The sequence below is a fragment of the Pseudomonas sp. genome (assembly GCF_033723075.1).
In the GTDB taxonomy this organism is placed as follows: domain Bacteria; phylum Pseudomonadota; class Gammaproteobacteria; order Pseudomonadales; family Pseudomonadaceae; genus Aquipseudomonas.
This window is the reverse complement of sequence record NZ_JAWVXU010000015.1, coordinates 57,672-160,718: the sequence shown is the minus strand read 5'-3', so window position 1 is coordinate 160,718 and position 103,047 is coordinate 57,672. Positions and strand designations below refer to the sequence as shown.

Genomic DNA, 103,047 nt, shown 5'->3' with positions numbered 1-103,047 from the left:
GGCCGCGTAAGCCGTCAGGGTCATGGCATTGGGGTGATAGGGCAGGTTTTCTTCGAGCAGCAACATGTCGCGCTGCCAGTCGAAGGCAATCGGCAAACGTCCGTCCAGCTGCAAGGTGCCGCTGCTGTGCAGTGCTTCAATCCGCGGCGCAATGTTCGCCGGATCGATCTGATCCGGCCAGTCGCCCATCAGGCCCATGATCACCGCCCGGTCGCTGCCGTGGCCGACGCCGGTGGCCGACAGCGAGCCATACAGGCGCACTTCCACGCGCTGCACCCGCGCCAGCATGCGCCGCTCACGTAGCGCGCCGAGGAACAGCGCGGCGGCGCGCATCGGGCCGACGGTATGCGAGCTGGAAGGCCCGATACCGATCTTGAACAGGTCAAACACACTGATGGCCATGGCCGACTCCTAAAGCGTTTGCACGCCCCGAGGGGCGCGCGTTGCGAAGGATTGTCGGCTGCTGCACGTAGCTAAAACTGTCTAACGTCGACCCGAAAGTGTTCAGAGTCGCCAGGTGCGTAATAGCCCACCGCAGGGGGCTTTGCTCTGGTGGCTCGATGGTGCCGCGGCGCCCTGCAACTTTCGGCCTATCCTCCCGGCGCCCTCGCTGTGCTTAGATAGGCCGACTTGCCCCGCGCACAAGGATGGCCATGCCCCTTCGCACCCTGCTCCTGACCGCCCTGGCCATGCTCGCCTTTGCCGGCAACTCGCTGCTCTGCCGCCTGGCGCTGAAAGACACCGAGATCGACGCTGCCAGCTTCACCAGCCTGCGTCTCACCTCCGGCGCCCTGACCCTGTGGCTGTTGCTGCGTCTGCGCCTGCGCCGTGGCGATGGCGATGGCGAGCTGGCCGGCAGCTGGTCCGGTGCCGTTGCGCTGTTCGCCTATGCGGCGGCGTTTTCCTTCGCCTATGTCAGCCTGGACGCCGGGGTCGGCGCGCTGCTGCTGTTCGGTGCGGTGCAGGTCAGCATGCTGCTGTGGGGGTTCTACCGCGGCGAGCGCTTCACCGCGCCGACCGCGACCGGCCTGCTGCTGGCCCTGGGCGGCCTGCTCGCCCTGCTGCTGCCCGGCGCCAGCGCACCGGCGCTCGGCGGTGCCCTGCTGATGCTGTTGGCCGGCGCGGCCTGGGGCGTCTACTCGCTGCTCGGCCGCGGCGGCGGCGACCCGCTGGCGGTCACCGCCGGCAACTTCCTGCGGGCCACACCGCTGGCGCTGCTGGCCAGCGCGCTGCTGCTCGACCAGGCCAACTGGGATGGCCCCGGGCTGCTCTACGCCCTGCTCTCCGGCGCGCTGACCTCCGGCATCGGCTACGCCGTCTGGTACACCGCCCTGCGCGGATTGAAGGCGTTCCAGGCCGCCACCGTGCAGCTCAGCGTGCCCATCATCGCCGCCCTGGCCGGCAGCCTGCTGCTCGATGAAACCTTGAGCCTGCGCCTGATCCTGAGTTCGCTGGCCGTGCTCGGCGGCGTCGCCGTGGTGCTGAGCGCCAAACAGCGCGGTTGAAGCCGCCCCAACTGCAGATTGGCGCCGGGCGATCCGCACACACAGTCGCCAATCGGGCTAACCTGACGACAACAGCCCGCGCGCTGAGCAAAAGCCGCGGCACCGCTGTCTTCCATAGCGTCCCGCCCATAATCGGAAGCCCCGCCATGCAGAGTCCCCGTCCACTGTTTAGCCACCTGCTGCGGATCCTCGTCTGCGGCCTGCTGCTCGGCCTCGGCGCCTGCAGCAGCCTGGTCCCCCGCGACCCGCTGCATATCGATCTGGTCGGCCTGGAGCCGCTGCCGGGCGAAGGACTGGAGATGCGCTTTGCGGTGAAACTGCGGATCCAGAACCCCAATGAAGGGGCCATCGATTACAACGGCGTGGCCCTGCAACTCGACATCAACAAACAACCGCTGGCCAGCGGGGTGAGCAACCAGAGCGGCCAGGTGCCGCGCTTCGGCGAAACCGTGATTAGCGTGCCGGTGAGCATTTCCGCCTATTCGGTCATGCGCCAGGCCTGGGGCGTCAGCGACTATAAACCGGGACAGGACCTGCCCTACGCACTGCGCGGCAAACTGGCCGGCGGCCTGTTCGGCACCAGGCGCTTTAGCGACTCCGGCACATTGAACTGGCCCGAGCCGGCGGGCGCTCCAGTGAGGCCCTGACAACGTGCCCGCATAGCGGAGGACATGCAGGAGTAGCGCCATGCACATCGCCAACGGCGACCCGAAACACACCGCCACTCACCTGCAGGCCCTGCACCAGCAGGGTTTCGCCGTGCTCCCCGGCGTGCTCGACGCGCAGCAGATCGGCATGCTGCGCGCGGCCATCGACCGCCTCACGCCGCAGCACTGGGACTATTCCGGCCTGGTCGACCACTACAAGTGCGTGTTCAACCGCGATCCGTTCTGGCTGGCCTACCTCGACCAGCCGGGCGTGATCGAACTGGCCGAGGCCGCCCTCGGCGCCGATTGCCACATCATTGGCCAGACGGCCTGGCGCAGCCACCCCGGTTTCGTCGGCGGCGAACTGCACCTGGACTATCTGGTCATGGAGTTGCCTGAGGCGTTGCTGGCCGACCCGGCCTTCGAGCTGCCGATGCAGATCTGCACGGCGCATTTCTACCTCGACGACATCGACGCGGACCTCTGCCCGACCCTGGTGATTCCCGGCAGCCACCGCGCCGGACGCAAGCCGTTGACGGGCGAAAGCCAGTGGCAGGGTGTGCCGGCGCAGCCGCTGCTGTGCCGCGCCGGCGATGTACTGATGTTTCGCAGCGAACTGTGGCATGCCGGCAGCCACAACCGCACGGCGGACCGCAGCCGCTACCTGCTGCAGGTGCATTACGGCCGACGCATGGTCGCGCAGAAGTTCTCGCCCTACCTGACCTGGCGTTTCACCCCCGAGGTGCTGGCCGCCTGCACGCCACGCCAGCGCCGGCTATTGGGCGAGCACGAAGAAGCGGAGTATGACTGAGCGGCGCGCAGCCGGCCGAGCAGGCAACCAGGCCGCAAGCAAGCCAGCTCCGGCGTTTATTCCAGACGCACCCGATACACCTCGGCCAATGCGATCAGCTTGTCCCGTGCCAGGGCCAGGGCACTCTGGGTCAGGGGACGCATGCCGTCGGCAATGGCCTGCGCCTCGATGGCCTGGGCCGCCACCGCCGGCTGGATCAGGGCGCGCAAGGCCGGTGTGACCTCGAGCAGCTCATAGGCGGCCACGCGCCCGGCAAACCCCTTGCCGTGGCAATGGCTGCAGCCACGGCCGACATAAAAGGTCTCCTGCGCATCCAGGCCCAGCGCCGTACGCACATAATCCGGCACCTGCTCCTCTTCCAGGCATTGCGGGCAGTTGCGCCGCACCAGACGCTGGGCCAGTACCCCGAGCAGGCTGGCGTTGAGCAGATAGGGCGCGACGCCGATTTCCAGCAAGCGGGTCACCGTGGTCGCGGCGCTGTTGGTATGCAGGGTGGAGAGCACCAGATGGCCGGTCAGGGCACTCTCGGTGGCCATGATCGCGGTCTCCTGGTCACGGATCTCGCCGACCATGATCACGTCCGGGTCATGCCGCAGAATGTGCCGCAGGGCGCGGGCGAAGGTGTAGCCGATCTGCGGCTTGACCTGAATCTGGCGAATCCCGTCGATCTGGTACTCCACCGGATCCTCGACCGTGATGATATTCACCCCGGTGGTCTTGATGCCATTGAGGGCGGCGTACAGGGTGGTGCTCTTGCCTGAACCGGTCGGGCCGGTCACCAGCAGGATGCCCTGATTGTGACTGGTCAGGTTGCGAAAGCGCCTGGCATCCTCGCTGTTGAAGCCAATCTGATCCAGCGTCTTGAGGCTCTGTCGGGTGTCGAGGATGCGGATCACCACGCTCTCGCCATACACCGTCGGCATGATCGACAGGCGCAGGTCGATAGTCCGATCGCCTAGCCGCACCAGATGCCGACCATCCTGGGGCAGGCGCCGCTCGGCGATGTTCATGCCGCCGATGATCTTGATCCGACTGACAATCGCCGGCAGGTTGCCGGGCCTGATCCGGCGGATTTCCGTCAGCACACCGTCAATGCGAAACAGCACGACGACCTCCCGCTCACCAGGTCGCAGATGGATGTCCGAGGCGTGCCGACCGATCGCATCCTCCAGCAGGCTGTCGACAAAACGCACCGTTGGCTTGTCCTCGGCCAACTGCTGGATACGGTGCAGGCTCAACTCGGGCTCCCGGCCCTGTTGTTCAGGCAACTCCAATTCGGTGGCCACGCCGTAGTGCAGATTGATCGCCGCCTGCACCTCTTCGCTGCTCACATAAATAGCTTCGACCCGCTTGCCGCTGACAAAACCGAGCAGGTGCAACAGCTCGCTGTCCGACGGCGTTGGCGCGGCCACCACCAGCAACTCGCCCTCCAGCATCAGCGGCAACACCTGATACTCCCGAGCCAGGTGCTCGGGCAGCAGGAGCAACGCCCGCGGCTCGACCCGAAAGACCTCCAGATCGACCCGCGCGCTATCCAGTTGCTGCACCAGCGCCTCGGCCAGATGCTGCTGGTCGATCAGCTTGCGCCGCAGCAGGATATCGCCGATCCGGCCGAGGTCCGGCTTTTGCCCCTGCAGGCGCAGGGCCTGCTGCAAGTTCTGCGGGTCGAGGTGACCGCCATCCACCAGAAGCTCGCCGACCAACCGATGCGGCTGTTCGTTCTCGGCGCGCAGACGCAGGTGTTCGAGCAATTGCTGGTGATCGGTAATGAGAAGCGGCATGGACAACAGACCTCGGCAGACGGCATCCGTCCAGTCTAGGTGCTTTCGCTTAGCCGGCACTGTGCAGAGTCAATAAAACCACTGCCGCCGGTTCCGGCCGGCGCGTCCCCGCTTTTACACAAGCTTTACATCGACAGCGGGAGATTCTCTTCGGCCTGCCAGTCAAATTCTGTAACCGGCGCCAGCCGTCGATTTGCAGGAGATCCGCTCATGATTGCGCGTATTCCTTTACTTGCGCTGCTCGTAGCCAGCCTGGCACTGGCAGGCGAGGCAGCGGCACGGGGTTCCGATCGCAATGCCGTGATTGCCGGTGCGGTGGTCGGGGCCGTGGTCGGCGGCGCCATCGTCGCCGGTAGCCGCTATGACCGCGCGCCGGTGTATGTGGAAATCGGCGCGCCGCCACCACGGGTCTACTACGAGTCCTATCCGCGCTACTACCATCCGCCTCCCGTGCATTACCGCCCCTATACGGTGGTGGTAGAACCGCGCTACCAGTACCGGTCGGGCCATAAATTCCGCCACCACAACAAGCATCACTACCGCAGGCATCACTACCGCAATGATCGCTACCGCAAGCACCAACGCTATAACCGCGGTCATTACGCGCCACGCTGGTAGTGCCGCCTCTCTGCCCCGCCCTGCGCGGGGCGGAAAACGGTCGGGGTGACAGGCTGCGCGGCAGCGCACAGCCGCGTGCGCTCAAATCCACGGTAAAACCCTATATAATCTGCGGCTTTCCATAATCCTGACCTCAAGGACCCGCCGTGAGCACTCTGCCAGCCTGCCCCAAATGCAATTCCGAATTCACCTACGAAGACGGCCAACTGCTGATCTGCCCGGAATGCGCCCACGAGTGGTCCGCCGACGACTCAGGCGAAGCGGCGGCAGACGACGACAAAGTGATCAAGGACTCGGTCGGCAACGTGCTGCAGGATGGCGACACCATCAGCGTGATCAAGGACCTCAAGGTCAAAGGCTCCTCGCTGGTGGTCAAGGTCGGCACCAAGGTCAAGGGTATCCGCCTGTGCGACGGCGACCACGACATCGACTGCAAGATCGACGGCATCGGAGCCATGAAGCTCAAGTCCGAGTTCGTGCGCAAGGTCTGACCGAACGAGCGTTCCCACCGCCAGGTGGGAACGCTCGGAGGTTGTGAAAATATCGAGCGCCGTCGCGAGAGCGTCATGCGCGCGTCTGTCCACCTGGATTGACCGCACCTAGGGTCGCCCTGCCACACTCCCGCGCCCCAGAGATTCAAAAAAACCCGAAAACCCTCGTCCTAGAGCGTCTTGCAGGCCCCTGGCCAGCTCTGCTGGCACTATCATGCGCAACTTTTTGCCCAGAGCCCTCCATGCCGCGCCTGATTGCCCTGTTCTGCCTGCTGTTTGCCGTATCCATCCACGCCGATGCCCCGCAAAACTTCTCCGCCGCCAAGAAAATCGCCTGGCGACTCTATGCCGAACGACCGAACACCTTCTATTGCGGCTGCGCCTACAACGGCAAGCAGGTCGACCTGGCCAGCTGCGGCTACAAGGTGCGCAAACAACAACGTCGCGCGCAGCGCCTGGAATGGGAGCATGTGGTGCCGGCCTGGGTGATCGGTCACCAGCGCCAATGCTGGCAGCACGGCGGGCGCAGGAACTGCACGCGCAGCGACCCGGTGTTCAAGGCCGCCGAGGCCGACCTGCACAACCTGGTGCCGAGCATCGGCGAAGTGAATGGCGACCGCTCCAACTACGCCCTCGGCATGCTCGGCGACAAACCCCGGCAGTACGGCGCCTGCCCCATGGTGGTCAACTTCAAACAGAAAACCGCCATGCCCCCCGAACAGGCCCGCGGCGCCTCGGCGCGCATCTACCTGTACATGGCCGACCACTACAAGCTGCGCCTGTCCAAGCTCGACCGACGCACCTACGAAGCCTGGAATCGCCAGTACCCGATCAGCGAATGGGAGCGCTGGCGCAACCAGAAAGTCGGCTGCGTCATGGGCCACGGCAACCCCTACATCGGCGCCGTCGACCAGGGCCTCTGCCCAGCCCTGCGCCGCGCCGGCAACACCCGCCGCAACAGCGGCTGAGCATAGAGGGGACGAGTCGCGCAGGCCTGTCTATTCCCGGACAGCCACCCAGGGTCGGTTGCGGCGCTCCCTCAGGGCGTCCCCATCCCCGCCGCCTGCATAAACAGCCGCAGCAAGCCCGCCACCACGCCCAGGGCCAACACGCTGGCGGACCAGATCAGCAACAGCCAGCCGAGGCGCTGCCACAGCGGTTTCTTCTCATGTTGCTCCGGCATGGCGGGCACCTCAGTGATAGCCGTCTTCCTCGGTCACCTTGCCGCGGAACACGTAGTAGCTCCAGGCGGTGTACATCAGGATGAAGGGGATGATGAACAGCGCGCCGACCAGGATGAAGCCCTGGCTCTGCGGCGGTGCGGCGGCTTCCCAGATGCTGATCGACGGCGGGATGATATTCGGCCACAGACTGATGCCCAGGCCGCTGTAGCCGAGGAAGATCAGCGCCAGGGTCAGCAGGAACGGCGAATAGTGGGCGTTGCTGGCCACCGCGCGCAGCAGCGCCCAGGTGCACAGCAACACCAGCAGCGGCACCGGGATGAACCAGAACAGATTGGGCAGGCTGAACCAGCGTTGCGCGATCTCGGCATGGGCCAGTGGCGTCCACAGGCTGACGATGCCGGTCACCGCCAACACCACGAACACCAGCGGCCGCGCCAGGTCGTGCATCTGCTGCTGCAGGCGGCCCTCGGTCTTCATGATCAGCCAGGTGCAGCCAAGCAAGGCGTAGGCGACGATCAGCGCCAGGCCGCAGAACAGCGAGAACGGCGTGAACCAGTCCAGCGAACCACCGACGAACACCCGGTCCACCACCTCGAAGCCATCGATATAGGCCCCCAACGCCACGCCCTGGAAGAAGGTCGCGGTCAGCGAGCCGCCGATAAAGGCCTTGTCCCACAGATGACGCTTGGCGGCCTTGGCCTTGAAGCGGAACTCGAAGGCCACGCCACGGAAGATCAGACCCAGCAACATGAAGATCAGCGGCAGGTAGAGCGCGCTCAAGACCACCGCATAGGCCAGCGGGAAGGCGCCGAACAGCGCCGCGCCGCCGAGCACCAGCCAGGTCTCGTTGCCGTCCCAGACCGGCGCCACGGTGTTCATCATCACATCGCGCTCGCCTTCGCTTTTGACGAAGGGAAAGAGGATGCCGATGCCCAGATCGAAACCGTCCATGACCACGTACATCATCACCCCGAAGGCGATGATCGCGGCCCAGATCAACGAAAGATCGATGCCCATATTCAACTCCTTGCACTCGGGGTGTCGCTGTCGTCCAGCTCTTCATCTGCGGCGGACAACGGACGTGACGGCGTGCGTTGCTGCCCGGGCCCGCCTTCGGTGACTTGCTTGCCTTCGTCGGTGACCGGTCCCTTGCGCACCAGGCGCATCATGTAGCCGAGCCCGGCACCGAACAGGGCGAAATACACCACCACGAACAGCGCCAAGGTCAGGCTCATCTGCGCGAAGCTGTGCCCCGAGGACGCGTCGGCGGTGCGCATCAGGCCCTGAATGATCCACGGCTGGCGGCCGATCTCGGTGGTGTACCAGCCGGCGAGCATGGCGATGATGCCCGAAGGCCCCATCCACACCGCCATATGCAGAAACGCCCGAGACTGGTAGAGGCGGCCGCGCGCGCGCAGCCACAGGCCCCAGATACCGGTGAGGATCATCAGCAGGCCGAGGCCGACCATGACCCGGAAGGTCCAGAACACGATAGTCGCGTTGGGCCGATCCTCCTTGGCGAACTCCTTGAGCGCCGGCACCTGCTGATCCAGGCTGTGGGTCAGGATCAGGCTGCCGAGCGCCGGAATCTCCAGCTTGAAGCGGGTTTCTTCGCGCTGCATATCCGGCCAGCCGAACAGGATCAGCGGGGTCGGCTCGTCGCCGTGGTTCTCCCAGTGGCCCTCGATCGCGGCGATCTTCGCCGGCTGGTACTTGAGGGTATTGAGGCCGTGCAGGTCGCCGATCATGGCCTGGATAGGCGCAACCAGCAGGGCCATCCACATGGCCATCGAGAGCATCTTGCGCAGTGCCGGATTGTCGCGGCCGCGCAGCAGGTGCCAGGCCGCCGACGCGCCGACGAAGAATGCGGTGGCGAGGAAGGCCGCAGTGGCCATATGCGCCAGGCGGTAGGGGAAGGATGGATTGAACACCACGGCGAACCAGTCCACCGGGATCACCCGCCCGTCGATGATCTCAAAGCCCTGGGGGGTGTGCATCCAGCTGTTGGAGGCGAGAATCCAGAAGGTCGAGATCAGGGTGCCGACCGCCACCATCAGGGTGGAGAAGAAGTGCAGACCGGGGCCGACACGCTGCCAGCCGAACAGCATGACCCCGAGAAAGCCTGCCTCGAGGAAGAATGCGGTGAGCACTTCATAGGTCAGCAGCGGCCCGGTGACCGCCCCGGCAAAATCCGAGAAGGCGCTCCAGTTGGTGCCGAACTGATAAGCCATGACCAGGCCCGAGACCACGCCCATGCCGAAGTTGACCGCGAATATCTTCGCCCAGAAGTGATACAGATCGCGGTACACCTCCTGCCGGGTGTTCAGCCACAAGCCTTCCAATACCGCCAGATAGCTGGCCAGGCCGATGGTGATAGCCGGGAAGATGATGTGGAAGGAAATGGTGAAACCGAACTGGATTCGCGCCAGGTCGAGCGCCTCTATGCCGAACATGCAGCATCCTCACTCAGGTTATTCGGGGCACAGCCATGTGCGCGCTCCTGGTGATATAGGAACGCAAAAGGGTGCGATTGTTCTTGTCATTGCCGGGCTGATGCAGCGGATTCGGCCAAGATGGCCTCAGAAAAACCCAATGCGAGTTTTGATCTGGATCAAGCATTGATCAAAGAGTAGCGCCTCCTCCGGAGCTTGCCGCTGTGGTTATTTGTCGCGCCGCAGACTTGTGCGAGCCGCCAGCCATGCTAGGCTGGCGCACCTTCAGTAGTTAGCTATCTAAATAACTCATGAGCGTTCACGGCAAACTGCTCCTGCGTCACCAGCGCCCCTTCATCGCGTTCTGGCTGGCTCGTGTCGGCACCGCCAGCGGCTTCCAGATGCTCACCGTGGCCATTGGTTGGCAGATGTACACGCTCACCGGCAATGTGCTCGACCTGGGCCTGGTCGGTCTGGTCGAATTTCTCCCGCGGATCCTGTTCATCCTGCTCACCGGCCATGTGGCGGACCGCTTCGACCGGCGCAAGGTCGCCGCGCTGTGCCAGGGCGCTCAGGCCCTGACTGCCCTGGCCTTGCTGATTGGCACCACGGTAAACGGCCTCAGCCGCGAGATGATCTTCCTCATCGCCTTCCTGCTCGGCAGCGCCCGCGCCTTCGAGATGCCCACCACCCAGGCGCTGCTGCCGAACATTGTGCCGCCGGGACTGTTTCCCGCCGCAGTGGCCGCTTCCGCCTCGGCGATGCAGACCGCAACCATAGTCGCGCCGGCGCTCGGCGGCCTGCTCTTTGCCGTGGATGCGGGCTGGGTCTATGGTCCCGCCGCACTGCTGTATATCGGCGCCCTGAGCCTGATGCTGAGCCTGCCGTCGCGCCAGTTGCCACTGAAACAGAAGGCTTCGCTGGAGTCGCTGCTGGCCGGCTTTCGTTTTATTCGCAGCCGTCCCGAAGTGTTCGGCGCCATTTCCATGGACATGTTCGCGGTGCTGCTCGGCGGCGCCACCGCGCTGCTGCCGGTATTCGCCAAGGACATCCTGCTCACCGGCCCCTGGGGCCTCGGCTTGCTGCGTTCGGCGCCGGCGGTGGGCGCGTTGCTGATGTCGCTGTGGCTGGCGCACTTCCCCATCGAGCGCCGGGTCGGCCCGGTGATCTTCATCTCGGTGGCGATCTTCGGCGTGGCGACCATCGGCTTCGGCCTGTCCACCTCGCTCTGGTTCAGCCTGGCGACCCTGGTGCTGCTGGGCGCGGCGGACATGGTCAGCATGGTCATCCGCGGCGCCTTCGTGCAGCTGCAGACGCCGGACGATATGCGCGGCCGGGTCGGCGCGGTGAACGGCCTGTTCATCGGCGCCTCGAACCAGCTCGGCGAGTTCCGTGCCGGGGTCAGCGCCGCCTGGTTTGGCACCGTACCGGCGGTGCTGATCGGCGGGGTCGGCGCCCTGCTGGTCACCGGCGCCTGGATCAAACTGTTCCCGGAACTGGCGAAGCGCGATCACCTGAGCCCGCAGCACGAGCCAAGCAAAACCGCCTGAGCCTCTGCGCAGAGGTTGTGAAAAATCGAGCGCAGGAGCGAGCGTTTTTTCACAAGCGCTCAATGCACCAGCATGGCCTCGGCCACCTGCTTGCGCGTGCCCTTGCCGCGCAGTTGCTCGACCAGGGTCAGGGCGAACTCGAGCGCGGTGCCCGGGCCCTGGCTGGTGATGCAGTTGCCGTCGACCACCACCGGCTGGTCGACGAAGGTGCAACCGCTGAGGCGCTCACTGAAGCTCGGGTAGCAGGTCATGCGCCGCTGCTGCAGCACGCCGAACGCCTGCAGGGCCACCGCTGGCGCTGCGCAGATCGCGGCGAACAACTTGCCGGCCTTGGCCTGCCGGCGCACCCGCTCGGCCAGTGGCTCGTGCTCGGCCAGGCGTTGCGCGCCGGGCATGCCGCCGGGCAGCACGATCAGGTCGAACTCCTGGGCCAGCACGTCGACCAGCATGGTGTCGCCGGTCAAGCGGGTACCGCGGGCGCAGGTGATCATGCGCCGACCTTCGATGCTAGCGACCACCACCTCGACCTCGGCACGCCGCAGCACGTCGATCAAGGTCACGCATTCGATATCTTCCACGCCATCGGCAATGGTGACAAGGGCACGTGAAGTCATGTTTGCCTCCTCGAAAAGCACAACGAAAAACGCCCGCAGGGTCATGCCTGCACCGCTTGCGGACGAGCTGTTATGATGCGCGCCTTTTTCCAGATCGCCAGCAAAATCGTGCACATGCGCATGGATGTGCTTTGCTTTCGGTCTGCACATTGACGGCGTGACTGACGCCACGGGGAGCCCTGCATGCTGGAACGAATCTTCCACCTCAAAGCGCATCACACCACGGTGCGTACCGAGGTCCTGGCCGGTCTCACCACCTTCCTGACCATGGCCTACATCCTCTTCGTCAACCCCAACATGCTCGCCGAAACCGGCATGGACAAGGGTGCGGTATTCGTCGCCACCTGCCTGGCGGCGGCCATCGGCTCGGCGATCATGGGCCTGCTGGCCAACTACCCGATCGCCCTGGCGCCGGGCATGGGTCTCAACGCCTTCTTCACCTACACCGTGGTCCTGACCATGGGCCACACCTGGCAGGTGGCCCTGGGCGCAGTGTTTCTCTCCGGGGTGATCTTCTTCGCGCTGTCGATCTTCAGGATCCGCGAGTGGATCATCAACAGCATCCCCATGGCCCTGCGCGCCGGCATTGCCGCCGGCATCGGCCTGTTCCTGGCGATCATCGCGCTGAAGAACGCCGGCATCGTGGTCGACCATCCGGCCACCCTGGTGACCCTCGGCGACATGAGCCAGGGCGGCGTGCTGCTGGCCTGCCTGGGCTTCTTCGTGATTGCCGCCCTGGCCTACCGCAAGGTCACGGGTGCGGTGATGATCGGCATCCTGCTGGTCACCGGGCTGTCGATCCTGCTCGGGCTGTCGCAACTCAGTGGCGTGGTGTCGATGCCGCCTTCGCTGCTGCCGACCCTGCTGCAACTGGACATCATGGGCGCCCTGGACATCGGCCTGCTCAGCGTGATCTTCGCCTTCCTCTTCGTCGACCTGTTCGACACCTCCGGCACCCTGGTCGGCGTGGCACAGAAGGCCGACCTGCTGGACAAGGACGGCAAGATGCCGCGCCTGGGTCGTGCCCTGCTGGCCGACAGCACGGCGACCATGGCCGGTGCCGCCATGGGCACCTCGACCACCACCAGCTATATCGAATCCGCTGCCGGCATCGCCGCTGGCGGGCGCACCGGCCTGACCGCCTGCGTGGTCGCCCTGCTGTTTTTGCTCAGTCTGTTCTTCGCCCCGCTGGCCGGTGCCGTACCGGCCTTCGCCACCGCACCGGCGCTGCTGTTCGTCGCCGTGCTGATGATGAGCAGCCTGGCGCAGATAGACTGGGACGACCTCACCGTCGCCGCGCCGGTGGTGGTTGCCGCCCTGGCCATGCCCCTGACCTTCTCGATCGCCAACGGCATCGCCTTCGGCTTCATCGCCTGGACCCTGATCAAGCTGCTGGCTGGCCGCTGGCGCGACCTCAACCCGGCGCTGGTGGTGTTGTCGGTATTGTTCGTGATCAAGCTGGGCTGGTTCGCGTAATGATCCGTAGGGTGGGTTAGGCGCGCAGGCAATACATGACAACACAGCGGATATTGACGCGCCGTAACCCACCATTTATCCAAATCGCCTCCAATGCGCCGGGTTACGCGGCGCTCTAATTGCGCTGCAACATTCAAATTCCCGAGTAACCCATGAGCCGTCCCCAATTCGATCCCGCCAGCTACGCCGCCCAACTCGCCGAAAAGAAAGCCCGCCTGGTCGAGCTGCTGGCGCCCTTCGATGCCCCCGAACCGCAGGTGTTCGAATCGCCGCGCGAGCACTACCGCCTGCGCGCCGAGTTCCGCCTGTGGCGCGAAGACGGCAAGCGCCATTACGCGATGTTCGAGGCCGGCGACAAACACACGCCGATCTTCTTCGACGACTTCCCCATCGCCAGCGCGCAGATAAATGCACTGATGCCGCGCCTGAAAGCCGCCTGGCAGGCCAGCGAGGTGCTTTCTTTCAAGCTGTTTCAGGTCGAGTTCCTCACCACCCTGAGTGGCGATGCGCTGATCACCCTGTGCTATCACCGCCCGCTGGACGCGGCCTGGCAAGCCGAAGCGGAGAAGCTCGCCGCCGACCTGCAGGTTAATCTGGTAGGCCGTTCGCGCGGCAAGCGCATCGTCATCGGCAAGGACTATGTGGAGGAACAGCTGCAGGTGGCCGGCCGCCACTTCCGCTATCGCCAGCCGGAAGGCGCCTTCACCCAGCCCAACGGCGAGGTCAACCAGAAGATGCTCGGCTGGGCCCACGAGGCACTGGGCGAACGCCAGGACGACCTGCTGGAGCTGTATTGCGGCAACGGCAACTTCACCCTGCCGCTGGCCACCCGGGTGCGCAAGGTGCTGGCCACCGAGATCAGCAAATCCTCGGTCAACGCCGCCCTGGCCAATCTGGCCGACAACGGCGTGGACAACGTGTGCCTGGTGCGCCTGTCCGCCGAAGAGCTGACTGAAGCGCTCAACGAGGTGCGGCCGTTCCGCCGCCTGGCCGGCATCGATCTGAAGAGCTACGACTTCGGCAGCGTGTTCGTCGACCCACCGCGCGCCGGCATGGACCCGGACACCTGCGAACTGACCCGGCGCTTCGAGCGCATCCTCTACATCTCCTGCAACCCCGAGACCCTGGCCGCCAACATCGCCCAGCTCGGCGACACCCACCGGGTCACGCGCTGCGCGCTGTTCGATCAGTTCCCCTACACCCACCACATGGAGTCAGGTGTGCTGCTGGAGCGGCGCTAAAAGCCGCCCGACCTAGCCACGGCCAGCTACTTCAATCATCTGCGACAGCAGTCTTGTCGTGGCAGATCTTCTTCACCATCGGCCCGATGGTCAGCCCCTGGATCAGGATCGAACCGAGGACGATGACGTAGGTGATGCTCAACAGCAGGTCGCGCTCAGGGCCAACCGGCAGAGACAACGCCAAGGCCACCGAGATACCACCGCGCAACCCGCCCCAGGAGAGGATGCGAATCGCCCCCTCGGGAATGCCTTCACCTGATTTCGGGAGGCGACGCAGCAGAAGGATGGCCGGGGCGATGGTCACGATGCGCGCGCCCAGCACCAGCAGGGCCATCAACATGCCCGCCGCGACATTCAGCCAGGAGAAGGGCAACAGGAGGATTTCCAGGCCCATCAAGGCAAACAGAAACGCGTTGAGCATCTCGTCGATCAACTCCCAGAACTTGTCGACATAGCGCCGGGTCTGGTCGGACATGCCATGGCGACGGCCCTGGTTGCCGATGATCAGCCCGGCCACGACCATGGCGATCGGCGCCGAGACATGGGCGCCCGCCGCCAGTGCGGAACCACCAATAACCAGGGCCAGCGACAACATCACCTCGACCTGATACTGGTCGATCGAACGCATCATCAGGTAAACGCCGTAGCCCAGCAGCAGCCCCAGAACAATGCCACCCAATGCCTCGGTGGCGAACAGTTCGACAATGCCCAGCGTTGAAGGTGCATGGCCCTGCAGGGTGATGGTCAGCAGCACTGTGAACAGCACCACGGCTGTACCGTCGTTGAACAGCGACTCGCCGACGATGGTGGTTTCCAGCGGTTTCGGCGCCCCCGCGCTGCGCAGTATGCCCAGCACCGCAATCGGATCGGTTGGCGAGATAAGCGCACCGAACAGCAGGCAATAGAGGAAACTCACCGACCAACCAAACAGCCCCAACATCCAGTAGGCCATGCCTGCAATCATCAGCGTCGAGAGCAGCACCCCCACGGTCGCCAGCAAGCCGATCGGCCACTTATAGCTGTGCAGGTCGTCAAGTTTGACATGCAGGGCACCGGCGAACAGCAGGAATGACAGCATCCAGTCCATCAACAGGCTCTGGAATGACATCTGCCGAAGCATGTCGCCGATCTGCTCCTCAGGCACCGGGTAGCCTGCGAGGGTCACCCCATGCAGCACCAGCGAGAAGATCAAGGCAGTCGCCATGACCCCGATCGCTGGCGGTAGATTGGTGAAGCGGTAGCTGACGTATGTCATCAGCGTCGTCAGACAGATGAATGCCGCAGCCAACTCAAGCATTGCTTATCCTTACTGGCCCATCAGGTAATGCGGGAAGCGGCGCCCCTGCAGCCCGCTCGCGCGGCGCGAAGGTAACCTGTTCACATTGCAACCACGTAGCGCCAGCCCCCATCGTCGGCATCGCGTTATAGCCGTGACAACCCGCGCAAGGCCCAGAAGGCCAACCCGGCAGAAACCACCTCGATCAGCAATGCCAGCAGGTTGAAGGTCTGCTGGGCGCCGCCGTCCAGCCACAGGCCGCCGATACGCGCCAGCGCCAGGGCGCTGTACAGCAGCACCAGCAGGGTCAGGGCGGCGCGGGTCAGGTCGAGGCGCGCCAGCGCCAGACCGAGAAAGGCCGCCAAGCCGAGCTGCAGGCCGCCGTAATAGGCACGCACATCGGTCGCCGCGGCAGGCGCCATCAGCAGCATGCCACTGAGGTTGGCCATCTCGTGGGGGCGGACGAAGTAGGCCAGGCCCAAACCGGCCAGTGCCACCATCTGAATGACTAGAATCACCCGTGCAAACAACATCGCCAGCTCCCTGGCCCAATAATCGTCCGCGCAGCATAGGCTGTCCGGGGCATATCCGGATACAGCCGACTATTTGGCTCCCTGCCGGGACAGCGCTATGCTCGGCCAACGATCCACAGTGGAGTGCCAGCATGCGTCCGTTAATCCTTATCGCCGGTCTGTTCGCCGGACTCGCCCAGGCCGCCGAACCGATCAGCATCGACGTGCACCGCGACGCCAATTGCGGCTGCTGCAAGGCCTGGATCAGCCATCTGCAGGACAACGGCTTCAGCGTCAACGACCATGTCGAAAGCGACATGAGCGCGGTCAAGCAGCGCCTCGGCGTGCCGCCGCGCCTGGCCTCCTGTCACACCGGGGTGATCGACGGCAAGTTCGTCGAGGGTCACGTACCGGCGGCCGACATCCTCAAGTTGCGCCAGCAGCCGGACCTGCTCGGCGCCGCCGTACCGGGCATGCCGGCCGGCTCGCCGGGCATGGAGATGGGCGATCGCCAGCAGGCCTACCAGGTCATCGGCCTGGACCAGCAGGGCAAGGAGCGCGTGCTCGGCGACTACCCGGGCAACTGATCGCAAGGAGCGCCCATGTCAGCGTTGGTTTACTGGCAACTCGATGTATTCGCCGAGCGGCCGCTGGCCGGTAACGGCGTAGCGGTATTTCCCGATGCGCGCCAGCTGACGCCGGCCGCCATGCAGGCACTGACCCGCGAGCTGCGCCAGTTCGAGTCGATCTTCCTGCTGCCTGGCAGCGACCCGCAGGTCCAGGGCGCGCGAATCTTCACCCTGGAGGAGGAACTGCCCTTCGCCGGCCATCCGATCCTCGGCGCGGCCGCCTTGCTGCACCACCTGCAGGACCCGGCCACGGACGCCGAGTGGACCCTGCAGCTGGCCGCCAAGAGCGTGCGCCTGCTTACCCGCCGCCAGGAGCGGGGTTTCTATGCGCAGATGGACCAGGGCGTGGCCGAATTCGCGGCGCAACTCGTCCCTGCGCAAGCCCAGGTGATCGCCGAGGCCTTTGGCTTGAGCGGCGCACAGCTGGATCGCCGCTACCCGGCCAGCGTGGTCAGCACCGGCCTGCCCTACCTGATCCTGCCAGTCACCGCCCAGGGCTTGGCCCAGGCCAGGCAGCAGCGCACGCTGGACGCCGAGCTGGCGACCCATGGCGCCGCCTTCGTATTCCTGCTGGACGTGGATAACCACGAAGGACGCACCTGGGACCCTTTCGGCGTCATCGAAGACATCGCCACCGGCAGCGCCGCCGGCCCGGTGGCGGCCTTCCTGGTGGAACACGGCCTGCATCGCCGCGCCGAGCCCTTCAGCCTTAACCAGGGACGCTTCCTAGGCCGTCCCAGCCGGCTGGATGTCTGCCTCGGCAGCGACGACCGGGTCAGTGTGGGCGGCAGCGTGCAACTGCTGGCGCGCGCCGAGTTACGGGTGGACCCGCGGGAACTGACCTGATAACCGGGCTGGCGGCGACAGGACAGTGCGACGACACTGAAGGCCAGTAAATGGCGAAGGGAGCCGGGCAATGCGCTGGAAACGGGCAAGACGCAGCGATAACGTAGTGGATGCGCGCGGCCGCAGTGGCGGAACCCGCTTTGGCGGGGCCAAGGGTTTGAGCCTCGGCGGTGTCGCCGCCGTGGTGATCATCGGTTTGCTGATGGGCCAGGATCCGCTGCAGATCCTCGGCCAGTTGGCCGGCCAGGCCACCCAGACCAGTTCGCTCGACTCGCGGCAGAGTGCGCCACCGGCGGTCAACGATGAACAGGCAGAGTTCGTCCGCGCCATCCTCGGCGACACCGAGGACACCTGGCGCGAAATATTCCAGAGCGCCGACCGCCAATACCGCGACCCGACCCTGGTGCTGTTCCGCGGCGGGGTCGACTCGGCCTGCGGCTTCGCCGACTCGGCGGTCGGCCCCTTCTACTGCCCCGGTGATCAGCGGGTCTACCTGGACCTGGCGTTCTTCCGCGAACTGGAACAGCGCTTTGCCGCCGCCGGCGACTTCGCCCAGGCCTACGTGATTGCCCATGAGGTGGGCCACCACGTGCAAACCCTGCTAGGCGTTTCCGCCAAGGTGCATGCCGCACGCCAGCGTGGCGAACGCATGGAGGGCGACAACGGCCTGCTGGTGCGTCAGGAACTGCAGGCCGATTGCCTGGCGGGGATCTGGGCCCATCACGCCCAGCGCCGACTCGACTGGCTGGAACCGGGCGATCTGGAGGAAGCACTCAATGCCGCCAATGCCATCGGCGACGACCGCCTGCAGAAACAGACGCGCGGCCAGGTGGTGCCGGACTCCTTCACCCACGGCACCTCGGCGCAGCGCATGCGCTGGTTCAAGCTCGGCTTCGAACAGGGTCAAGTCGGCCGTTGCGATACCTTCCAGGTGGCGCGCTTGTGAGGGTCGACGAAAGTAGCCCGGATGAAATCCGGGCTGGTATGTTCGGGGCCTTCACAAGAGCGGCCCATGCCATGGCCGCGATAGGGCATGCCTGCCAACAGCATCCAGGCCATGGGCCAAGCGCCCCCAGCCAGGCGCCTCCGCCGGCTCCTACGTCCTGCGCGGCTTGCGCATCAACATGGGATCCACAGGGCGCAGCGCCTTATCTACTGAGACCGATCATTGCGCCCAGGGCGGCGGCGGCTCTTCGCCAACCGGGGCGTCCTCGGCATTCAGCAGCGCCTGGCGGCGCGCTTCTTCGGCCAGGGTAGCCTTGATCTCGCGCAGCACCGCATCGATATCGGCGGCCTCGTCAGGATCGTCGAACTCGCCGGTCAGCGGGCTGTCCGGCGTCAGTTCGCCGGCCTCGTACAACGCCCACATTTCCTTGGCATACTTGCTGAACTTGAGTTCCGGGGCGAACTGGCCGAAATAGGCGGCCATATTGCCGACATCGCGCTCGAGCATGCTGAAGGCATGGCTATTGGCAGCGGCATCGACTGCCTGCGGCAGGTCGATGATCACCGGGCCTTCAGGCCCCAGCAGCACGTTGAATTCGGACAAGTCGCCATGCACCAGGCCGGCGCAGAGCATCTTGACCACTTCACCGATCATGAAGGCATGGTATTCGCGGGCATCCTCCGGGTGCAGGTCGACATCATTGAGACGCGGCGCAACGGCGCCCTCATAGTCGAGGACCAGCTCCATCAGCAACACACCCTCGAGGAAGTCGTAGGGCTTGGGCACCCGCACCCCAGCACCAGCCAGATGGAACAAGGCGGCCACTTCGGCGTTCTGCCAGGAGTCTTCCTGGCCCTTGCGGCCGTACTTGGTGCCCTTGGTCATGGCCCGTGTATCGCGGCTGCTGCGCACCTTGCGGCCTTCCTGGTAGACCGCTGCCTGACGGAAACTGCGCTTATTGGCCTCCTTGTAGACCTTGGCGCAGCGCAGCTCATCGCCGCAGCGCACCACATACACTTCGGCTTCCTTGCCACTCATCAGCGGGCGTATCACTTCGTCGACCAGACCAGCCTCGACCAGGGGTTCAATACGTTTTGGCGTCTTCATTAGCTTTAATCAGGGGTCCTGTGTTGCCCAAGGCGTATCTGCCGCCCGTTATACGGCAATCTTTAAGCAGTGCCCACCCTCCTGTCGGCAAGGCCCACTTTGCAAGGGATTGCGCAGGCCTAACCGACGTGGCGAGAACCGCTCAACCACGCCGACTGGCGGCACGCTGGAGCCGACCAACCGGAGCAAACCAGGCGTTACAAGCAAGCGCCCGATGCAACCAAAAGGGACTAAGCACTGTCCGATGGCAGCACATCCACAAGCAATCCATGCCCCAAGGGCGTGCGATACGCACTGGAACCCGCGAAGGCGCTCTGCCTGAGCCTGCAGTGATTGGGGGATACAACCATGAAACGTGCCCAGTCTGGCATCAGCACTGTTACGCAGAGGCCCGCCCTCTACCCGCACAACAGGCTGGACGACCTCGCCGCCCTGCGCCATGCCCAGCCCAGCCCAGCCGGTGCAACGGCATCAGCGCAGCATGCATCGCCTCCAGCTATGTCGCTACCGCTACGCCGGCGCGCTATATCAGCCGCCTGTGCACGCAGTTCAGCCACAAGCTGCCCGTCAGTTTCGATGAGCATCAAGGTCGCATCGAGTTCGCCTTTGGCCTCTCGCATCTGTATGCGGACACAACCGGCCTGCACATCACCGCCCTGAGCAATAACCTGCAAGACCTGGAAAAGCTCAAGCACCTGATCGCCACCCACTTCGAGCGCTTTGCCTGGCAAGCCGAGCTAAGCCTCGACTGGCAATAGCAGGCCGTTGAAAAACTACCTACGTTGGCAATACTGCGTTAAAAACGGCCTCGGAAAGCGGCTTGCCGCTAACGCGCTTTAGCGCGGCCCGCAGGGCGAGTGAAGCGAGTAATGTTCATTACAGCTGGTAAACTCGCGTGCGAGCCCAGTCCGCTTCCTCGGCGCTTTGACCAGCCTTCGGCTGTTAATACCTAGCGCCTTGTCTTGCCTGCCTCGCCTAGGTTTTTCAGCGGCCTGCTCAGCAGCTCTCAGAGTGCCTGCAGATGCTGGCGGAGTGCCTCGATGGCATAACGTACCTTGGCCGGTTGCGCATCGCGGCGCGGCGTGACGATATACAGGCCGATGGACTCGGGCCGCCAGTCCGGCAGAAGATTGAGCAGTTCGCCGCGGGCCAGCAGCTCGCGAATTTCCGGCTCCGGCTGCAGCGACACGCCCATGCCCGCCAGGGTGAACTGGCGCACCGCCAGAATGTTGTTGCAGGCAATCCGACTCTCCAGGCGCAGGCGCTCCTCGCTACCGGACGGATCGCGCAGCAGTAGATGCTGGGCGCGGTCGGTATTGAGTCCGATCCAGTCAAGGCCGAGCAGCTGCTGCGGCGTCGCGATCCAGCCGCAACGCGCCAGGTAGGCCGGTGCCACGCACAGCAGCATGGGCCAGTCGGCCACATGGCGGGCCACCAGACTGGAATCCTCCTGACGGCCGACGCGGATGGCCAAATCGATGCGCTGCTCGACCAGATCGATCTTCTCGTCGTGGAAAAATAGCCGCAGGCTCAACCCCGGATGGGCGCTCAGCAGCGGTGCCAATGCCGCGCTGAGCAGCTTGCCGGGCAACCCCACCGGCGCGGCGATGCGCAACTCACCCACAGGCGCATCACGCAACTCGGCCAGGCGCTGTTCGGCCTGCTGGGCCAGCGCCAGCACCTGGGCGCAGCTCTGGTAGAAGGTCGCGCCCGCCTCGGTCAGGGTCAGCTTGCGCGTGGTGCGGTGCAGCAGGCTGACCTGGGTGCTCTCCTCCAGCTTGCGAATCTGCTGGCTGACTGCCGAGGCCGTCATGCCCAGCACCTCGGCCGCCGCCACCATGGAGCCGCGATCGACCACGGTAGCAAACACCGCCATGCGCTTTAACTGCTCCATTCGTAAGCCCTGCTTAATAGTTAAAGCCTTTTTAGCCTATTTTTCCGACCGTTATCCAGCTGCGATTATCTGTCTCACTTAATCCCATCTGGAGACACCCATGAAACTCGCCCTAATCGGCGCCAGCGGCTTCGTTGGCGCAGCCGTCCTGCAAGAAGCCCTGAACCGTGGTCACCAGGTCAGCGGCATCGTCCGCCATCCAGAGAAGCTGCCGCAGCACCCGGCGCTCAGCGCAGTGGCCGGCGATGCCTACAACGCCGACGCACTGGCCGAACAGCTCAAGGGCCATGACGCGGTGATCCACGCCTTCAACCCCGGCTGGGGCAGCGCCGATATCCGCGAGCGTTTTGTCGCTGGCAGCCGGGCGATCATCGCCGCCACGCAACAGGCCGGCGTGCAGCGCCTGCTGGTGGTCGGTGGCGCGGGCAGCCTGTATGTCGCACCCGGTGTGCAATTGATCGACACGCCGGAGTTCCCCGCCGAGTACAAGGAAGGCGCCGAGGGTGCGCGCCAGGCGTTGCAGCTGATCCAGGGCGAAACCGCACTGGACTGGAGCTTCGTCTCGCCACCGGCACTCCTGCAGCCGGGCGAACGCACCGGCCAGTTCCGCATCGGTGGCGACCAATTGCTGATGAACGACAAGGCACCGGCGGATATTTCCGTGGCCGACCTGGCGGTGGCAATCATCGACGAACTGGAACATCCACAACATATCCGCCAGCGGTTTACCGTCGGCTATTGAGCCGCTGCCTGCAGCAAAACCCATGCTCCCCCCCGTTATTAAAGGTCGCAGGAGCGGCCGGCCGATGTTCCGCGTTGGCCGCGGCCCCTTGTCGCTATTTCGAGTGTTTTCGCGGATCAATCCGCGCCTGCGACAGCGGTCTAACCCACACCCTGGAGAACCCATGACCCTGAGCGCCAACGCCCATGTGCCTACCGCCACCCCCGGGCGCTATATCGGCCGCCTGTGCAAGCACTTCGCCCACAAGATCCCGGTGAGTTTCGACGAACAGCAAGGCCGTATCGAGTTCGCCTTCGGCCTGACACTGCTCCAGGCCGAAAACGATGGCCTGCGCCTGACCGTGCGGAGCCAGGACCAGGAGCAGCTGGACAAGCTCAAGCAGGTGGTCGCCAGTCACTTCGAGCGCTTCGCCTGGCAGGAAGCGCTCAACCTCGACTGGCACTGAGCGTTTTTTCACAGGCTCTGACCAGCCGATGGCCCCGTCACGGCTAACGCTGCCTGCATTCCCGCAGCTGTCGGGGTGGGGAGACTTGAAGCGCAATCCGGACAGCACACTTTGAAAGCGCAATTCGCATTGGCGTGCTCGGCGCAAGGGTCGACAATCGACTCATTATTTCGTGGAGCCGCGCCATGCTCGAACCTGACCTCTGCTGGCAAGCCGTCTGCGCACGCGATGCCGCGCGCGATAACCAGTTCGTCTTCGCCGTGCGCTCCACCGGCATCTACTGCCGGCCGAGCTGCCCGGCGCGCCGACCGTTGCGGCGCAATGTCAGCTTCCACGCCGATGCGCAGAGCGCCGAAGCCGCCGGTTTCCGCCCGTGCCGGCGCTGCTCGCCGCAGGGTGCCAGCCCGGCCGAACAGCTCGATCAGCTGGTCGCCGCCGCCTGCCGCCTGCTGGTCGAGCAGGACAAAACGCCTACCCTCGAACAACTCGCCGCGCGCATTGGCTTGTCCGCCTCGCATCTGGCCCGCGCATTCAAGGCGCGCACCGGGCTGACACCGAAGGCCTGGGCCAACGCCCAACGCCGCGCACAATTTGAAGCTGGCTTGCCACAGGCCGAGTCGGTGCTGCAGGCGGCGCTGGCCGCCGGCTATTCCGGCACCCGCCCGCTGTACGAACAGGGCGACGGTTTGAGCCCGGCACAACGGCGCCGGCGCGGTGCCGGCGAAACCCTGCGTTATGCCATCGCCGCCTGCCCGCTCGGCAAGTTGCTGCTGGCCAGCAGCGCCAAGGGCGCCTGCGCCCTGTTGTTCGGCGACACCGACGAGGCGCTGGAAAGCGAGTTGCGTCAGCGCTTCGCCGCCGCCCGGCTGCAACGCGACGATGCCGGCCTGGGCGACTGGCTGCAGCAGGTCATTGGTCAAATCGAGGAACCGCAACGCGCCGCGCAGTTGCCCCTGGACTTGCGCGGCACGGTCTTTCAGCATCAGGTGTGGCGCGCCCTGCAGCAAATCCCGACGGGGCAGACGCGGCGCTATGGCGAACTGGCCGCCAGTATTGGCAGCCACCCACGCGCCGTGGCGCGGGCCTGCGCGAGCAATCCACTGGGCCTGCTGGTGCCCTGTCATCGGGTGATCGGCGCCAATGGCGCGTTGAGTGGCTACCGCTGGGGTCTGGCACGCAAGGCGGCGCTGCTGGAAGGCGAACGGCCCGGCAACCACACGCCCGAACCCGAGGCGGGCTGAATCAGCCGGGGAAATCGCAGCCGATTCAGTTGTCCGAACTTAAACCGAACCTCGGAGAATCCCACCATGCATGAATTGAAGCACTACCAGGTTGACTACCGCCTCAACGGTCACCCCGACGCCCTCACTCTCGACGAATTCGACGAACCCACCTTTGACCAGGTGCGCCTACGTCTGCTGCACAAGCACACCGACGAGCTACGCATGGTGGAAGACGCCCCTTGGGAGCAAAATCTGCGCTCCAGCCTGGATCGCCGGGCCGATGAAGTGGGCCTCAGCGATATCCGCATCCGCCTCCTCGACTAAACGCTTATGAAAAAAACCCGCCTACGCAAGCCGAGAAGCATCGCTTCGCTCGACGCCATCCTGCGTATGGAGCGGCGCGTGGGCCTGCAGGAGCACGTTCGTTCGCGATAGCCTGGCGGGCTTGCCCTTCGATCGCGAATCAATGCGCGCCCACAACCCGTCGTACTTAGCGGTTTCAGCGCTCCAGGATAGCCGTCACACCCTGACCGCCAGCGGCGCAGATGGAGATCAGGCCACGGCCCTCACCTGCCACGGCGAGCAGTTTGGCCAGGTTGGCGACGATGCGCCCGCCGGTGGCGGCGAAGGGGTGGCCGGCGGCCAGCGAACTGCCCTTGACGTTAATCTTGCTGCGGTCGATCGCCCCCAGCGCGGCATCCAGGCCCAGGCGGGTCTTGCAGTAGTCGGCGTCTTCCCAGGCCTTGAGGGTGCAGAGCACCTGGGCGGCGAAGGCCTCGTGGATTTCGTAGTAATCGAAGTCCTGCAGGGTCAGATTGTTGCGCACCAGCAGACGCGGCACCGCATAGACCGGGGCCATCAGCAGGCCTTCGACGCCCTTGACGAAATCCACCGCCGCCGCTTCGCCGTCCCTGAAGTAGGCGAGAACCGGCAGGCCGCGGGCCTTGGCCCAGTCTTCGCTGGCCAGCAGCACCAGCGAGGCACCATCGGTCAGTGGCGTGGAGTTGGCGGCAGTCAGAGTACCGTGCGGGCCGCGCTCGAACACCGGCTTGAGGGTGGCGAGCTTGTCGATATTGATGTCCGGGCGCAGGTTCTGGTCGCGGGTCAGGCCGAGGAACGGCGTGAGCAGGTCGTCGTGCCAGCCTTCGGCATAGGACGCGGCGAGCTTCTGGTGACTGGCGATGGCCAGCAGATCCTGCTCGTTGCGGGGAATGGCCCAGGTCTGCGCCATCAGTTCGCAGTGCTCACCCATCGACAAGCCAGTACGCGGCTCGCCGTTGCGCGGCAGCGACGGAGTCAGATGACGCGGACGCAGCTTGAGCAAGGTCTTGAGTTTATCGCCGGTGGTTTTGCCTCGATTGGCCTCCAGGAGAATCTGCCGCAGCCCTTCGTTGACTCCGATTGGTGCGTCTGAGGTGGTGTCGACGCCCCCGGCGATGCCGCACTCGATCTGGCCGAGGGCGATCTTGTTGGCCACCAGCAGCGCAGCCTCCAGGCCGGTGCCGCAGGCCTGCTGCAGGTCGTAGGCCGGTGTCTCGGGTGCCAGGCGCGAGCCGAGTACGCATTCGCGGGTCAGGTTGAAATCGCGTGAATGCTTGAGCACCGCCCCAGCGACCACTTCCCCCATACGCTGGCCATGCAGGTTGAAGCGCTCCACCAGGCCTTCCAGTGCGCTGGTGAGCATTTCCTGGTTGCTCACCGTGGCGTAAAGGCTATTGGAGCGAGCGAAGGGAATACGGTTGCCGCCAACGATGGCGACACGGCGCAGCTGGGTCATGGATGACTCCTTGCGTGAGGGAAATGGCGCGCAGGCCAACCTGAGGTCGCAGTGTCGCATTGGCCGCCTGCTGGCACAGCAGGTGACACGGTCAATTGTGCATTTCTGTTGTCTGCGTAGAGTGAGCCTAACTTTTGATGCGCCAGCAGGAGCCTCACCATGTCCGATCGTTACCTCGCCTTCGCCAACTCCACTGCCGGTCGCCGCCTGGTCAGCGCCCTCGGCCTGCCCGCGCCATTGCGCCTGGAGCGTTGGATGGCCGGGCGCAGCCGGCCGGTCGACGGTGCCCTGCTGCTCGGCGGCACAGGCAGCCTGGCCTGCTCCGTGCAGCTATTTGCCCACAAGCTCACCGATGCGCTGTTCGCTGCCCGCGAGGGCCAGTTCGAGCTGCCGGGCTGGACCGCCGAGCACGGCCCGAAGCTCAAGGCGCTGGTGTTCGATGCCAGCGGCCTGACCCGCTTCGAGCAGTTGAACGAGCTGCGCGACTTCTTCCAGCCAGTGTTCAAGGGCCTGGATAAATGCCCTCGGGTGGTGGTGCTTGGCCGCGCGCCGGAATCGCTGGAGGATGTGCAGGCCGCCAGTGTGCAGCGCGCGCTGGAGGGTTTTACCCGTACGCTGGGCAAGGAAATCCGCCATGGCGGCAGCGTCCAGCTGATCTACGTCGGCACAGACGCGGAGGATCAGCTGGAAGGCGCGCTGCGTTTTTTCCTCTCGCCGAAGAGCGCCTACATCTCCGCCCAGGTGTTGCGCCTCTCGGCCTGCAACGTACAGGTCAAGGATTGGACACGCCCGCTGGCCGGCAAGAAAGCCCTGGTCACCGGCGCCTCGCGCGGCATCGGTGCAGCCATCGCCGAGACCCTGGCGCGCGACGGTGCCGAAGTTGTGCTGCTGGACGTGCCAGCGGTCAAGGATGCCCTCGATGCGCTGGCCGCACGCCTGGGAGGACGCGGCGTGGCGCTGGACATCTGCGCCGAGGACGCCCCGGCCCGACTGATCGAAGCCTTGCCCGACGGCCTCGACATCCTCGTCCACAACGCCGGCATCACCCGTGACAAGACCCTGGCGAAGATGAGCGATAGCTTCTGGAACTCGGTGATCGACGTCAATCTCAAGGCCCCGCAGGTGCTGACCCAGGCACTGCTGGAGGCCGGCAAGCTCAACAACAACGGCCGTGTGGTGCTGATCGCCTCGATCAGCGGCATCGCCGGCAATCTGGGCCAGAGCAACTACGCGACCAGCAAAGCCGGGCTGATCGGTCTGGCCCAGGCCTGGGCGCCGGCGTTGAGCCAGCGTGGTATCAGCATCAATGCGGTGGCGCCAGGCTTTATCGAAACCCGGATGACCGCCGCTATCCCCTTCACCCTGCGCGAGGCCGGACGGCGGATGAACTCCATGGGCCAAGGCGGCTGGCCCCAGGACGTCGCCGAAGCCGTGGCCTGGTTCGCCCAGCCCGGCTCCGGCGCACTGACTGGACAGGTGCTGCGGGTATGCGGGCAGAGTGTGTTGGGAGCCTGATGTCGCGCGCAGAACCAGCAGCGGGCTTTTCACCCAACACCCAGCGAAGCCCACGACTCACGGGCGGCCCCTACACAAGCCGCCACTGTAAGTACCCGACAGCAGACTAAGCTGCTGCCATTCGTTCAGAGGAGCTTGCCCATGGCCATCGACTGGCTCGACCTGCCCACCCCACCCGCCCTGCCTGGCCTGTATGCGCGTGCCGCACTGCGGCGTGGGGTGAAAGGCCGAACCCTGCCGAGCCTGGGGTTGCGCTGCGGCGTCAACGTCGAGGCCAAACACCTGGCACGTTACCGGCAGATTTGCGGATTTCTCGATGACGGCCGGCTGCCCGCCACCTACCCGCATATCCTGGCCTTCCCGTTACAGATGAAACTGCTCACCGACCAAAGCTTCCCCTTTCCGCTGCTGGGTCTGGTGCATCTGGAGAACCGCATCCGGGTGATTCGCCAGCTGGGTGGGCTCGGGCCCTTCAGCATCAGCGTGGAAGTGAACAACTTGGCCGCGCACGAAAAAGGCGCGGTATTCAGCCTGCTCACCCGCCTGCACGACCAGCTCGGCCTGCTTTGGGAGGGCGACAGCCGAATTCTCTGCCGTGGCCTCAAGCTGGATGGTTCGCCAAGCGAGCGCAGCGAGGAGTCTGCGCTGCCGTTGCTCGACGTCGACAGCTGGCAGGCACCGGCCAATATCGGCCGCGTCTACGCCCGCATCGCTGGCGACTACAACCCGATCCATCTCAGCGCGCTGAGCGCCCGGTTGTTTGGCTTCCCGCGGGCCATCGCCCACGGCCTGTGGAACAAGGCACGCAGCCTGGCGGCACTCAGCGAGCACCTGCCAGCAGCCGGCTATGCGGTGGACGTGCGTTTCCAGAAGCCCGTGCTACTGCCCGCCCAGGTCAAGCTGCAAGCCAGCGAACCGGCGGCCCACGGCCAGTTCAGCCTCACCGGCAACAACGACCTGCAGCATATGGCGGGACGCTGGCAGGTGATCTGACCCCGTGAAACAATGCGCGTCCACCCCAGCGCATCTCCCCCGGAGCCGCATGAACCTGACCGAACTCACCGCCCGCCTGCACGCCATCCGCGACCGCAACGACTGGCGGCAATTCCACAGCCCGAAGAACCTGGCCATGGCCGCCAGCGTGGAGATGGCCGAACTGGTGGAGATCTTCCAGTGGCTGAGCGAGGCGCAGTCGCGCCAGCTCGCCCCCGAGCAGCTGCAACACGCCGGCCAGGAAGTGGGTGATATCGTGCTCTATCTGTTGCTGCTATGCAGCGAACTGGGGATCGACATGGAGCAGGCGGTGCGCGCCAAGCTGGCCGACAGCGAACGGCGGTTCGCGCCATGAGCGACCGGCATTTCGATGAACTGGCGACGCGCTTCGCCGAGAAAATCTATGGCGGCGCCAAGGGCGCGATTCGCCTGGCGGTGCTCCAGGCCGACCTCGCCGAAGCCCTGCCGGATCGACCGCTGCGGGTGCTGGACATCGGTGCGGGGCTCGGCCATATGGCGCTGTGGCTGGCCGAACGCGGCCACCTGGTAACCCTCGCCGAACCCGCCGAACCCATGCTCGCCGGTGCCCGTGCGCGCTTCGCCGGGGCCGGCCAGCCGGCGACCTTCATCCAGGCCCCCTGGCAGGACCTGCTTGGCCAGCTCGAGCAGCCCTACGACCTGGTGGTCTGTCACGCGGTGCTCGAATGGCTGGCCGAGCCGCAGGCCATTCTGCCGGTGCTGCACCAGCTCTGCGCCCCGGGCGGCTGGCTGTCGCTGGCCTTCTACAACAAGGACGCACTGATCTACCGCAACCTGCTCAAGGGCCATTTCCGCAAGCTGCGCAAGGCCGAGTTCGCCGGCGAGAAACAGAGCCTGACGCCGCAGCGACCGATCGATCCACGCGAGTTGGCAACGCAACTCGAGTCGTATTGGCAGGTCGAAAATCAGAGTGGCATCAGGGTTTTTCATGACTATATGCCCCATGAGTTCCAGGCCAAGGCCGAGCTGATCGACCTGCTGGAAATGGAGCTGGCCTACCGCCGCCACCCAAGCTTTGCCGGCCTGGGCCGCTATCTGCACTGGATCTGCCGACCGCGCTGACTGCGACGGACGGAGCCGTCGCCCGGATACAATCCGGGCCGGTTTTCGGGGAAGACGCAGAAGCGGCGAGTTCCATGGCCGCGCTAGGGAATGCCTGCAAAAAGCATCGCGGGCGTGGCCCGCTCCTTCGTCCTGCGGGGCTTGCGCATAATAGGATCTACAAAAAGACGGCCGGCGAGGCGCTGGCGGAGAACACGATGAGAGTCTTCCCCCTGCTGTTGCTGTTGCCCTTGCTGGCAGCGTGCCAAAGCAACAATCCCTACACGGCGCAATCGTCCCCGCTGCCGCCGGCCCCTGCGCATGCCGGCAGCCAACTGGACCTCAGCGCCTACCCGGCCCCCGCGCGTGATTATGCGCACTACCGCAATTGGACCTGGCGCGAACAACCGGCAGGCAGTGCCTGGGCCAGTTCGGCCCTGGTCCAGGAGGCGCTGAGCAACGCCCTCGATCAGCGCGGCCTGCGCCCGGCCCAACCCGGCAGCGCCGCCGACCTCGAAGTCAGCACCGAGATACGCCTGGAGCGGCGCATTCGTCAGGTTGCCGATCGCTATGGCAGCTACTACGGCCATAATTATTATGGTGATCACCTCGGCCTGTGGGGCAGTGCACCGCTGGTGCGCACCTATGAGGAAGAAGTGCTGGTAGTACGCATCGACCTGTTCGACGCTCAGGACGGCCAACCCCTGTGGAGCGGCAGCGCCGAAATGCTCAGCGACGGTAGCCAGAGCGAACGCAGCAAAGCGCTGCGCGCGGCGCTGCAGCGCGCTCTGGCAAGTTATCCGCCAACCTGATACACCGCAATCATTGGCCCTTGGTGCATGCACCGGCGTGCATCCACCCAAGGTCCCTGGAGGTTCGATCATGCGTTTGCACCTGCTGCTGATTCCCGCCCTGCTATTGCTCGGTGCCTGCCAAACCACCCAGCTCGATCGCGACTTCGACCCGAACCGCGACTTCGCCGCCTACCGCAGCTGGAACTGGCAGGAACCGGCCCTGCAATATCGCCCCGACGACCCGCGCCTGAAGAGCGACCTGACCGAACAACGCATCCGCAGCGCAGTCGGCGAACAGCTCGACCAGCGCGGTCTGCGCCTGGCGCCTGCGGGCAGCGCCGGCGACCTCAAGGTGCAGGCCTGGCTGATCGTCGATCAGCGCCAGGATCAGGTCACCACCCATTACGGCGGTTTCTGGGGCGGGTCGTGGAACGGCTACTGGGGCGGCCCGGGCTACAGCGAAACCCGCACCCTGGACTACCAGACCGGCACCCTGCAGATCGACCTGTACGACAGCAAGGACGGCAAGCTGGTCTGGCGCGGCAGCGGCCAACAGATTCTGCGCGACAGCCAAGCGAACCCGAGCGAACGCAGCGCGAAGATCCACGAAACGGTAGCCAAGATCCTCAGCCAGTACCCACCGCACTAGCTGCACGAATATAGTGCCGAGCACTTGACCGACTGATCCCTCGGCGCAGCGAATGCGGATCGTCGCCTGGATAAGCTCCAGCGCAATCCAGGGGCTTGCGTCTCGGATTGCGCCCGGGCTTATTCGGCGACCAAGCAACCTACTCGAATTAACCTTGATGCCCTGACAGGGATGTCCGATGACACTAACCGCCACGCTGACCCACCGTCCCGCCAGCGCCGCCGACCTGGGCGCCATCGTCGCATTCCCGCAGAGCGCACAGGAGCTGTTTTTCAGCTACCCGAAGGCCGCCTGGCCGCTGAGCGTCGGCCAACTGGCCGCGGCCATGGCCGAGCGCCGCGACAGTACCGTGGTGCTGCTCAATGACCAGGTCGCCGGCTTCGCCAATTTCCACCAGTGGCAGCATGGCGACTTCTGTGCCCTGGGCAACCTGATGGTCGCGCCCTGGGCCCGTGGCGAGGGCGTGGCGCACTACCTGGTGGCGGTGATGGAGCAGCTGGCGCGCGAGCACTACAAGGCCAGGCGCATGCAGGCGTCCTGCTTCAACACCAACAGCGCCGGCCTGCTGCTCTACCCCAAACTCGGCTACCAGCTCAGCGGCCTGGTCGAACGGCGTGATCCGCAGAACCAACGGGTGGCGCTGATCCAGTTCGACAAGGCGCTGTGAATAGCCCCACACACGCCAAGACCTGACGGAGCGGGCAGCTTTTCCGGCATAATCTCGCCCCCCCGCGTCAATGGAGATGCTGCAATGCCCGCGCCAATCTGGTGGTTACTCGCCCTGCCCTTTCTCGCCGGCGCCTGCCTGCCGTTGCAAGCGGGGATCAACGGTCAACTGGCCAAGCAGGTGTCCAGCACACTCAGCGCCGCCTTGATTTCCTTCCTGGTCGGTAGCCTGGCGCTGCTATTGATGGTCCTGGTCCAGCGCGAAGCGCCCAGTCTCAGTGCCCTCAAGGGCCTGACCTGGTGGCATTGGAGCGGCGGCCTGCTCGGCGCCTTCTTCATCTTCATCGCCGCCTTCGCCGGACCGCGCATCGGTGCCCTGCTGCTGATGGCGCTGGTGCTCGCGGGCCAGTTGGGTATGGCCCTGGCCCTGGATCACTTCGGCTGGGCCGGCTTTCGCGAAGCGCCGGTCAATCTCGGCAAGATCGGCGGCTTGCTCCTGATAGTCGCAGGGATCTGGTTGATCCGGCGGAGCTGACCGTAGGGAGAGCGCTCGCGGATTGCGCTGACGCTTATTCGGGCTACGGGCTGCGCTTTGTACGCAGCATTTGCCAGCCGCTCGCAGTACCGCGCTATTTGCGCTCGAACTTGTAAAACAGGTTGGGTTCGCTGACCAGATACAGGTTGCCGCGGTCGTCGAAGGTCATGCCTTCGCCCTGCGCCACGCTGTCCTGCAGACCGGCAAAGCCACCGAGCAGCGAGCGGAAGCTGATCAGCTTGCCCTTGCCATCGAGTTCCATCAGCACCTTCGACTCGTCGCTGAGCAAGGCCAAGTGGCCGGTGCGTTCGTCGTAATGCACCGAGGACAGGTCGGTGGCGAAGACATTTTCGATCCATGCCTCGCGGTCGATCACTTCGAGGTTGAAGTCGCCCTCAATGCTCGCTTTCAGCCCGCGGATCTCGTAGAGCTTGCGCGGCGAATGCTCCTTGACCACGAACAGTCGATCGTCGGCCCGGTCGTAGCCGACACCCTCGAAGCCCTGGTTGCCGCCCGCGTCGAGACCCAGGGTCAGCGCCCGATAATCCTCGCGAAACAGGGCGCCGGGCTGCGCCGGCACCTCGACCACCACCAGCGCCTGGTTGCGCTCCTCGGCCAGCAGCAACAGATTGTCGCCCAGGTAGGTGATGCCCTCCACATCGCTGAAGCCACTGAGCGGATAGCGTGCCTGCACCTCGCCGTCCGTGCTCAGGGCGAGCAGCTCTTCCGGGTTGTTGACCACTGCCCAGAGCTGGCCGCGGCGCTCGTCATAGGTCAAGCCGGAGAGGTTATCGCTGACCCCCGGCACGGCCTTGGCGTCAATTTGCACCCGGTACTCCGGCAGCCACAGGCTGCGCTTCTCCCACTCGGTTTCATGCCAGGAGGTCTGGATCCAGAAGTACAAGCGGTCATCCAGGTGCAGAGTGCGCACTTGATAAGCCAGGGTCAGCAGGATCACCAACAGCGCCCATGTCCATGGGCTTAAAACAGGCAGCCGTCCTAGCATCCCCTTGGCAGTTGGCATCATCGACAGTCACTCTCGCGGACAGATGGGCAAAGGCAGTCTGCCCCGCGATTGTTGCAATCCGCGCAGCTCAGCAGCGTTCAGCACGCGAACGCACAGAACTGAAAAACCCGCGCCAGTTCGGCGCACGACTTCGATCACGCGCCGCCGGCCAAGTTCAGCCGCACGCCGCAGATCACCCCGCGCGGAGTGCGGGCAAGTCCCGGCCGTGTTAAGGTGCGCGGCCTTTTTGCTTACTTATATGGACAGAGACAGGTCGTCATGACACTGGCCCAACCATTGCGCTGGCTGCCTAAGCCGCCATAGCGCCACGCCCCCTCCTGCATAGCCTCGCCGGTTCTCCCGGTCGCGCGGTTGTGCGCCCTTGCGTAGCCGAACGCCGTTCGGTCATGTGCCTGCATTATTTTTCAATCTGCCAATCATCCAGTCCGCCCGGCGCTTGCGCGCGACAGCGGAACCCAGCCCTTTTGGAACACGCCATGCTGCAAAGCCTGAAGAACACCTGGTTGTTTAATATCCGCGGCGACGTGCTCGCCGGTCTGGTCGTGGCGCTGGCCTTGATCCCTGAGGCCATCGCCTTCTCGATCATCGCCGGGGTCGACCCCAAGGTCGGTCTCTACGCCTCCTTCTGCATCGCCGTGGTGATCGCCTTCGTCGGCGGCCGCCCGGGCATGATTTCCGCTGCCACCGGGGCCATGGCCCTGCTGATGGTGACCCTGGTGAAAAACCACGGCCTGGAATACCTGCTGGCCGCCACCCTGCTGACCGGCGTGCTGCAGATCGGCGCGGGCTACCTCAAGCTCGGCTCGCTGATGCGCTTCGTCTCGCGCTCGGTGGTCACCGGCTTCGTCAACGCCCTGGCGATCCTGATCTTCATGGCCCAGCTGCCGGAGCTGACCGGCGTCACCTGGCACGTCTACGCCATGACCGCCGCGGGGCTGGGCATCATCTACCTGTTCCCCTATGTGCCGAAACTCGGCCAGCTGATCCCCTCGCCGCTGGTGTGCATCCTCTCGATGACCGCCGTGGCCATGTATTTCGGCCTGGACATCCGTACCGTCGGCGACATGGGCGAGCTGCCCGACACCCTGCCGATCTTCCTCTGGCCGGATGTGCCCCTGACCCTGGAGACCCTGGCGATCATCTTCCCCTACGCCGCCGCCCTGGCCGTGGTCGGCCTGCTGGAGTCGATGATGACCGCCACCATCATCGACGACCTGACCGACACCAGCAGCGACAAGAACCGCGAATGCAAGGGCCAGGGCGTGGCCAACATCGCCTCCGGCCTGCTCGGCGGCATGGCCGGTTGCGCGATGATCGGCCAGTCGGTGATCAACGTGAAATCCGGCGGCCGCGGCCGCCTGTCTTGCCTGGTCGCCGGCAGCGTGTTGTTGCTGATGGTGGTGTTCCTCAGCGACTGGGTCCGGCAGATCCCCATGGCCGCACTGGTGGCGGTGATGATCATGGTGTCGATCGGCACCTTCAGCTGGGACTCGATCCGTAATCTCAAGCAGTTCCCGCTGTCGACCAATATCGTCATGCTCGCCACGGTGGCGGTCACCGTCTTCACGCACAACCTGGCCTATGGCGTTTTCGTCGGCGTGCTGCTGGCGGCGATGTTCTTCGCCAACAAGATTGGCCACTTCCTCTATATCGACTCCGCGGCAGACAACCTGGGGACTCGACGCACCTACACTGTAGTGGGCCAAGTGTTCTTCAGCTCCGCCGACAAATTCGTCTCTGCCTTCGATTTCAAGGAGGCCGTCGACAAGGTGATCATCGATCTGTCCCGCGCGCACTTCTGGGACATCACCGCCGTCGCCGCCCTGGACAAGGTGGTGCTCAAGCTGCGCCGCGAAGGCACCGACGTCGAAGTGCTCGGCCTCAACGAAGCCAGCGCCACCATCGTCGACCGCTTTGGCGTACATGACAAACCCGATGCCGTCGATCAACTGATGGGCCACTAACAAGGAGCACAGCATGACCCACGTAATGGCTTGTATCGATGGTTCGCAATCCGCCACCGGCGTCTGCGACTATGCGGCCTGGGCCAGCCGGCGCCTTGGCGCACCGCTGTGCTTCCTGCATGTCCTGGATCACGTGCAGTACCCGCAGCCAAGCGACCTCAGTGGCACCATCGGCCTGGGCAGCCGCGAGCACCTGCTGGATGAGCTGGCGGCACTCGACGAAAAACGCGGCAAGCTGGCCCTGGAGCAGGGCCATCACCTGCTCGAAGCGGCCAAGGCCCGCGCCAGCGCGGCCGGCGTCAGCGATGCCCAGCTGCGCCAACGGCATGGCGACCTGGTCGAGAGTCTCGCCGAATTGCAGCAGGACATCCGCCTGCTGGTGATCGGCCGCCAGGGCGAAACCAGCGACAACCTCAGCCAACTGGTTGGCAGCCACCTGGAGAACGTCATCCGCACCCTGCAGCGGCCGATCCTGGTCAGCTGCGGCGAATTCAAGGCGCCACAGAGCTACCTGTTCGCCTACGACGGCAGCGCCACCGCGCGCAAAAGCATCGAGATGATCGCCGCCAGCCCGCTGCTCAAGGGCCTGCCGTGTCACCTGCTGCTGATAGGCGCCGACACCAGCGACGCCTGGGAGCAACTCAAGTCCGCCGAGCGGGTGCTGCAGGATTCGGCCAGCGAGGTGCACCTGGCGATTCGCGCCGGCGAGGTCGAGCCGACCCTGCACGCCTACCAGGCCGAGCACGGCATCGACCTGCTGGCCATGGGCGCCTATGGCCACTCGCGGATTCGTCAGTTCCTGGTCGGCAGCACCACCAGCCACCTGCTGCGCACCAGCGTCAGCCCGCTGCTGATCCTGCGCTAGGGCCGAACCAGTCGCCCAGCACTGGGCGACTCGCGTGATGATGGCAAAGTGGCGTCAAAGGCCGGACTGACGCACTATGGCCGGGCCCAGCAGTTTTTGTGATCACACACTATGAGCAACGCCAACGTACCGCGCGACCCGCAGACCTTCGTGCTCTGGCGCGAAGCCCAGGACACACGAGTACGCACGCGCCTGGGCGGTATCTATTACCTGCTGGCGTGGTTGCTGACCTGGCTGTTCAGCGACAGCCCGGCTGAGCTGCTGGCCTGGGGCCTGGCCGGGGTCGCCTTGTTCGCCCTGCTGCTCGCGCTGCGCCTGCTCCATCGCCTGCCCGCAGAAGAGACGCCGCACACGCTGCGCATCTGGCTCGACCGCCATTGGGGCTTGGTCCTGCTGACCGCGCTGGTCTGGGGCCTGGTGCATGCCTGGGCCCTCGCCGACCCGGCATTCGCCGGTTCCTGGCTGATCGCCACCCTCAGCACCATCGCCTTCAGCACGGCGATGGCCTTCAACTTCTCGATGCGCAAGAGTCGCGCCATCGTCGCCCTGCTCCTGCTCTATCTACCTGGCCTGGGCGCACTGGCCGTGGATTGGCGCGAACAACAGGCGATCCTGATCACCCTGGCCTTCTACCTGAGCTACCTGGTCCTGGCGCTCAACCGCAGCCACCGCGAGTATCACAACACCCTGGCGCTCGAACTCAAGCTACTGGAACAACAGCAACGCCTGGAACAACTCAGCTGTACCGACAGCCTGACCCAACTGGGCAACCGCTATCAGTTCAACAACCTGTTTCCGGTGATGGTCGCCAGTGCCCAACGCCAGAGCGAGCCGATGTCACTGGTGCTGCTGGATATCGACTTCTTCAAGCGGATCAACGACCAGCATGGCCATGCCTGCGGCGACGCCTGCCTCAGCGCCTTCGCCGAACGCATGCGCCAAGTATTCCGCCGCGGCAGCGATGCCCTGCTGCGCCTGGGCGGCGAGGAGTTCGGCGTACTGATGCCCAATACCACCCTGGAACAAGCCTGCCTGCTGGCCGAGAGCTTTCGCCTGGAACTGACCCGACAAGGCTTCGACGTGCAGGGCAACAGCCTGCCCCTGACCGCCAGCCTCGGCGTCGGCTGCTTCGACCCGCAGCGCGACGCCAATGCCGAAGCCTTCTTCAAGCGCGTCGACGCTGCGCTCTACCAGGCCAAGGGTGCAGGCCGCAATTGCCTGGTCCGGGCCTGACGATGCCCGGCTTGTTGCGGCGCCACTTCCGCTCACTTTCCGCACCATAAATGCCGGCTGGTCATCGACCGTGTTGCCCGGCGCAGCGGCCAGCGTGCCGGAAAAGGCAAATGGCCATCGTTCGGCTAGGCTGAAACTGTACCTTTGCGAGTACGGCGCCGATGAAGTCTGAGCCTGTGGCCCCCAGCACCTGCCTCAGCTTGTGGCGGGAGGCAAGCGACACCCATGTCCGCTCCAGGTTTGCCGGCTATTACTACCTGCTCACCTGGGGTCTGCTCTGGTTCAGCAGCAGCCACCCCTGGGACAACCTCTGGGCGTGGGGCGGGGGCAGCCTGTTGTTGCTGGTGTTCTTCGCCCTGCGCAGCCGCCATCGCCCATCCGCAGAGCTCGACTCGGCGCAACTGCAACGCTGGCTGGATATGCACTGGCTCGTCATCCTGCTCCAGTCGATGACCTGGGGCCTGATGCTGGCGACCCTCCAGTTGCACCCCGAGATAGCCGCCTCGCACCTGCTGACCATGCTCAGCGCGGTGGTATTCGCCACTGCCCTGGCGTTTACCTACCCCATGCGCATGGGCCGTTGCACGCTGGCCATCCTGCTGACCTACCTGCCCAGTACTGCGGTCAAGTTCCACCTGGGCATCGGCGATATCGGCGAATCCGTGGCGCTGGTGGGCTACCTGGGCTATCTGGGTCTGGTCCTCTATCGCTGGAACCGCGAGTACCGCATCGGCCTCGAACGCGAGCTGCGCCTACTGCTGCACGGCGAACAGCTGGACCGGCTGAGTCGCACCGACGCCCTGACCGAGCTGGGTAATCGCTATCAGTTCAACGCCCTGCTGCCCGCCTGGCTGGCCAACGCGCGCCGACAAAACAGCCAGCTGACCCTGGTTCTGCTGGATATCGATCACTTCAAGAAGGTCAACGACCAATACGGCCACCGCACCGGCGACCTCTGCCTGCAGGCCTTCGCCGAACGCATGCGCCTGGTGTTCCGCCGCGACAGCGATATCCTGCTGCGCCTGGGTGGCGAGGAGTTCGCCGTGCTGATGCCCAATACCACCCTGGAACAGGCCATCCCGCTGGCCGAACGCTTTCGCGCGTCGCTGGCCGAGGTCCCCCTGCACGTACAGGCGCAAGTGCAGGAGCTGCCGCTGACCTGCAGCCTCGGCATCGGTCACTTCCTGCCACTCTGCGACGACTCGGCGGAAACCTTCTACAAACGGGTCGACGACGCCCTCTACAGGGCCAAGGCCAGAGGTCGCAATCGGCTCGAACTGGCCTGATAAGCTGTAAAACCTCACGCCTACTGCGGCGACGCTGTTCACTTGAGCCAGGTGAGCAGCATTCTTTTGTAACCCGGATTGATGCTCTCGCTAGGGCGCTCGATATGCTCACAACCTCTGACGTCTGCGGTGACGTTCGCCATGGACACAACCACCTACAGCCTCCTAGAGCCTCCTAGAGTCTGAAATTGCCCATCTGCCGGGCCAGGTCATCGGCCAGGCCACTCAGGGTCCGACAGTCCTCGCGACAACTGCGCACCTCGCCGGCGGTGGCTTGCGCCAGGTCGGCGATGCCCTGGACGTTACGGTTGATTTCCTCGGTCACCGCCGACTGTTCCTCGGTCGCCGCCGCCACCTGGGTATTCATGTCACTGATCTTTTCCACCTGCGCGGTGATGGCGCCAAGCGACTGGCCGGTGCGCTGGCTGGCGACAACGCCGGTGCCGGTGGCCGTCTGCCCGGCATGCATCGAACTGACCGCGGTGTCTGCGCCCTGCTTGAGGCGCTGGATCATCTGGCGGATCTCATCGGTCGAGCTCTGGGTACGGCTGGCCAGGGTGCGCACTTCGTCGGCGACCACGGCGAAGCCGCGGCCCATCTCCCCGGCGCGCGCCGCCTCGATGGCGGCATTCAGCGCCAGCAGGTTGGTCTGCTCGGAAATGCCGCGGATCACCGCCAGCACCTGGTCGATGGAGGCCACCTGTTGCGCCAACTCGCCCACCGCCGCCGTCGCACTGCCGATCTCGGCGGACATCTGCTCGATATGCTCGATCGATTGGCCGACCACCTGACGCGCCTGCTGCGCCTCGTCACGCGCGCTGTGCGAAGCCTGTGCGGCGCTGCTCGCGTTACCGGCGATCTCCTGCACGGTCAAGCCCATTTCATGCACCGCAGTGGCGACCATGTCGGTCATCTCCTGCTGCTGGCCAGCCCGCCCGGCGGTGTTCTCGACCACCTGGGCAACCTGGCCGACCGCGCTGCGCAGGCGCTCGCTGGTGGCCAGTACGTCGCCGATCAGGCTGCGCTGACTGCCGATAAAGCGGTTGAACCCGCGCGCCAGATCGCCCAGTTCATCGGCCCGCGACTCGTCCAGCCGACGGGTCAGGTCGCCGCCACCGCCACCGATTTCCACCAACGCGCTGGTGACCTGGCGAATCGGCCGTACCAGGCCGCGTGCCAGCAGCACCACCAGGCCGAGGAACAGCAAGGCCACCCCCATGCCAATCAAACTGGTAATAAGTAGCGCCTGGCGCGCTTCGGCGTAGATCTCCGCCTCCGGCACCTCGCTGACCAGCAGCCAGTCGAGGCTGGCGAGCTTTTGCGCGACGGCCAGATAGGTTTGCCCATCGCGCTCGAAACGCACCGCTGTGCTGGTGTTGCCAAGCAGTTCCTGCGCCGGGCCGTCGCCAAACAACTCGCGCAGATCTGCGCTGCCGTTCAGCTCGGCCTGCGGGTGAATCTTGACCGCGCCCTGGCCATCGACCAGGAACACCTGGCCCTGGGCGCCGAAACGAAAGTCGCCGATCATCTTCGACATGGCCTCCAGGCTGTAACCCAGCCCGGAAACGCCCAAGGTCTGGCCATCGCGCTCAATCCGCTGATTGATGAACAAGGTCGGCTGGCGGGTGGTCTTGTCGATATCGATTTCCAGCACCCGGTCGCGGTTGCTGTCGACCAGCGAGTAGAACCACTGGTTTTCCGCCTGGTTGCGCTCAAGCGTGCGCAGCAGCCCGTCGCCGGTGGTGTAGGTGCCGCTGTGCAGCGCGACAATCGAGGTGGTCAGGGCATTCTGCTGGGCGCGCACGCCTTCCAGATAGCGGGCGAACTCGCCGCGCCGGGCGCCGTCCTCCCCCGCCGCCAGCCAATCCTGAACCAGACTGTTTTCGGCGATCCCGGCATTCGCGGTAATCGGCGCAGCCAGCACCCGTTCCAGATCGTTACGGATCGACAGCACCCGGGCCGGCAACGCCTCCTCGACCAGATAGCGCTCGGTCAGACGATTGACCAGCGCCGAATAGATGCCCACTACGATCAGGATGCTGGCGAGCAACGCCGCGCCCATACTGAGGATCAATTGCCATTGAACGCTACGCTGCCAGAGGTGCATGGAAAGCCTGCCGTGGTTATTGTTGTGAGTAGCCGGATAAATTGAATACAGCATTGTGCACAATATTTAAGATTGTGACAGCCATTAACAACTCTCGAGCACTCGCAACGACAGCCGGACGAGCAGCCAACTCACGACGAATACAGCACCACCCCCTGCTTGCCACTGCGTTTGCGCTGATACATGGCCTGATCGGCCTGACGCATCAGGGTTTCGATATCTGGCTCGATACCATCGCTGAAACTGATGCCGATGCTCGCGCCAACGCTGACACTCTGATCCTGCAGCGCCACCGGTAAACTGATGACGTGCAACAGGCGTTCCGCCAGTCCCAGGACTTCCTGGCGATCAAGGATGCCTTCGCTGAGCAGAATGAATTCATCGCCGCCCAGTCGGGCGACCAGATCGCTACCCCGGGCAAACGCCTGTAGCCGCTCGGCAACTTCGATCAGTACCCGATCCCCGGCCGCATGCCCCCATTCGTCGTTGATGTCCTTGAAGCCATCCAGGTCGATCAACACCAGCGCCAGCAACTCGCCGCGCCGCCTGGTGCGCAACATGGCCTGCTGCATATGGCTGGCCAGGGCAGTCCGGTTGCCCAGCCCGGTCAGTGGATCCTGCATGGCCTGCGCTTCCAGCCGGGCATTGGCTTCGGCCAGCGCTTCGGTGCGTTCGGCAACCCGCTGTTCCAGTACCTTTTCCTGCTGTAGCGCGGCAGCCAGCGCCTGCTTCTGCGCCTCTGCCTGGAGCCGCTTGAGTTGATTGAAGCGCGCCGCCAGACCCAGCGAGAGCAGCAACATCTCCATGGCCGAACCAATCTGCATGGCGTTGACGGTGACGAAGTTGGACGGGATCAGGCCGAAGTTACGCAGCGCCAACAGGGTGCCGCCAATCAGCAGCGCCAGCCAGGCCAGCACGAAGATCCGCGCCCCCGGTACTCGCCTGGCTACACAAATCAACCCGGTGACCATCAGCACCACAGTGGTGATCAAGCCGACGATGGACATCAACTGCAGCGCTCGTTGCCCCTCGATCGCCAGCGTGGCCAGGGTCGCCAGCGCCGCCAGACCGGCCCACACACACAGGTAACGGTCGAGCCTCGGCGTGCGCCGTGCGGTAGACAAAAACGCCTGGGCAAACAGCACCCCAAGGGTAGCGACCAGACTCAGAGAAAGGGGCAACAGCCGATTGCCCAGCGCGCCCAGATTGGGCCACAGGTACTGGGCGCCCAAGCCATTGATGGCCAGTGCGCCAACCCCGAAACTGGCGACAAAACACACATACAAAATGATCGAGCGCTCGCGCAACACCGCGAACAGCAACAGGTTATAGCTGCCCAAGGCCAGCAACGCGCCGAAATACAGGGCCAGCACCACATAGCCCTTCTGACTGTGTTGCTGGAAGTCCGCCGCCGGCCATAACTGGCTACCCAGGGTCAGACTGCCCTCGGAGTGAGCGCGAATGAACAGCCTGCGCTGTTCGCCGGGCGCCAGGCGCAGGGCGAACAGCGGATTGCGGTGACCGATGCTGCGCTCGCCGTAGGCCAGGGTGTCGCCGGAATGCTGAACCTGCATGCCATCCGCGCCGATGCTGTAGAGGCTGACCCGGTCGAGCGAGGAGTAGCTCATCTCGATCAGCCAATCGCTGAGTTCGTCTGCCGTGGAGACCAGGTCGAAGCTCAACCAGAGATGATCATGGGTATAGCCGAAATTCAGATCGCGGCGCTCACTGGCCGGACGAAACTGCTCGGTCTGCTGGCGAACCTGCTCGATCTGCAGGCTGCCCGCCGGATCGCGCAGATAGCGGATGTAGGGCTGCAAATCGATGGCCGACCGGCTGCCATCGACCCGCAACACCTGCGGCTCGGCAGCCGCCATGGGGCCGACCAGCACCAGCATGCAAGCCAGCAGACGCAGGCAGGCCAAGAGACCAGCAATCGCGAACTTATCCGGCAAAGCCAACCCCCCATAGCAACAGGCCCTTAGTAGCATCGTGCCAGCCCATGGAGATTGAAGATAGTTCAGCAGCGCGGCGGACGCATCAGACAACGCCTACTCACCCACACTGAACTCCAGGCGCGCGGTCTGGCCGCTCTGGTCCAGCACGCTGAGCTGGTAGCGGCCAGTGCGGCTGAAGGCGTGGTTGAAGTCGGCTTCGGCCGCGGTCTCGCCCAGCGGCTGGCCATTGACGAACCACCAGCGCCGGCCCGCACCACCGAGGGCGGAAAGACGCAGACGCAACGGTTCGGCACTGCCCGCCGGGCGGCGCAGGCGGTCGCCCTGGCTCACCCCGACAATCGACAGCGGTGCGACCAGCGCTGTCCCGTGTGGCGGGCAAGCCGGGTCGCTGGCCGGCAAGCGCGCGCTGCGCCGTTCGACCCGCGGCAGCCAGGGTTCCAGGGCGGCCGGCCACAGCAGCAACTCGTGTGGCTCGGCCCCCGGACAGTTGGCCGCGACCCGCAGACCCGCCGCGCTCAGCCACAGTGGTTCGCGCAGACCCAAGCCGAGCGGCTGATCCAGCGCCTGCAGGGTCGGCGGCGTGGTGCCGTGCAGGGTCCAGGCGAAGCGCTGACGCCGGCAGTTGGGATCGGCCTTGGCCAGTGGCTGGCCCAGCGGCCAGCAGATCGCCGCCACGCCTACCGCTGCCGGTTGTGGATCGGCCGGCACACCGAGGCCGCGCTGGCTGTCGCGATTGCTGAGCAGGTCGTGCACTTGCAGCAACAAGGGCGCGGCCGAGGCCAGGCCGAACTGACCGGGCACCGGGGTGCCGTCCGGGCGACCGATCCAGATGCCGATGACATGTCGCGGCGCCACGCCGATCGCCCAGGCATCGCGAAAGCCGTAGCTGGTGCCGGTCTTCCAGGCCAGGCTCGGGCGTTGCACCAGCTGCGCCCGCGGGTCGCGGTCCGGCCGCGCCTGGCCACTGAGAATCCGCCGCACGATCCAGGCCGCTCCGGGCGACAGCAGGCGTCGCTCCAGCAGCCCATCCTCGGGCTGGAAACGCAGGCGCGCAGCGCGGCCGCCACGGGCGAAGGCGCTGTAGCCGCCGACCAGCTGCTCCAGGCGACTGCCGGCGCCGCCGAGAATCAGCGCCAGGTTCGGCTCGGCCAGCGGCGGCAAGGCCAGCGGCACGCCGGCGCTGCGCAGCTCACCGGCGAAGCGTTTCGGCCCGTAGGCTTCCAGCAGTTGCACCGCCGGCAGGTTGAGCGAACGGGCCAGCGCCTCGCTGGCCGACACCGCGCCGCTGAAACCGGCGGCAAAGTTGCCCGGACGATAGTCACCGTAACGGCGCGGCACGTCCTGCAGCAGGGACTCGGAATGGATCAGGCCGGCGTCCAGCGCCATGCCGTAAAGGAAAGGTTTGAGGGTCGAACCGGGCGAGCGTACGGCACTGATCATGTCGACGTGGCCGAAGCGCTTGCCATCGCCGATATCCACCGAGCCGAGGTAGGCGCGCACCGCCATGCTCGGCTGTTCGACCACCAGGATCGCCGCCGAAGTGCGCTCCGGCAGGCGCGCGCGCCAGCCCAGCAACAGCTCTTCCAGGCGCCGTTGCAAGGCGGCATCGACAGTGGTGCGGATCAGCGGCGGGCTGCCGGGGGTGTTCAGCCGCCGCGCCAGCAAGGGCGCCAGACGCGGCTCCTGGCGCGGGGCGAGCAGCACCGGCTCCTGCAGCGCATCCGCGATCGCCGCGTGCGGCCATACCTCGAAACTCGCCAAGCGCTTGAGCACCTTGTCCCGTGCCGGCTGGGCGCGCTCGGGATGACGATCCGGGCGCAAGCGGCTGGGCGCCTGCGGCAGCACCGCGAGCAAGGCCGCCTCGGCACGGGTCAGATTGGCCGGCGACTTGCCCAGGTAACTCCAACTGGCAGCGGCAACGCCTTGCAAGGTGCCGCCGAACGGCGCGCGATTGAGGTAGAGGCCGAGAATCTCATCCTTGGACAGGTGCCACTCCAACTGCAGCGTACGCCACAGCTGCTTGAGCTTGCCGGCGTAACTGCGCGCATGCGGATCGAGCAGGCGCGCCACCTGCATCGACAGGGTGCTGCCGCCGGAGAGCACACGCCCACCCCTGAGGTTTTGCCAAGCCGCGCGGCCCAGCGCCAACGGGTTGACCCCGGGGTGCTGATAGAACCAGCGATCCTCGTAGGTCAGCAATGCCTCCAGATAATAGGGCGAAACCTCGTCAGGGCTGACCGGGTAGCGCCACACGCCGTCCTGATCGGCGAAACGCCACAACGGCGTGCCGTCCTCGGCCAGCACTACCCGGGCCAGATCGTCCCCCGGCAGCGGCAAGGGGAACAGCCGATCGGCCGCAAGCAGCACCAGCGCCAGGCACAGGGGCGCAACCAGCCATGGACGGCGCAGTACAGGCCATAGTCCGGCGCCTCGCTCGCTCGGCATAAACACAGGAAACTCCTTGTATAGTGACTCCAGCGACAGCCCTTGTAGCCCGCATGCAATCGGCAAATGGCGGGAACCCAACGCAGCCATCAAACGCCCAATAGGCCAGCGATAGCGCAAAATGACAGGCACACTGGCGCCCAGTAGCAATTACACCAGACGAACTGGAACAGAAAAAATATGAGTGTTGAAGGTTTTTTTGAATCCCTCGGCCAGGCTTTCGGCGCGGTCATCCGCTTTATCGTCGAAGGCCTGAGCGGGTTCCTCGGCATATTTGGCGATGCGTTCGGCGGCTTTATCGATGGCATGTCCAAGGCGCTCGGCATTACTCCGTCACTGCTCGGCGTGGTCGTGCTGGTAATTGGCCTGCTGCTGCTCTACGCCGCCGTGCGCGCCTTCTTGCGCCGCTCGATCATCGCCGGATTGATCTGGTTGTTTTTCGGCCTGTGGCTACTCGGCGGGCTGATTAGCTAGCCCTGCCATTTCTCCGACTTGCATCCAGGCTACCAGCGCCAACCGTAGCCCGGATGCAATCCGGGAAGCTTTATATCAGCGCTCCTCGACCACCATCCGCCCCGGCGTTTCGCCCAGCGCCTGCCAGTTTGGCCGGTACATCGACTCCACCTGCGGAGGCGGCACGCGGTAGCTGCCAGGGGTGACGGCGCGGGCCAGGTAGAGCAGGTGACTGGTACCGTAGGCGCTGACATCCAGGGCCGCGACATAGCGGTCGCCGCGGAATTCCTGGTGCTTGATGCGGGCATTGGCCATCGACTTCTGCCATTCCTGCACCGCGCTGCTGGCGTCCTCCAGGCTGGCGGCGCTTTGCGCGAGGTTCTGGTTCTCCAGCTCCAGGCCGGCGGGCAGCAGATCGACGACCAGGGCATCCGGCACCCGCTGCCTGGCCGCCACGGCCAGATGCACCAGCACCAGCTCGCCACTTTTCAGGGCAGCGAGATCCAGCGGCTGGCCGTCCATGCCCAGGTACTCGCGGTGGATGCTCAGGTTCTCGCCGCCTGCCAGCGGCGCCTTGGTCGGGTAGCCGGACAGGGTCAGCTGCTGATACAGCGGTACGTCGCCCGGATTACTCAGGGTCATGGGCGCGTCCAGTTGGCTGGCGTCCAGTTTGAGGCCGGATTGGGCATTGTTCAGCTCAAATTCGAAGCTGCCGCTACGCAGTCCTGCGCGCCAGTTCGGCTCCGGTTTGCCGAGCAGATTGCGCCCGGCCAGGTACAGCGCATTGCGCTCCTGGGTCGACAACCACTGCTGACCGGCCACTTCGTCGGCCAAGGCGAACAGCCGTTCTTCGCGGTGGCCGGCGGCCAGGTCATGTTCCTCCAGCAACGCCAGGATCAGCGCCTGATCGCGCAACGGGCTGCCATAGTCGGCCAGCCAGTTGTCGCGCTCGCGGCTGCGCGCCAGGCCGGCGGCCAGGGCATCGTCGGCACGTGGCTGATCGCCCATCTTCTGCAAGGCCACGGCCAGGTGTACCAGGGGCAAACCGGACAGTGCATCGGCACGGCGCTCATACAGGCTGCGCAAGGCGCCGAGCGGTGCCTGTTGGCTGCGCGCCAGCACATAACCGGCATACGCCTGCACGGCGAAACGGCTGTGGTTGGCATTGTCGCTGTAGTCGACCTCGATCAGGTTGCGCTCCTGCACATAGCGCAGCAGCCGCTCGCTGGCCTTTTTCAGCGCCTCGGCCGGCACGCCGAAACCCTGCTCGCGGGCGCGCAGGAGGAAGTCGGTGACGTAGGCGCTCAACCAGTATTCTTCGTCGCCGTCCGCGCCCCACAAGCCGAAACTGCCGTTATGCCGCTGCATGCTCAGCAGGCGCTCGATGCCCAGCTCGATGGCGCGCCGGCGTTGCTCATCCGGTTCGCCCTCCAGGCCAAGACGCTGGAGGGTCACCGCATCGGCATACAGCGACGGATACAGGCCGCTGGTGGTCTGTTCCAGGCAACCATAGGGATAAGCCTTGAGCGCGCGGATCTGCTCGCCGAGGTTGAGCGGCGGCCGGCTGGAGATCGCCAGGCGCGCCTCCAGACCGGCCGACTCGAAAGCCTCCAGGGTGCCGGCAGGCAGGCTCCAGGCCTGATCCTTGAGCACCGTACGGAAGTGTTGCAGCTGCGCCGGATAGGCCGGACGCACCCCCAGGGTCCACTCACGACTGAGCGGTGGCAGGTCTTCACCGGGCAGTTCCAGCCCCTGCACCTCGACCTTGAAACGGCCCTGACCGTAACCGCCGAGGGCACGCACCGGGATGCGCAGGATGCGGCGCTCGCCAGCGGCCAGGCCGAGGGTGCGCGTGGTGTCAGCAGCGTTGCTCAGGCTCAGTTGCCCTGCAGCACTGAGCTGCACATCGAGTTGCTGAGCCTGGCCGGACAGGTTGCTCAGATCCAGGGCCAGGCTGGTTTCGTCGCCACCGGCAAGGAAGCGCGGCGCCGACAATTCGGCAATCAGCGGCGCGGCCACCAGGGTCTTGCCCTCGGCCATGCCATAGCGCTCGTCGCTCCAGGCTTGCGCCATCAGGCGCAGCTCGCCGTTGAAATCGGGGATGTCCAGGCTGACTTCGCCCTCGCCCTGCTCATTGAGCCGCAGCGGCTGGCTCTGCAACGCGACGATCAGCACGCTGGTATCCGGGCGCTTGCCACCGCCGGCCAGGGCCGCATCGCCACCGAAGGCCAGCTTGGCCACGCGGCCCTGACCGGCTTCGATCAGTTGGCCATAGACGTCCAGCTGATCGGCGCCGTAGGCCTTGCGCCCGAACAGGCTGGCGAACGGGTCGGGCGTGGCGTAATCGGTGATATTGAGGATGCCGACGTCCACCGCGGCGACCAGCACCTGGACATTTTCCGCCACGCTGCCGTCGGCATTGCGCGCCTGCACCTTGATCTTGAGCGGCTGGTTCGGACGAATTTTTTCCGCTGCGTGCAGGCTCAGCGCCAGCTGGCGCGGCGCGCGCTGCAGCGGCAGATGGAGCAGGCCGACCGCGCGTTTGGGCGTGGCATTGCTCTTGCGCTCGCCGGGGCGGATCACCAGGGCGCTGACGTACAGGTCGTGCCGCGCCCAGTCCCTGGCAATCGGAATATCGAAGACCTTGCCTTCGGCCGGCACCTCGATGGCCTGCCACCATAGCGGCCCGTCGCTGGACTCGACCAGCAGATAACCGCTGCCGGCGGCTGGCGGGGCGACAGTCACCCTGGCGGTTTCACCGTCGACATAGGCCGGTTTATCCAGCGCCAGCTTGACCTGATCCGGGCGCACCGCGCCGCCGTCGGCGTTGTCCTGCCAGCGGTAGCCGGCCCAGAAACGCAGGCTGCTGAGCAAACCGGTCTGCGCATCGATCACCTCGACGCGATACGGCCCCCACTCCACCGGGAAGCTGATCTTGGCCGTGCCGCCAGCGGCGACCTTGAGGGTTTCTTCGTTGAGGGTGAGGAATTTCTCGTTGTAGTTATGGCTCCAGCCGTCGCTGGTGGAGAAGTTCCAGTAGTAGTCGCGGCGCTCGCGCACCAGGCGCACGGTCAGTTGCTCGGCGGCCAGCTTGTTGCCGGCGGCATCGGCCAGCAGCACCTCGAATTCGGCCAGGCTGTCGGCATCGACCTGCTCGCCGTCGAACAGCCCGCGCACCCCTGGCAAACGTTCTGCCGGCCAGACCGGCTGGACCAGCCGACGGGTGATCGGCCGGCCGCCGGATTCCTGCAAACTGGCCTGCAGGATCAGTTTCAATGGCGACTTGGCCTGCGCCCAGCGGCTGTCGATGGCGAGGCTGGCCTGGCCCTGCGGATCCAGGCTGACTTCGTCCAGTTCGATGTCCTGGCTCAACTCCTCCTCGGTGACCGAACCGAACTGATAGCCCGGCAGGCTGGCCAGCGCCTCGCGCAGTGGGCGCACGTAGAGCTGGCCGCTGAGGCGGTTGCCGGCGGCTGGTGCACCATACAGGTAGCGGCCCGTCACCTCGAAACGCGCGCTGTCGCCTGGTTTGAACGGTACTTCGCTACCCTTGAGCTCCAGGGCCAGGCGTTCGGGGAGGAAGTCCTCGACCGAGAATTCATACAGTTGCGGCTTGCCGTCGCCGAGGTCGAACAGCAGTTGCCAGCGCCCGGTCGGCGCCTCCTCGGCCAGTGGCAACTGGTATTGGTAGAGGCCGGAGGCATCGGCCTGCCAGACGAACTTGCGGCTGACCTGCTCGTCCGGCCGACGCACCTCGACGTTCACCGGCTGGGCCTCGAGCGCGCGGCCGTCGGTATCGCGCAGCAGGGCGTTGAGCAGCACGGTTTCGCCGGGGCGATAGAGGTCGCGCGGGCCGAACACGAAGAATTGCAGCGGATGGGCCTGGGGCCCGGCGATATCGAACTCGGCCAGGTCCAGTGCCGGACCGTTCAGGCGCAGCAAACTGGTCTGCTCGCCCAGATGCGCCAGCAGCACCTCGGCCTTGGCCGGCAGCACCAGCTCGGCATGCCCGGCGTTGTCGGTTTTACCCTCTGCCAGCACCTGACCCTTGCCATCGAGCAATTCCAGCTCGACCGCGGCCAGGGCCGCACCGCCGGCCAGGGCCTGGGTGAACACGTCCAGGCGCTGGCGGTAGCGGTGCGCGGACAGGCCGATGTCGCTCAGGGTGAACAGCGTGGCCGGCTGCGAATAGCCGTAGCTGCCCGCTGCGCGCATCACCGCCAGATACACCCCGGGCTGCTGCAATGGTTCGAGGCCGGCGATCGGCAGCAGCAGGGTTTCGCGGGTGTTGCGCGCCGGCTCGAGGTCGAAGCGGCCGCCGTACACCAGCTCGGCCATCGGCAGCAGTCGTTGCGCCTCCCAGGTGTCGAGGTTGCTGCTGCGCCCCCACTGACCGAGGAAACGCGGCAACGCCTGCGGTTTGATGCGGAAGAATTCGACGTTGACCTGGTCGACGTTCAGCGCGATCACCGGCAGGCCCTCGGCCAGGCGGGTCGGCAGCAACGAGCCGCGGCTGGCGAAGCCGACGCTGGGCTGCAGGTCGCGAGTCTGCACACGACTGACATGCTCGCCAGCCAATTGCTTGCCGGTCAGCGCCTGCAGCCCGGCATCCACCGTCAGCACCAGCTTGCGCCTGGGCTGCAGATGGCGCAGGCGCAGCTCCATCAGGTTGTCGCTCAGTTCCCAGGCGCCGTCGACCTTGCCGCTCTTGCTGTCGACCAGGTGCAGGCGTTCGGCGAACGGCTGCTGCGGTTCGAGCGGCACGGAAAAGCTTACGGACAGCGCGCTGGCGCCCTCCAGTTGCACTTCGGAGACGTCCACCACGCTCAGCTCGCGCCCGGCATAACGCGCGGCCAACGCCGCGCGGTCGCTGACCGGTTTGCCCGGCTCGCTGCTGGCAACGGTGGCGGTCGGCTTGACTTTGGCGGGTTCGGGGGTGGAGGAATCACAGGCGCTGAGCAGGCTCAGGACAAGTGCCAGAAGCAGTCCTTTGTTCGGCATTGCAGGCTCCAACGAAATGACGGGTACACAGGCCAGTCACTATAGTCGAGCGCCTGCGGAGCGACGAGGCCGGCACGGCAAAAGCACCGAATCGCGCACAACCCGCCCCGCCACCGCGTCAGCGAGGTAGGCAACCGGCAACCGGCTCAATAACAGAGGTCGCAGACCTCGGCGTTGGGTGCCAGTTTGAAGAACTCGTCGACCGGCATGTGCACCAGGCTTTCGTGATCGCCGGCTTCCAGGTAGATGTCCTGCTGACGGGCCAGCATCGGATCGATCAGCATCTCGAGACCGTAGACCTCGCCCAGCGCCGGCACCGCGCCGCGCTCGCAATCCTTGAACAGGTTGGCCAGCGTCTGCTCGCCGCTGAGTTGCCAGCGCCGCGGACCCTTGCGCACCTTGCTCAGATCCAATTGTCGATTGGCCGGCAGCACGGCCATCAGGTAGTGCCCGCGACGATCATCGAGGATCACCGACTTGGCCATGTGCGAGGGTGCGATGCCAGCCTTGCGCGCCGACTCCAGACTGGTCGCCGAGTGCTCATGCTCGACCAGATCGAACTGACAGTGCGCCCGTTGCAGACTGCGCGCCAGGGTTTGCGCCACTTGCATGCCCCACCTCCTCGACCGCCTTGTACGCGGTCATTGCTCAACAGACTCATGCTCAAGTTTAGCGGCCCGATCTCCACGCTGCGCTCGGGCTAAGAAACGCTTGCTGCTATGACGCCTCGGACTTAGTCGAAAATGCACTATCGGGCCCGCCCCCGCGTGCTCCGTGCCTATAATCGCGCTTTTCCGGAGGCCCCATGCCCGCACTGCTCGATGCCTGGCAGCACGCGCCGACCCACAAACGAGTCTGGGCCCTGGCTGCGCCGATGATCCTTTCCAACCTCTCGGTGCCGCTGGTGGCCCTGGTCGACAGCGCAGTGGTCGGCCATTTGCCCCATGCCCATCAACTGGCGGCGGTGGCGGTCGGCGGCAGCCTGTATACCCTGCTGACCTGGGCCGTGGGATTCCTGCGCATGGGCACCACCGGCTTCGCCGCCCAGGCCGCCGGCCGTGAAGATGGCAGCGCGTTGCGCCAGGTGTTGCTGCAAGGCCTGCTGCTCGGCGCACTGCTGGCCGTGCTGCTGATCCTGCTGGCGTGGCCGTTCAGTACGGTGGCGCTGAGCCTGATGCAACCCTCGGCGGAACTGGATGCCCTGGCTCGCAGCTACCTGCAGATCCGTCTGCTCGGCCTGCCCGCGGCGCTGGCCACCTACGCCCTGATCGGCTGGCTGCTCGGCACCCAGAACGCCCGCGGGCCGCTGGCGATCCTGCTGACCACCAACCTGCTCAATGTGGCGCTGGATTTGCTGTTCGTGCTCGGTTTGCACTGGGGCGTGGCCGGCGCGGCCTGGGCTTCGGTGATCGCCGAATGGAGTGGGGCGCTGCTTGGTTTGTGGCTGGCGCGCAGCGCCCTGCAGCGTTTTGCCGGGCGGGTCGACTGGCCGGCGCTGCGCCGCTGGCCGAGCTGGCGGCCGCTGCTGGCAGTCAATCGGGATATTTTTATCCGCACCCTGGCGCTGCAAGGGGTGTTCTTCCTGGTCACCGTGCAGGGCACCCGCCTCGGCGATGCCACGGTGGCGGCCAACGCCCTGTTGCTCAATGGCCTGCTGCTCACCGCCCACGCCCTCGACGGTCTGGCCCATGCGGTAGAGGCGCTGTGCGGCCATGCCCTCGGCGCCGGCGACCGCAACGCGCTGCGGCGCAGCCTGATCGTCGCCGGCGCCTGGTCGCTGCTGGCCAGCCTCGGCTTCGCCCTGTTCTTCCTGCTCGGCGGTCACTGGTTCATCATCCTGCAAACCGATATCGCCCCGGTGCGTGCCCTGGCCCTCGACTACCTGCCCTACCTGGCGCTGCTGCCGCTGCTGGCGGTGTGGAGCTACCTGCTCGACGGCCTGTTTATCGGCGCCACCCGGGCGCGGGAGATGCGCGATGCCATGCTGCTTGCACTGCTGCCGGGGCTGGCGCTGGGCTGGTGGCTGCAACCGCTGGGCAATCACGGCCTGTGGCTGGCCTTTCTGAGTTTCATGGCGCTGCGCAGCCTGAGTCTCGGCGCCTATGCTTACCGCCTGACCCGCGATGATCGCTGGTTCGGCGCGATGCCCGCGCGCTGCACGCGGCCCGCCGACTGAGCGCAACCGACTCGAGCACAACCCGAAAGGAATCCACCATGGCCGAAGCCATTGCCGCCTACCTGCATTACCTGTCGATCATTCTGCTGTTCGCCCTGCTGACCCTCGAACACCGCCTGTTCAAGCTGCCGCTGGATCTCGATCGCGCGCGCAGCCTGATGCGCCTCGACATCGCCTACGGACTCAGCGCCGGCCTGGTGCTGGCCAGCGGCGCCGCGCGCCTGGTCTGGTACGGCAAGGGGCTGGCCTACTACCTGCACAACAGCCTGTTCCATGCCAAGCTCGGCCTGTTTATCCTGGTCGGCCTGCTGTCGATCCTGCCGACCCTGGTCTTCTTCAACTGGCGCAACGACCTGCAAGCCGGCCGGGTACCGCAGGTCAGCGCCCGCCTGGGCAGGCTGGTGATCATGACTATCCGCCTGGAGTTGCTGCTGTTGCTGATCCTGCCGCTGCTGGCCGCGCTGATGACGCGCGGCTTCGGGGTGATTGGCTGAGCATGAACAGCTGTCCACGCGCAGCCTAAGCATCAGCACTGCCCCGGTGCGCATGGCGCACCCTACGACAGCCCATGGAGCGGCTTCGCAGCCTGCGATGCAATCCGGGGAAATCCAGCGCCTGGCAAACCGCTCCCGGATTTCATCCAGGCTACAGAAACTGCGCGACTCGAGGGTTGCGCATCAGGACGACAGGTAGGACGAGCGGGTCAGGCCCAGGCGCAGGGCGTCGAGGAACTGGGTACGCTCGCGAGGGCTGATCTTGGCGCTGGCGACCTTGTCGCGGTAGTGGGTCATCAACTCCTCCGGTGACAGGTGCACGTAGCGCAGCATGTCTTCGATGGTGTCGTGGGTCTCGATACCGGCGTGGTACACGCTGCCGTTGGGGTTCTGGTAGATGTTCACCGAGTCGGTGTCACCGAACAGGTTGTGCATGTCGCCGAGAATTTCCTGGTAGGCGCCGACCAGGAAGATGCCCAGCAGATAGTCCTCACCCTCGCGCACTTCGTGCACCGGTAGGCTGGTTTCGATGCTCTGCTCGTCGACGTACTGACGGATCTTGCCGTCTGAGTCGCAGGTCAGGTCCTGCAGCACCGCACGGCGCATGGGTTCTTCGTCCAGGCGGTTAAGCGGCAGGATCGGCAGCACCTGGCCGATGGCCCAGGTGTCGGGCAGGCTCTGGAATACCGAGAAGTTGCAGATGTACTTGTCGGCCAGCTTGTCGTTGAGCTCGTCGAGCACTTGACGGTGCGAGCGCTGGCGAGCTTTGAGCGAGTTGTACAGGCGCCGGCACAGGGCGAAATAGCACTGTTCGCCCAGGGCCTTATCGGTCAGGCCGATCTTGCCATCGGCATACTGACTGGCGATATCGCTCATGTAATGAGTAGCGCGCCAGTAGGTCTCGGTGACCATCTCGATATCGGTCGGGCCGAGCAGCTCAACCAGGTATTGCACGGTTTCCGGCAGGCTGGTGGCATCTTCGATCTTGGGGATCTGGTCGTTGTGTTTCTCCACGTCGGTGACCTGCACCACCAGCATGGCGTGGTGCGCGGTCAGCGAGCGGCCGCTCTCGGAGAAGATGTGCGGATGCGGCAGCTCCTGGGCATCGCAGAACTCTTTCAACATGCCGACCACCACGCCGGCGTAGTCATCCATGTCGTAGTTGATCGAGCTGGCGTTGCGCGAGTGGGTGCCGTCGTAGTCGACACCCAGACCGCCGCCGACATCGATATGATCGACCGGCAGACCCAGGCCGCGCAGCTCGCCGTAATAGCGGATGGCTTCCTTGAAGCCGTGCTGGTAGTCGGCCAGATTCGCGATCTGCGAGCCCATATGGAAGTGCAGCAGGCGGATGCCCTGGTCCAGCCCGGCAACCCGGAAGCGTTCGACCACCGACAACAGTTGCGCCGCGGACAGGCCAAACTTGGATTTCTCGCCGCCGGTGTCCGCCCACTTCGAGGAGGCCAGCGACGACAGGCGCACGCGCAGGCCGATCTGCGGGGCGACCTTGAGTTCGGCCGCCTCCTCGATCACCAACTGCACCTCGGACTCCTTCTCGATGACGATGAACACGTTGTGGCCGAGCTTCTGCCCCATCAGCGCCAGCTTGATGAACTCGCGATCCTTGTAGCCGTTGCAGACGATGGTGCCGCCCTTCGGCGCCAGCGCCAGCACGGCCAGCAGCTCGGGCTTGGAGCCGGCCTCCAGGCCGATGGAGACGTTCTGGGTGGCGATGATGTTCTCGATCACCGCCTCCTGCTGATTGACCTTGATCGGGTAGAGCGCGGTGTAGCGGCTCTGGTACTCGAGACGGGCGATATTGGCGTCGAAGGCGCCGGTCAACTGGCGCACGCGGTCCTGCAGGATGTCCGGGAAACGCACCAGCAGCGGCAGGCTTAGGCCGCTCTGGCGCAACTCCTCGACCTGTTCGAACAGGTCGATCGGCGTGCTCTCGGGACCGTTCGGACGTACCTCGACGCGGCCCTGGTCATTGATCGCGAAATAACCCGCGCCCCAATGGCGAATACCGTAGACGCTGCGACTGTCCGCTACTGTCCACTGGCTGCCGTCGTCTTTGCGTGTGCGTCGTGCGGACATCGAGGTCTCCCTTGCTGGCGATTGAAGCTCCGGATCGACCGGGGCCCGTACAGATTAAAGTCTGGAAATGACGATTACTCAGCTGTGACCGGGGGTCAGCTGAGGAAGTTTAGAAAAGACTGGATCAGCCGCCGGACTTCTTGGCTTTGAAACCGTGCTTGAGCAGCTCGGCGATCAGCAGTTCGACGTGATCACCCTGAATCTCGATCACCCCGTCCTTCAACGAGCCGCCACAGCCGCAGCGCTTCTTCAGGGCACTGGCCAAGTCTTTCAACGGCTCTTCGGCCAGGGCCACGCCAGTGACGGTGGTCACCGTCTTGCCGCCACGGCCTTTGGTTTCGCGGCGCACGCGGGCGATGCCGTCACCTTCGGGGATCGGGGAGTTCTTGCAGATGCAGGCATCCACCGGCTGAGCGCAATCCGGGCAATGCCGGCCGCTGTCGGTGGAATACACCAGGCCGCTCAGGGCGGCGAATGACGAAGCTTTCTTGACCACCGGCTTTTCCTCATGTGGGGTCAGGATAGCGACTGGCCGATAGACATCGACCGCGAAGCCCCACTCTGGCAGGGGCGGCGCACCCGAGCTGGACGGCTCGGGCTTGGAGGGCGCGCAGTGTAACGGCAAAGCGCGCGGATGCTAAGAGCAAAGTGCGCCATTGATCGATGGATCGGCGACGCCATGCGACAGCCTGTACGCAACCGCCAACTATCTACCCCTTCGCCCCAATAGCGCTCAGATAACGCTCGAGCGCCGCCAGCGAGTCGGGGCAGTAGGGCTTGCGCCTGGTATCGGCCAAGGCCTCGTCGATGGACATGAACCGCGCCTCCAGCACTTCCTCCGGCTGCAGTACCAGCGGCGCATCGGACACCGCCGAGTAAGCCCTGCACCACAGACGGCTTTCCGGCGCGTCATAGAGAAAATGCGCGTGCTCGACCAGCAGCACATCCTCGATACCCAACTCCTCGGCCAGCTCGCGCTCAGCAGACTCGGCGTAACTCTCGCCCTCCAGCACCATGCCGCCGGCGGCCACATCCCAGTAGCCCGGGTACAGCGCCTTGCTCAGGGTACGCCGGTGCACACAGAGCTCACCGGCCGAATTGAACAACAGGATGTAGGTGCCCCGGCCGATCAGCCGGCGCTCGCGCAACTCGGCGCGCAGCACACCACCCAGCGGCCGATCCTGCTCGTCGACCCAGGCGATCAGCTCGGCATCGGAGGCGGCGCGATGGGCCGCCTCGGCGTCGGAAATAACCATTGGCTAGCCCTGCGACAGCAGTTGACGCAGATCGATGAGCCCGGCGTTGGCCCGCGAAATATAGTTGGCCATCACCAGCGAATGATTGGCCAGCAGACCATAGCCACTGCCGTTGAGGATCATCGGACTCCACAGGGTTTCCTGGGCGGCCTCCAGCTCGCGGATGATTTGCCGCACGCTGACGGTGGCATTCTTCTTCGCCAGCACATCGGCGAAATCCACTTCGATGGCACGCAACAGATGGGAGAGCGCCCAGGCCTGGCCGCGGGCTTCGTAGAACACATTGTCGATCTGCATCCACGGCGTCTCGTAAGTGCCCTCATTGACCTGCACCGCCTGGCCTTCGACCACGTCTTGCAGAGCGACATCGGTGTTCAGGCGCACCTGACCGACGCTGGCAGACAGGCGCTGCGACAGCGAACCCAGACGGGTCGCGGCATCGCCCAGCCAGGCGTTGAGGTTATCGGCTCGGGTATAGAACTTCGCACCCGACTGACCCGAACCGCCCAGACGCGCCATGTAGCGCTCCAGAGACCTGATCGCTTCACGGTATTCCGCCTCGGATGCCGGCAGCGCCCAGCTCTTGTTGTCGAAATGGAAGCGCGGCTCGGCCTTGGCCAGGTCCGCGTCTTCGGTGGATTGCGACTGCGAACGGGCGAAATCCTTGCGCATGGCGCGCGCCATGTCACGCACCTGCACCAGCACGCCGTACTCCCAGCTCGGCATGTTGTCCAGCCACAACCCCGGCGGGGCGAGGTCGTTGGCCAGGTAACCACCCGGTTTGTCCAGCAAGGTGCTGGCGACATGCTTGAGGGTGGCCGCCGTGGTGTAGCCATTGACCATCTGGTGCTGCGCGCCTTGCGCCGCCTCCTCGGCGAGCTGCTGCACCGAAAACTGTTCCGGTTCCTGGCTCCAGTACCAGCCGACGATTAGCGCCAGCAACAGGTAGAGGCCGAGCAAGCCACCCACTGTGCGCCTGAGCCAGCCGCCTCCGAGATAACTGCGCACGTTGCCAACGGAGTCATCGACGCTGTCGCGCGCGCCTGCAGTGCGTTTTTTCCAATCCAGCATGGCAGTGTCCTTTCATCTAAAGCATTTGGCTGTTCGACCACAACCCTGGCAGTCCTGTCGGACGTTGGCGTCAGTCACGAAGGAAAGTCCGTGCTCCGACATCTCGGTTTGAGGCAGTGTTTGCGCGCTTTTGCGACGGGAGGCCGCCCCACGAATAGTTGCTCTATTCAACGAAAAAGCGCGCAGATAATGCCCCCATCGACCTAAAGCAAGTGGCTTTCCGCAGTAGGACAGTCCTAAGTCTGACAGGCTGCGAGACCCAAGGTTGCGCAATAGCTTCGCACTATAAATGAAGCACAGGTCGATGCGCAGCGCTGGCGAGCAACTTCGCAACGCTGAAACTCCTGGCCCGCGCAGCGGCCAATGTGACCGAAGGCTCACGCTGACAGATCGGCGGTACTGCTGGCCAAACCAGCAGTGATAGCATGGCGCCACCACGGCAGACAGCTTCCGCCGCCCCAAATGGAATCCGGGCCATGACCGAGCACGAAGACCCCAGTCGCGACCGCCTCAAGCAGCACTTCGCCCAGCGCGTGATCCATCAGGCGCGGCAAATACTGGAAGTCTGGCAGCGCCTGCAGCGCAACGAGTGGAACGAGCGCGGCATGCATGAACTGCGCGAGGCCACGCTGCTGCTGCAACGCTATGCCGAGCGCTTCGAGCAGGCCGAGCACCTTCAGCTGGCGCAAGGCATCGGCCATTGCCTGCAGGCGGTCGCGGACAATCGCGGGCGCCTCAACAGCGACCTGATCAGCCAGCTCAACCAGCTCCTGCAGCGCCTGTCGCGTACCGGACTGCGCCGCGGCGACAGCTTCGAGCAGACCGCCCTGCCGCCGCTGCGCAAACCGGTGTACCTGGCCCTGCAGCACCCCGACCGGGCCGAGCGCCTGGCGCAGCAGCTGGAGTACTTCGGCATGACCGCGCAAGCGCTGGACACGGCCAACGCCTTCCGCTCGGCGATGCTCGAACGTCACCCGGCCGCCATCCTCATGGAAGTGGACTTCTCCGGCCCCGGAGCCGGCTTGCAACTGGCCCAGGCGATGCAGCAAGAGCTGGAAGCGAAAATCCCCCTGTTGTTCTATAGCCACCAGGACACCGACACGCCGACCCGCCTGGCGGCGGTGCGCGCCGGCGGTCAGGAGTTTTTCACCGGCACGCTGGACGCCTCCAGCCTGCTCGAACGCATCGAAGTCCTCACCCATGTGGCGCAGTACGAGCCCTACAGGGTACTGATCGTCGACGACTCACGCGCCCAGGCCACCTATACCGAGCGAGCCCTCAACAGTGCCGGAATCCTCACCCGCACGCTGATCGAGCCGATTCAGGCGATGACCGAGCTGGCCGAATTCCAGCCCGACCTGATCATCCTCGATATGTACATGCCCGAGTGCAGCGGCACCGAACTGGCCAAGGTGATACGCCACAACGACCGCTATGTGAGCGTGCCGATCATCTACCTGTCTGCCGAAGACGATCTCGACAAGCAACTCGACGCCATGAGCGAAGGCGGCGACGACTTCCTCACCAAACCGATCAAGCCACGCCATCTGATCTCCACCGTGCGCAACCGCGCCGCCCGTGCACGCAACCTCAAGGCACGCATGGTGCGCGACAGCCTCACCGGCCTGTACAACCACACCCACACCCTGCAATTGCTCGAAGATGCCCGTTTCCGCGCCCAGCGCGACCAGCAACCGCTGAGCTTCGCCATGCTCGACATCGACTTCTTCAAGAAGGTCAACGACACCTATGGCCACCCCATGGGCGACCGGGTCATCAAGGGCCTGGCCCTGTTCCTCAAGCAGCGCCTGCGCAAGAGCGACCACATCGGCCGCTACGGCGGCGAAGAATTCGCCGTGATCATGCCCAATACCGGCGCCCAGGCCGCCCGGCAGGTACTCGACGAGATCCGCCAGCGCTTCGCCGAGATCCGCTACCCGGCGCAGCCGCTGGACCTGTCCTGCACCTTCAGTTGCGGCATCGCCCAACTGCAAGGCGATACCAGCAGCCAAACCCTGACCCAGCACGCCGACGAGGCGCTCTATGTGGCCAAGCACGGCGGGCGCAACCGGGTCGAGGTGTACCAGTCGGTAATGGCCCCGGCCTAATCTGCTCCGATTCCGCGATACAGGACCTGACACCCTGGACGAACGTCATACCGCAGGAGAGGCGCGGGCGCCTAGCCCATGCCCGAGAAATGACTTCGCAGGTATGGGACTAGGCGTCACCCCCGCGCCTACGCATCCCGCCGCCATTTCGGTGCGCCGCACAATTGTCGCCGGCCTCAGGCGTCATCAACCTGTCATGAAAACGCAATAACTTCAGCGACATAGCGATCGCGCCCGAACCTCATCGGACGCACGCCAGCACCCTTCCGTCTGCGGTCGAGTCCTATGCGCCTGAAATCACTTACCAACCTCAATAGCCTGCTGCTGGTCACCGTCTGCGTGGCGCTGGCCGCCACCCTCTGGTGGTCGCAGCGCGCCCTGGAGCGCCCCTACCTGCTGATGGAGCGCTACCTGAGTCTGTCCCAGCAGTTCCAGCGGGAGGCGGCGCGCAACATCCTTGGCTACCTTGGCAGCGGTGACGCCCTGCAGCACAGCGCGGCGCTCCAGGCCTTGGAAGACCTGGCTCCCGTGATTGCCGAGCTGCCGCCACAACTGGCCGAGGGGGTGCGTCCCAGCCTGGCCGAACTGCAAAGTTTCAGCGCCAACCAGCTACTTGCTGCCGGCAAGCTGGCAGGCGACCCACAGGGCTTGCTGGTGCAGGCCGAGCGCGAGATGGCCAGCGCCCTGGAGCAACTGGCGCAGTATGCCGACAGCGCCACCAGTACTGCGGCAAGCTCATACCGCCAGCCATTGTTTGTTGCGGCCCAGCACCTGACCCGCCTGGCCCACGCCCGCGAAAAGCTGGTCAGCAGTGGACGCAGCGAACTGGCCGGCGACGTCGAACGCGAACTGGCAGCACTCGGCCTGCAGTCACAAGCCCTGGATGCCTTGCCCTTGCTCGGCGTCGCCGATGACAGCAGCTCCGGCAGCGATGCCTTTTCCGCTCTACTGGGCCTGGCCGGCGACAGCGACAGTACGCCGACAGAAGACCGCGGCATCGCCCTCAAACGCGATCTTGCCAGCCTGATCAAGCGTTACCCGAGCGAACTGCAGCGCACCCGCGACCTGATCGAACGGCGCACCGCCCTGGCCAGCGCCACCCGCAGCCAGGTCGACCGCGTGCAACAGGCCCTCGCCACCCTGGAGCCGGCCGTGCGCGCCGAGCACGGCCGGATTCAGGCCGAAGTGCGCCTGCTCCAGGGCCTGATGATCGGCCTGATCCTGCTGATCGCCCTGGTCATCGATACCATTCAACGGCGCCTGACCAAGGTCCTCAACCACCTGGTCCCGGCGCTGTCGGCCTGGGCCCAGGGCGATTTCGCCGAGGACATCACACTCGGCTCACGCACCCGCGAACTGTGCGACATCGAGGCATCGCTGAATCGCCTGCGCGCCTACCTGGTCGACCTTGTTGGCAGCATTCGCCTGCATGCCGAACAGGTTGCCGGTTCCAGCCGCACCCTGGCCGACCTCAGCGGCGGCCTGCATGCCGGCGCCGAACGCCAGGCCGGCGATACCGCACAGATTCGCGATGCCCTCGGCGATCTGGAGGCAACCATCCAGCAAGTCGCCGGCGATGCCAGCCAGGCCGCCGATGCCAGCCGCGACGCCGACCGTGCCCTGGAACAGGGCCAGCAAGTGATCGGCCAGAGCCTCAGCGGACTGCATGCGCTGGTCGGCGAAGTGCAGGGCAACGCCCAGGCCATCGAACGCCTGGCCGAGGAAACCGCCACCATCGGCAATGTGCTGACGGTGATCCGCGGCATCGCCGAGCAAACCAACCTACTGGCCCTCAACGCCGCCATCGAAGCGGCCCGCGCCGGCGAAGCGGGACGCGGTTTCGCCGTAGTCGCCGACGAGGTGCGCTCGCTGTCGCAGCGCACCAGCGGCGCCACGGCAGAAATCCAGGACCTGATCGGCCGCCTGCAGCAGGCCGCGCGACAATCCGTCAGCGCCATGCGGACCCAGGTCGAACACGCCCAGGCCAGCGCCGGCCAAGCCGAGGCGGCCGATGGTGCGCTGGACGAAATCATCGCGGCGATTCGCACCATCGCCAGCATGGCCGAGCGCATCGCCGACGCCACCGCCCAGCAGAGCGGCGCGGTCAGCGAGATCCGCGGCCACAGCGAGCGCATCCACCAGCTCGGCGGCGACAACCTGGTACGCATCGGCGAAGGCCGCCAGCAAGGCGATCGGTTGCTGCAGGTGGGTGGCCAACTGCACACGGCGGTCCAGGCGTTTCGCCTGTAACGGAGCCGGCGAGGCGCCGGACAGACCAGCCGCGGCCATCTGTCGCAGGCGCGGCGAACAGGCCTGATTACAGGCCATTGGTACGCCTGACAAGCCCGCTTACAGGCTGCGCCCTGACGTCAGGGCGCAGGCTTGGTTTATGATGCAGGCACTTCCGACCCGCGAGACCGCCATGCGCCGTTTGCTCTGCCTGATCCTGCTGCTGGTTGCCCTGCCCGCTGGCGCCGGCCTGTTCGACAGCCGCCCAGCCCCGGCGCCGCTGGGCGCACCGCTGAACAACAGTGCCGACTTCCTCCCCGTGCGCGAGGCGTTCCAGCTGAGCCTGGTCGACAGCTCGGCCGAGTCGATCACCCTGCGCTTCGTCGCCGCCGAGGGCTACTACCTCTACAAGCACCGCTTCCAATTCAGCAGCGAGCCTGCCGACATCGGCCTGGGCGCCGCACGACTGCCGGCCGGCGAGGCGAAGTTCGACGAGTACTTCGGCGATGTCGAGGTGTACTACGGCGTGCTGGATGTCGAGTTGCCGCTGGATAACCCGGACAACCTCCCGTTCAACCTCAACGTCAGCTACCAGGGCTGCGCCGACAAGGGCCTGTGCTACCCACCGGAAACCGAACAGCTGAAGATTGCCGGTGGCCTGTCCGACGCCGGCGCCACAGCCGGTACGCCGGGCACCCCAGGCAATAGCTGGAGCTGGGGCGACCTGGCGCTGTTCTTCCTCGCCGGGCTGGGCCTGACCTTTACCCCTTGCGTGCTGCCGATGCTGCCGATCCTCTCCGGCGTGGTGCTGCGTGGCCAGGTGGGTGGACTGCGCAGCTTCAGCCTGTCACTGGCTTATGTGCTGCCGATGGCCCTCTGTTTCGCCGTGCTTGGCGCGCTGATGGGGGTGTTCGGTGCCGGCCTCAACCTGCAGGCGCGCCTGCAGTCGGCGTGGATTCTGGTGCCCTTCGCGGCCTTCTTCGCCTTGTTCGCCCTGGCCATGTTCGGCGTCTACGAACTGCGCCTGCCACGCCGCTTCAGCGAGCCGCTGGACCGCCTGGCCGGCAAGACCCGCGGCGGCTCCCACGCCAATGCAGCCCTGCTCGGCGTGCTCTCCAGCCTGCTGGTGTCGCCCTGCGTGTCGGCCCCCCTGGCCGGCGCCCTGCTGTATATCAGCGCCAGCGGCGATGCCTTGGGCGGCGGCCTGAAACTGTTCGCCCTGGGCCTGGGCATGGGCGCACCACTGGTGCTGTTCGCCACCGGTGGCGGCGCCCTGCTGCCGAAGTCGGGCACCTGGATGCTTGGCGTACGCAACGCCTTCGGCGTATTGCTCCTGGCAGTCGCCGTGTGGTTGCTCGAACGGGTGCTGCCGGGGCAGCTGGCACTGGCCCTGTGGGGCCTGCTCGCCGGTGGCGTCGCGCTGTTTCTCGGCGCCCTGGAACTCGGCCCGAAGACCCACAAGCAGAAACTCGGCCAGCTGGCCGGCCTGGTGCTGCTGGTCTATGCCCTGGCCGCCTGGACCGGCGCCCTGCAAGGTCAGGACGACCCCTTGCGCCCGCTCGGGCGCATGCCGCTGGCCGGCAACGCAGGTGAACAAGTGCAGTCGAGCAGCTGGCAGACCGTCAGCAGCCCCGCCGAACTGGATGCCGCCTTTGCCGCCGCGCAGCGCGCCGGCAAACCCCTGCTGCTCGACTGGTATGCCGACTGGTGCATCAGCTGCAAGGTGATCGAGCGCGAAGTACTCACCGCCGCGCCAGTCGCCAGCCAGCTGGGCGACTACCGCCTGGTACGCTTCGATATCACCGAAAGCAACCCGGCCCAGCGTGCCCTGCTCGATCGCTACCAACTGTTCGGCCCCCCGGCGCTCCTGCTGTTCGATGCCAAGGGCGACGAATGGCAGGATCTGCGGGTGGTCGGCGAAATCGACGCACCAGCCTTCGCCGCTCGCCTGGACCAGGCAAGCGAACGTTTCTAACGCTCCCAGTCACATGAATGACGCAAACTACCGCCATCGTGTCGACTATTGCAGGCAACTAGACAGCCTTGCGCCGTCTCCGGCATAGTCCGGCAGTGCAATCAACAAGGAACACCGGATCATGGCCACCCTACTGGTGCTGCACGGCCCCAACCTGAATCTGCTGGGCACCCGCGAACCGGGCGTCTATGGCGCGACCACTCTGGAACAGATCAACCTCGACCTGGAGCGCCGCGCCCGCGAGGCCGGTCATCATCTGCTCTACCTGCAAAGCAATGCCGAGTACGAGCTGATCGAGCGCATTCACGCCGCAAAAGGCGAAGGTGTCGACTTTATCCTGATCAATCCCGCCGCTTTCACCCATACCAGCGTCGCATTACGTGACGCATTGCTGGCGGTGAGCATCCCATTCATCGAAGTGCACCTGTCCAACGTGCACAAACGCGAAGTTTTCCGCCATCACTCCTACTTTTCCGATGTTGCCGTAGGGGTGATCAGCGGTCTTGGCGCCAGCGGTTACCGGCTGGCCCTGGAGGCCGCGCTCGAACAACTTGAACAACCCTGACCTCACTGGGAGTTGAGCCACTATGGATATACGTAAAGTCAAGAAACTGATCGAACTGCTGGAAGAATCCGGCATCGACGAGCTGGAGATTCGCGAAGGCGAAGAGTCCGTGCGTATCAGCCGTCACGGCAAGCAACCGACCTACGCCCAGCAACCCATGTACGCCCCGCAGCCAGCACCGGTAGCGCCCGCCGCTCCCGTTGCCGCCGCCGAAGCCGCCGCTCCGGCTGCCGCCAAGCTGAACGGCACCGTGGTGCGCTCGCCGATGGTCGGCACCTTCTTCCGCGCCGCCTCGCCAACTTCGGGCAACTTCGTTGAAGTCGGTTCGAGCGTGAAGAAAGGCGACATCCTCTGCATCGTCGAAGCAATGAAGATGATGAACCACATCGAGGCCGAGAGCAGTGGCACCATCGAATCCATCCTGGGCGAAAACGGCCAGCCGGTGGAATACGATCAGCCCCTGTTCACCATCGTTTGAAGCGCGGAGAGCCTGCGATGTTGGAAAAAGTTCTGATCGCCAACCGCGGCGAGATCGCCTTGCGCGTCTTGCGCGCGTGCAAAGAGCTGGGCATCAAGACCGTCGCGGTGCACTCCACCGCCGACCGCGAGTTGATGCACCTGGGCCTGGCCGATGAATCGGTGTGTATCGGCCCGGCGTCCGGCGCCCTGTCCTACCTGAATATTCCAGCGATCATCAGCGCCGCCGAAGTGACCGGCGCCACGGCGATCCACCCGGGCTACGGCTTCCTCGCGGAAAACGCCGACTTCGCCGAACAGGTGGAAAATTCCGGCTTCGCCTTTATCGGCCCAACAGCTGCCACCATTCGCCTGATGGGCGACAAGGTATCGGCCAAGGACGCCATGAAGCGCGCCGGCGTGCCCGTAGTCCCCGGCTCCGACGGCCCACTACCGGAAGACGAGGAAGTCGCCCTGGCGATTGCCCGTGACGTCGGCTATCCGGTGATCATCAAGGCCGCTGGTGGCGGCGGTGGTCGCGGCATGCGCGTGGTGCACAAGGAGGAAGACCTGATCAAATCGGCCAAGCTGACCCGCAGCGAAGCCGGTTCGGTGTTCGGCAACCCGATGGTCTACCTGGAGAAGTTCCTCGGCAACCCACGTCACGTGGAAGTCCAGGTGCTGTCCGACGGCCAGGGTCATGCCATCCACCTGGGTGACCGCGACTGCTCGCTGCAGCGCCGTCACCAGAAGGTGCTGGAAGAAGCGCCGGCCCCGTTCATCAACGAGAAGTCCCGCGCCGAAGTGCTCAAGCGCTGCGTCGATGCCTGCATCGAGATCGGTTATCGTGGCGCCGGCACCTTCGAGTTCCTCTATGAAGACGGCAATTTCTACTTCATCGAGATGAACACCCGCGTCCAGGTCGAGCACCCGGTTTCGGAAATGGTCACCGGCATCGACATCGTCAAGGAGATGCTCAGCATCGCCGCTGGCAACAAGCTGTCGTTTACCCAGGAGGACGTGGTGATCCGCGGCCATTCCCTGGAATGCCGGATCAACGCCGAAGACCCGGACAACTTCATGCCCTGCCCGGGCAAGGTCAAGCACTTCCATGCCCCTGGCGGCAATGGCGTGCGGGTCGATTCGCACCTGTACAGCGGCTACACCGTGCCGCCGCACTACGACTCGCTGATCGGCAAGCTGATCACCTACGGCGCGACCCGCGAAGAGGCCCTGGCCCGCATGCGCAACGCCCTGGACGAGATCGTCGTCGACGGCATCAAGACCAACGTGCCGCTGCACCGCGACCTGGTGCGCGACAAGGGCTTCTGCAAAGGTGGCGTGAATATCCATTACCTGGAAAAGAAACTGGGTATGGATAAGCACTGATCCCATGAACTGCTGTGCGTCGGCGATACTGCGTTAAAAGCAGCCTCGCTCTAGCGCACAAGATCATGACTAGAGTCTCGACAAGGGCTGCCATTGGGCGGCCCTTGTCGTTTCTGCGCGGCGCGGCAGTGGCAGCCGGACCACCGCTTCAAGTAAGCTGCGCGGCCAATTGCACCATCACGCCGCAGCGCTCACGAGGTTTCCCATGCCCTGGTTACAAGTCCGTCTCGCCATCACCCCGGATCAGGCAGAAACCTACGAAGACGCCCTGCTGGAAGTGGGTGCCGTGTCGGTAACCTTTATGGACGCCGAAGACCAGCCGATTTTCGAGCCGGACCTGGGCACCACCCCGCTGTGGTCGCACACCCACCTGCTCGCCCTGTTCGAGGCCGACACCCAGGCCGACGCGGTATTCGCCCACCTGCAATTGCTCACCGGCGCAGAACTGCCCGAGCACCAGGCCGAGGTGATTGCCGATCAGGATTGGGAACGCAGCTGGATGGACAACTTCCACCCCATGCGCTTCGGCCAACGCCTGTGGATAGTGCCCAGCTGGCATGCCGCACCCGAACCGGACGCCGTCAACCTGCTGCTCGATCCCGGTCTGGCGTTCGGCACCGGCACCCACCCGACCACCGCCCTGTGCCTGGAGTGGCTCGACGGCCAGGACCTGAGCCACTGCGACGTGCTGGATTTCGGCTGCGGTTCCGGGATCCTGGCCATCGCCGCCCTGCTCCTCGGCGCCCCCCAGGCGGTTGGCACCGACATCGACCCGCAGGCCCTGGAAGCATCACGCGACAATGCCGGGCGCAACGGCATCGACCCGGCGCGCTTCCCGCTCTACCTGCCGGCCGACCTGCCGCAGCAGCAGGCGGACGTGGTGGTGGCCAATATCCTCGCCGGGCCGCTGGTGGCCCTGGCAGCGCAGATCACCAGCCTGGTAAAAACCGGCGGACGCCTGGCCCTGTCGGGCATTCTCGCCGAGCAAGCCGAGGAAGTACGCGCGGCCTACAGCGAGGCCTTCGCGCTCGACCCGACTGCGGAGAAGGACGGCTGGGTGCGCATCAGCGGTATTCGGAGGCCGTGAACATATCGAGCGCCATCGCGAGACCGTCTCCAGGCGGCCGCAGCAGGCGAGCGTTTCTTCACAACCTATCAGCGCTAGCCCACGCATTGCCGCTTGTTCAGGCACTTGCGTTAGACTAATCGCGTTGTCTCACCTGATTGCAGGCCGCCGGATCGTCGCATGACCGAAAGTTTCGTCACCCAGTGCCCCCATTGCCGCACCAGCTTTCGCGTGAGCCTCATGCAGTTAGGCGCCGCCCGCGGCGCCGTGCGCTGCGGAGCCTGCCTGCACATATTCAATGCGGCGCAGCAACTGCTCGAACAGGGACAACAACTGCCTGGGAGCACTCCACCGTCGACACCCTCGGCGCCTGCGCTGAGCACCCCCGCCGCAAGGCCCGAACAAACCGCCCCGCAGAGCGATAGCGATAGCGATAGCGATACGCTATGGATTCACGACGACCTGGATCTCGACGACCTCGACCTCGACGAGGAACTGGCCAAGCTGGAAGAGCAGGAACATCAGCTGTCGCAACAGTTCCTCGCGCTGAACCAGGCACCCGAGCATGCCGACACCTTCCTCGCACCGGCGGATACCGAAGGCCATGACGAAGCCTGGGCCGAGGCTCTCCTGCAAGAAGACTCACCCCAGCCCCCCGCCTCACCCGCCCCGGCCGGAACCTCGCCCAAGCCCCCGACTCCGCCGGACGACATGCCGGTAACAACGCCGCCAGACACAGCGGTAAATGAAACCGCTCGCGACCTACAGCCATTTACGCTGAGCGCACTGGACGCGGACGATCAGGAGCCGACGCTGAACGAACCGCGCTTGAGTGCCCAGCGCGACGCCCCTGATATCGACCCGGACGCCCTGGACGCGCCGGACGAGCAACAGCCAGCTCCCACCGCGCCGCACCAGCCCGATAGAAGAACGGCTCGCAGCGAGCCCGGCCTGCGCGACGAACACCTGTTCGAACTGGACGACGAACCGCTGCAACTGGACTGGCAACCGCCGCGCAAGCCCTGGGGGCGCTGGCTCGGCTGGGGCTTGCTGAACCTGCTGGCCGCGACGGCCCTGGCCGCTCAGCACATCCACTACAACTTCGACGAACTGGCACGCCAGGATCAATACCGCCCCTGGTTCGAGCGACTCTGTCCGCTCATGGGTTGCACCTTGCCGTCCAAGGTCGATATCGACCAGATCAAAAGCAGCAACCTGGTGGTGCGCAGCCATCCGGAGTTCAGCGGCGCCCTGGTCGTCGATGCAATCCTGTATAACCGTGCGCCCTTCACCCAGCCATTCCCCTTGTTGGAAATGCGTTTTGCCGACATCAATGGTCGACTACTGGCCAGTCGCCGCTTCAAACCCAGCGAGTACCTCGCCGGCGAACTGGCCGGGCAGGCAGAAATGCCGCCGCAGACACCGATTCACGTGTCTCTGGATATTCTCGACCCGGGCACCCAGGCGGTGAACTACAGCCTGAGCTTCCACTCGCCGGAGTAAGGCCAAACTTTAAGCGGATCAGGGCGTGGCGCCGCCCGAGCCCCTCAAGGCTTTTCGCTCTTACTTGCCGCTACGGCTTATAACTTATGGGACTCATCGGCTTTGCCCGCGCCTGCGGGGGGCCGATCGAACCCATGGCTATAAGCCAGCAACTGCTCAGAATTTGTTCAAAACAGCCTTTATCCGGTCATCCAGAGCGGGTATGATTCCCACCCTTTTGCAGTCTCCCATTGGTCTCTACAGCACCTCTCTTGAGCTCGCAAGCCCATGTCGGCGTTATCCATCGGCCCCTACACATTGCCCAACTCGCTGATTCTCGCGCCCATGGCAGGAGTCACCGACCGGCCATTTCGCCAGCTGTGCAAGCGCTTGGGCGCAGGCATGGTGGTCTCGGAAATGGTCACCAGCGATGTACGCCTGTGGAACACCCGCAAGTCGAGCCTGCGCTTGATCCATCAAAACGATCCCGAGCCACGCTCGGTACAGATCGCCGGTGGCGACCCGCAGATGCTTGCCGAGGCGGCGCGACGAAATGTCGCCTTGGGTGCGCAGATTATTGACATCAATATGGGCTGCCCGGCCAAGAAGGTCTGCAACAAGGCCGCTGGCTCGGCGCTATTGAAAGATCAGGAGCTGGTGCGCGAGATCCTGCAGGCGGTGGTCGCCGCAGTGGATGTACCAGTGACCCTGAAGATCCGCACCGGCTGGGACCGGCAGAACAAGAACGGCATCGAGGTGGCGAAAATCGCCGAGCAGGCCGGCATCGTCGCGCTGGCCGTGCATGGCCGCACCCGCGCCGACCTGTACACCGGCAATGCCGAATACGACACCATCGCCGCGATCAAGCAGGCGGTGTCGATTCCGGTGTTGGCCAATGGCGACATCGATTCGCCGGAGAAGGCCAAGGCGGTATTCGCCGCCACCGGTGCCGACGGCCTGTTGATCGGCCGGGCAGCCCAGGGTCGGCCGTGGATTTTCCGCGAGATCGAGCACTACCTGCGCACAGGACAGCATCTGGCGGCGCCGAGCCTGTTCGAGGTGGAACGCATTCTGCTGGAGCATCTGGCCGAGCTGCACCTGTTCTATGGCGAGGTGATGGGGGTGCGCATCGCCCGCAAGCATGTCGGCTGGTACCTCGCGACCCTGCCGGGCGCCAGGGAGTTCCGCGCCCGATTCAATCGTCTGGAAAGTACGGACGCGCAGTACACCAACGTTCGCGAGTTCTTCGGCGAACGGCAAAATGATGGAGATGGGGTGGCCGCATGACGATGTTGACCGAGACCTTAGGAACTGAAATGGCTCCCGTGAGCGACAGCACAAGCTTGAAACAGCACCTCAATACACCGAGCGAAGAAGGGCAAACCCTGCGCGGCAGTGTCGAGAAAGCACTGCACAACTATTTTGCCCACCTCGAGGGCGCGGACGTCACCGACGTCTACAACCTGGTGCTCAGCGAAGTGGAAGCGCCACTGCTGGAAACCGTGATGAACTACGTCAAGGGCAACCAGACCAAGGCCTCCGAGCTGCTCGGCCTGAATCGCGGCACCCTGCGCAAGAAGCTCAAACAGTACGACCTGCTCTGACCCTATTCACCCGAGAAGGGCGCTCCATCGGGAGCCGCCCTTCTTGCTGACTCCCCTGCTCTGATGGACTCTGCAATGACCGACCAGACCACCCGCCTTCCCGTCCGCCGTGCCCTGATTAGCGTTTCCGACAAGACCGGCATCCTCGAGTTCGCCCGTGAGCTCGTCGCGCTGAATGTGGAAATCCTCTCCACCGGCGGCACCTACAAACTGCTCAAGGACAACGGCGTAGCCGCCGTGGAAGTGGCCGACTACACCGGTTTCCCTGAGATGATGGATGGTCGGGTCAAGACCCTGCACCCGAAGATCCACGGTGGCATCCTCGGCCGTCGCGCCCTCGACGGCGCGGTGATGGAGCAGCACGGCATCAAGCCGATCGACCTGGTGGCAGTCAACCTCTACCCCTTCGAAGCCACCGTGGCCAAGCCTGACTGCGACCTGGCCGACGCCATCGAGAACATCGATATCGGCGGCCCGACCATGGTTCGCTCGGCGGCCAAGAACCACAAGGACGTGGCCATCGTGGTCAGTGCTTCCGACTACGCCGGCATCCTCGACTCGCTGAAAGCCGGCGGCCTGACCTACGCCCAGCGCTTCGAGCTGGCCTTGAAAGCCTTCGAGCACACCGCCGCCTATGACGGCATGATCGCCAACTACCTGGGCACCATCGAGCAGAGCCGCGAAACCCTGAGTACCGAAGCCCGCGGCACCTTCCCGCGCACCTTCAACAGCCAGTTCGTCAAGGCCCAGGAAATGCGCTACGGCGAGAACCCGCACCAGAGCGCGGCCTTCTACGTGGAGGCGAAGAAGGGCGAAGCCAGCATCTCCACCGCCGTTCAGCTGCAAGGCAAGGAGCTGTCGTTCAACAACGTTGCCGACACCGACGCCGCCCTCGAATGCGTGAAGAGCTTCGTCAAGCCGGCCTGCGTCATCGTCAAGCACGCCAACCCCTGCGGCGTGGCCGTGGCCCTGGACAGCGAAGGCGGCATCCGCCAGGCCTATGAGCTGGCCTACGCCACCGACACCGAATCAGCCTTCGGCGGCATCATCGCCTTCAACCGCGAACTGGATGGCGCCACCGCCCAGGCCATCGTCGAACGCCAGTTCGTCGAAGTGATCATCGCGCCTAAAATCAGCGCCGAAGCCCGTGCAATAGTGGCCGCCAAAGCCAACGTGCGCCTGCTCGAGTGCGGCGAGTGGCCGGCCGAGCGCAGTGCTGGCTGGGACTTCAAGCGCGTCAACGGCGGCCTGCTGGTGCAGAGCCGCGACATCGCCATGATCAAGGCCGAAGACCTTAAAGTGGTGACCAAGCGCGCACCGAGCGAGCAGGAAATCCACGACCTGATCTTCGCCTGGAAGGTGGCCAAGTTCGTCAAATCCAACGCCATCGTCTACGCCAAGAACCGTCAGACCATCGGTGTCGGCGCCGGCCAGATGAGCCGTGTCAACTCCGCACGAATCGCCGCGATCAAGGCCGAGCATGCCGGCCTGCAGGTAGCCGGCTCGGTCATGGCCTCCGACGCCTTCTTCCCGTTCCGCGACGGCCTGGACAACGCCGCCGCCAACGGCATCACCGCGGTGATCCAGCCGGGCGGTTCGATGCGCGATGCGGAAGTCATCGCCGCCGCCGACGAGGCCGGTATCGCCATGGTGTTCACCTCCATGCGCCATTTCCGTCACTGACGGCCGCACTGAAACCGGCATCTGCTGCGTTGCCCTGGGTTCCGCCAATGCTCATTGCCAGACGGCAACTCCGCTTGGCGAAACCCAGAGCGCATTGCATCTACCGGCTTCATTGCGACCTCGAGATTTGTTTCGTAGGTTGGGTGGAGCGCAGCGATACCCAACACCGCTTTCGTAGGGTGGATAGCGCTTTTCCTATCCACCAAACGGGCCCCGGGCCCGCCTCCATAAGGAGAACCCCATGAACGTACTGATCATCGGCAGCGGCGGGCGCGAGCACGCGCTGGCCTGGAAAGTCGCGCAAGACCCGCGCGTCGCCAAAGTCTTCGTCGCCCCGGGCAATGCCGGTACCGCCACCGAAGCCAAGTGCGAGAACGTCGCCATCGACGTGCTGGCCCTGGAGCAACTCGCCGACTTTGCAGAAAAGAACGTACAACTGACCATCGTCGGCCCGGAAGCGCCGCTGGTTGCCGGCGTGGTCGACCTGTTCCGCGCGCGCAAGCTGGATGTCTTCGGCCCGAGCGCCGGCGCGGCGCAGCTGGAAGGCTCGAAAGCCTTCACCAAGGACTTCCTCGCCCGCCACAAGATCCCCACCGCCGATTACCAGAACTTCACCGAAGTCGAGCCGGCCCTGGCCTACCTGCAAAAGGTCGGCGCGCCTATCGTGATCAAGGCCGACGGTCTGGCCGCGGGCAAAGGCGTAATAGTCGCCATGACCCTGGGCGAAGCCGAAGACGCGGTGCGCGACATGCTCGCCGGCAATGCCTTCGGCGAAGCCGGCTCGCGGGTGGTGATCGAGGAGTTCCTCGATGGCGAGGAAGCCAGCTTTATCGTCATGGTCGATGGCAAGAACGTATTGCCGATGGCCACCAGCCAGGACCACAAGCGCGTCGGCGACGGCGACAGCGGCCCCAACACCGGCGGCATGGGCGCCTACTCGCCGGCACCGGTGGTCACCGCCGAGGTGCACCAGCGGGTGATGGACGAGGTGATCTACCCCACCGTCAACGGTATGGCCAGCGAAGGCAACGTCTACACCGGCTTCCTCTACGCCGGGCTGATGATCGACAAGGCCGGCAAGCCGAAAGTCATCGAGTTCAACTGCCGCTTCGGCGACCCGGAAACCCAGCCGATCATGGTGCGCCTGGAGTCGTCGCTGGTGCTGCTGGTCGAAGCCGCGCTGGCGCAGGCGCTGGACAAGGTCGAAGCGCGCTGGGACCCGCGTCCGACGGTCGGCGTGGTACTGGCCGCCGGCGGCTACCCGGGCGATTACGCCAAGGGCGAGGTGATCGAGGGCCTGGCCGATGCCGCCGCACTGGAGGGCAAGGTGTTCCATGCCGGTACCGCACTCAAGGACGGCAAGGTGGTCACCGCCGGCGGCCGGGTACTCTGCGCCACGGCCATTGGCGCCAGCGTGGCCGACGCCCAGCAGCAGGCCTACCGCCTGGCGCAGAAGATTCGCTGGAATGGCTGCTTCTACCGCAGCGACATCGGCTACCGCGCGATTGCCCGCGAGCGCGGCGAGGCATAACGGTGGACTGAACCCGGTAACTGTTGCAACTCGCTTTCGAAGGGTGGGCTAAAGCGGATCACTGCCCAGCCCACCCTGCGCTTGCGCACAACGGGCACAGAACCTTGATCAAGCGCCGGGCATTACAGGTAGTAATGCACCACGATTCAGGCGACGCGGCATGCCCAGCCGTCGTTTTCACAGCGTCTGGACTGGCCATCCTGGCCATATTCCGCTACACAACGGCTTGGTTATAATCTGGCCACTTATCTTTCAAAGGGAATTCAGCGTGCGCGGGCTCAGGATTGCCACAGGACTACTCATCGGTTTGCTCATGGCCTGCCTGTTGCCGACCGCCATGGCCGAGAGCGTACCAGGCGCAGCTGACGGCCAGCCCGGACACTGGTCGTATCTGCTCGACCCGGGTGCCTCGCTGACCCTGGAGGATGTGCGGGCACGCCGCCAGCAGTTCCAGCCCCTGAGCCAACAGGCCTTCACCTTCCCACCCAGCGAGCAGGCCGTCTGGCTGCATATCGAGCTGCCGCGCAACCAGCAGCCGAGCTGGCTGTGGATCTTCGCTCCGCGCGTGCAGTACCTCGACTACCACCTGTTGCGCGATGGCACTCTCGAGCGCGAAATCCGGACCGGCGAATCCAGGCCGATGAGTGCGCGACCGCTCGACTCCCGCGCCTACCTGATGGCGCTGCCCAACGACGGCCAGCCCCGCGAGGCCTATGTACGCATGACCTCGAACCATCCGTTGATGGCCTGGTTCCAGATCATCGACGAAGCCGGGCTGGTGGCCCAGGAAAAACCCGCCTACGTCTTCGGTGCACTGCTCGGCGGCCTGCTGCTGCTGACCCTGTATAACCTCATCCGTTTTTTCTACAGCCGCGCCACCTGCTGCCTGTGGCTGAGCGCCCTGCATGCCGGCCTGGCGGTCTGTGCAGCGGCCAATCTCGGCCTGTTTGCCGTATGGGTGCCCAGCCAGAGCTACAACCAGTCGCTGGTCGCCGACTTGTCGGCGTTGCTGGCGGCCTTCTGCCTGCAGGCCTTCTGCCTCGGTTTCATGCGGCACATACCGGCCCAGCCGGGCAGGCTCAAGCACCTGCTGCAGGGCATCGCCGGGCTGACCCTGGGCGTCGCACTGGTGATCGCCAGCACCGGCCTGCTCTGGCACAGCACCCTGATCTACCTGCTGGTCCTGCTCAGCACCTTGAGCGTCTTGCTGGTAGCCAGCTGGCTCTGGTACGGCGGTTATCAGCCCGCGCGCTTCATCGTCGTCGGCATGCTGGTGTTCACCCTCGGCTTCAGCGCCTGCATCCCGATACTGCTCGGCCTCGACCAGCTCAACCCCGGCTGGCTGGTGATCGCCGTCTTCGGCATCGCCACTCTCGGCGGCATCTTCCTCAGCCTCTCGCTCGCCGAGCGGCAACGACAGATCCAGCGTACCAACCTCAGCGAACACACCGCACTGGCCGCCAGCTCGGCCGAACTCAGGACCAAGGCCGAATTTCTCGCCAAGATCAGCCATGAGATCCGCACACCGATGAACGGCGTACTGGGCATGACCGAGTTGTTGCTCGGCACCCCCCTGTCGGCCAAGCAGCGCGATTACGTGCAGACCATCCACAGTTCGGGCAACGAACTGCTGTCCCTGATCAACGAGATCCTCGACATATCCAAGCTCGAATCCGGGCAGATCGAGCTGGACGACGTGCAGTTCGACCTCAATGCGCTGATCGAGGACTGCCTGGACATCTTCCGCGCCAAGGCCGAGCAGCAGAAAGTCGAACTGATCAGTTTCATGCAACCCCAGGTACCACGGGTGATCAGCGGCGACCCGACGCGTTTGCGCCAGACCTTGCTGAGCCTGCTCGACAACGCCTTCAAGCAGACCGACGAAGGCGAAATCCTCCTGGTCGTGGCACTTGAGACCGGCGGCGAGCAGCCGCGCTTGCGCATCGCCGTGCAGGACAGTGGCCGCCCGCTGCTGGCCAGCGAGCGCGATGCCCTGCTCAATGCCGAACTGCACAGCAAGGACTTCCTCGCGGCGACCACGCTCGGTGCCCGCCTCGGCCTGATCATCGCCCGCCAACTGGTGCGCCTGATGCACGGCGATTTCGGCATCCAGAGCGGCACGACCCAGGGCTCGACCCTGTGGCTGACCCTGCCCCTGGATAGCCAGCGTCTCGAACAGCCCACCGCCGATCTCGATGGTCCGCTGCAGGGCGCACGCCTGCTGGTGGTGGATGACAACGACACCTGCCGCAAAGTCCTGGTGCAGCAATGCAATGGCTGGGGCCTGCAGGTCAGCGCCGTGCCCTCGGGCAAGGAAGCCCTGGCCCTGCTGCGCACCAAGGCGCACATGCGTGAGTACTTCGACGTGGTACTGCTCGACCAGGACATGCCCGGCATGACCGGCATGCAGTTGGCGACGAGAATCAAGGAAGACCCCAGCCTCAATCACGACATTCTGCTGATCATGCTCACCGGCATCAGCAATGCACCGAGCAAAATCATCGCACGCAATGCCGGAATCAAACGCATCCTGGCCAAGCCGGTAGCCGGCTACACCCTAAAAACCACCCTGGCCGATGAACTGTCCCAGCGCGGCGGTGACAGCTCGCCGTTCACGCCGACCCTGGTCAGCGCCCCGCTGGATGTACCGAGCGATTTCCGCATCCTGGTCGCCGAAGACAACAGCATCTCGACCAAAGTGATCCGCGGCATGCTCGGCAAACTCAACCTGCAGCCGGACACCGCCAGCAACGGCGAGGAAGCCCTCAAGGCGATGAAGGCGCAGCACTACGACCTGGTGCTGATGGACTGCGAAATGCCGGTGCTCGACGGCTTCTCCGCCACCGAACAACTGCGCGCCTGGGAAGCCGCCGAGCAGCGCCCGCGCACCCCGGTAGTGGCATTGACCGCGCATATCCTCAACGAACACAAGGAACGGGCCCGGCAGGCCGGTATGGACGGCCACATGGCCAAGCCGGTGGAACTTTCGCAATTGCGCGAACTGCTCGAATACTGGATCGCCCAGCGCGAGATCCGCCAGCCGCGCGAGGCCCTGCCCTGAACCAGCCGGCGGCGTTTCAGGCAAAGCGCAACGCATAAATCGGCGGCAGATTGCCGGCCAACGCCTGCCAGCTGTCGCCCTGGTCATCCGATAGCCACAGATGACCGGTGGTCGAGCCCATCGCCAGGCGCTGGCCGCTCTCGTCCACCTCCAGGGCATGGCGATAGACCAGGTCGAAGCAGTCGGCTTGCGGCAAGCCCTGGCTCAAGCTCTCGAAACTCTGCCCGCCATCGCGGGTGCGGGTCACCAGCAGACGCCGGCCCACCGGCACCCGGCATTCATCCTTCACCGCCGGCACGAACCAGGCAGTTTCCGGCTCGCGGGGGTGCACCGCCAGGGCGAAACCGAAGCTCGAGGGCTCGACCTCGAGCAGCTCCTGCCAGTGCATGGCATCGTCGCGGGACAGGAAGATACCGTTATGGTGCTGCACCCACAGGGTCTCGGGCGCGGCCGGGCACGCCAGCATGCGGTGCGGGTCCTGGATCTCCGGGGTCTGCGCCAGTTCCGCCGGCATATAGGCGGCGCGCATGCCCTGGGTGCGGCAGGCCCAACTGACGCCGTCGTCGTCGCTGCACCAGACCCCGCCGCAGGACACCGCCACGCGCAACCGCGCACTGTCGCGCGGGTCGACGCAGATCGAGTGGATGCCCGGCTGATCGTAACCGCCACCGAACCATTGGGCCCGCTCCGGACGCTGCCACAACGCCTGGTTCAACTGCCAGGAGTCGCCGTGATCCGGCGAGTGGAACAAGGCACCCGGCAGAGTGCCGGCCCACAGGCTGCCGGGTCGATCGGCGCCGCCGCCCTCCAGCGACCAGATCATCGTCACCGACGGCCCTTCGCCCTCCCCCTCGGCGGCGAAGGCCGGCGCGGCGATCTCCTGCCAGTGCTGCCCGGCATCCGTCGAGCGCCATAGTTTCGGGCCGAAATGCCCCAGGTTGAGGGCCGCGTACAGATGACCGTCGCGGCGATCGGCCAGGATCATGCTGACCGGCTCGCCGAGAAAGTCCGTGCGCGCCAGGCGCCAGTTCCCGCCAGCGCGGGCGAAGGTCAGCAGGCCCTTGCGCGTAGCCACATAAAGCAAATCCGCCATATCGATCTCCTTCCAGCAGGCGGTTGAAAAACCACCTGCGTTGCCGATACTGCGTTAAAAACGGCCTGCTAGCCGCCGGAAAGCGCCTGCACCACATAGACTTCGCTGTCGGCGCCGACCCTGTCGCTCAGGTGCCGGCGGTCATCAATCCGCTCGCCATCGACGAAGATCGCCACATGCCGGCGCACCTGCCCCTGATCGTCCAGCAGGTAGCCGCGCAGCCGCGGATTGACGGCGAACACCTCGGCCAGCACGGCGGCGACCGTGTCGCCCGTCACCGTGCACGACGCCACATCGAGGTGACGCTGCAGGTTGGGGGTGAAGCTGATACGTGCCATCCGCAGCTCCCGGCATGCGGCCGTTGTAACCAGTGGTTAACCCAACAGGTATAGCCGACGCCGTTCCCCGGCTGCGCTTCGGCTGCCGAACGGTTGCCTGGCGTACGTACGCAATTACCGCAGCGGGCACTGGAGATCGAGCCGACAATCCCGGATCATGCAGGCGCCGCCGGCGTTGCCGGCCACGCCCCCCTTTTTATCCAAGAGACGAGTCCACCCCCATGGCGTCCGAGCTGTTCAGTCTGTATCTGAAGTTACTGGTGCTCTACAGCCCGTTCTTCGTGTTGTCCTGCTTTATTGGCCTGAGCCGTGGCTATACGGTCAAGGAACGCAAACGCCTGGCCTGGAAGGTCGCCGCCGGCGTACTGATTTCCAGCCTGCTGTTGTACCTGTTCGGCAAGCACATCTTCACCCTGTTCGGCATCACCATCGACGCCTTCCGCATCGGCGCCGGCAGCGTGCTGTTCATCTCGGCCCTGGGCATGGCGCAGGGCAAGTCGGCGGTGCAGAGCGACAACGTGCAGCAGGACGTGACCATAGTGCCGCTGACCATCCCGTTGACCGTCGGCCCCGGCACCATCGGTGCCCTGCTGTTGATGGGCGCCAGCCAGCCGCACTGGGACGACAAGCTGCTGGCGGTAGTCGGCATCGCCCTGGCCAGCGCCACCGTCGGCGTGGTGTTGTACCTGTCCAACCAGTTCGAACGCCTGCTCGGCGATCAGGGCCTGCAGATCGTCAGTCGCCTGATGGGCCTGTTCGTCTGCGCCCTGGCCGCGCAGATCATCTTCACCGGGGTGAAGAACTATCTGGAGCTTTAACTTGGTGCGGCGCCGCATCTGCAGCGCACTTCAGCGCAACGGATGCACCAAAGCTGCGCACCAAAGCCTCGCGCGACCCCTGAGCAAGATGAATAAAACCACTGAAATCAAACTCTTGCGCTGATTGGCACGGATGCTGCCATTGGACTGATGACCCTTAGGTCTCACCCAACAGTTGCGCACGGAGCCATAACAATGAAACGCCGTCCCCTGCTGAAATCGACGATTGCCGCCAGCGCCCTGCTGTTAAGCGGTTTGTTCCCCTTCACCGTGCAGGCCGCCGAAACCATCAAGGTCGGCATCCTCCACTCGCTGTCCGGCACCATGGCCATCTCGGAAACCTCGCTGAAAGACATGGCGCTGATGACCATCGACGAGATCAACGCCAAGGGCGGCGTGCTCGGCAAGCAACTGGAGCCGGTAGTGGTCGATCCGGCCTCCAACTGGCCGCTGTTCGCCGAGCGCGCCCGCCAGTTGCTGACCCAGGACAAGGTCGACGTGACCTTCGGCTGCTGGACCTCGGTGTCGCGCAAATCCGTGCTGCCGGTCTACGAAGAACTCAACGGCTTGCTGTTCTACCCGGTGCAATACGAAGGCGAAGAGCTGTCGCCGAACGTCTTCTACACCGGCGCGGCGCCCAACCAGCAGGCCATTCCGGCGGTCGAGTACCTGATGAGCGAAGACGGCGGCGCGGCCAAGCGCTACTTCCTGCTCGGCACCGACTACGTCTACCCGCGCACCACCAACAAGATCCTGCGCGCCTTCCTGATTTCCAAAGGCGTGGCCGAGAAGGATATCGAAGAGGTCTACACCCCCTTCGGTCATAGCGACTATCAAACCATCGTCGCCAACATCAAGAAGTTCTCCGCCGGCGGCAAGACCGCGGTGATCTCCACGGTCAACGGCGACTCCAACGTGCCGTTCTACAAGGAGCTGGCCAACCAGGGCCTGGAAGCCACCGACGTACCGGTGGTGGCCTTCTCGGTGGGCGAGGAAGAACTGCGCGGCATCGACACCAAGCCGCTGGTCGGCCACCTGGCCGCCTGGAACTACTTCCAGTCGGTGGAAAACCCGGTCAACAGCGAGTTCGTCGACAAGTGGAAGGCCTACGCCAAGGCCAAGAGCCTGCCGGGAGCCGACAAGGCGGTAACCAACGACCCGATGGAAGCCACCTATGTGGGCATCAACATGTGGGCACAGGCCGTGGAAAAAGCCGGCACCACCGATGTCGACAAAGTGCGCGATGCGCTGGCCGGCCAGACCTTCGCCGCGCCGAGCGGCTACACCCTGACCATGGACAAGACCAACCACCATCTGCACAAGCCGGTGATGATCGGTGAAATCCAGGATGACGGGCAGTTCTCCGTGGTCTGGGAAACCAGCAGCCCGATCCGCGCCCAGCCGTGGAGCCCGTATATCGAAGGCAACGACAAGAAGCCGGATTACGCGGTGAGGTCGAACTAAGCGACTTCGTAGCCCGGATGCAATCCGCGGAGCAGCTAGCCTCGGATTGCACCCGGGCTACGGTGAGCGCCCTCTTTCCTGCTTCGGCGAGGGGGTTTCCACTGTAGTCCCAAGGTTCCCTGATATGCCCACTGCCTTGTACCGCTTTTTCCTGTTTCTGATCCTGCTGCTGCCGCTCGCCAGCCATGCCGGCGATGCCGCCGAGTTCACCGCAGCCAGCTCGTCCAAACAGGCCAAACTGCTGGAGAACTGGGCCGCCGCGCCCGACTCAGCACGCCTGCCACTATTGCAAGCCTTGCAACAAGGTCGCGTCGCCAGCGATGGCGACAAGACGCCCTTTATCGAAGACGCCGGCAGCTACCAGGCCATCGAAGGTACCGCCGAGCCCGTTGGCACTCCGCGCAAACTGCGCCTGAACAACCGTCTGCGCGGGTTGATAGGCACCGCCCTGGCCAGCCATCAGTTGCTCGCCGAAGACGCAAGCGTGCGCCTGGCCGCCGCCCAACACCTGCAGAAACGCGCCAAACCGGCGCAACTCGCCTTGCTCGACGCCCGCCTCGCCAGCGAAACCGATGACGGCGTGCGCGATGCCCTGACCCTGGCCCTGGCCAACCTGCAACTGGTCGACCGCGACCCGGCGATCCGTCTGGCTGCCGTGCGCCTGCTCGGTGAGACCGGCGACCCGCTGGCCCGCACCCGCCTGGAAACCCTGCTCGACCCAGCAGTGGAGCAGGACGAAACGGTACGCACCGCTGCGCAAACCAGCCTGGCCCAGGTCAAGCGCAAACTGTTGATCGGCGAACTGCTCGGCCAGGCCTTTAGCGGCCTCAGCCTGGGTAGCATCCTGCTGCTGGCGGCGCTGGGCCTGGCCATCACCTTCGGCCTGCTCGGCGTGATCAATATGGCCCATGGCGAGATGCTGATGCTCGGCGCCTATTCCACTTATATGGTGCAGCTGATGTTCCAGCGTTTCGCCCCCGAGGCCCTGGCGTTCTACCCGCTGGTGGCGCTGCCGGTGGCGTTCTTCGTCACCGCAGGCGTAGGCATGGCCCTGGAACGCACGGTGATCCGCCATCTCTACGGCCGGCCACTGGAAACCCTGCTGGCGACCTGGGGCATCAGCCTGATCCTGATCCAGCTGGTGCGGGTGATCTTCGGCGCGCAGAACGTTGAAGTGGCCAACCCCTACTGGCTGTCCGGCGGCATTCAGGTACTGCCGAACCTGGTGCTGCCGTACAACCGCATCGTGATCATCGGCTTCGCCCTGTTTGTGGTGGTGCTGACCTGGCTGCTGCTGAACAAGACCCGCCTCGGCCTCAACGTGCGCGCAGTCACCCAGAACCGCAATATGGCCGCCTGCTGCGGGGTGCCGACCGGGCGGGTGGACATGCTCGCCTTCGGCTTGGGTTCCGGCATCGCCGGCCTCGGCGGCGTGGCCCTGAGCCAGATCGGCAACGTCGGTCCCGACCTCGGGCAGAGCTATATCATCGACTCATTCCTGGTGGTGGTGCTCGGCGGCGTCGGCCAATTGGCCGGTAGCGTGATGGCGGCCTTCGGCCTGGGCATCGCCAACAAGACTCTCGAACCGCAGATCGGCGCCGTACTCGGCAAGATCCTCATCCTCGCGCTGATCATTCTGTTTATTCAGAAACGCCCGCAAGGTTTGTTCGCTCTCAAGGGTCGGGTGATTGACTGATGACTATGCCAATAAATCAAACCCTGCTGGCCCGCGCCAGCGCCAAGCTCGGCCCGCAAGTATCGATCGGTATCGGCCTGCTGGTGCTTGCGCTGCTGATCGCCCTGCCGCTGCTGCACCTGCTGCCGGCGGACAACGCCCTGCACGTCTCTGCCTACACCCTGACCCTGATCGGCAAGATCCTCTGCTACTGCATCGTCGCCCTGGCCCTGGATCTGGTCTGGGGTTACGCCGGTCTGCTGTCGCTGGGCCACGGCCTGTTCTTCGCCCTCGGCGGTTACGCCATGGGCATGTATCTGATGCGTCAGAGCGCGGGGGATGGCCTGCCGGCCTTTATGAGCTTTCTCGCCTGGAGCGAATTGCCCTGGTACTGGTACGGCACCTCGAGTTTTCTCTGGGCCATGTGCCTGGTGGTGCTGGCCCCCGGTTTGCTGGCGTTGGTGTTCGGCTTTTTCGCCTTCCGCTCGCGGATCAAGGGCGTGTACTTCTCGATCATGACCCAGGCCCTGACCTTCGCCGGCATGCTGTTGTTCTTCCGCAACGAGACCGGCTTCGGTGGCAATAACGGCTTCACCGGTTTTACTCGCATCCTCGACTTCGACATCACCGCCGCCGGTACCCGCTCCGTACTGTTCCTCGCCACCGTGGCGCTGCTGGTAGGCAGCCTGTACCTGGGCTTCAAACTGGCGCACAGCAAGTTCGGCCGGGTGCTGACGGCGCTGCGCGATGCCGAGAACCGCCTGATGTTCTGCGGCTACGACCCGCGCGGCTACAAGCTGTTTATCTGGGTCCTGAGCGCGGTGCTCTGCGGCCTGGCCGGCGCGCTCTATGTGCCGCAGGTGGGCATCATCAATCCCAGCGAAATGGCCCCGACCCAGTCCATCGAAGCCGCCGTATGGGTCGCCCTCGGCGGCCGTGGCACCCTGATCGGCCCGCTGCTCGGCGCCGGCCTGGTCAACGGCATGAAGAGCTGGTTTACCGTGGCCTTCCCCGAATACTGGCTGTTCGCCCTGGGTTTCTTATTCATAGTCGTCACCCTGTTCCTGCCGAAAGGCGTTATCGGTTTATTGCGCAAGAAGGGCGAACAATGAGAACCGTACCCGTACCCGAACTCATGCTCGAACCCGTCTTCGACCCGGCCGGCAGCGGCCGCGACGCCATTGGCGCCAGCGCTGTTGCGGCGCAAGGCTTGAACATCCGCCACGGCACCATCCTGACCCTGGAAGAGATCAACGTCAGCTTCGATGGTTTCAAGGCACTGACCGACCTGACCCTGTACATCGGCGTCGGTGAACTGCGCTGCATCATCGGCCCCAACGGCGCCGGCAAGACCACCATGATGGACGTGATCACCGGCAAGACCCGTCCCGACAACGGCGTGGCCTATTTCGGCGAGACCCTCGACCTGACCCAGATGAGTGAAGTCGAGATCGCCCAATCCGGCATCGGCCGCAAGTTCCAGAAGCCCACGGTATTCGAGGCGCTCAGCGTGTTCGAAAACCTCGAACTGGCGCAGAAGACCAGCAAGACGGTATGGGCCAGCCTGCGCGCCAAGCTCAGCGGCGAGCAGAAGGATCGTATCGATGAAGTGCTGCAGACGATCAAGCTCGATGCCTCGCGCCAGCGCCCCGCCGGGTTGCTCTCGCACGGGCAGAAGCAGTTCCTCGAGATCGGCATGCTGCTGGTGCAGGACCCGCAACTGCTGCTGCTCGACGAGCCGGTGGCGGGCATGACCGACGCCGAGACCGAATTCACCGCCGAGCTGTTCAAGTCCCTGGCACGCAAGCACTCGCTGATGGTGGTCGAGCACGACATGGGCTTCGTCGGCTCAATCGCCGACCACGTCACCGTGCTGCACCAGGGCAGCGTGCTCGCCGAAGGCTCGCTGGAGCAGGTGCAGGCCGATGAACGGGTGATCGAGGTTTATCTCGGTCGGTGAGCCAATAGCCGTTGCGGGGTAAGACGTAGGGTGGATGACGCTTTTTTCATCCACCGCGCACACCACACGGTGGATCGGTAAAACGTGATCCACCCTACAAGGACACAACCATGCTGCAAGTCGAACAACTGCACCAATATTACGGCGGCAGCCATATCCTCCGCGGCCTGTCGTTCGAGGCCAAGGTCGGCGAAGTCACCTGCCTGCTCGGCCGCAACGGCGTGGGCAAGACCACCCTGCTGAAATGCCTGATGGGCCTGCTCCCGGCCAAGCAAGGCGCGGTGAGCTGGGAAGGCCAGCCGATCATCACGTTCAAGCCGCACCAGCGCGTGCACGCCGGCATCGCCTATGTGCCGCAAGGGCGGGAAATCTTCGGCCGCCTGACCGTCGAGGAAAACCTGCTGATGGGCCTGTCACGTTTTCCCGGCAGCCAGGCCAAGGCAGTGCCGGAATTTATCTACGAACTGTTCCCGGTGCTGCGCGAGATGCAGCAACGCCGTGGCGGCGATCTCTCCGGCGGCCAGCAGCAACAGCTGGCCATCGGCCGCGCCCTCGCCAGCCAGCCGCGCCTGCTGATCCTCGACGAACCCACCGAAGGCATCCAGCCCTCGGTGATCAAGGAAATCGGCGTGGTGATCAAGAAACTCGCCGAGCGCGGCGACATGGCGATTTTGCTGGTCGAGCAATTCTATGATTTTGCCGCCGAGCTGGCCGACCAGTACCTGGTGATGAGCCGCGGCGAGATCGTCCAGCAGGGCCGCGGCGCGACCATGGACGCCGACGGTGTGCGCCGGCTGGTGGCGATTTGAGACTCACTGTAGGGTGGATGGCGCTCTGCTCATCCGCCACTGCGCTAACAGCTGGTGGATGGATAAAGCGTCATCCACCCTACGAAAAGACCCTATGAACGCATCCGCCCCCGCCGCCCTGTTTACCCCCAGCTGGCATGCCGAGCTGGAGCTGGGCTATGGCCGCGACGGCGACTGCACGCGGCCGACCCTGCGCCGCCATAAAGGCCCGCTGCGGGTGCAGAAGCACCTGTATGGCGAAGGCCCGCAAGTCTGCCAGCACATCATCGTCCATCCGCCCGGCGGCATCGCCGGTGGCGACCGCCTGGATATCAGCGCAACGGTTGGCACAAACGCCTGGGCGCAACTGACCAGCCCCGGCGCGGCCAAGTGGTACCGCGCCGCCGGCCCGGCTTATCAGCGCCTCAAGTTGCGCGTCGAAGCCGGCGCCACCCTGGAATGGCTCCCCCAGGAAACCATCGTCTATTCCGCCGCCCAGGCCGAACTGCACAGCGATATCGAACTGCTCGGCGACGCCAGGCTGCTGTATTGGGACATGGTCGCCCTCGGCCGCCCGGCCAGCGGCGAGCGCTTCGACGCCGGGCACTTTCAATCGCAACTCAATATCCGCCGCGACGGCCAGTTGCTCTGGCACGAACGCCAGCGCATCGAGGGCGGCGACGGCCTGCTCGACTCGCCGATCGGCCTGGCCGGCAAACCGGTATTCGCCACCCTGCTGATCAGTGGCGAAATCGACAGCGAACTGCTCGAACGCTGTCGTACATTAGCCAGCGCGGTGCGCGGCGATTTGAGTCAATTACCCGGCCTGCTGGTGGCCCGCTGCCTGGCCGACGAGGCATTGCACGCCCGCGCCTGGCTGATCGAACTCTGGCGTCTGCTGCGCCCCGCCCTGCTCGGCCGCGAGGCCGTTCCCCCAAGAATCTGGAGCACCTGAACCATGGACCTGACGCCCCGCGAAAAAGACAAACTGCTGATCTTCACCGCCGGCCTGGTGGCCGAACGGCGCCTGGCCCGCGGCGTCAAGCTCAACTACCCGGAAGCCATGGCCTACATCTCCGCGGCCCTGCTCGAAGGCGCCCGCGACGGCCAGACCGTGGCCGAACTGATGCACTTCGGCACCACCCTGCTGACCCGCGACCAGGTGATGGAAGGCATTCCGGAAATGATCCCGGAGATCCAGGTCGAGGCCACCTTCCCCGACGGCACCAAGTTGGTGACCGTCCATCAACCGATAGCCTGAGGAACCCATCCAATGTCTACTGCGCTTGCTCATGCTGCGTTGCAAGTCGGCTCGAATTGCTCATTGACAGGCGTCAACTGCGCATTCTCGCCAACTTGCGCCTTGCCTGAGCTGCGCTCGCTACGACCTTGAATGGATTCCTGGAACGACACATGACAATTCAAGACGCGACCCAAGCCGACCTGCCCGGCATCCTGGCCATCTACAACGATGCAGTGCTGAACAGCACGGCGATCTGGAACGAGACGCTGGTCGATCTGGCCAACCGCCAGGCCTGGCTGGCCGAGCGCAACGCGGCGGGCTTCCCGGTGCTGGTGGCGCACGATGCTTCGGGCGACGTCGTCGGCTACGCCAGCTATGGCACCTGGCGCAGCATCGAGGGTTTCCGCCACACCGTCGAGCACTCGGTGTATGTGCGCAGCGACCAGCGAGGCCAGGGCCTCGGCCCCCTGCTGATGCAGGTGCTGATCGAACGGGCGCAAGCCGCCGGGCTGCATTTGATGGTGGCTGCCATCGAAAGCGAAAACGCCGCCTCGATTCGCCTGCACCAGCGCCTTGGCTTTGTCATAACCGGGCAAATGCCCCAGGTCGGACGCAAGTTCGACCGCTGGCTGGACCTGACCTTTATGCAATTGATCCTGGAGTGACGCACAGATGATTCCCGGCGAATATCAGATCCAGGACGGCGAGATCGAACTCAACGTCGGCCGCCGCACCTTGACCCTGACCGTGGCCAATAGCGGCGACCGGCCGATCCAGGTCGGCTCGCACTATCACTTCTTCGAGACCAACGATGCGCTGACGTTCGACCGGACGAGCACGCGCGGCATGCGCCTGAATATCCCGGCAGGCACCGCCGTACGCTTCGAGCCGGGGCAATCGCGTGAAGTCGAGCTGGTCGACCTGGCTGGGCAGCGCCGGGTGTTCGGCTTTGCCGGCCGGGTGATGGGCGAGCTGTAGCTCAGCGATTTCGTAGGGTGCGCCGCGCGCACCATGAACCCCACAGGACAGCGGTGCGCACAGCGCACCCTACGGGAAGACAGCCAATGAAAATCAGCAGACAAGCCTACGCCGACATGTTCGGCCCCACCGTCGGCGACAAGGTGCGCCTAGCCGATACCGAACTGTGGATCGAGGTGGAAAAGGACTTCACCACCTATGGCGAGGAAGTGAAATTCGGCGGAGGCAAGGTGATACGCGACGGCATGGGCCAGGGCCAGCTCTGTGCCAAGGACGTAGTCGACACCCTGATCACCAACGCGCTGATAATCGATCACTGGGGCATCGTCAAAGCTGACGTCGGCCTCAAGAACGGGCGCATCGCCGCCATCGGCAAGGCCGGCAACCCGGATATCCAGCCGGACGTGACCATTGCCATCGGCGCCGGCACCGAAGTGATCGCCGGCGAAGGCATGATCCTCACCGCCGGCGGCATCGACACGCATATCCACTTCATCTGCCCGCAGCAGATCGAAGAAGCCTTGATGAGCGGGGTCACCAGCATGATCGGCGGCGGCACCGGGCCGGCCACCGGCACCAACGCCACCACCTGCACCCCTGGCCCCTGGCATATCGCGCGCATGCTGCAGGCCGCCGACGCCTTCCCGATGAACCTGGGTTTCACCGGCAAGGGCAACGCTTCGCTACCGGAGCCCTTGATCGAACAGGTCAAGGCCGGCGCCATCGGCCTCAAGCTGCACGAGGACTGGGGCACCACTCCGGCGGCGATCGACAACTGCCTGAGCGTGGCCGACCAGTACGACGTGCAGGTGGCGATCCACACCGACACGCTCAACGAGTCCGGCTTCGTCGAAACGACGCTGGCCGCGTTCAAGGGCCGCACCATCCACACCTACCACACCGAAGGCGCCGGCGGCGGCCACGCGCCGGACATCATCAAGGCCTGCGGCTTTGCCAATGTGCTGCCGAGCTCGACCAACCCGACCCGGCCGTTCACCCGCAACACCATCGACGAGCATCTGGATATGTTGATGGTCTGCCACCACCTCGACCCGAGCATCGCCGAGGATGTGGCCTTTGCCGAAAGCCGTATCCGTCGCGAGACCATTGCCGCCGAAGATATCCTGCATGACCTCGGCGCGTTCTCGATGATCAGCTCCGACAGCCAGGCCATGGGCCGCGTCGGCGAGGTGATCACCCGCACCTGGCAGACCGCCGACAAGATGCACAAACAACGCGGTCCGCTGGAAGGCGACGGCCCAGGCAACAGCAACTTCCGGGTCAAACGCTATATCGCCAAGTACACCATCAATCCGGCGATCACCCATGGCATCGCCCATGAAGTGGGCTCCATCGAAGTGGGCAAATGGGCCGACCTGGTGCTCTGGCGTCCGGCGTTCTTCGGGGTCAAACCGAGCTTGATTTTGAAGGGCGGTGCCATAGCCGCGAGTTTAATGGGCGACGCCAACGCCTCCATCCCCACTCCGCAGCCGGTGCACTACCGGCCGATGTTCGCCAGCTTCGGCGGTAGCCTGCACGCCACCAGCCTGACCTTTATCAGCCAGGCGGCGCTGGATGCCGGCATTCCCGAGCAACTGGGCTTGAAGAAGAAAATTGGCGTGGTCAAAGGCTGCCGCGAAGTGAAGAAGACCGACCTGATCCACAACGACTACCTGCCGAACATCGAGGTCGACCCGCAGACCTACCAGGTCAAGGCCGATGGCCAGCTATTGTGGTGCGAACCGGCGGACGTGCTGCCAATGGCGCAGCGCTACTTTTTGTTTTAGCCGTTGGCGGGTTGCACCCGCCCTACAGATTAGCGCAGCTGCCCCCCCGACCGTCCGTTCAGCATCGCGCCCGCCATCAGCGCAGCTGACTGTCCTTGCTGCCGCGACGGTTATAGCCGCTGAACCGCGCCTGTTCCTGGTCATGCGCTGACTGGCAGGCAATGCACAGGCGCACACCGGGAACAGCCTGACGCCGCGCCTCGGGAATTGCCGCGTCACACTCTTCGCAGTGGCTCAGGCTTTCCCCTCTCGGTAGCTGGCTGCGAGCGCGCTGGACGGCGTCCTCGAGGCTGCTGTCGATCTGCTCCTGCACCGCGCCGTCATTTGCCCAGCCACTGGCCATCACCACCTCCCGCATGCCCGGCGCGGGTACGCCTGGCCATCAGGTCAATATTCAGGTTCGAGTAGATGCCAAGCGCACAGGCTCATCACCACCCTCCATCCTCCGGGCTCGACGCCCATAACGACACTAGCACCGCCCGTCGATCGCTTGCCGCTCAAACGACGGATGGCCCTCGCCCCTGGGCCCCGGTGCTATCCTTGCAACCGCTCTAAATCGGTCGTTGTGCCTTTAACCGCCGGGTGAGTCCCCGCGCTGCGCGCCACCATACCGCTACTCTTCACCGACTCTGGGCATTATGTTGAATAAGATCCTGCTGGCGCTAGCCATACTGCTGAGTATTGCCTGCGTCGCCGAGAGCAATGTGCTGGAACGTGAGGTCGGCGAGTTCGGTCTCAAGCTCGGCACGGCTCCCACCCGCAGCATGGCCCAAGGCCTGGTGCGGCCGACCACTGCGGGCGCGTTCCACGGCGGGCTGGACCTGACCCATGCGAGCGGCTGGTACATCGGGCAATGGTCGCCCAGCGTCGGCCTGAGCGAAGGCAACCAGTTGGAAGTAAATTCCTACCTGGGCCTGGCCCGGCAGCCCTTCGATGGATCCCTTGGCTATGAGCTGGGGCTGATCCGTTACAGCTTTCCGGAAGTCAGCGGGCGGGACCACAACGAATACTATGCCGGCCTGAATCTCGCCGGCAGCCGGCTGGGCGCGGCGCTGAGCAATTCGCTCGGGCGCACCGACAGCACGTTGTTCCTCGATCTCGGTGCGCTCAAGCCATTCGGCGTCGGCCTGCGAATGAAATATGCCAACCATGCACTGGATCAGCCGCACCATCTCGCCAACGGGAGCAGCGTGCGGGTGTTCAACGACTGGTCACTGAACCTGTCGCGGCCCTGGCTCGGCATCCAGCTCGACATGTCCTATACCGGCTCGAGCCTGGGCGGCCCACAGTGCGGCGCCTATTCCGGGCAGAACCTCCGCTGCGATGGCTTGCTGATGTTCAGGGTCGAGCGGCCGCTGTACTGAACGCCGAAGTGCTCATCAGAGGCTGTAAAAATATCGAGCGCCGTAGCGTCGCCGCAGTGGGCGGGAGTTTTTTCACAAGCGCTCGGCTCATTCCTTCACGTCCATGAATTCTTCGGCCCAGGCCAGGTACTCCTCGGGCAGGGTGTACTTGTGGGTCAGCTCGGTGGCGCTGAGATCGCAGGCGTCGACGCCGCGCTGTTCGCGCAGGCAATCGTAGGTGGCCTTGATCGCGGCGAAATAGGCCCCGTGCCCGTTGACCACGATGCGCACGCCGAGCTTGGCCAGACGAGCGTTGTCGCGCAACCTGGGATTGCCATAGGTGACCAGCATCAACGGGATGCTCAACTGTTCGGCGATCTGTTCCAGATGCTCGAAGTCCTGCACGCCCACCAGGCAGATGCCATCGGCGCCAGCGGCCTGATAGGCGCGGGTACGGCGGATCACCTCGTCGACCTCGAGCACTCCGGCGTGGGTGCGGGCGATGATCGCCAACTGCGGATCGACCCGCGCCTGCAGCGCCGCGCGGATCTTGCCCACGCCCTCCTCGACCGAAATCAGGTCGGTGGATTTGCGCCCGAACTGGGCCGGCAGCAGGGTGTCTTCGATGGTCAGGGCAGCAATGCCGGCGCGGTCCAGTTCGCCCACGGTGCGCATCACATTGAGTGCATTACCATAGCCGTGGTCGGCATCGGCAATCACCGGCAGGCGGCTAACCCGGCCAATGCGGGTGGCCTGCTCGACGAACTCGCTGAGCGTGATCAGGGCGAAGTCTGGCGCGCCCAGCACCTGCAGCGAGGCCACCGATCCGCCGAGGATGCCGACCTCGAAGCCCAGATCGGCGGCAATCCGCGCCGATATCGGATCGAATACCGAGGCGCTGTGCTGGCAGGTGTCGCCAGCCAGTAGCGCACGGAAGGCGCGGCGCAGTTCGTGATGGGAAGCTCGTTGCATGATCGGCATAAGACAGTGTCCAAACGGCAGTTGAATCGAAATGGCCGGGCGATGGCTCACCAACCCGGTGGCGCAGGCCTAACCCGCAGCAAGTATCCCGCCAACTCGATGCCACCCGGTACGCGCGCCAGACCAGCTCTCGGAAAGTGGCGGGAACTCGCCAGATCATGGCCCGCGCGGCGTATTTTCGCCACCTACGCGACCGGCTAGTGGCGCCCCCCGGCACAACCTTGTCACAGTCCAACCGACAGTCGGACTGGCGGCCGAAGCCCAAGCAGGCGATCATCAGCACTCATTCCTGCGCCATGAACGACATGACCGATACCACACACAGTTCCACCGCCACACACAAACCCCGTCCGTTTGTGGATTTGCTGATCAGCATCCTGATTCCTTCACTGATCCTCATGAAGCTCAGCGGCGAGTCCAACCTCGGCGCCGACGGCGCGCTGGTCCTGGCGCTGGCGTTCCCCCTCGGCTGGGGCACGTTCGAGCTGGTCAAGTACCGCAAATTCAACTTCATCGCCCTGCTCGGCCTGCTCAGCGTACTGCTGACCGGCGGCATTGGCCTGCTCAAGCTGGACAACCAGTGGCTGGCAATCAAGGAAGCGACGATTCCCGGCCTGATCGGCATCGCCGTGCTGGTGTCGACCCGCACCCGCTACCCGCTGATCCGCACCCTGCTGTTCAATAAAAGCATACTCAATGTCGACAAGATCCATGAGCGCCTGGAACAGGGCGGGCATACCCGGCACTTCGAAACGCGCCTGCTGACCGCCACCTACTGGCTGAGCGGCACCTTCTTCTTTTCCTCGGCAATGAACTATGTACTGGCCAAGTGGATCGTGATCAGCCCATCCGGTAGCGAGGCCTTCAATGAGGAATTGGGCCGGATGAACCTGCTCAGCTATCCGATGATCGCCATCCCCTCGATGATCATGCTGATGGCGATCTTCTATTACCTGTGGCGCACCATTCACGGTCTGACCGGCTTGAAGCTGGAAGAGATCATGGCCCCGCAGGCCTGAGCACGCAGACTGCCGTACAGGCGAGGCTGCGCCCGGCACCCGGGTCAACTGCGGCGTGCTGACGTTCTCTGCCTATCTGGGCCTGTTCTTCTCCGCCTTCGGCGCCGCGACCTTGCTGCCATTGGGCTCCGAGGCGGTGCTGGTCAGCCTGCTGCTCAGCGATGCCTATCTGTCGTGGCTGCTGGTAGCAGTGGCCAGCGTCGGCAATGTTCTCGGTTCGCTGGTCAACTGGACGCTGGGGCGCTACCTCGAACACTTCCGCCAGCGCCGCTGGTTCCCGGTCAGCGAACAGCGCCTGCAACAGGCGCAAGGCTGGTATACGCGCTACGGGCGCTGGTCGCTGCTGCTCAGCTGGCTGCCGATCATCGGCGACCCCTTGACCCTGGTCGCCGGGGTAATGCGTGAGCGCTGCTGGGTTTTCCTGTTGATCGTCAGCCTGGCCAAGACCGCGCGTTACCTGGCGCTGGCCGCTCTGACCCTGGGCTGGGGATCGTTCGTCGCGCCGTAGCGCAATCGACGCAGCATTTGCGCGGCGTATCCCATAGAATGCGCGGCCGTTTTTCTAGGAACAGCGCGACGCATGACTTTCTCCACTCCCGCCCGCGCCTGCGGCATCGACTTCGGCACCTCCAACTCCACCGTCGGCTGGCTGCGCCCCGACGCCGAAACCCTGATCGAACTGGAAGACGGCAAGATCACCCTGCCCTCGGTGGTGTTCTTCAACCTCGAGGAACGCCGCCCGGTCTATGGCCGCCTGGCCCTGCAGGAATACCTGGAAGGCTATGAAGGCCGCCTGATGCGCTCGCTGAAGAGCCTGCTCGGCTCCAAGCTGCTGAAGAGCGAGACCACGGTGCTGGGCAGCGCCCTGCCGTTCAAGGATCTGCTCGGCTTCTTCATCGGCGAACTGAAAAATCGCGCCGAAGCCGTGGCCGGCAGGTCATTCGAGGAAGTGGTGCTGGGCCGCCCGGTGTTTTTCGTCGACGACGATCCGGTCGCCGATCTCGAAGCGCAGAACACCCTGGTGGCGGTGGCGCACAAGCTCGGCTTCAAGGAGGTGTCGTTCCAGTACGAGCCGATTGCCGCGGCCTTCGACTACGAGTCGGGCATCGCCCGCGAAGAACTGGTGCTGATCGTCGATATCGGCGGTGGCACCTCGGACTTTTCCCTGGTGCGCCTGGCGCCCGAGCGCCGCACCCTCGCCGACCGGCATAACGATATCCTCGCCACCGGCGGCGTGCATATCGGCGGCACCGACTTCGACAAGCAGCTCAGCCTGCAGGGCGTGATGCCGCTGTTCGGCTACGGCAGCCGGATGAAGAGCGCCGCGCCCATGCCCACCAGCACCCACCTCAACCTGGCCACCTGGCACACCATCAACGCGGTCTACTCGGCGCAGTCGCAGCGCCAGCTGCAGAGCATGCGCTACGACATCCTCGACCCCACCGGTATCGACCGTTTGTTCAGGCTGATCGAGCGGCGCGACGGGCACTGGCTGGCGATGCAGGTGGAAGACAGCAAGATCGCCCTGACCGAGCAGGACGCGCGGCCCATCGACCTGGGCCGGGTCGAACCCGGCCTGGTCGCCGAGCTGACCCGCGAGCTGTTCGAAAACGCCATCGAGCCGCTGCTCGAACGCGTGCGCGCCAGCGTCACGCAATTGCTCGGCGATGCCGGAGTGAGCGTCGCACAGGTCGATACCGTGTTTTTCACCGGCGGTTCCAGCGGCATCCCGGCCTTGCGCCAGAGCGTCGCGGCAATGCTACCCAACGCCCGTCATGTGGAAGGCAACACCTTCGGCAGCATCGGCAGTGGTTTGGCCATCGAAGCGAAGAAGCGTTACGGCTGAGTACAGCAGACATGGCCCCTTAGCCCGGATAAGCGCCAGCGCAGTCCGGGGAGCAATTTCGGCCGTAGGGTGGATGACGCTGTATCCATCCGCCAATAGCGACACGATGGTGGATGAAAAGAGCGTCATCCACCCTACCCAGCTCTGCCGCTATCAGCGCGGTGCTACGGGCTTCCTCGGCGGCTTCTTGCCTTTGCCCTTGGCGGCATCCGAACGCTCTTTGGCGGCCTGCTGATTGCGCGCCTGGGCGGCGGCCTTGGCTTGCTCGCGCTTGTCCCAGGGGTTGCCGCCCGCGGCACCGGTGTCGCGCGGCGGCAGGCCGGTGTGCTGGGTCAGCAACGGCCGGGGCTTGTCACCTGCGCCACGAGCTGCAGCAGCCCCGCCGACCTTCTTGCTGCCGGCCGGGGTGGAGTTCTTGCGGCGCGCGCTCTGGTAGCTGTCGGTGGCCGGCTGATGCAGCGGAATCAACTGGTTCTTGCCCGGGCCGATCAGGTCGCTACGGCCCATGCGCTCCAGCGCCTCGCGCAGCATCGGCCAGCCTTTCGGGTCGTGGTAACGCAGGAAGGCCTTGTGCAGACGACGCTGCGCCTCGCTCTTGACGATAGGCACGCCGTCGCTCTTGTAGGTGACCTTGCGCAGCGGGTTCTTGCCCGAGTGGTACATGGCCGTGGCGGTGGCCATCGGCGAGGGGTAGAAGGCCTGCACCTGGTCGGCGCGGAAACCGCTGCTCTTTAGCCACAGGGCGAGGTTCATCATGTCCTCGTCGCTGGTGCCGGGGTGCGCGGCGATAAAGTAGGGAATCAGGTACTGCTCTTTGCCCGCCTCTTTCGAGTACTTCTCGAACATGCGCTTGAACTTGTCGTAGCTGCCGATGCCCGGCTTCATCATCTTGTTCAGCGGGCCTTCTTCGGTGTGCTCCGGGGCGATCTTGAGGTAGCCGCCGACATGGTGGGTGACCAGTTCCTTGACGTACTCCGGCGACTCGACGGCGAGGTCGTAACGCAACCCCGAGGCGATAAGGATCTTCTTCACCCCAGGCAGGGCGCGGGCCGAGCGGTACAGCTGGATCAGCGCCGAGTGATCGGTGTTGAGGTTTTCGCAGATGCCGGGAAACACGCAGGACGGCTTGCGGCAGGCGGACTCGATTTCCGGGCTCTTGCAGGCGATGCGGTACATATTGGCGGTTGGCCCGCCAAGATCGGAGATCACCCCGGTAAAGCCCGGCACCTTGTCGCGAATTTCTTCGATCTCGCGGATGATCGATTCTTCCGAGCGATTCTGGATGATCCGCCCTTCGTGCTCGGTGATCGAACAGAAGGTACAGCCGCCGAAGCAGCCACGCATGATGTTGACCGAGAAGCGGATCATCTCGTAGGCCGGGATCTTTTCCTTGCCATAGGCCGGGTGCGGCACACGCGCATAGGGCATGCCGAACACATAGTCCATCTCTTCGGTGGTCATGGGGATGGGTGGCGGGTTGAACCAGACATCCACCTCGCCATGCTTCTGCACTAGGGCGCGGGCGTTACCCGGGTTGGTTTCCAGGTGCAGAACGCGGTTGGCGTGGGCGTAGAGCACCGAGTCGGCGCGGACCTTCTCGAACGAGGGCAGGCGGATCACCGTCTTGTCACGCTCCAGCCGTGGGTGCGCCAGCAGCTGCACCACCTTGGCTTCATTCGGATCTTCGACCGGTCCCTTTTCCTGCTCGATGGCGCAGGCCTGGGTGTCCTGGGTGTTGACGTAGGGGTTGATGATCTTGTCGACCTTGCCCGGCCGGTCGATACGGCTGGAGTCGATCTCCATCCAGTCTTGTGGGGTGTCGCGACGAATGAAGGCGGTGCCGCGAATATCGGTGATCTCTTCGATCTTGTGGCCGTAGGACAGGCGCTGAGCCACTTCGACGATGGCCCGCTCGGCGTTGCCGTAAAGCAGGATATCGGCGCAGGCGTCGATCAGGATCGAATGACGAACCTTGTCCTGCCAGTAGTCGTAGTGGGCGATACGCCGCAGCGAGGCCTCGATGCCGCCGAGCACGATGGGCACATGTTTGTAGGCTTCCTTGCAGCGCTGGCTATATATCAGGCTGGCGCGATCCGGACGCTTGCCGGCCAGGCCGCCGGGCGTGTAGGCATCGTCGGAACGGATCTTCTTGTCGGCGGTGTAGCGGTTGATCATCGAATCCATGTTGCCGGCCGCGACGCCGAAGAACAGGTTCGGCTCGCCGAGCTTCATGAAATCGTCTTTGCTGCTCCAATCCGGCTGGGCGATGATGCCAACGCGAAAACCCTGAGACTCGAGCAACCGGCCAATGATCGCCATGCCGAACGACGGATGGTCGACGTAGGCATCGCCGGTGACGATGATGATGTCGCAGCTGTCCCAGCCGAGTTGATCCATCTCTTCCCGGCTCATCGGCAGGAAAGGCGCCGGGCCGAAGCACTCGGCCCAGTATTTTGGATAGTCGAACAACGGCTTGGCTGCGTGCATGAAAATGACCGAGATGTCAGGATTAAACGGTCGCGGAATATAGCACAAAATTTGACCAAGTCCGACCCTGGCACTGGGACAAATATGTCTGACCGCGCTCAGCCCTGAAACGCGTCATTTGTGATCACAGGCGCACTTATGGCTATACTCGGCCGACACGTCATCGGTAGCGGTGACGGGCACAAGGGGTGCATGCAGTGCAGCGGATAGTCTCCTCACTTATTCTACTGTTGAGCCTGAGCTGCCTGCCCGGCGGGGCCGGTGCGGCGCCCATCCTGCTCGATGGCGCCAGCAGCGGCATGCTGTTGAATGAACAAATCGAGCTACTGGAGGATGTCGGCGCGCAATTGAGCATCGCCGACATGGCCGACCCGGCCGTGCAAAGCCGCTTTCAGCCGGCGAATGGCCGGGCCACCGTAGGCCAGAGCCGCCATCCCTGGTGGATCAAGGTCACCCTGCAGCACGGCCAGGACAGCCCCCGGCAGTGGTGGCTGGAAAACGCCGGCATCACCATTTTCGACCTGCAACTCTACCTGCCCGACGGCCAGGGCGGCTGGCACGCCCGTGCAACGGGCACGGCAGTGCCCTACGCCGAGGGCCGCGACTACGCCTATAGGCGCATGGTCTTCAAGCTGCCCGAGCTGGGCGAAGAACCCCTGACCCTGTACTTCCGCAGCCTCGATCCCGCCGGCAACTCCTTCCCGCTGACCATCTGGCAGCTCGGCGACCTCGAACAACTGGCCAGCAACGAAAATATCGGCTTCGGCCTGATCTACGGGATGATCCTGGCGCTGCTGCTGTACAACCTGTTTATCCTCATCGCCCTGCGCGACAAGGCCTATCTCTGGTACGTGCTGGCCACCGCCTGCGTACTGGTGTTCATCCTCAGCATGACCGGCCACGGCTTCCAGTACCTGTGGCCCGACAACGGAGTGCCCTTCTGGCTGGACCGCATCACCCTGCCCTCGCTCTGGGGCATTTTCGTCATGCGTTTCACCCAGGAGCTGCTCTACACCAAACGCGGCTTGATCTGGCCGCATCGCCTGCTGAGTACCGGCTGCGTGCTCTATGTCATCGCCATCGCAATCAACGCCTTCGGCTATCGCGCCGAAGGTGCCCTGCTGATCGCCCTGACCCCGCTGGTCACGGTGCCAACCGCCCTGTTCAGTGCCGGCGTGCGCTGCTACCAGGGCTTCTTCCCGGCGCGCTTCTACCTGCTCGGCTACGGTGCCGTCCTCAGCAGTACAGTGGTACTGGTGATGCGCGCGGCCGGGCTGATCGAGCCGTACAACTTCACCGCCTACCTGTTCCCGTTGTCGGTCGCCGCAGAAACCATCCTGTTTTCCTTTGCCCTGGCCTACCGCATCCAGATCCTCAAGCAAGAGAAGGCCGAAGCGGTAAGACAAGCCGATCGCGAGAAATCTGCGCGCCTGTCGCTGGCCCAGAGCAACGCCGACGAACTGCAACGCGCGGTGGCACAACGCACTGCCGAATTGGCGGCGACCAACCAGCGGTTGCTGCAACGCGAACTGGAGCTGCAACACGCCGCCTTCCACGATCCGCTGACCGAACTGCCGAACCGCCGCTATCTGGTCGAACGCACCGAAACCGCCCTGGCCAACGCCGAGCGCCACGGCGAAAGCGTGGCCTTGATGCTGATCGACCTCGACCATTTCAAGCCGATCAACGACCGCTTCGGCCATGATGCCGGTGACCTGATGCTGCAAGTGGTCGCCAAGCGCCTGCGCGAGCATGTGCGCAGCGGCGATACAGTGGCCCGCCTGGGCGGCGATGAATTCGCCGTGCTGATCTGCGGCGACGAGGCCGAACGGCACGCCCGCGAGATCGCCACGCGCCTGCTCGCCGAACTGGCCCAACCGGTCCTCTATGGCGCCGAACGGCTGCTGGTGACCATCAGCATCGGCGTGGCCCTTTACCCGCAACACGCCAGTCACTTCGCCAGCCTTTACAAGGCGGCCGACGAGGCGCTGTACAAGGTAAAGGCCCGCGGCCGTTCGGGCTCATCGGTCTGCGGCGAAGACGGCGAACTGAGCAGCAGTGCACGCCTGCAACTGGATGTAATCAAGGTCACCAGCGGGCTCTGAACGCCCGCCCGCGCGGACTCAGGCGTTGCAATAACGCCGCGGCACGCGCGGGGTGACCTTGCTCAACAGCTCATAGCCGATGGTACCGGCCGCCCGTGCGACTTCGTCCACCGGCAACTGCGCGCCCCACAGCTGCACTTCGTCACCCATCCGGGCGGCGGGCAGATCGCTCAGGTCAACCGCCAGCATATCCATCGACACCCGCCCGACCAGCGGCACACGCTGCCCACGCACCAGCAACGGCGTGCCACTCGGCGCGTGGCGCGGATAACCATCGGCGTAACCGCAACTCACCGTCCCTATGCGCGACGGCCGCTCGGCTCGCCAACTACAGCCATAACCGACGCTTTCGCCCACTGCCACATCGCGGCAGGCAATCAGCTGGGCTGTCAGGGTCATGGCCGGCACAAGGCCCAGCTCGGCGGCACCCAACTCGGCAAAAGGACTCGCGCCGTAGAGCATGATGCCCGGGCGCAACCAATCCATGTGCGCCGCCGGAATGGTCAGAATGGCGGCCGAGTTGGCCAGCGAACGCTGGGCGAAGTCCAGGTCGAGCACATCGAGAAATGCCTCGAGCTGCTGCTCGGTCACTTCATGGCCACGCTCATCGGCGCAGGCGAAATGGCTTATCAGGTTCACTTCGGCGACTTGCGCCGCGCCCTGCAAACGGCTGTGACAGGCCCGAAGCGCCGCCTCGTCGAGGCCCAGGCGGTGCATGCCGCTGTCCATCTTCAGCCAGGTATTCAACGGCCGACTGAGGCTGGTGCCGAGCAACTGCGCGAGCTGCTGCTCGTTGTGCAGCACCAGGTCCAGGCCGAGTTGCGCAGCCAACTGGTATTCGGCCGCCTCGAAGCAACCTTCGAGCAACAGGATGCGCGCCTCGCCATGCAGCGCGCGCACTTCGGCGGCTTCCTCCAGGCAGGCCACGGCAAAACCATCGGCCTGGTCAGACAGCGCCGTCACCACCTCGCGCACGCCATGCCCATAGGCATTCGCCTTGACCACCGCAAAGGCCTGCCGGCCCGGCGCGCAGCGCTTGGCAACGGCATAGTTATGGCGGATGGCGGCGAGATCGATGGTGGCGATTAGGGGGCGCATGGATCAGCTCTGCGGCGAAGAAGGGGCGATCATCTTAAACGTCGCCCTGCAAGCTGCAAGCGCCGGACGCACAGGAAGGCTGCGCGCATAACCGGGGCGCCGGGCGGCGCCCCGGCGGCTCTCAAGCGGTGGCCTTGTTCGCCGCCTCGATCATGGTGTTGGCCATCAGCCCATACGCGGTGGTCCAGGCCTGCTCCACTTCCTCGGTAAAGGCATCGCCCAGCCCCTGGCCAAGAGTTTTCAGCAGGGCCGCGCCGACGGTGGCGTAGTGGCTGTCTTCCACGCCATAGTCGACATGGCCTGCGCCGAGGCGCTGCAGTACCGGCACCAGCGCGTCCAGCTCGTTCAGCTTGCCCACGGCCACGCCGATCATCTGCATCAGCTTCTTGCCCTGGACCAGCATGTCGCCCTTGAACAAAGGCTTGAGGCCTGGGTCGGCGGTGAACAGGTTGTGGTAGAACAGCGCCGCGGCTTCGTCGGCAATCGGCGCCACCTGGGCGAAGCTGCCTTGTACCAGCTCTATCTGTTTCGGGGTCATCTTCTCGTTCCTCATCAAAGTGTCGGTTATTGGCTTTGCGAGACCATGTACTTCACCGCGGCGGCCACCTGCGGGTCGCTCAGCGCGGCGTTACCACCGCGCGCCGGCATGCTGCCCTCGGCGCCGTCGAAGCCGTTCAGCGCATGGCCGATCAGCACCTCCAGGCCCTGCTCGATGCGCGGCGCCCAGGCCTTGCGATTGCCCTTGGCCGGTGCACCGCCGAGGCCGTTGAGGTGGCAGACCTGGCAGGTGCCCTGCCATATTTGCTGGCCGAGTTTCAGCTCGGCCTGCTCCGGGCTCTCACCGCAGCCGGTCAGCAGCAGGCTGCCGGCCAGCCCCGCACTAGCCGCCCAGCGGAACACGGATCACCACCCCGCCCAACACGTCGCCGAGCTTGAAGTCGGTACGCGGGCTGTCCTTGTGTTCGTTGTGGCAGGAGGCGCACACCGGCGCCACGGCGGCGTCGGGGTAGACGGCGGTGAAGTAGCTCTGCTCGCCGAGTTTTTCCTCGGTGTAGTAGTTCTGCCCCGGGTTATCGATGATGAATTGCAGGCCGATCTTCTCGGCCTCGGTGCGCGGCGCGTTCTGTTTGTTGATCGGCCACAGCGACTGCAGCGAGTAGCTGAAGGCGTCGGTCTTGGCCGCCACCGCTTCGGCGCCGAAGCGGAACATCTGCGCCGGCAACGGCAGGGCCTTGTCGTCGATAAAGTGCTCGCTGGGCTTGATCACGCCCTCGTCCTTCAGGCGATTGACCACCTGCTTGGTGTAGACGGCGCGGTCGGATTCCATCACCAGGTGCAGCATGTCGGTGAGCTGCTGCGGGCTGAAACCGGTCGGTTTGCTCTCCTGGCAGCCGCTGAGGGTCAGCAGGCCCGCGGTAACGGCGACGGCGAGCAAGGGTCGTAGAGTCGTGTGCATGGGTTTCTCCTGATCGGGCTTTTTTGGGTTGGCAGAGGTCAGCGGTGCTACTTATCGCCGGGCACGCTCCAGCGCCATGTCCACGCTGGGGACATGTTGCGCAGGCGCGCCTCGGAAGTTGTTCTGCAGCAGCTGCGGGTCGGCCAGGGCATCGAGGGCGAAAGGCAGCCCGTGACAGTCGAGGCAAACGCCGCGCAGGATCTTTTCATTGGGCCGCAGGTTGGCGTTCTGGTTGTGCTGCACCAGGCGGCGCTCCTGGCCGTGCACCTCGGCGGTCTCGCGCGGCAGGTGGCAACTGGCGCAACTCACCCCGCTGCCCGCCGGCAGCTCGCCGCGCTGTTCGGCTTGCCAGAGCTGCTGGTGCGGCGAGCCCTGGTACGCCAGCGAGTGCTGGTCGGCGTGGCAGCCGAGGCAGGCCTCGACGGCCGCCACCACCCGCTCGGCTTTGTGCGCGCCATGGCAGCTGGTGCAACTCAGCTCATGCCCGGCGCTCTTGGCGGTAAACGCCAGCAAGCCCAGCTCCGGGCGCATCGGCGGCAGCTTGACCGGCAGCTGGGGGTTCAGGCGCATGCCGTGCTTGCCGGCGAAAAAGCCCCGGGCCTCACCGGCATGGCAGCCCTGACAGGTTGCCAGCGCCGGCTTGGCTTGCCAGGCGACGCCCTGGGGCTGGTGGCAGCCGCTGCAATTGACCCCGGCCTCGGCATGGCCGCTGGCCAGCCAGTCGGCGACCGCTGCGGCATTCAGCTGCTCACTCGGGGCGTCGGGTTGCGGCACCTCGGCCGGCTTCTGCCAATCCGGATGCTTATCCGCCAACGGCGCTGGCGCGGCGATGCGGGCGATTTCTAGCAGCAGCGGCTGGTCGGCGCCCTTGACCAGGAAGTCTTCATAGAGCGCGCGATTGTCGTGGTAATTGTGGCAACCGGCGCTGGCGCAGGTATCGAAGGCCATGCCCTGGTGGCTGGGGCGCTCCTCGGCGATATCGGCATGGCAGTGCACGCAGAAGTCGTCGGGCTGGGTCACCGCCATCGGCCGGGTGCGCTCGGGCGCATGCTCGACGTGACAGGCCAGGCAGTAACGCGCATCAAGATGGGCCAGGCGGTCGGCGTTGCGCGGGTCGCTGAACTTGCTTTGCGGATGGGCGTCGCGGGCGGCCTTGAGTTCGTCGCCGTGACAATTGACGCAGGCCTGCTGCAACACCTCGCCGCCGCCCATTGGGCTGACATGGCAGGCACCGCAAGCCTGTTCCAGCTGATGATGGCCGGCCGACAGCGGCCCCGGATTGAAGGCCTGTAGATCCTCGCCGGCGTACAAGCGATAGCCGTACCAGCCGGCCACAGCCAGCAAGGTCGACAACCAAAGCGCCCAGATTGCGTACTTCATTGCCCGTCCTTAAAAGTAATAAACCGACAGCACATGCACGGCGAGCAGCGCCGGCCAGGGCCAGACCGCGACAATGTGGCCCCACAGCAACAGCTGCCGGCCGCGCCGCGCCAAGGCCGGCGGCAACTTGTGCTCGAGCGCGAGCAAGGTGGACGCCAGACCGCCGACGGCGAGCAGCAACAGGAAATCGGCGAGCAGCCAGCGATTGAGGTTCTGCCCGCCGTCCAGCCCGGTGTGCAGCACTAGCAGCGCCAGCGCCAGCACGCCGAGGGTCACATGCAGCAGGCGCCAGCTGGCGAAGGCGCCGAGGGGCAACTTCGGCAGGCGTTTGCGCAGCGACATCAGCAGGCCGAGCAGGGCCAGACCGAGCAGCGAGAAGCCGCTGACCTGGCGCCAGAAGCCGTCCTGCCACAGCCAGCTGAGCCCCGCCTGCAGCACCGAAGTCGGCGCGGCCAGGGCCGACGATTGGCTAAAGGCCAGCGCCGCGGCCACGGTCAGGCCGCCGCCCAGCGCCAGGCCAGCGGCACCGCGTTCGGCCTGGCGTGGCGCGCTATCGCCCAGGAGGTTGTGCAGCAAGGGCTTGCAGCCGCCGCAAACGGTGCCGGCGCCGCATTGCCGGCCCAGCTC

General features: G+C 64.9%; 93 protein-coding genes and 1 pseudogene (1 of these 94 cut by a window edge). 61 read left to right on the top strand and 33 right to left on the bottom strand.

What is annotated here, in order from left to right:
• The coding region (locus R3355_RS18010; RefSeq protein WP_318962443.1) for a serine dehydratase beta chain at positions 1–402 on the bottom strand (402 nt) is incomplete at its 3' end.
• Between the two features lie 251 nt (positions 403–653).
• Here R3355_RS18010 and R3355_RS18005 point away from each other — a divergent pair.
• The 3 genes from R3355_RS18005 (at position 654) to R3355_RS17995 (ending at position 2,963) form a co-directional block, all read left to right on the top strand.
• Positions 654–1,505 (top strand): DMT family transporter, encoded by an 852-nt coding sequence (locus tag R3355_RS18005; protein WP_318962442.1) that lies wholly within the window; start codon positions 654–656, stop codon positions 1,503–1,505.
• Between the two features lie 146 nt (positions 1,506–1,651).
• On the top strand, positions 1,652–2,152 hold the full coding sequence (locus R3355_RS18000; protein ID WP_318962441.1) for an LEA type 2 family protein: 501 nt from the start codon (positions 1,652–1,654) through the stop codon (positions 2,150–2,152).
• Between the two features lie 40 nt (positions 2,153–2,192).
• A complete protein-coding gene (locus R3355_RS17995; protein WP_318962439.1) occupies positions 2,193–2,963 on the top strand; it encodes a phytanoyl-CoA dioxygenase family protein in 771 nt (256 codons plus the stop codon).
• 56 nt (positions 2,964–3,019) lie between these two features.
• Here the strand turns inward: R3355_RS17995 and R3355_RS17990 are convergent, their stop codons facing one another.
• Complete coding sequence (locus R3355_RS17990; protein ID WP_318962438.1) at positions 3,020–4,744, bottom strand: GspE/PulE family protein; 1,725 nt, start codon at positions 4,742–4,744, stop codon at positions 3,020–3,022.
• Between the two features lie 210 nt (positions 4,745–4,954).
• On the opposite strand from R3355_RS17990, the gene R3355_RS17985 reads away from it, so the two are divergent.
• The 3 genes from R3355_RS17985 to R3355_RS17975 all read left to right on the top strand — a co-directional run bounded on the left by R3355_RS17985 (position 4,955) and on the right by R3355_RS17975 (position 6,821).
• Positions 4,955–5,362 carry a hypothetical protein gene (locus R3355_RS17985; protein ID WP_318962436.1) on the top strand — a complete coding sequence of 136 codons (408 nt, stop codon included), beginning with the start codon at positions 4,955–4,957 and terminating at the stop codon, positions 5,360–5,362.
• Positions 5,363–5,508: 146 nt separating this feature from the next.
• On the top strand, positions 5,509–5,853 hold the full coding sequence (locus tag R3355_RS17980) for a zinc ribbon domain-containing protein YjdM (protein WP_318962434.1): 345 nt from the start codon (positions 5,509–5,511) through the stop codon (positions 5,851–5,853).
• A gap of 242 nt (positions 5,854–6,095) precedes the next feature.
• Positions 6,096–6,821, top strand: coding sequence for an endonuclease (locus tag R3355_RS17975; protein ID WP_318962433.1), 726 nt, complete (start codon positions 6,096–6,098; stop codon positions 6,819–6,821).
• 71 nt (positions 6,822–6,892) lie between these two features.
• Here R3355_RS17975 and R3355_RS17970 read toward each other — a convergent pair whose 3' ends face one another.
• The 3 genes from R3355_RS17970 to R3355_RS17960 are packed head-to-tail and all read right to left on the bottom strand — an operon-like array spanning position 6,893 to position 9,490.
• On the bottom strand, positions 6,893–7,036 hold the full coding sequence (locus tag R3355_RS17970) for a DUF2474 domain-containing protein (protein ID WP_318948542.1): 144 nt from the start codon (positions 7,034–7,036) through the stop codon (positions 6,893–6,895).
• A 10-nt stretch (positions 7,037–7,046) separates the two neighbouring features.
• Complete coding sequence (gene cydB, locus R3355_RS17965; RefSeq protein WP_318962432.1) at positions 7,047–8,054, bottom strand: cytochrome d ubiquinol oxidase subunit II; 1,008 nt, start codon at positions 8,052–8,054, stop codon at positions 7,047–7,049.
• A 2-nt stretch (positions 8,055–8,056) separates the two neighbouring features.
• Complete coding sequence (locus tag R3355_RS17960) at positions 8,057–9,490, bottom strand: cytochrome ubiquinol oxidase subunit I (RefSeq protein WP_318962431.1); 1,434 nt, start codon at positions 9,488–9,490, stop codon at positions 8,057–8,059.
• Between the two features lie 290 nt (positions 9,491–9,780).
• Here R3355_RS17960 and R3355_RS17955 point away from each other — a divergent pair, with 290 nt between their 5' ends.
• Positions 9,781–11,019, top strand: a complete 1,239-nt coding sequence (locus R3355_RS17955) for an MFS transporter (protein ID WP_318962430.1) — start codon at positions 9,781–9,783, stop codon at positions 11,017–11,019.
• Positions 11,020–11,078: 59 nt separating this feature from the next.
• Here R3355_RS17955 and R3355_RS17950 read toward each other — a convergent pair whose 3' ends face one another.
• A complete protein-coding gene (locus R3355_RS17950; protein ID WP_318948546.1) occupies positions 11,079–11,633 on the bottom strand; it encodes a DJ-1 family glyoxalase III in 555 nt (184 codons plus the stop codon).
• Between the two features lie 183 nt (positions 11,634–11,816).
• Between R3355_RS17950 and R3355_RS17945 the strand changes: the two genes are divergently transcribed.
• A complete protein-coding gene (locus R3355_RS17945; RefSeq protein ID WP_318948547.1) occupies positions 11,817–13,109 on the top strand; it encodes an NCS2 family permease in 1,293 nt (430 codons plus the stop codon).
• A 152-nt stretch (positions 13,110–13,261) separates the two neighbouring features.
• Positions 13,262–14,350, top strand: a complete 1,089-nt coding sequence (trmA, locus tag R3355_RS17940) for a tRNA (uridine(54)-C5)-methyltransferase TrmA (RefSeq protein WP_318962429.1) — start codon at positions 13,262–13,264, stop codon at positions 14,348–14,350.
• A gap of 31 nt (positions 14,351–14,381) precedes the next feature.
• Here trmA and R3355_RS17935 read toward each other — a convergent pair whose 3' ends face one another.
• Positions 14,382–15,647: a sodium:proton antiporter gene (locus tag R3355_RS17935; RefSeq protein ID WP_318962428.1), complete on the bottom strand. Its 1,266-nt coding sequence runs from the start codon at positions 15,645–15,647 to the stop codon at positions 14,382–14,384.
• 125 nt (positions 15,648–15,772) lie between these two features.
• On the bottom strand, positions 15,773–16,159 hold the full coding sequence (locus R3355_RS17930) for a DUF4345 family protein (protein WP_318948550.1): 387 nt from the start codon (positions 16,157–16,159) through the stop codon (positions 15,773–15,775).
• A 131-nt stretch (positions 16,160–16,290) separates the two neighbouring features.
• Between R3355_RS17930 and R3355_RS17925 the strand changes: the two genes are divergently transcribed.
• The 3 genes from R3355_RS17925 (at position 16,291) to R3355_RS17915 (ending at position 18,559) form a co-directional block, all read left to right on the top strand.
• Entirely contained in the window at positions 16,291–16,725 is a 435-nt protein-coding gene (locus tag R3355_RS17925; protein WP_318962427.1) for a DUF411 domain-containing protein, read from the top strand.
• 15 nt (positions 16,726–16,740) lie between these two features.
• Positions 16,741–17,613 carry a PhzF family phenazine biosynthesis protein gene (locus R3355_RS17920; protein ID WP_318962426.1) on the top strand — a complete coding sequence of 291 codons (873 nt, stop codon included), beginning with the start codon at positions 16,741–16,743 and terminating at the stop codon, positions 17,611–17,613.
• A 70-nt stretch (positions 17,614–17,683) separates the two neighbouring features.
• Positions 17,684–18,559 carry a neutral zinc metallopeptidase gene (locus R3355_RS17915; RefSeq protein ID WP_318962425.1) on the top strand — a complete coding sequence of 292 codons (876 nt, stop codon included), beginning with the start codon at positions 17,684–17,686 and terminating at the stop codon, positions 18,557–18,559.
• Positions 18,560–18,778: 219 nt separating this feature from the next.
• Here the strand turns inward: R3355_RS17915 and R3355_RS17910 are convergent, their stop codons facing one another.
• A complete protein-coding gene (locus tag R3355_RS17910; protein ID WP_318948554.1) occupies positions 18,779–19,666 on the bottom strand; it encodes a PA4780 family RIO1-like protein kinase in 888 nt (295 codons plus the stop codon).
• 329 nt (positions 19,667–19,995) lie between these two features.
• Between R3355_RS17910 and R3355_RS17905 the strand changes: the two genes are divergently transcribed.
• A complete protein-coding gene (locus tag R3355_RS17905; RefSeq protein WP_318962424.1) occupies positions 19,996–20,424 on the top strand; it encodes a DUF2218 domain-containing protein in 429 nt (142 codons plus the stop codon).
• A gap of 248 nt (positions 20,425–20,672) precedes the next feature.
• Here R3355_RS17905 and R3355_RS17900 read toward each other — a convergent pair whose 3' ends face one another.
• Positions 20,673–21,560: a LysR family transcriptional regulator gene (locus R3355_RS17900; RefSeq protein WP_318962423.1), complete on the bottom strand. Its 888-nt coding sequence runs from the start codon at positions 21,558–21,560 to the stop codon at positions 20,673–20,675.
• Between the two features lie 100 nt (positions 21,561–21,660).
• Between R3355_RS17900 and R3355_RS17895 the strand changes: the two genes are divergently transcribed.
• The 4 genes from R3355_RS17895 to R3355_RS17880 all read left to right on the top strand — a co-directional run bounded on the left by R3355_RS17895 (position 21,661) and on the right by R3355_RS17880 (position 24,294).
• Positions 21,661–22,302 (top strand): NAD(P)-dependent oxidoreductase, encoded by a 642-nt coding sequence (locus R3355_RS17895; RefSeq protein ID WP_318962422.1) that lies wholly within the window; start codon positions 21,661–21,663, stop codon positions 22,300–22,302.
• A 163-nt stretch (positions 22,303–22,465) separates the two neighbouring features.
• Positions 22,466–22,747 carry a DUF2218 domain-containing protein gene (locus tag R3355_RS17890; protein ID WP_318962421.1) on the top strand — a complete coding sequence of 94 codons (282 nt, stop codon included), beginning with the start codon at positions 22,466–22,468 and terminating at the stop codon, positions 22,745–22,747.
• Between the two features lie 185 nt (positions 22,748–22,932).
• Positions 22,933–23,988: a bifunctional DNA-binding transcriptional regulator/O6-methylguanine-DNA methyltransferase Ada gene (gene ada, locus R3355_RS17885; protein ID WP_318962420.1), complete on the top strand. Its 1,056-nt coding sequence runs from the start codon at positions 22,933–22,935 to the stop codon at positions 23,986–23,988.
• A gap of 66 nt (positions 23,989–24,054) precedes the next feature.
• Positions 24,055–24,294: a hypothetical protein gene (locus tag R3355_RS17880; RefSeq protein WP_318962419.1), complete on the top strand. Its 240-nt coding sequence runs from the start codon at positions 24,055–24,057 to the stop codon at positions 24,292–24,294.
• 175 nt (positions 24,295–24,469) lie between these two features.
• Here the strand turns inward: R3355_RS17880 and R3355_RS17875 are convergent, their stop codons facing one another.
• Positions 24,470–25,747 carry an acetyl-CoA C-acetyltransferase gene (locus tag R3355_RS17875; RefSeq protein ID WP_318962418.1) on the bottom strand — a complete coding sequence of 426 codons (1,278 nt, stop codon included), beginning with the start codon at positions 25,745–25,747 and terminating at the stop codon, positions 24,470–24,472.
• Between the two features lie 159 nt (positions 25,748–25,906).
• Between R3355_RS17875 and R3355_RS17870 the strand changes: the two genes are divergently transcribed.
• From R3355_RS17870 to R3355_RS17835, 8 genes are all read left to right on the top strand, one after another.
• The gene (locus R3355_RS17870) at positions 25,907–27,262 is read left to right on the top strand and encodes a 3-oxoacyl-ACP reductase (RefSeq protein WP_318962417.1); all 1,356 of its coding nucleotides are present in this window, start codon (positions 25,907–25,909) and stop codon (positions 27,260–27,262) included.
• A gap of 141 nt (positions 27,263–27,403) precedes the next feature.
• Positions 27,404–28,255 (top strand): MaoC family dehydratase, encoded by an 852-nt coding sequence (locus R3355_RS17865; RefSeq protein ID WP_318962416.1) that lies wholly within the window; start codon positions 27,404–27,406, stop codon positions 28,253–28,255.
• Positions 28,256–28,304: 49 nt separating this feature from the next.
• Complete coding sequence (locus tag R3355_RS17860) at positions 28,305–28,610, top strand: nucleotide pyrophosphohydrolase (protein ID WP_318962415.1); 306 nt, start codon at positions 28,305–28,307, stop codon at positions 28,608–28,610.
• The gene (locus R3355_RS17855; protein ID WP_318948562.1) at positions 28,607–29,356 is read left to right on the top strand and encodes a methyltransferase; all 750 of its coding nucleotides are present in this window, start codon (positions 28,607–28,609) and stop codon (positions 29,354–29,356) included. The genes R3355_RS17860 and R3355_RS17855 overlap by 4 nt, the downstream gene beginning before the upstream one ends.
• A gap of 197 nt (positions 29,357–29,553) precedes the next feature.
• The gene (locus R3355_RS17850) at positions 29,554–30,147 is read left to right on the top strand and encodes a DUF4136 domain-containing protein (RefSeq protein WP_318962414.1); all 594 of its coding nucleotides are present in this window, start codon (positions 29,554–29,556) and stop codon (positions 30,145–30,147) included.
• A gap of 70 nt (positions 30,148–30,217) precedes the next feature.
• Positions 30,218–30,778 (top strand): DUF4136 domain-containing protein, encoded by a 561-nt coding sequence (locus R3355_RS17845; protein ID WP_318948564.1) that lies wholly within the window; start codon positions 30,218–30,220, stop codon positions 30,776–30,778.
• Positions 30,779–30,956: 178 nt separating this feature from the next.
• Positions 30,957–31,445, top strand: coding sequence for a GNAT family N-acetyltransferase (locus R3355_RS17840; RefSeq protein WP_318962413.1), 489 nt, complete (start codon positions 30,957–30,959; stop codon positions 31,443–31,445).
• An 84-nt stretch (positions 31,446–31,529) separates the two neighbouring features.
• Positions 31,530–31,979 carry a DMT family transporter gene (locus R3355_RS17835; RefSeq protein WP_318962412.1) on the top strand — a complete coding sequence of 150 codons (450 nt, stop codon included), beginning with the start codon at positions 31,530–31,532 and terminating at the stop codon, positions 31,977–31,979.
• A gap of 94 nt (positions 31,980–32,073) precedes the next feature.
• Here the strand turns inward: R3355_RS17835 and R3355_RS17830 are convergent, their stop codons facing one another.
• On the bottom strand, positions 32,074–33,006 hold the full coding sequence (locus tag R3355_RS17830; protein ID WP_318962411.1) for an SdiA-regulated domain-containing protein: 933 nt from the start codon (positions 33,004–33,006) through the stop codon (positions 32,074–32,076).
• Between the two features lie 476 nt (positions 33,007–33,482).
• Between R3355_RS17830 and R3355_RS17825 the strand changes: the two genes are divergently transcribed.
• The 4 genes from R3355_RS17825 (at position 33,483) to R3355_RS17810 (ending at position 38,354) form a co-directional block, all read left to right on the top strand.
• A complete protein-coding gene (locus R3355_RS17825; RefSeq protein WP_318962410.1) occupies positions 33,483–34,970 on the top strand; it encodes a SulP family inorganic anion transporter in 1,488 nt (495 codons plus the stop codon).
• Between the two features lie 13 nt (positions 34,971–34,983).
• Positions 34,984–35,835: a universal stress protein gene (locus R3355_RS17820; RefSeq protein WP_318962409.1), complete on the top strand. Its 852-nt coding sequence runs from the start codon at positions 34,984–34,986 to the stop codon at positions 35,833–35,835.
• Positions 35,836–35,946: 111 nt separating this feature from the next.
• Complete coding sequence (locus tag R3355_RS17815) at positions 35,947–37,068, top strand: GGDEF domain-containing protein (protein ID WP_318962407.1); 1,122 nt, start codon at positions 35,947–35,949, stop codon at positions 37,066–37,068.
• A gap of 161 nt (positions 37,069–37,229) precedes the next feature.
• A complete protein-coding gene (locus R3355_RS17810; protein WP_318962406.1) occupies positions 37,230–38,354 on the top strand; it encodes a GGDEF domain-containing protein in 1,125 nt (374 codons plus the stop codon).
• A gap of 175 nt (positions 38,355–38,529) precedes the next feature.
• Here R3355_RS17810 and R3355_RS24435 read toward each other — a convergent pair whose 3' ends face one another.
• From R3355_RS24435 to pbpC, 4 genes and pseudogenes are all read right to left on the bottom strand, one after another.
• A complete protein-coding gene (locus R3355_RS24435) occupies positions 38,530–39,258 on the bottom strand; it encodes a methyl-accepting chemotaxis protein (protein ID WP_413243535.1) in 729 nt (242 codons plus the stop codon).
• A 138-nt stretch (positions 39,259–39,396) separates the two neighbouring features.
• Positions 39,397–40,416: pseudogene (locus tag R3355_RS24430) on the bottom strand (cache domain-containing protein); the annotation flags it as partial.
• 176 nt (positions 40,417–40,592) lie between these two features.
• Positions 40,593–42,416, bottom strand: a complete 1,824-nt coding sequence (locus R3355_RS17800) for a diguanylate cyclase (protein WP_318962403.1) — start codon at positions 42,414–42,416, stop codon at positions 40,593–40,595.
• A 96-nt stretch (positions 42,417–42,512) separates the two neighbouring features.
• Entirely contained in the window at positions 42,513–44,864 is a 2,352-nt protein-coding gene (gene pbpC, locus R3355_RS17795; RefSeq protein WP_318962402.1) for a peptidoglycan glycosyltransferase PbpC, read from the bottom strand.
• Positions 44,865–45,044: 180 nt separating this feature from the next.
• Between pbpC and R3355_RS17790 the strand changes: the two genes are divergently transcribed.
• The gene (locus R3355_RS17790) at positions 45,045–45,338 is read left to right on the top strand and encodes a hypothetical protein (RefSeq protein ID WP_318962401.1); all 294 of its coding nucleotides are present in this window, start codon (positions 45,045–45,047) and stop codon (positions 45,336–45,338) included.
• A 75-nt stretch (positions 45,339–45,413) separates the two neighbouring features.
• Here the strand turns inward: R3355_RS17790 and R3355_RS17785 are convergent, their stop codons facing one another.
• Positions 45,414–50,318: an alpha-2-macroglobulin gene (locus R3355_RS17785; protein ID WP_318962400.1), complete on the bottom strand. Its 4,905-nt coding sequence runs from the start codon at positions 50,316–50,318 to the stop codon at positions 45,414–45,416.
• A gap of 146 nt (positions 50,319–50,464) precedes the next feature.
• Complete coding sequence (locus R3355_RS17780; protein ID WP_318962399.1) at positions 50,465–50,929, bottom strand: YbaK/EbsC family protein; 465 nt, start codon at positions 50,927–50,929, stop codon at positions 50,465–50,467.
• 194 nt (positions 50,930–51,123) lie between these two features.
• Here R3355_RS17780 and R3355_RS17775 point away from each other — a divergent pair, with 194 nt between their 5' ends.
• Together R3355_RS17775 and R3355_RS17770 are read left to right on the top strand one after the other, a co-directional pair.
• Positions 51,124–52,494 carry an MATE family efflux transporter gene (locus R3355_RS17775; RefSeq protein ID WP_318962398.1) on the top strand — a complete coding sequence of 457 codons (1,371 nt, stop codon included), beginning with the start codon at positions 51,124–51,126 and terminating at the stop codon, positions 52,492–52,494.
• Positions 52,495–52,532: 38 nt separating this feature from the next.
• Positions 52,533–52,988, top strand: coding sequence for a DUF2214 family protein (locus R3355_RS17770; protein WP_318962397.1), 456 nt, complete (start codon positions 52,533–52,535; stop codon positions 52,986–52,988).
• A 183-nt stretch (positions 52,989–53,171) separates the two neighbouring features.
• Here R3355_RS17770 and speA read toward each other — a convergent pair whose 3' ends face one another.
• The 4 genes from speA to R3355_RS17750 form a co-directional block, all read right to left on the bottom strand.
• Positions 53,172–55,085 (bottom strand): arginine decarboxylase, encoded by a 1,914-nt coding sequence (speA, locus tag R3355_RS17765; RefSeq protein ID WP_318962396.1) that lies wholly within the window; start codon positions 55,083–55,085, stop codon positions 53,172–53,174.
• 124 nt (positions 55,086–55,209) lie between these two features.
• Positions 55,210–55,581 (bottom strand): translation initiation factor Sui1, encoded by a 372-nt coding sequence (locus tag R3355_RS17760; RefSeq protein ID WP_318949146.1) that lies wholly within the window; start codon positions 55,579–55,581, stop codon positions 55,210–55,212.
• Between the two features lie 214 nt (positions 55,582–55,795).
• The gene (locus R3355_RS17755; RefSeq protein ID WP_318949130.1) at positions 55,796–56,341 is read right to left on the bottom strand and encodes an NUDIX hydrolase; all 546 of its coding nucleotides are present in this window, start codon (positions 56,339–56,341) and stop codon (positions 55,796–55,798) included.
• A gap of 3 nt (positions 56,342–56,344) precedes the next feature.
• Positions 56,345–57,412: a DUF2333 family protein gene (locus R3355_RS17750; protein ID WP_318962395.1), complete on the bottom strand. Its 1,068-nt coding sequence runs from the start codon at positions 57,410–57,412 to the stop codon at positions 56,345–56,347.
• Positions 57,413–57,888: 476 nt separating this feature from the next.
• Here R3355_RS17750 and R3355_RS17745 point away from each other — a divergent pair, with 476 nt between their 5' ends.
• The 13 genes from R3355_RS17745 to R3355_RS17685 all read left to right on the top strand — a co-directional run bounded on the left by R3355_RS17745 (position 57,889) and on the right by R3355_RS17685 (position 76,561).
• Entirely contained in the window at positions 57,889–59,520 is a 1,632-nt protein-coding gene (locus R3355_RS17745) for a PleD family two-component system response regulator (protein ID WP_318962394.1), read from the top strand.
• A 285-nt stretch (positions 59,521–59,805) separates the two neighbouring features.
• Positions 59,806–61,770: a methyl-accepting chemotaxis protein gene (locus tag R3355_RS17740; protein WP_318962393.1), complete on the top strand. Its 1,965-nt coding sequence runs from the start codon at positions 59,806–59,808 to the stop codon at positions 61,768–61,770.
• Positions 61,771–61,942: 172 nt separating this feature from the next.
• Positions 61,943–63,724: a protein-disulfide reductase DsbD gene (dsbD, locus tag R3355_RS17735; protein ID WP_318962449.1), complete on the top strand. Its 1,782-nt coding sequence runs from the start codon at positions 61,943–61,945 to the stop codon at positions 63,722–63,724.
• Positions 63,725–63,845: 121 nt separating this feature from the next.
• Positions 63,846–64,289 (top strand): type II 3-dehydroquinate dehydratase, encoded by a 444-nt coding sequence (gene aroQ / locus R3355_RS17730; protein WP_318962392.1) that lies wholly within the window; start codon positions 63,846–63,848, stop codon positions 64,287–64,289.
• Between the two features lie 22 nt (positions 64,290–64,311).
• Entirely contained in the window at positions 64,312–64,767 is a 456-nt protein-coding gene (gene accB / locus R3355_RS17725) for an acetyl-CoA carboxylase biotin carboxyl carrier protein (protein ID WP_318962391.1), read from the top strand.
• Positions 64,768–64,784: 17 nt separating this feature from the next.
• On the top strand, positions 64,785–66,134 hold the full coding sequence (gene accC, locus R3355_RS17720; RefSeq protein ID WP_318948775.1) for an acetyl-CoA carboxylase biotin carboxylase subunit: 1,350 nt from the start codon (positions 64,785–64,787) through the stop codon (positions 66,132–66,134).
• 205 nt (positions 66,135–66,339) lie between these two features.
• On the top strand, positions 66,340–67,221 hold the full coding sequence (gene prmA / locus R3355_RS17715; RefSeq protein WP_318948774.1) for a 50S ribosomal protein L11 methyltransferase: 882 nt from the start codon (positions 66,340–66,342) through the stop codon (positions 67,219–67,221).
• Between the two features lie 159 nt (positions 67,222–67,380).
• Positions 67,381–68,703 (top strand): DUF3426 domain-containing protein, encoded by a 1,323-nt coding sequence (locus R3355_RS17710; protein ID WP_318962390.1) that lies wholly within the window; start codon positions 67,381–67,383, stop codon positions 68,701–68,703.
• Positions 68,704–68,970: 267 nt separating this feature from the next.
• Positions 68,971–69,969, top strand: coding sequence for a tRNA dihydrouridine synthase DusB (gene dusB, locus R3355_RS17705; RefSeq protein ID WP_318962389.1), 999 nt, complete (start codon positions 68,971–68,973; stop codon positions 69,967–69,969).
• Positions 69,966–70,286: a DNA-binding transcriptional regulator Fis gene (fis, locus tag R3355_RS17700; protein WP_090501637.1), complete on the top strand. Its 321-nt coding sequence runs from the start codon at positions 69,966–69,968 to the stop codon at positions 70,284–70,286. The genes dusB and fis overlap by 4 nt, the downstream gene beginning before the upstream one ends.
• A 75-nt stretch (positions 70,287–70,361) precedes the next feature.
• A complete protein-coding gene (gene purH, locus R3355_RS17695; protein WP_318962388.1) occupies positions 70,362–71,969 on the top strand; it encodes a bifunctional phosphoribosylaminoimidazolecarboxamide formyltransferase/IMP cyclohydrolase in 1,608 nt (535 codons plus the stop codon).
• Between the two features lie 241 nt (positions 71,970–72,210).
• Positions 72,211–73,500 carry a phosphoribosylamine--glycine ligase gene (gene purD / locus R3355_RS17690; RefSeq protein ID WP_318962387.1) on the top strand — a complete coding sequence of 430 codons (1,290 nt, stop codon included), beginning with the start codon at positions 72,211–72,213 and terminating at the stop codon, positions 73,498–73,500.
• A 313-nt stretch (positions 73,501–73,813) separates the two neighbouring features.
• A complete protein-coding gene (locus R3355_RS17685) occupies positions 73,814–76,561 on the top strand; it encodes a hybrid sensor histidine kinase/response regulator (RefSeq protein ID WP_318962386.1) in 2,748 nt (915 codons plus the stop codon).
• Positions 76,562–76,577: 16 nt separating this feature from the next.
• Here the strand turns inward: R3355_RS17685 and R3355_RS17680 are convergent, their stop codons facing one another.
• Both R3355_RS17680 and R3355_RS17675 read right to left on the bottom strand, forming a co-directional pair.
• Positions 76,578–77,654, bottom strand: coding sequence for an exo-alpha-sialidase (locus R3355_RS17680; protein WP_318962384.1), 1,077 nt, complete (start codon positions 77,652–77,654; stop codon positions 76,578–76,580).
• A gap of 68 nt (positions 77,655–77,722) precedes the next feature.
• Entirely contained in the window at positions 77,723–77,992 is a 270-nt protein-coding gene (locus R3355_RS17675; RefSeq protein ID WP_318962383.1) for a MoaD/ThiS family protein, read from the bottom strand.
• Positions 77,993–78,213: 221 nt separating this feature from the next.
• Between R3355_RS17675 and R3355_RS17670 the strand changes: the two genes are divergently transcribed.
• The 11 genes from R3355_RS17670 (at position 78,214) to ureC (ending at position 88,705) form a co-directional block, all read left to right on the top strand.
• On the top strand, positions 78,214–78,810 hold the full coding sequence (locus tag R3355_RS17670; protein WP_318948767.1) for a MarC family protein: 597 nt from the start codon (positions 78,214–78,216) through the stop codon (positions 78,808–78,810).
• Positions 78,811–79,005: 195 nt separating this feature from the next.
• Positions 79,006–80,274 (top strand): urea ABC transporter substrate-binding protein, encoded by a 1,269-nt coding sequence (gene urtA, locus R3355_RS17665; protein WP_318962382.1) that lies wholly within the window; start codon positions 79,006–79,008, stop codon positions 80,272–80,274.
• Between the two features lie 124 nt (positions 80,275–80,398).
• On the top strand, positions 80,399–81,970 hold the full coding sequence (gene urtB, locus R3355_RS17660; RefSeq protein WP_318962381.1) for an urea ABC transporter permease subunit UrtB: 1,572 nt from the start codon (positions 80,399–80,401) through the stop codon (positions 81,968–81,970).
• Entirely contained in the window at positions 81,970–83,061 is a 1,092-nt protein-coding gene (urtC, locus tag R3355_RS17655; protein ID WP_318962379.1) for an urea ABC transporter permease subunit UrtC, read from the top strand. Before urtB ends, urtC begins: the two co-directional genes overlap by 1 nt.
• A complete protein-coding gene (urtD, locus tag R3355_RS17650) occupies positions 83,058–83,909 on the top strand; it encodes an urea ABC transporter ATP-binding protein UrtD (RefSeq protein ID WP_318948763.1) in 852 nt (283 codons plus the stop codon). Before urtC ends, urtD begins: the two co-directional genes overlap by 4 nt.
• Positions 83,910–84,019: 110 nt before the next feature.
• The gene (urtE, locus tag R3355_RS17645) at positions 84,020–84,718 is read left to right on the top strand and encodes an urea ABC transporter ATP-binding subunit UrtE (protein ID WP_318962378.1); all 699 of its coding nucleotides are present in this window, start codon (positions 84,020–84,022) and stop codon (positions 84,716–84,718) included.
• Positions 84,719–84,812: 94 nt separating this feature from the next.
• Positions 84,813–85,652 carry an urease accessory protein UreD gene (locus R3355_RS17640; RefSeq protein WP_318962377.1) on the top strand — a complete coding sequence of 280 codons (840 nt, stop codon included), beginning with the start codon at positions 84,813–84,815 and terminating at the stop codon, positions 85,650–85,652.
• 3 nt (positions 85,653–85,655) lie between these two features.
• Positions 85,656–85,958 (top strand): urease subunit gamma, encoded by a 303-nt coding sequence (gene ureA, locus R3355_RS17635; RefSeq protein WP_172143556.1) that lies wholly within the window; start codon positions 85,656–85,658, stop codon positions 85,956–85,958.
• Between the two features lie 152 nt (positions 85,959–86,110).
• On the top strand, positions 86,111–86,605 hold the full coding sequence (locus R3355_RS17630; RefSeq protein WP_318962375.1) for a GNAT family N-acetyltransferase: 495 nt from the start codon (positions 86,111–86,113) through the stop codon (positions 86,603–86,605).
• A gap of 7 nt (positions 86,606–86,612) precedes the next feature.
• The gene (locus R3355_RS17625) at positions 86,613–86,918 is read left to right on the top strand and encodes an urease subunit beta (RefSeq protein WP_318948353.1); all 306 of its coding nucleotides are present in this window, start codon (positions 86,613–86,615) and stop codon (positions 86,916–86,918) included.
• A gap of 86 nt (positions 86,919–87,004) precedes the next feature.
• A complete protein-coding gene (gene ureC / locus R3355_RS17620; protein ID WP_318962374.1) occupies positions 87,005–88,705 on the top strand; it encodes an urease subunit alpha in 1,701 nt (566 codons plus the stop codon).
• 76 nt (positions 88,706–88,781) lie between these two features.
• On the opposite strand, the gene R3355_RS17615 is transcribed toward ureC, so the two are convergent.
• On the bottom strand, positions 88,782–89,048 hold the full coding sequence (locus tag R3355_RS17615) for a DksA/TraR family C4-type zinc finger protein (RefSeq protein ID WP_318962373.1): 267 nt from the start codon (positions 89,046–89,048) through the stop codon (positions 88,782–88,784).
• A gap of 295 nt (positions 89,049–89,343) precedes the next feature.
• Here R3355_RS17615 and R3355_RS17610 point away from each other — a divergent pair, with 295 nt between their 5' ends.
• Positions 89,344–90,069 (top strand): TorF family putative porin, encoded by a 726-nt coding sequence (locus R3355_RS17610; protein WP_318962372.1) that lies wholly within the window; start codon positions 89,344–89,346, stop codon positions 90,067–90,069.
• A gap of 87 nt (positions 90,070–90,156) precedes the next feature.
• On the opposite strand, the gene R3355_RS17605 is transcribed toward R3355_RS17610, so the two are convergent.
• Positions 90,157–91,020, bottom strand: coding sequence for an oxaloacetate decarboxylase (locus tag R3355_RS17605; protein ID WP_318962447.1), 864 nt, complete (start codon positions 91,018–91,020; stop codon positions 90,157–90,159).
• Between the two features lie 314 nt (positions 91,021–91,334).
• On the opposite strand from R3355_RS17605, the gene R3355_RS17600 reads away from it, so the two are divergent.
• The 3 genes from R3355_RS17600 to R3355_RS17590 all read left to right on the top strand — a co-directional run bounded on the left by R3355_RS17600 (position 91,335) and on the right by R3355_RS17590 (position 93,894).
• Complete coding sequence (locus R3355_RS17600; protein ID WP_318962371.1) at positions 91,335–92,048, top strand: VC0807 family protein; 714 nt, start codon at positions 91,335–91,337, stop codon at positions 92,046–92,048.
• 55 nt (positions 92,049–92,103) lie between these two features.
• Positions 92,104–92,556 (top strand): YqaA family protein, encoded by a 453-nt coding sequence (locus R3355_RS17595; protein WP_318948344.1) that lies wholly within the window; start codon positions 92,104–92,106, stop codon positions 92,554–92,556.
• A gap of 72 nt (positions 92,557–92,628) precedes the next feature.
• Positions 92,629–93,894 (top strand): Hsp70 family protein, encoded by a 1,266-nt coding sequence (locus R3355_RS17590; protein ID WP_318962369.1) that lies wholly within the window; start codon positions 92,629–92,631, stop codon positions 93,892–93,894.
• A 153-nt stretch (positions 93,895–94,047) separates the two neighbouring features.
• Here R3355_RS17590 and R3355_RS17585 read toward each other — a convergent pair whose 3' ends face one another.
• Positions 94,048–96,381, bottom strand: a complete 2,334-nt coding sequence (locus R3355_RS17585; RefSeq protein WP_318962367.1) for a YgiQ family radical SAM protein — start codon at positions 96,379–96,381, stop codon at positions 94,048–94,050.
• A 188-nt stretch (positions 96,382–96,569) separates the two neighbouring features.
• Between R3355_RS17585 and R3355_RS17580 the strand changes: the two genes are divergently transcribed.
• Complete coding sequence (locus tag R3355_RS17580) at positions 96,570–98,486, top strand: diguanylate cyclase domain-containing protein (protein WP_413243532.1); 1,917 nt, start codon at positions 96,570–96,572, stop codon at positions 98,484–98,486.
• An 18-nt stretch (positions 98,487–98,504) separates the two neighbouring features.
• Here the strand turns inward: R3355_RS17580 and alr are convergent, their stop codons facing one another.
• The 6 genes from alr to R3355_RS17550 all read right to left on the bottom strand — a co-directional run.
• Positions 98,505–99,584: an alanine racemase gene (alr, locus tag R3355_RS17575; RefSeq protein WP_318962366.1), complete on the bottom strand. Its 1,080-nt coding sequence runs from the start codon at positions 99,582–99,584 to the stop codon at positions 98,505–98,507.
• A gap of 121 nt (positions 99,585–99,705) precedes the next feature.
• Positions 99,706–100,122 (bottom strand): globin family protein, encoded by a 417-nt coding sequence (locus R3355_RS17570; RefSeq protein WP_318962365.1) that lies wholly within the window; start codon positions 100,120–100,122, stop codon positions 99,706–99,708.
• A gap of 26 nt (positions 100,123–100,148) precedes the next feature.
• Positions 100,149–100,484 carry a c-type cytochrome gene (locus tag R3355_RS17565; RefSeq protein WP_318962364.1) on the bottom strand — a complete coding sequence of 112 codons (336 nt, stop codon included), beginning with the start codon at positions 100,482–100,484 and terminating at the stop codon, positions 100,149–100,151.
• The gene (locus R3355_RS17560; protein ID WP_318962363.1) at positions 100,465–101,040 is read right to left on the bottom strand and encodes a DUF3365 domain-containing protein; all 576 of its coding nucleotides are present in this window, start codon (positions 101,038–101,040) and stop codon (positions 100,465–100,467) included. Before R3355_RS17560 ends, R3355_RS17565 begins: the two co-directional genes overlap by 20 nt.
• Positions 101,041–101,091: 51 nt before the next feature.
• Positions 101,092–102,420, bottom strand: coding sequence for a cytochrome c3 family protein (locus R3355_RS17555; RefSeq protein ID WP_318962361.1), 1,329 nt, complete (start codon positions 102,418–102,420; stop codon positions 101,092–101,094).
• A gap of 9 nt (positions 102,421–102,429) precedes the next feature.
• On the bottom strand, positions 102,430–103,047 hold the 3' portion of the coding sequence (locus R3355_RS17550; RefSeq protein ID WP_318962360.1) for an FAD-dependent oxidoreductase. The gene runs 1,386 nt beyond the window's last position; only the last 618 of its 2,004 coding nucleotides appear in the window; its start codon lies off the right edge, out of view; the stop codon is at positions 102,430–102,432.

Bases quoted from the DNA above. Each gene is read 5' to 3' on its own strand.
- R3355_RS18005 (WP_318962442.1), top strand. From the start codon at position 654: ATGCCCCTTCGCACCCTGCTCCTGACCGCCCTGGCCATGCTCGCCTTT.
- R3355_RS18000 (WP_318962441.1), top strand. From the start codon at position 1,652: ATGCAGAGTCCCCGTCCACTGTTTAGCCACCTGCTGCGGATCCTCGTC.
- R3355_RS17995 (WP_318962439.1), top strand. From the start codon at position 2,193: ATGCACATCGCCAACGGCGACCCGAAACACACCGCCACTCACCTGCAG.
- R3355_RS17990 (WP_318962438.1), bottom strand. From the start codon at position 4,744: ATGCCGCTTCTCATTACCGATCACCAGCAATTGCTCGAACACCTGCGT.
- R3355_RS17985 (WP_318962436.1), top strand. From the start codon at position 4,955: ATGATTGCGCGTATTCCTTTACTTGCGCTGCTCGTAGCCAGCCTGGCA.
- R3355_RS17975 (WP_318962433.1), top strand. From the start codon at position 6,096: ATGCCGCGCCTGATTGCCCTGTTCTGCCTGCTGTTTGCCGTATCCATC.
- R3355_RS17970 (WP_318948542.1), bottom strand. From the start codon at position 7,036: ATGCCGGAGCAACATGAGAAGAAACCGCTGTGGCAGCGCCTCGGCTGG.
- cydB (WP_318962432.1), bottom strand. From the start codon at position 8,054: ATGGGCATCGATCTTTCGTTGATCTGGGCCGCGATCATCGCCTTCGGG.
- R3355_RS17960 (WP_318962431.1), bottom strand. From the start codon at position 9,490: ATGTTCGGCATAGAGGCGCTCGACCTGGCGCGAATCCAGTTCGGTTTC.
- R3355_RS17955 (WP_318962430.1), top strand. From the start codon at position 9,781: ATGAGCGTTCACGGCAAACTGCTCCTGCGTCACCAGCGCCCCTTCATC.
- R3355_RS17950 (WP_318948546.1), bottom strand. From the start codon at position 11,633: ATGACTTCACGTGCCCTTGTCACCATTGCCGATGGCGTGGAAGATATC.
- R3355_RS17945 (WP_318948547.1), top strand. From the start codon at position 11,817: ATGCTGGAACGAATCTTCCACCTCAAAGCGCATCACACCACGGTGCGT.
- trmA (WP_318962429.1), top strand. From the start codon at position 13,262: ATGAGCCGTCCCCAATTCGATCCCGCCAGCTACGCCGCCCAACTCGCC.
- R3355_RS17935 (WP_318962428.1), bottom strand. From the start codon at position 15,647: ATGCTTGAGTTGGCTGCGGCATTCATCTGTCTGACGACGCTGATGACA.
- R3355_RS17930 (WP_318948550.1), bottom strand. From the start codon at position 16,159: ATGTTGTTTGCACGGGTGATTCTAGTCATTCAGATGGTGGCACTGGCC.
- R3355_RS17925 (WP_318962427.1), top strand. From the start codon at position 16,291: ATGCGTCCGTTAATCCTTATCGCCGGTCTGTTCGCCGGACTCGCCCAG.
- R3355_RS17920 (WP_318962426.1), top strand. From the start codon at position 16,741: ATGTCAGCGTTGGTTTACTGGCAACTCGATGTATTCGCCGAGCGGCCG.
- R3355_RS17915 (WP_318962425.1), top strand. From the start codon at position 17,684: ATGCGCTGGAAACGGGCAAGACGCAGCGATAACGTAGTGGATGCGCGC.
- R3355_RS17910 (WP_318948554.1), bottom strand. From the start codon at position 19,666: ATGAAGACGCCAAAACGTATTGAACCCCTGGTCGAGGCTGGTCTGGTC.
- R3355_RS17900 (WP_318962423.1), bottom strand. From the start codon at position 21,560: ATGGAGCAGTTAAAGCGCATGGCGGTGTTTGCTACCGTGGTCGATCGC.
- R3355_RS17895 (WP_318962422.1), top strand. From the start codon at position 21,661: ATGAAACTCGCCCTAATCGGCGCCAGCGGCTTCGTTGGCGCAGCCGTC.
- R3355_RS17890 (WP_318962421.1), top strand. From the start codon at position 22,466: ATGACCCTGAGCGCCAACGCCCATGTGCCTACCGCCACCCCCGGGCGC.
- ada (WP_318962420.1), top strand. From the start codon at position 22,933: ATGCTCGAACCTGACCTCTGCTGGCAAGCCGTCTGCGCACGCGATGCC.
- R3355_RS17880 (WP_318962419.1), top strand. From the start codon at position 24,055: ATGCATGAATTGAAGCACTACCAGGTTGACTACCGCCTCAACGGTCAC.
- R3355_RS17875 (WP_318962418.1), bottom strand. From the start codon at position 25,747: ATGACCCAGCTGCGCCGTGTCGCCATCGTTGGCGGCAACCGTATTCCC.
- R3355_RS17870 (WP_318962417.1), top strand. From the start codon at position 25,907: ATGTCCGATCGTTACCTCGCCTTCGCCAACTCCACTGCCGGTCGCCGC.
- R3355_RS17865 (WP_318962416.1), top strand. From the start codon at position 27,404: ATGGCCATCGACTGGCTCGACCTGCCCACCCCACCCGCCCTGCCTGGC.
- R3355_RS17860 (WP_318962415.1), top strand. From the start codon at position 28,305: ATGAACCTGACCGAACTCACCGCCCGCCTGCACGCCATCCGCGACCGC.
- R3355_RS17855 (WP_318948562.1), top strand. From the start codon at position 28,607: ATGAGCGACCGGCATTTCGATGAACTGGCGACGCGCTTCGCCGAGAAA.
- R3355_RS17850 (WP_318962414.1), top strand. From the start codon at position 29,554: ATGAGAGTCTTCCCCCTGCTGTTGCTGTTGCCCTTGCTGGCAGCGTGC.
- R3355_RS17845 (WP_318948564.1), top strand. From the start codon at position 30,218: ATGCGTTTGCACCTGCTGCTGATTCCCGCCCTGCTATTGCTCGGTGCC.
- R3355_RS17840 (WP_318962413.1), top strand. From the start codon at position 30,957: ATGACACTAACCGCCACGCTGACCCACCGTCCCGCCAGCGCCGCCGAC.
- R3355_RS17835 (WP_318962412.1), top strand. From the start codon at position 31,530: ATGCCCGCGCCAATCTGGTGGTTACTCGCCCTGCCCTTTCTCGCCGGC.
- R3355_RS17830 (WP_318962411.1), bottom strand. From the start codon at position 33,006: ATGATGCCAACTGCCAAGGGGATGCTAGGACGGCTGCCTGTTTTAAGC.
- R3355_RS17825 (WP_318962410.1), top strand. From the start codon at position 33,483: ATGCTGCAAAGCCTGAAGAACACCTGGTTGTTTAATATCCGCGGCGAC.
- R3355_RS17820 (WP_318962409.1), top strand. From the start codon at position 34,984: ATGACCCACGTAATGGCTTGTATCGATGGTTCGCAATCCGCCACCGGC.
- R3355_RS17815 (WP_318962407.1), top strand. From the start codon at position 35,947: ATGAGCAACGCCAACGTACCGCGCGACCCGCAGACCTTCGTGCTCTGG.
- R3355_RS17810 (WP_318962406.1), top strand. From the start codon at position 37,230: ATGAAGTCTGAGCCTGTGGCCCCCAGCACCTGCCTCAGCTTGTGGCGG.
- R3355_RS24435 (WP_413243535.1), bottom strand. From the start codon at position 39,258: ATGGTCGCCACTGCGGTGCATGAAATGGGCTTGACCGTGCAGGAGATC.
- pbpC (WP_318962402.1), bottom strand. From the start codon at position 44,864: ATGCCGAGCGAGCGAGGCGCCGGACTATGGCCTGTACTGCGCCGTCCA.
- R3355_RS17790 (WP_318962401.1), top strand. From the start codon at position 45,045: ATGAGTGTTGAAGGTTTTTTTGAATCCCTCGGCCAGGCTTTCGGCGCG.
- R3355_RS17785 (WP_318962400.1), bottom strand. From the start codon at position 50,318: ATGCCGAACAAAGGACTGCTTCTGGCACTTGTCCTGAGCCTGCTCAGC.
- R3355_RS17780 (WP_318962399.1), bottom strand. From the start codon at position 50,929: ATGCAAGTGGCGCAAACCCTGGCGCGCAGTCTGCAACGGGCGCACTGT.
- R3355_RS17775 (WP_318962398.1), top strand. From the start codon at position 51,124: ATGCCCGCACTGCTCGATGCCTGGCAGCACGCGCCGACCCACAAACGA.
- R3355_RS17770 (WP_318962397.1), top strand. From the start codon at position 52,533: ATGGCCGAAGCCATTGCCGCCTACCTGCATTACCTGTCGATCATTCTG.
- speA (WP_318962396.1), bottom strand. From the start codon at position 55,085: ATGTCCGCACGACGCACACGCAAAGACGACGGCAGCCAGTGGACAGTA.
- R3355_RS17755 (WP_318949130.1), bottom strand. From the start codon at position 56,341: ATGGTTATTTCCGACGCCGAGGCGGCCCATCGCGCCGCCTCCGATGCC.
- R3355_RS17750 (WP_318962395.1), bottom strand. From the start codon at position 57,412: ATGCTGGATTGGAAAAAACGCACTGCAGGCGCGCGCGACAGCGTCGAT.
- R3355_RS17745 (WP_318962394.1), top strand. From the start codon at position 57,889: ATGACCGAGCACGAAGACCCCAGTCGCGACCGCCTCAAGCAGCACTTC.
- R3355_RS17740 (WP_318962393.1), top strand. From the start codon at position 59,806: ATGCGCCTGAAATCACTTACCAACCTCAATAGCCTGCTGCTGGTCACC.
- dsbD (WP_318962449.1), top strand. From the start codon at position 61,943: ATGCGCCGTTTGCTCTGCCTGATCCTGCTGCTGGTTGCCCTGCCCGCT.
- aroQ (WP_318962392.1), top strand. From the start codon at position 63,846: ATGGCCACCCTACTGGTGCTGCACGGCCCCAACCTGAATCTGCTGGGC.
- accB (WP_318962391.1), top strand. From the start codon at position 64,312: ATGGATATACGTAAAGTCAAGAAACTGATCGAACTGCTGGAAGAATCC.
- accC (WP_318948775.1), top strand. From the start codon at position 64,785: ATGTTGGAAAAAGTTCTGATCGCCAACCGCGGCGAGATCGCCTTGCGC.
- prmA (WP_318948774.1), top strand. From the start codon at position 66,340: ATGCCCTGGTTACAAGTCCGTCTCGCCATCACCCCGGATCAGGCAGAA.
- R3355_RS17710 (WP_318962390.1), top strand. From the start codon at position 67,381: ATGACCGAAAGTTTCGTCACCCAGTGCCCCCATTGCCGCACCAGCTTT.
- dusB (WP_318962389.1), top strand. From the start codon at position 68,971: ATGTCGGCGTTATCCATCGGCCCCTACACATTGCCCAACTCGCTGATT.
- fis (WP_090501637.1), top strand. From the start codon at position 69,966: ATGACGATGTTGACCGAGACCTTAGGAACTGAAATGGCTCCCGTGAGC.
- purH (WP_318962388.1), top strand. From the start codon at position 70,362: ATGACCGACCAGACCACCCGCCTTCCCGTCCGCCGTGCCCTGATTAGC.
- purD (WP_318962387.1), top strand. From the start codon at position 72,211: ATGAACGTACTGATCATCGGCAGCGGCGGGCGCGAGCACGCGCTGGCC.
- R3355_RS17685 (WP_318962386.1), top strand. From the start codon at position 73,814: ATGGCCTGCCTGTTGCCGACCGCCATGGCCGAGAGCGTACCAGGCGCA.
- R3355_RS17680 (WP_318962384.1), bottom strand. From the start codon at position 77,654: ATGGCGGATTTGCTTTATGTGGCTACGCGCAAGGGCCTGCTGACCTTC.
- R3355_RS17675 (WP_318962383.1), bottom strand. From the start codon at position 77,992: ATGGCACGTATCAGCTTCACCCCCAACCTGCAGCGTCACCTCGATGTG.
- R3355_RS17670 (WP_318948767.1), top strand. From the start codon at position 78,214: ATGGCGTCCGAGCTGTTCAGTCTGTATCTGAAGTTACTGGTGCTCTAC.
- urtA (WP_318962382.1), top strand. From the start codon at position 79,006: ATGAAACGCCGTCCCCTGCTGAAATCGACGATTGCCGCCAGCGCCCTG.
- urtB (WP_318962381.1), top strand. From the start codon at position 80,399: ATGCCCACTGCCTTGTACCGCTTTTTCCTGTTTCTGATCCTGCTGCTG.
- urtC (WP_318962379.1), top strand. From the start codon at position 81,970: ATGACTATGCCAATAAATCAAACCCTGCTGGCCCGCGCCAGCGCCAAG.
- urtD (WP_318948763.1), top strand. From the start codon at position 83,058: ATGAGAACCGTACCCGTACCCGAACTCATGCTCGAACCCGTCTTCGAC.
- urtE (WP_318962378.1), top strand. From the start codon at position 84,020: ATGCTGCAAGTCGAACAACTGCACCAATATTACGGCGGCAGCCATATC.
- R3355_RS17640 (WP_318962377.1), top strand. From the start codon at position 84,813: ATGAACGCATCCGCCCCCGCCGCCCTGTTTACCCCCAGCTGGCATGCC.
- ureA (WP_172143556.1), top strand. From the start codon at position 85,656: ATGGACCTGACGCCCCGCGAAAAAGACAAACTGCTGATCTTCACCGCC.
- R3355_RS17630 (WP_318962375.1), top strand. From the start codon at position 86,111: ATGACAATTCAAGACGCGACCCAAGCCGACCTGCCCGGCATCCTGGCC.
- R3355_RS17625 (WP_318948353.1), top strand. From the start codon at position 86,613: ATGATTCCCGGCGAATATCAGATCCAGGACGGCGAGATCGAACTCAAC.
- ureC (WP_318962374.1), top strand. From the start codon at position 87,005: ATGAAAATCAGCAGACAAGCCTACGCCGACATGTTCGGCCCCACCGTC.
- R3355_RS17615 (WP_318962373.1), bottom strand. From the start codon at position 89,048: ATGGCCAGTGGCTGGGCAAATGACGGCGCGGTGCAGGAGCAGATCGAC.
- R3355_RS17610 (WP_318962372.1), top strand. From the start codon at position 89,344: ATGTTGAATAAGATCCTGCTGGCGCTAGCCATACTGCTGAGTATTGCC.
- R3355_RS17605 (WP_318962447.1), bottom strand. From the start codon at position 91,020: ATGCAACGAGCTTCCCATCACGAACTGCGCCGCGCCTTCCGTGCGCTA.
- R3355_RS17600 (WP_318962371.1), top strand. From the start codon at position 91,335: ATGACCGATACCACACACAGTTCCACCGCCACACACAAACCCCGTCCG.
- R3355_RS17590 (WP_318962369.1), top strand. From the start codon at position 92,629: ATGACTTTCTCCACTCCCGCCCGCGCCTGCGGCATCGACTTCGGCACC.
- R3355_RS17585 (WP_318962367.1), bottom strand. From the start codon at position 96,381: ATGCACGCAGCCAAGCCGTTGTTCGACTATCCAAAATACTGGGCCGAG.
- alr (WP_318962366.1), bottom strand. From the start codon at position 99,584: ATGCGCCCCCTAATCGCCACCATCGATCTCGCCGCCATCCGCCATAAC.
- R3355_RS17570 (WP_318962365.1), bottom strand. From the start codon at position 100,122: ATGACCCCGAAACAGATAGAGCTGGTACAAGGCAGCTTCGCCCAGGTG.
- R3355_RS17560 (WP_318962363.1), bottom strand. From the start codon at position 101,040: ATGCACACGACTCTACGACCCTTGCTCGCCGTCGCCGTTACCGCGGGC.
- R3355_RS17555 (WP_318962361.1), bottom strand. From the start codon at position 102,420: ATGAAGTACGCAATCTGGGCGCTTTGGTTGTCGACCTTGCTGGCTGTG.